The following is a 110988-nucleotide window of genomic DNA, read 5'->3' as shown; positions in this document are numbered from 1 at the left end:
CCGTCGAGCTGGGCATGGACCCGCTGGAGCTGCGCCGTAAGAACTGGATCAAGGCCGACGAGTTCCCGTTCACCACGGTGGCCGGGCTCGAGTACGACAGCGGCGACTACGACGCGGCGACCCAGCAGGCGCTCGAGTTGATCGGCTACGACGAGCTGCGCGAGGAGCAGCGACGCCGCCGCGAGTCCAACGACCCCGTGCAGCTGGGCATCGGGTTCTCCACCTTCACCGAGATGTGCGGCCTGGCGCCCTCCCGGGTGCTCGGCTCGCTGTCCTACGGCGCCGGCGGGTGGGAGCACGCCTCGATCCGCATGCTGCCCACCGGCAAGGTCGAGGTGGTCACCGGCTCCACCCCGCACGGGCAGGGCCACGAGACGGCCTGGAGCCAGCTGGTCGCCGACGAGCTCGGCGTCCCGTTCGAGGACGTCGAGGTGCTGCACGGCGACACCTCGATCTCCTCCCGCGGCCTGGACACCTACGGCTCCCGGTCGCTGGTCGTCGGTGGCGCCGCGGTGGTCAACGCGGCCCAGAAGGTCGTGGCCAAGGCCCGCAAGGTCGCCGCGCACCTGCTCGAGGCCAGCGAGGACGACCTCGAGTTCACCGACGGGAAGTTCGCCGTCCGCGGCACGCCCGGGACGGCGCTGTCGATCCAGGAGATCGCCCTGGCGACCTTCGCGGCGCACAACTTCCCCGAGGGCGTGGAGCCGTCGATCGACGCAGACGCGACCTTCGACCCGGTCAACTTCTCCTTCCCGCACGGCACGCACATCTGCGCCATGGAGGTCGACACCGAGACCGGGATGGTGAAGATCCGCAAGTACGCCTGCGTCGACGACGTCGGGAAGATCGTCAACCCGCTGATCGTCGAGGGCCAGGTGCACGGCGGTCTCGCGCAGGGCATCGCCCAGGCCCTCTACGAGGAGGCCGTCTACGACGCCGACGGCAACCTCACGACCGGCACCTTCGTCGACTACCTGGTCCCGTCGGCCGCGGACCTGCCGCACTTCGACACGGGCAACACCGTGCACGAGGCGCCGGGCAACCCGATCGGCGCCAAGGGCGTGGGCGAGGCCGGCTGCATCGCCAGCACGCCGGCCGTGGTCAACGCCGCGCTGGACGCCGTCCGCCACCTCGGGGTGTCGGACATCCTCATGCCGCTCACCCCCGAGCGCGTCTGGCGGGCGCTCCAGCAGGGCGGGGACGGCGGGGACCGCGCCACGGCGGGCACCGTCGCCTACGGCGGCGCACAGACCGAGACCACCGCCGGTGTCTCGACGCCGGAGTCCTCGCTGGGAGGCGACCGATGACCCCCCGAATCCTCACCCAGGGAGCCGGCTCATGATCCCCGCCGCGTTCGAGTACGCCCGCCCGGAAACCGTCGACGAGGCGCTGCAGGCCATCGCCTCCGGCGGCGAGGACGTCAAGATCCTCGCCGGCGGCCAGTCGCTGATCCCGGTCATGCGGCTGCGGCTGGCGGCGCCGTCCACCGTCGTCGATCTCGGCCGGGTGTCGGAGCTGCGCGGTGTCCGGGACGACGGCGACGCCATCGCGATCGGCGCGATGACGACGCACTCCGACGTCCTCACCGACCCGCTGATCAAGGAGCACGCGCCGCTCATCGCCGAGGCGACCGAGACCGTCGCCGACCGGCAGGTGCGCCACCGGGGAACCTTCGGCGGCGCGCTGGCGCACGCCGACCCGGCCGGTGACCTGCCGGCGGTCGCGCTGGCGCTCGACGCCGAGTTCGTGATCGCCGGGGCGTCGGGACGGCGGACCGTCCCGGCGCGGGACTTCTTCGTGGACTACCTGACCACGGTGCTCGAGGAGGGCGAGCTGCTGGTCGAGGTGCGCATCCCCAAGCTCTCGGGGCAGTGGGGGATGCACTACGAGAAGTTCAACCGGGTGGCCCAGGCCTGGTCGATCGTGGCGGTCGCCGCGGCGGTCCGCCGGGAGAACGGGCAGATCGCCGAGGCGCGGATCGGGCTGACCAACATGGGCCCGACCCCGCTGCGGGCGACCGCGGCCGAGCAGGCCCTGGCCGGCGCGTCGGCCACCGCGGAGGCGATCGCCGAGGCCGCACGCCACGCGGCCGAGGGGACCGACCCGAGCAGTGACCTCAACGCCCAGGCCGACTACCGCCAGCATCTCGCCCAGGTGCTCACGCGCCGGGCGGTGGCGGCGGCAGCAGGGCTGTAGCGTCGGCCCCAGCCGCGCCGGTCCGTACCGGTCCGTTCCCGTCCGTCTCGGCCGGCCCGCCCCCTGGGGCGGACCGGCCGAGCCGCATCCAACGTTGGAGGTTCGCGTGCAGCTCGAGAACTCGTTCACCGTTCCCGTGCCGATCGACGAGGCGTGGCGGGTGCTGCTCGACATCGAGCGGATCGCGCCGTGCATGCCCGGCGCCGCGCTCGACTCGGTCACCGGCGACGACTTCACCGGCCGGGTGAAGGTCAAGCTCGGCCCGATCAACCTGACCTACCAGGGCAAGGCGTCGTTCGTCGAGAAGGACGAGGCGGCGCACAAGGCGGTCATCGACGCTCGCGGCAAGGACCAGCGGGGCAACGGCACCGCGGCCGCCGTCATCACCGCCAACCTCAGGCCCGAGGGCGACGCCACCCGGGTCGACGTCCTCACCGACCTCAACATCACCGGCCGGCCGGCGCAGTTCGGCCGCGGTGTCATGACCGACGTCGGCAACAAGCTGCTCGGCCAGTTCGCCGACAAGCTCGCCGCGCAGCTCGGCGAGGGTGCGCAGGCGGCCGCGCCCGAGCCCTCCGCCCCCCAGCAGGCGGCGGCCACGGCGACGGGCGCGGCGGAGGAGATCGCTGCCTCCGCCGAGCAGGCCGCGCCCGAGGGCCCGGCGAAGAAGGCCGCCGCGGCGACGAAGAAGGCCGCGGCCGCGGCCACCGACCGCGTGACGGCGACCAGTGAGGTCCCGGCCCAGACCGCGCCGGCCAAGAAGGCGGCGCCGGCGGCGGCCGACACCCCGGCGTCCGCGGCGCCCAGCGCGCCGAGCGTGCCGGCCGCGGCGGCGACCACGCCGGCGTCCGCGCCGCGGACCACGCCGAGCGCGCCGCGGCCGGTGAGCGAGCCGGAGCCGATCGACCTGCTCGAGGTCGCCGGCGGCGCGGCGGTGGCCCGCTACGCCAAGCCGGCGGCGGGCGCCGGGCTGCTCCTGCTGCTGATCTTCCTCATCCTCCGCCGCCGCCGCGGCTGAAGTCCCGCGCTTTGTCGCGAGAAAGCATGCGTGCTTTCTCGCGACAAAGCGCGGTCAGCGGGTGTAGTAGCCCGCTGCGAGGTCCTCGAGCAGGCCGGGGCCGCTCGGTTGCCAGCCGAGCAGCTCCTGCGTGAGCGCGCTCGAGGCGGGGATGTCGGCCGCGAGGAACCGGCCGAGCCAGCCGAAGTGCGTGTCGGCGTTCTCCGGCGGGACGGGGACGACGGGCAGGTCGAGCCTGCGTCCGATCACCTCGGCGATCTGCCGGATCGGGATGCCCTCGTCGCCCGCGCCGTGCAGCACGGTGCCGGCCGGTGCCTGCTCCAGGGCCAGCCGGAACAGCCGGGCGGCATCGGAGCGGTGCACGGCCGGCCAGCGGTTGGCGCCGTCTCCGATGTAGCCCGAGACGCCCTGGTCCCGGGCGATGGCGGCCAGGGCTGCGATGAAGCCGCTGTCGCCCTCGCCGTGCACCGAGGGAGCGAGCCGCACCACCGACGAGCGCACGCCCCGCCCGGCGAGGTCCAGCGCGGTGCGCTCGGACGCGGCGCGCGGCGAGGCGTCGCTCACCGGGTCGCGCTCGGTGGCCACCCGCCCCGGCGTGAGACCGGCGACCCCGGCGGTGTTGACGAACGGCTTGCCCGAGCCCGCCAGGGCTTCGCCGAGCGCCTGGACCGCCCGCAGGTCCGTACCGACCGACCGCTCGTAGTCGGAGAAGTCATGGATGAAGGCCAGGTGGACGACGCCGTCCGCGGTCTCGGCGCCCGTGCGCAGGGTGTCGAGATCGTCGAGCGAGCCCCGCAGCACCTCGGCGCCGGCCGCCTCGAGCGCGGCGCCGGAGGTGTCGGAGCGGGCCAGCCCGACGACGGTGTGCCCCGCGCCCAGAAGCTCGGGGACGACGGCCGAGCCGATCCAGCCGGACGCGCCGGTGACGAACACGCGCATGGCGAGCTCCCTCGATGTCAGTGACTGACATCAGCCTAGCCGTCCATGTCAGTGCCTGTCATCACCTAGGATCGGCGGTATGAGCCGGTGGCAGGCCGACGCGCGCGGACGGCTCGCACAGGCGGCGCTGGAGCTCTACCGAGAGCGCGGCTACGAGCAGACGACGGTGGCGCAGATCGCCGAGCGCGCGGGCGTCACCGAGCGGACGTTCTTCCGGCACTTCGCCGACAAGCGCGAGGTGCTCTTCGACGGCGGGCAGGCACTCCAGGAGCGGATGGTGGCCGCGCTCGACGCCGCTGCGCCGGCCGCGGCACCCCTCGACGTGATCGCCGCCGCGCTGGCCGCCGCCGCGGAGCAGTTCGCCGAGATCCCCTCCGACTTCCCGCGGCGGCAGGAGGTCATCGCCGCCCACCCGGCCCTGCAGGAACGCGAGCTGATCAAGCTCGCCCGCCTCTCCGCCGCGCTCGGGGAGGCGCTGCGCCGCCGGGGGGTGGCCGAGCCCGCCGCGAGCCTCACCGCGGAGACCGGCGTCGCCGTCTTCCGCGTCGCCTTCGAGCGCTGGGTGTCGGGCGCGGCCGACCGGGACCTCGCCGTCGTCCTCCGCGAGTCGCTCGCCGAACTCCGTGCTTTATCGCGATAAAGCACGCAACCAGGGGAGGACGGCGGCGACGACGGCCGCGACGTCCTTCTTGAGCGCGTGGTCGCCGGGGACGCCGCACACCTGCGCGTGCGGCGCCGCCCCGGCGACCTCGGCCGGCCCGCCGAACGCGTCGGTCTCGCCCTGGACGACGAGCAGCGGGACGTCGACGCGCGCCAGCTCGTCGGCGCGGCTCTTCTCCGGCCGGCCGGGCGGGTGCAGCGGGAAGGCGAACGCGACGACCCCTGCGGCGCCCTGCTCGGCCGCGGACCGGCAGGCGACCCGCGCGCCGGCGCTGCGCCCGCCCAGCACCAGCGGCCCGAGGAGCGTGCCGTCGTCCCGGAGGCGGGCGAGCACCGCTGACCAGGCGAGGTCCAGGCGCGCCGGCGCCGGCGCGATCCTCCGGCCGGCGACCCGCCACGGCTGCTCGACGCCGAGCACCCGCCAGCCGGCGCCGGCGGCCGTGTCGGTCACCGCGGCCAGGTCGGGGGAGTCGATGCCTCCGCCCGCGCCGTGCCCGAGCACCAGCGTGCCCCGGACGGCGCCGGCTGGATCGCGGCGCAGCACCCGGGCCGCACCCAGCGGGGTGTCGACGTTCACCGGGTGGGGAGGGCGAGCAGCGCGTCCACGGCGCCGGGCAGGTCCGCGGCCGTGACGTGCGGCGGCTCGAACCCCGCGGGGTAGCTGCGCTCGCTGCGCGGGAACCAGGCGCCGGTGAGGCCCGCGCGCTGCGCGCCCTGGACGTCCCAGCCGTGTGCGGCCACCAGCGCCAGCCGCTCCGGCGCCACGCCGCAGACCCCGGCCGCCCACAGGTAGACCTCGCGGTTCGGCTTCCAGGCCCGGATCGGCTCGCTGGACAGCGTCCGCTCGACCAGCGGGGTGACCCCGCCGCGCTCCAGCGCCGCCTCGGCGACGCCGGGGGAGCCGTGGGTGAGGGTGACCGCGCGGACGCCGCCCTCGGCCAGCCGGCGCAGCGCCGGCTCGACGTCCGGGTGCGGGGCCAGCTCCCCGAACGCGTCGGCGACCTGTGCCCGCTCGGCCGGTCCCAGGTCGGTGAGCTGCGCCAGCGCGGCGTCGAAGGCGTCGCGGAACCGGCACCAGCCCCCGACCGCCGCCGCGGCGAAGCCGGTGAGCAGGGTGCGGGTGAAGACCGCCGGCAGCAGGTGCGCCGGCTCGCCGGCCTCCACGAGGGCGGCCCCCACGGGCGCCAGGTCGAGCAGCGTCTCGTTGACGTCGAAGGCGACGACCTCGGGCCGGAGTCGGGTCACCCGTCGATGTTCTCGCGCCGCCGCCCGCGGGCGCGCACCCGGCGGACGACCAGCGCCAGCACGGCGGCCCCGCCGGCCACGAGCAGCGCCCAGTCCAGCGCCCCGACGTAGCGCTCGACCAGCTCGTACTGCGTGCCCAGCAGCATCCCGCCGCCGATGAGCAGCGCGTTCCACAGCGCGCTGCCCAGCGTCGTGTACAGCAGGAACTGCCCGAACGGCATGCGGACGACGCCGGCCGGCACCGACACGAAGCTGCGGACCACCGGCACCAGCCGGCCGATCAGCACCGCGCTGCGGCCGTGCGCCTCGAACCAGGTGAACGCCCGGTCGACGTCCCCGCGCTCGACCAGCGGCAGCCTGGCCAGCGCCCGTCTGCTGCGCTCCGGGCCCAGCGTGCGGCCCAGCGCGTAGAGCAGGCACGCGCCGAGGACGGAGCCGGCGGTCGCGAGGAGGAAGACGGCGGGCAGGCTCTCCCGGCCGGTCTGGACCAGGTAGCCGGCGAGCGGCAGCAGCACTTCGCTGGGGATGGGCGGGACGACGGTCTCGAGCAGGATCGCCAGGCCGACACCGATCGCGCCGAGGCGGTCGATCGCGTCGAAGAGGAAGCCGGTGATCCCGCCCGGACCGCTGGTGGCGGCGAGCGTCGGCACGACAGCCTCCAACGAAGGCCCGGGACGCCGGGTTCCTGAGCGGCCGCCTGCAGGGTCCCGCCGCGAGCCTGCGAGCGGTGGGGGGCAGGGGTCCTTCTACTAGCGTTCCTGCATGCAGCGCTTCACCGCCCGCGCCGTCGTCGTCGGCGACCGTGCGGGCACCGTCGTCCCCGATGGCGTGCTCGACGTGGACGACGGCGAGATCCGCTGGGTCGGCCCGGCGACCGACGCCCCGCCGGCGCCGGATGCCGAGACCGTGGACCTGCCCGGCGTGCTGATGCCGGGCCTGGTCAACACCCACTCGCACGCGCCGATGGTGCTCTTCCGCGGCCAGGCCGAGGGGCTGCCGCTGGACCGCTGGCTGCGCGAGGTGATCTGGCCGCGGGAGGGCCGCCTCACCCCGGAGGACGTCGAGGTGGCGATGACCGCGGCGTCGGCGGAGATGCTCCGCAACGGTGTCACCACCAGCATGGAGATGTACTTCCACCCCGAGCGGATCGCCGCCGCCGTCACCGCCACCGGCGCGCGGGCGGTCATCGCCAACCCGCTGCTGCCGCTGCCCGGCATGCCCTCGCTGGAGGACCAGCTGCGCGACGCCGTCGAGCTCGCGGCCGGAACGCCGGCCGGCGGCACGATCGAGTACGGGATCGGCCCGCACGCCGCCTACACGCTGCCGCTGCCGATCCTGACCAAGGCCGCCGCGGCCGCCCGCGAGCACAACCTGCTGCTGCACCTGCACGTCGCCGAGACCGCGACCGAGGGCGACGAGCTGCTGGAGCGGCACGGCCTGTCGGTGCCGGCTCTGCTGGCGTCCCACGACGTCCTGGGCGGGCGGGTGCTCGCCGCGCACTGCGTGCACATGGACGACGGCGACCTCGAGCTGTGGCAGGAGTACGACGTGGCCGTGGCGCACTGCCCGGCGTCGAACGCCAAGCTCGCCAGCGGCGTGGCCCGGCTGCGCGCCATGCTCGACCGCGGCATCCGGGTGGGCCTGGGCACCGACGGCCCGGCGTCCAACGACGCGCTCGACCTGCTCGCCGACGCGCGGCTGGCCGCCCAGCTCGCCCGGCTCGCCGACGGCGACGCGACGGCGCTGTCCGCGGCCGAGGCGTTGTGGCTGGCGACCGGCGCCGCGGCCGACGCGATCGGCCGGCCCGACCTCGGCCGGCTCACCCCCGGGCGGCAGGCCGACCTGGTGCACCTCGACACCCGCTCGCTGCTGTTCGAGCCGGTCGGCGACATCGAGGACGTGCTCACCCACCTGGTCTGGTCGGGCGCCTCGCGGCTGGTCCGCGACACGTGGGTCGCCGGCCGCCGGGTCGTGCGCGACGGCGTCTGCACCACCGTGGACGCCGACGCCCTGCGCGCCGACGTCGCCGAGCGCGCGGCACGGTTGAGTGGAGTCGCCCGGTGACGTTTTCCGCGCTCCAGCGACTCCGCTTCAGGGCCGCAGCGAGATCCTCTCGCCGCGGTGCACGGTGCGCAGCTCCCCGGGGAGTTGCCGTCGGGCGACCTCGGTGACGAACTCGCCCAGCGGGGACCGGAAGCGGTCGTAGTCGTCGAAGTGCACCGGCACGGTGACCGGTGGCTTCAGCAGCTCGACCAGGTCCGCGCCCTGCCGGCCGTCCATGGTCACGGTGACGCCGAGCGCCTTCGTGCCGCCCAGGTGCGGGATGACGACGTCCAGCGGCCCGCAGCGCTCGAGCACCTCGCCGAGCCACGGGCGGTAGATGGTGTCGCCGCTGATGTAGCCGCGCCAGCTCACCGCGCCGTCGCTCATCAGCTCCAGCACGCTGCCCATCACCGGCGGCAGCAGCTTCCCCATCGGGCCGGGGCCGTGGACGCCGGGCGTCGAGGTGATGCGCAGGGTCTGCCCGTCCCGGGTGAACTCGTGGGTCCGCCAGGGCGCGAGGTCAGCGGTCTCGGAGAAGCCGCGGCGGGACAGCGCCTTCGCCGCCTTCGGCGTGGTCACGACCGGGGTCGACCGGGGCAGGGAGCGGGTGGCGATGCGGTCCCAGTGGTCGGCGTGCAGGTGCGAGAGCAGGATCCCGTCCAGCGCCGGCAGCTGGGTGGGCTGCAGGGCCGGCTCGGTCAGCCGCTTGGCCCACAGCCCCTTGCCCAGGTAGGCGCGCTGCCCGCGGTGCAGGAAGTTCGGATCGGTCAGCAGCGTGAACGGCCCGATGCGCAGCAGCATCGTGGCGTTGCCGCCGAAGGTCATCGTCACGTCGTCCGCACCAGGCATCCGACCTCCCTACCCGCGGGGTTGCGGCTGGTAGACAAGGGGGGTGTCCGCCCGAACCGTCGACCAGTCCTTCCTGGCGCTGCCGCTGTCCGCGCTGACCGACGCCGCGCTCACCCGCGCGGTCGATCTGGGGTGCGAGCACGCCGACATCCGGGTCGAGCGCATCCGCACGCAGACCATCACCCTGCGCGACGCCCGCCTCGAGTCGCTGGCCGACGGCGAGGACCTCGGCCTGTCGGTCCGCGTGATCCACGAGGGGACGTGGGGCTTCGCCGCCGGCGTCGTCCTCACCGCGGCCGAGGCGGTGCGGCTGGCCGAGGAGGCCGTCACCGTCGCCCGGGTCTCCGCGGCGATCAACACCGACCGCGTCGAGCTCGCCCCCGAGCCGGTGTACCCCGACGCGCAGTGGGTCTCGGACTACGCCGTCGACCCCTTCGACGTCCCCGACGCCGACAAGACCGGCCTGCTGACCGAGCTCTCCGAGCAGCTCATCGCCGCCGACGGCGTCGAGCACGTGCAGTCGAGCTGCATGCACGTCAAGGAGCAGAAGTACTACGCCGACACCGCCGGCACCCGCACCCGGCAGCAGCGGGTGCGCATCCACCCGGAGTTCACCGCGCTGACCGTGGACCGGGCGACCGGGCAGTTCGAGAGCATGCGCACGCTGGCCCCGCCGGTGGGCCGCGGCTGGGAGTACCTCACCGGCAGCGGCTGGGACTGGCGCGGGGAGCTCGCCGAGATCCCCGAGCTGCTCCGCGAGAAGACCAAGGCGCCGTCGGTGGAGGCCGGCCGCTACGACCTGGTCATCGACCCGTCGAACCTGTTCCTGACCATCCACGAGTCGATCGGCCACGCCACCGAGCTCGACCGGGCGCTGGGCTACGAGGCCGCCTACGCGGGGACGAGCTTCGCGACCGTCGACCGGCTCGGCACGCTGCGGTACGGGTCGCCGCTGATGAACGTCACCGGCGACCGCAGCGCGCCGCACGGGCTGTCCACGGTGGGCTGGGACGACGAGGGCGTCGCCGGCCAGCAGTGGGACATCATCAGGGACGGCGTCCTCGTCGGGTACCAGGTCGACCGCAACATGGCCCGCCTGCGCGGCCTGCCGCGGTCCAACGGCTGCGCGTTCGCCGACAGCCCCGGGCACACGCCGGTGCAGCGGATGCCCAACGTCTCCCTCCAGCCGGCGCCCGGCGGCCCGTCGACCGAGGAGATCATCGCCGGTGTCGACCACGGCATCTTCGTCGTCGGCGACAAGAGCTGGTCGATCGACATGCAGCGCTACAACTTCCAGTTCACCGGCCAGCGCTTCTACCGCATCCGGGGCGGTCAGCTGGCCGGTCAGCTGCGCGACGTCGCCTACCAGGCCACGACGACGGACTTCTGGGGCGCGATGTCGGTGGTCGGCGGCCCGCAGACCTACGTGCTCGGCGGCGCGATGAACTGCGGCAAGGCCCAGCCGGGGCAGACCGCGCCGGTGAGCCACGGCTGCCCGGCGGCGCGCTTCGACCAGGTGAACATCCTCAACACCGTGCAGGAGGCCGGCAGATGAGCGAGCTTGCGAGCTCAGCCGGGAGCACAGCAGCGTCGCGAACGCTGACGACGAACGCCAGCGAGGAGACAGCATGAGCGCGCTGACGCCGCAGGACGTGGTGGAGAAGGCGCTGGCCGCCTCCACCGCCGACGGGCAGGTCGCCTTCGTCGTCGAGAGCTCGGAGGCCAACCTCCGGTGGGCGAAGAACAGCCTTACCACCAACGGCTCGATGCGCTCGCGCCAGGTGGTGGTCATCTCCTTCGTCGACGGCGGCGCGGGGATGGCGGCCGGCACGGTGGCGCGCACCGGGAACCCGGACATCGCCGCGCTGGTGGCGGCCAGCGAGCAGGCCGCCCGCGACGCCGGGCCGGCCGAGGACGCCGTCCCCCTGATCAGCGAGGCGCCGTCCGGCTCGGGGGACTGGTCGGCCGAGCCGGCGCAGACGTCGATCGAGGTCTTCCGCGACTTCGCCCCGCAGCTGGGCGAGGCGTTCGGCGCGGCGCGCGACCGCGACGAGCTGCTCTTCGGCTTCGCCGAGCACCAGATGGCGACCACCTACCTCGGCAGCTCCACAGGGCTGCGGCTGCGCCACGACCAGCCGACCGGCCGGGTCGAGCTGAACGGCAAGAGCGCCGACTTCAGCCGGTCGGTCTGGGCCGGGATGGGCACCCGCGACTTCGCCGACGTCTCCGTGCCCGACCTCGCCGGCCAGGTGCAGCAGAAGCTGGTGTGGTCCCGGCGCCGCGTCGAGCTGCCGGCCGGGCGCTACGAGACCGTCCTGCCGCCGTCCGCGGTCAGCGATCTCTACATCTACGCCTGGTGGACGATGCAGGCCCGCGACGCCGACGAGGGGCGCAACGTCTTCGCCAAGCCCGGCGGCGGCAACCGGATCGGGGAGCGGCTGGCCGCCCTGCCGCTGACCCTGCGCAGCGACCCGCACGCCCCGGGCCTGGAGGCCGCGCCGTTCCAGGTGGTCGGCTCCTCGTCGGGGGCGGCGTCGGTCTTCGACAACGGCATGGCCACGCCGGCGGTCGACTGGATCCGGGACGGCGTCCTGGCCAACCTCATGCGCCCGCGGGCGTGGGCGCTGAGGACGACGGCGCCGGCGATCGGGGCCGTCGACAACCTGATCCTCGAGGACCCCTCGGCGACCGCGACGCTCGACGAGATGGTCGCCGCCACCGAGCGCGGGCTGCTGCTCACCACCCTCTGGTACATCCGCGAGGTCGACCCGCAGACCCTGCTGCTCACCGGGCTGACCCGGGACGGCGTCTTCCTCGTCGAGAACGGCGAGGTCACCGGGGCGGTGAACAACTTCCGGTTCAACGAGTCGCCGGTCGACCTGCTCGCCCGCGTCACCGAGGCCGGGCGCACCGAGCGGACCCTGCCGCGCGAGTGGAACGACTGGTTCACCCGGACGGCGATGGCCCCGCTGCGGGTGCCGGACTTCAACATGAGCAGCGTCAGCCCCGCCAGCTGACGTCTGCTCGGTTCCGCGGCTGTCGTCTTTCGCCAAGGGCGGCGGCTCGAACACGCCGGGCTACCCAACAAGTGCCGGAAGTACTCCCCTTGGGCGTATTTGCGTTGTTACGCTCTGTCCACTGCACGGATAGCACCCGCTCAAGCACGTGGTGTGACGCGCCGATGAAGGCGTTGATGTGCAGGGCACAGCGCACGCCTGGTCCCGCCCTGTTGCGGGGCTGTCGAGGGGGAGGCATCCGTGAACCGGACCCGCAAGCCGTCGGTCTTCCAGATCGGCAAGATCCGCGACGACGGCCGCACCGTCGTCATCTCCGGCTGGGGCCTGGGCCTGTGCGCCGCGGCCTGCACCTGCCACCGGCACCCCATGGCCGGTCACCTCGCGATCGCCGAGGACCAGGACGGCGGCAGCCTCGGGCTGGTCAGCTTCGCCGAGGGTGGCTGCGACTGCTGCGAGCCGTGGACCTCCGAGGAGCTCGCCGGCGTCCTCCGCGACTTCGAGACCCTCTCCCGGCTGGACGCCTCCGAGCCCCTCGCCGGCTGAAACCGGCGCCCGCCGCGGTTGCCCCTGCCCGCATCGCGGGTAGGGGCAACGCCATGTTCGGGACGGGCCGCGCTGCGCGGCCCCTGCCCCCCCCACCGCGCACCCGCCCACCGCGCTGACCACCGGTCCCCGGCTCCCCGCCTCCGCCCGGCCGCCGGGCGCGACCACCTCATGCACCGGGGTGCGCCCGGCCACCGACCGGACCGTCGAGAGCGCCATCGGCGTCGGCTCGGCCGCCCGACCCGGTGACCCCTGCGGCGCATCGGCCCTGCTGAGGCAGATGTGACGACTGTGGTCAACCGGGGGGCTTGACCAGCGCGCCCTCCCCTACTTGTCGACAGCGGCTCCTTACCGTCCGTTCCGGCGCGCTCGACGACGTCCCTTTCCCGGACGTGGCGCGACGACCCGAGGGAGGCCGACGGTGCAGCGCACACGGACGACGACCCGCCGCTGGAGGCGTGCCGTTCTGGTGCTGACCGCGGCGCTGGCTGCCTCGGTCGCCGGAACGGTGACCACCCCTGCCTCCGCAGCCCCCGGCACCGCCGCCGAGGCCGGCGAGCTGGTCGAGCAGGCCGGCGCGAAGCTGGCCGAGATCGACGAGCAGGTGCACCAGGCCGAGCTCCTCGTCGCCGATCAGCAGCGGGCCGCCGACGAGGCCGCCGCGCAGGCCGCCACCGCACAGGCGGCCGTCGACGCCTACGAGCCGCAGCTGCGGGCCATCGCGCAGAGCGGCTACACCGGCGCCACCCAGTCCCGGCTGGCGGCCTTCCTCACCAGCGAGTCGGCCAGCGAGCTGGTCGCCCAGATGACGACGCTGGACATGATCGCCGGCCACGTCGAGAGCGTGATCGCCGACGTCGCCGTCGCCCAGGAGGCCGCCGAGCAGGCCCAGGCCGCCGCCGACCAGGCCGCCGCGCAGGCGCAGTCCTCGCTCGCGCAGCTGCAGGACCAGCAGGCGCAGCTGCAGCAGCAGATCGACCGGTACCAGGCCGACTTCGAGCGGCTGAGCGCCGCGGAGCAGGCCCGGGTGACCACCGCGCTCGCCGGGCCGTCGCTGGCCGCGCCCGACGCCGACGCCGTCGCGGCCGGGGCGCCGAGCGAGATCGTCGCGACCGCCATCCGCGCGGCCCTGGCGCAGGTCGGCAAGCCCTACGTCTACGGCTCGGCGGGGCCCGGCGGCTTCGACTGCTCCGGGCTGACGATGTACGCCTTCGCCGCGGCCGGCCTGTCCCTGCCGCACTCCAGCGCCGCGCAGTCCCGGATGGGTCAGGCGGTCTCCCGCTCCGAGCTGCAGCCGGGCGACCTCGTGTACTTCTACTCGCCGGTCAGCCACGTGGGCCTCTACATCGGCAACGGGATGATGGTGCACGCCCGCACCTTCGGGCAGCCGGTCGCCGTCACCAGCGTCGACATGGCCGGCTACGCCGGCGCCCGCCGCGTCGCCCTCGGCTGACCCCGGCTCAGCGTTCCGGAGCACGTACCGGCGTCATGGACCCGTCGGCGACGGACGGGCAGCGTCGAGGTCGCTGAGCGACAGGAGTGGTAGCCGACCGCCGGGACCCGCGGTCGCCGCGGCCCGCAACGAGTGGTAGGCCGGGTCGTTCCGTACGACCACCTCGCCCTCGCACAGGCCGTAGTACTCGTCGAGGAATGCGGCGATCAGCTCTCCGTCTACATGATCTCCGGTGTCGCCGATGGTGATCAGGAGCAGCCCCTCGACCCGGGGTGAACCCGGCCGGAGCGATGGCTGGACGTAGGGCAGGGGGAGCAGGCGGCACCCTTCACGCTGGTAGAAGCGCAGCCGCGCCATCGGATCCGCCCGCTCGTTCATGCTGTGGAATCGCGGATCTTCTATCTCGGCGAGCACGAGACCTGACGGCCTCGCCGGCCGAAGCGTCCGCAGCAGACGTGCGCCAAGCCCATGGCCGCGAAGGCGGGCGCTCACCACGAGATAGGCGAGCAGCCGTACCGCGCCGTCCAGGTAGTCCTCTGTGACCATGCCGGCGAGCGGCGTGCCGTCCTGCTGGAGCACGGTGCCGCCCGTCGCCGCGTCAGTGCGGGCAGCACCGAACTCGTCGATCGTCATGAGCTCCGCCGGAGGGAAGGCCGGCTCCATGAGGTCGTGGTACAGCCGAGTCAGGAGTTCGTCATCCGCGTCGGCCAGCGCCGTCGCCGTCCCGGCATGCCACGCGACAAAATCCGCCGTCCCGACGTCGTCACTCATGCGCGGAAGTGTGCTATTCGCGGTTCCTCGTCACCAGAGCGCGGCTGCCGCGCGGCGGAAACTAGCCCGAACAGTCCGCCGACGCCATGCTGAGCGCGCGCCCGCTGCAGACTCGGTCGCGAGTCCCGAGTCGACCGTCCGCGGCGCTGGGGGAGGGTGCGGTCAGATGATCGGTCGCGACGACGTGATCCACCAGATAATGCACGCGCAGCGGGACAGGGCTTGGTTCGCTGATCTTCGAGGCGAGCTCGGAACGGGCAAGACGTTCCTGCTCGAGCACGTGAGAGCGGCAGCCACGGACGACGTGCGGCCGGTCCTCGTGCGGCTGGAGGACTACGACCCCGGTCATCACGAGGAGATCGGTCCCACGGCCTCGGTCGGGGCGGTCCAGGGCAGCTTCCACCACTTCACCCGTCTCCTCACCTCATTGCTGTCGGCAGCGGGGCCGCCCGGGGCGGTGCCCGCCTTCGAGGCGCAGGTCGCAGACGCCTATAACGCCGAGATCCTCGGACGGCGCATCTACAGCGTCGAGGAGAGCGTTCGGGAGCTGACCCACGGTCCGGCACCCAGCGAGCTGGCCGACGCGTGGCGTGAGGCCGCCTGCACCGTCCGGGACCGCTTCCTGGAGCACTGGAACGCTGCCTCGGCAGGCCACTCGCGAATGCTGCTCCTGGACAACGCCGATGCGGTGGCCGATCAGGAGCTGGGTCACTGGCTGGCCGAGATCCTGGCGGAGATGACCACCACTGTCGCGATCATCAGCCGCGAGCCAGGACGTCCCCGGCTACCGGTGCAGACCGAGGCCTGGCGAGAGTTCGTCCTCGGCAACCTTGATGTCGATGAGGTGCGCGACTACCTGGACATCAACGTCGTGGGCGGCCCCGTGCCGGATCCCGTGGTTCGAAAGATCTTCGAGGTCACAGAGGGACACCCGGCGACCCTGACGATCATCTGCAACCTCATCTGGCGCAGCCAGTCCTCGCCGTCCGTGGATCCGCAGCACGTGTTGCAACAGCTCCCGCCGCAACGGGCCGAACGAGTCGCCTGGCTTGCCGAGCAGTTGGCCGCCCAGGCGGGCAGCTCGCTCCTGGACCGGGCTCTGGGCGCTGCTGCCGTTCCGCGGTCCCTATCGCCGGACCTCCTTCGGTACCTGCTCACGGACCCGCCGGTGAGGGATGAGGACGTCAAGGTGGTCCTCGCGGAACTCGAGCGCCTCCCGTTCGTGGAGAAGCCCTGGGGCGAGCAGGGTTCACTCCGTCTGCACTCGTTCGTGCGTGATTCCCTCGCGGAACGGATGGCCCGCATCGACCGAGGACGGTTCACCACGTTGCACCGCCGAGCGGCCGAGTACTACCACGCCGCCCTTCTGTCCGAGGGAGGCACTGGCAGCGCCACCAGCTACGGGGAGGCCTTCACCTACGAGGATCCGGTGTGGCAGAGCCGCAAGCGTGAGTGGCTCTATCACTGCGGCTTCACGGAGCCGGAACGCCGACCCGCCATCCTGCTGGAGTTCGCGCGAGTCTTCTTCGATGCCTTCTGGTGGTGGGGCAACTACGTCCACTTCGACTTCTGCGACCAGTTGCTCGCCGACCTGGGGCAACTGGCCAGGCGCCACGCGTCCGACGCCGTCGGCCTCGAAGCTCCTCCAGCGCAGGCCGATCCGGAGAACCGGTCGTGGTCCGACCTGGTTGACCTCCACAGCGCCCTGAGGAGGTTCATCCACAGCTACCCCCTGCGCTCGGTCAAGCCGCGGGATGCTGACTGGGCGGATGTCCGGGATGCGCTCCTCCAGGCACAGTGGGCCTGCGGATTGCATAAGGGGGCGAACGTGTCGGCGTCCGCGGAAGCTCGACACGTGGCCGCGCTGATCAACGTGTTCCTGGCGCACACCTGGCGCTACCAGACCGGGCACATGGCGAAGGCGGACAAGTACTACGAACGCGCCGCCGATCTCTTCTTGGGAGAGGATGCGTGGAGCCCCGCCTGGATCGCCTTCGAGAGAGCGGACCTGCGACTAGAGAACGGAGAGCTGAACTCCATCCGCGACCTGTGGCGGCAATCCGCCAACGCGGTTCAGCCGACCAGCGCCCCGGGTCTGTCCGAGGTCGATGAGGAACTGGTGAGCAACCTCCACCGCCTGCGGGGTGACTGCACCTGGCCGGCAGACCGGCTGCGTGCCTCGACGTGGTACGGGCGGGCCGTGCTCCACGCCTACCTCTTCCACTTCGCCGGGGACCCGGACGAGTCGGTTCCGGACGCCTACACGCTGCAGTTCTACGTCGACATCCGAGCGCGTGCGATCAACCGGCTGCGCGAGCTGACGGAGGACGTGGACGCCGCCGTGGCGTGCGCCGTGGAGATGTCTCGCGTCGTGATGACGGGGCTCGGCCGACCGCCTGCCGAGGACGGCCCCGAGCTCCGCGCGCTGCTCGCCGACCATTCGGGATCGCTGCCACTTGCGTTGCGCCTCTTTCCGCGTGGCCCACTGGTGGCGGACCTCGAGTCCACGACCACGGAGTTCGCCCGACAGTTCCGAGCCGACTTCGAGGAGGTCGACCTCGCGGCGCTGCACCGTGACCTGCACGAACAGGCGTGGCCGTGACGACCCCACCGATCACCCGTGTCACCCGCCGCCGGACCGTCCGGGGGCTGCTGTCGAGATTGGGTCGGCGGATCACCCGCGGCTGGCGTCGGGTGAACCCGGTGGTGTGGCGCAGAGCGGGGATTGGGGTTGCCGTCCTCGTAGTTCTGGTGCTCGTTTTCTGGACCATCCCGGCGGTCCTCACGCGCGCCCCGGCGGTCAGCGGCCCGGAGCGGCACCAAGCGCTGGCCAACGTGCGCACGGCCCTGATCGCCACGATCGTCGCGTGCGTCGGCCTCGGCACGTTGACGTACACGGCGCGCAGCTTCCGGCTCGGGCGGATCGGCCATCTCTCGCAACGCTTCCAGGATGCCGCGAGTGCGCTCGGCGCCGACAACCCCACGGTGCGGGTTGCGGCGGTGCAGGCCCTGGGTCAACTCGCGGACGAGTGGACCACGCAGCGGCAGGGTTGCATCGACGTCATCTGCGCGTACCTGCGTGCGGTCGACAAGGACCGACAGCCGGTGGCCTCCGAGTACGAGCGCCGGGCGGCGCTGGCGGTGCTCCGCCAGCGGCTCGTCCCAGAATCTCGCGTCAGCTGGGACGGGTGCGATCTGGACCTGTCCGGAACGACCTTCGACAGCGGCGACCTCCGAGGCGTGGTCCTGACGGCCGGGAAGGTGTCACTGGCCGGGGCCCGCTTCATCGGGCCGGTGGACTTCTCCGGCGTCGTCTTCGGGGGTGCCGAAGTCAGCTTTCGCGGGGCCACCTTCGGTGAATCAGCTCGTGTCGTCTTCTCCAGGGCGGAGTTCTCCGCCGGCTCCGTGTGCTTCGACGGGGCCGTCTTCAGCGGCGGCGAAGTGATTTTCGACCGCACTCACTTTCACTCCGCCTGTGCAGTCACATTCGTCGGCGCGGAACTCGGGGTAGGCGGCGGGGTGCGGTTCGACCGAGCCGTCATCCACGGGTCGGTGCCCTCCCAGGCTCGGGGTGTGTCCTTCGCGCAGGCGCGGTTTGGCAGTCCGCAGAGCGCGCCGGAGATCGTCCGCTTCGATCGGGCGACGTTCCTGGGGCTGGTGTCCTTCTCCGAGGCCCGCTTCGACCAAGAGGTGAGCTTCCGCGGAACCGTGCTGAGAGGCGCCACCATGGCTTTTGCCCCGGTGCGGTTGAGCGCCCGCGGCGTTCTCCGCTTCTCAGGCGCTCGGACCCGGAGCGGGGTCCTGGACCTCTCGGGCTCGACCTCCACCGGCGGCCGCGTCGACTTGAGCGAGGTCGAGGGTGAGCTGCCGGAGATCCGTGGGGATCGGGACCGTCTCGCGGTGTCGGTTGCGCGGCCGGCGCCGTCTCCCTCGACGGCGGTTCTCTCGAATGCCAGCATGGGCGCTCCGGCACAACCCGCACCGCAGGGGAGCGGCGATGGAAATCGTCCTGTTCAAGATCCACACCCGTGAGGACATCGACCAGGCGGAGTACGAGCACACCTTCGCGGAGATGCTGGGTCTGGTCAGCCAGATCCCCGGCTTCGTCGACATCCAGGGGTACGCGGGAGAGGACGGCAGCGAGCTCGCCGTCGCCCGTTTCGAGTCGGCCGAGTCAATCGCCCAATGGCGCGAGCAACCCGACCACGTCCGCACCCAGGAGCGGGGAAGGGCCGAGTTCTTCGAGTCCTACGACATCACGATCGCCACGGAGTGGAAGCACTACGCCTGGTCGCGCGGGCAGCAGCAGGCCTCGGCCGAAGCCGTCGGTGAGATGGCCGGTGCGACGCCGGCCCCCTGACACGCCTCAGTGGATGGTGCGGCCCTCGGCGAGCATCTGCACCAGCGTGGCGATCCGCTTGGCCCGCGTCGCGGGCGTGCCGGCCGTGTGCACCCGCCAGAGGACGGCGTAGCGGTTGGCGCCGTCCAGCCCCTCGAAGAACTGCTCCGCCGCCGGCTGCTCCGCCAGCGCCGCGGCCAGGTCGTCGGGCACCGTGATCGTGGCCGACCCGGCGTAGGCGCGGTCCCACCGGCCGTCCGCCTGTGCCGCCCGGACCGCGGCCAGCCCGGCCGGGCGCATCCGGCCAGCCTCGGTGAGCCGGCCCACCCAGTCGACGTTCTTCTTCGACCAGACGCTCTTCGGCCGCCGCGGCGTGACCCGCACGGTGAAGTGGTGGTCGTCGACCCGGTTGGCCCGCCCGTCGATCCAGCCGAAGCAGAGCAGCGACTCGACCATCTCGGACTGCTTGAGCGTCGGCTCGGGCGCGCCCTTCTTCGCGAGGACGACGTAGATGCCGGGGCACCGCTCGTGCTCGGACTCCAGCCACGCCTCGAAGGACGCCTGGTCGGGGAACCGGTGAACGGGCAGGTCGGAGGGCGTCGTCACGGGGCCATCCTGTTTCACGACCGGGGACGGCGGCTACCGCCGTTCCCGTGACCAGCGACCACATGCCGGGACCCTCGGCGATCTGGCTGGTCCGGCACGCCGAGAGCATGGGCAACGTCGCCGACGCGCGCGCCCATGAGCAGGGCGCCGGCCGGCTCGAGCTCGACGTCCGCGACCCCGACGTCCCCCTGTCCGACACCGGCTGCGCGCAGGCGACGGCGCTGGGGCGCTGGATGGCGGACCTTCCCGACGGCGAGCGCCCCACCGCCGTGATCAGCTCGCCGTTCACCCGGGCCCTGACCACCGCGCAGCTCGCCGCCGAGCCGCTCGGCCTGCGGGTCCGCCCCGACGAGCGGCTGCGGGAGCGCGACTTCGGCGCCTTCGACGGGATGACCGGCGCCGGGATCCGTGAGGAGTACCCGGACGAGGCGCGGCGCCGCGACCTGCTCGGCAAGTTCTACTACCGGCCGCCGGGCGGGGAGAGCTGGGCCGACGTCGCGCTGCGGATCCGCAGCCTGCTGGCGACCGAGGCGCTGCGGCACGACGGCGAGCGGCTGATGATCGTCGCCCACCAGGCCGTGATCATGGTGTTCCGGTACGTGCTGGAAGAGCTCACCGAGCAGGAGCTGCTGGACGTCGACGGCCGCGAGCGGGTCGCCAACGCGTCGGTCACCCGGTACGAGACCGAGGACGGCGGCCTGCGGCTGGTGACGTTCAACGCCGTCGACCACCTCGAGGCCCAGGACGAGGACGTCACCGAGGAGCCGCATGTCGCCGAGCAGTCCTGACGCCGCACCGGTCACCCCGCCGCTGCTGCGCGACTGGCCGCTGCCGGAGCCCACGGGCGGCAAGGACTCCCGCGGGTCGATCCTCGTGATCGGCGGCAGCACCCAGACCCTCGGCGCGGTGCTGCTCGCCGCCGAGGCGGCGCTGCGGGCCGGCGCGGGCAAGCTGCAGGTGGCGACGGCGGAGTCGGTGGCCCCGTTCGCCGCGACCGCGCTGCCCGAGGCCCTGGTGCGCGCGCTGCCGGAGAGCGGGTCGGGCGCGATCCGGGCCGACGCCGCCGACGCCGTCCGGGACCTCGCCGAGGCCGCCGACGCGGTCCTCATCGGGCCGGGCATGCAGGACGAGGAGGAGACCCAGGGCTTCGGCGACCGGCTGCTGCCGTACCTGTCCGGCCCGGTCGCCCTGGACGCGCTCGGCCTGGCCAGCGTCACCGCCGACGTCGCCTGCCTGCGGCACCTCGAGGCGCGGGTGGTGCTGACGCCCAACCCGACCGAGCTGGCCATCGCGTTGCACGTGGAACAGGACGAGCTGGAGGAGGACCCCGCCGCGGCCACCGTCGAGCTCGCCGGGCGGGCGAACGCCGCGGTCGGGCTGGGCGGGGCGACGTCCTGGATCGCGGCGCCCGACGGCCGGCTGTGGCGCGACGACAGCGGCGGCGCCGGGCTGGGGGTCTCGGGCTCCGGCGACGTGCGCGCCGGGATCGTGGCCGGCCTGCTGGCGCGCGGCGCCGAGCCGGTGCAGGCCGCGGTCTGGGGCTCGCACCTGCACGGCCGGGCCGGCGAGCGGCTGGCCGCCACGATCGGCCGGCTGGGCTTCCTCGCCCGCGAGCTCCCGCCTCAGGTCCCCGCGGTCATCGACGAGATCGCCATCTGAGCCCGGACGCCGACGCGGCATCGGTGTGCGTGGCCGGCGCACTTCTGCGACGAAAGTGCGCCGCTGACGCACACCGTTCCGCCTAGAGCTCGGCGCGCAGGATCTCCGCAGCCTGCGCGAGGGCGCGCATCTTGCCCTCAGCCGACGCCCGCGGCAGGTACTTCAGGCCGCAGTCGCTGGACAGGATCAGCTTGTCCACGTCGACGTCGTCCAGGGCCCGGCGGACGCGGTCGGCGACGACCTCCGGCGTCTCCACCTCGGGGGTGGAGAGGTCCAGGACGCCGAGGGCGATGCCCTTGCCCCGCAGCGGCCGCAGCGTCGCCGGGTCCAGGTGCGACTGCGCGGTCTCCACCGAGATCGCGTCCGCGGGGGTGTCGGCCAGCTCGGGCAGGAACGAGTAGCCCTCGGGGCGCTCGGCCACCATCGCCGCGTAGCCGAAGCACAGGTGCACGTGCACCGGCCCGGCCGCGCCCTCCAGGGCCCGGCTGACCGCCTCGGCGCCGTACTTGCGGGCCACCTCGGGGCGCGCCTGCAGCCACGGCTCGTCGATCTGCACGATGTCGGCCCCGGCGGCGAACAGGTCGGCGATCTCCGCGCGGACGACGTCGGCGTAGGCCAGCGCCAGCGCACGGTCGTCGGCGTAGTGGTCGTCCTGGGCCTGCTGGGCCATCGTGAACGGCCCGGGCACGGTGATCTTCACGGTCCGGTCGGTGGCCGCGCGCAGGAAGCGGACGTCGTCGGCCTGGATGGGGCGCGGGCGGCGCAGCTCGCCGGTCACCCGGGGCACCGGGATCGGCCTGCCGGAGCGGTTGAGCACCGTGCCGGGGTTGTCGAGGTCGATGCCGTCGATGGCGGTGGCGAAGTGGTTCGAGTAGGACTCCCGGCGGATCTCGCCGTCGGTGAGGATGTCCAGCCCCGCCTCCTCCTGGGCGCGGATCGCCAGCAGGGTGGCGTCGTCCTGGGCCTCCTCCAGGAGCTCCGGCGCGACCCGCCACAGCTCCGCGGCGCGGACCCGGGGCGGGAACTGGTGCGCCAGCCGGTCGCGGTCGATCAGCCACGCGGGCTGCGGCAGGCTGCCGACGATCGAGGTGGCCAGCGGAGAGAGCGGACGCGGCATGCGCCCATCCTCTCGCGCCCCGGCCCTCCCTCTGCCACGGTGGGCCCGTGGCGGAGAACTACATCGCGGAACTCGACTTCGGCGCGCCGAAGATCGACGACGAGGCGTTCGTGGCGCCGACGGCGGTGGTCGTCGGCGCGGTGACGATGGGTCCCCGATCGAGCATCTGGTACGGCGCGGTCGCCCGGGCCGACCACGAGGTGATCGAGATCGGGGAGGGCTCGAACGTCCAGGACTGCAGCACGCTGCACTCCGACCCGGGCTTCCCGCTGGTGATCGGCCGCGGCGTCACCGTCGGCCACAACGTCGTCCTGCACGGCGCGCACGTCGAGGACGACGTGCTCGTCGGCATGGGCAGCGTGGTGATGAACGGCGCGCGCATCGGCACCGGGTCCATCGTGGCCGCCGGCGCCGTCGTCACGCCGGGCACTCAGGTGCCGCCGCGCTCGGTCGTCGGCGGCGTCCCGGCCAAGGTGCTCCGGCAGGCGAACGACGACGACCGGCAGCACATCGTCGGCAACGCGGCCAGCTACACCGACCGGCTGCCCACCGCGCGGCGGGTACGCCCGGTGGTCCGCCAGAAGCTGCCCCCCGCCGGGATCGTGCCCGGGGACGACGGCCCCTGATCCTCAGCGCGGTCGCAGGAAGTCGGCCAGGCCGGTGAGCAGCCGGTCCACGTCGTCCTCGTCGGTGTACGGCGCCAGGCCCGCTCGCAGGCCGCCGGCCTCGCCGAGCCCCAGCCACCGGCTGGCCTCGATCGCGTAGAAGTTGCCGGCCGGCGCGTTCACCCCGCGCTCGGCGAGGAACCGGTAGGCGTCGGCGGCGTCGCGCCCGTCGAACGTGAGCAGCACCGTCGGCGTGCGCCGGGCGGCCCGCGACCACACGGTGACGCCGGGCAGCTCGGCGATCCCGGCCTGCAGCCGCGCGAGCAGGGCGTCCTCGTGCTCCTCGAGGGCGGTGTACGACGCGACCAGCCGGGCCCGGCGGCCCTCCGCGGCGGCCGGCGCGAGCCCGGCGAGGAAGTCGACGGCCGCGGTGGTGCCGGCCAGCAGCTCGTAGGGCAGCGTGCCGAGCTCGAACCGCTCGGGGACGGCGTCGGTCGACGGCAGCAGCTTGGCCGGCCGGAGCTGCTCCAGCAGGGCCGGCCGTGCGGCGAGCGCGCCGCAGTGCGGGCCGAGGAACTTGTACGGCGAGCAGGTGTAGAAGTCGGCGCCGAGCGCGACGACGTCCACCGGCACGTGCGCGGTGAGGTGCACGCCGTCGACCGCGAGCAGCGCGCCGGCCCCGTGCACCCGCGCGGCGATCGCCTCGACCGGCGGCCGGGTGCCGATCAGGTTGGACGCGCCGGTCACCGCCACCAGCCGGGTCCGCTCGGTCAGCACGGTGCCGACGTCGTCCAGCTCGCCGGTCGCCGGGTCGAACGGCAGCCAGCGGACGGTGGCGCCGGCCGCCTCGGCGGCGAGCACCCACGGCCGGACGTTGGCGTCGTGGTCCAGGCGGGTCACCACCACCTCGTCGCCCGGGCCCCAGCCGGCGGCCAGGGTCCGGGCGAGGTCCATGGTCAGCGCCGTCGCGCTGCGGCCGAACACGATCCCGCCGGGGTCGGCGTCGAGCAGGTCGGCGAGCGCCGCCCGCGCGGCCAGGACGACGTCGTCGGCGTTGCGCTCGGCGGCGGTGATCCGGCCGCGGTTGGCGATCGGGGAGGTGAGCGTCTCCGCCACCGCCCGGGCGACCGGCTCGGGGACCTGGGTGCCGCCAGGGCCGTCGAAGTGGGCGGTGCCCGCGCGCAGCGCCGGGAAGGCCGCGCGCACCGCGGCGACGTCGTAGCCGGTCATAGGCATCGGAAGCTATACCTGCGTTTTCGGCCCCGGAACGCAGGTATCGCTTCCCATGCCTGGCCGGCCGCCGGGCAGAGTGGCCCCCGTGCGCGCGCTGTGCTTCGAGTCCTTCGGCGGTCCGCTCGCCGTCCGCGAGGTGCCCGCCCCCGACCCGGCCCCGGACGGCGTCGTCGTGCAGGTGGCCGCCAGCGGGATCTGCCGCAGCGACTGGCACGCCTGGCAGGGCCACGATCCGGACGTCGTCCTGCCGCACGTGCCGGGGCACGAGCTGGCCGGCACCGTGGCCGCCGTCGGCGCGGGAGTGCGGCGCTGGCGCGTCGGCGACCGGGTGACCGTCCCGTTCGTGAACGCCTGCGGCCGCTGCGTGCAGTGCGCGGCCGGGGAGCACCAGGTGTGCGCGCGGCAGACCCAGCCCGGCTTCACGCACTGGGGCTCGATGGCCGAGTTCGTCGCCCTGGACGCCGCCGACGTCAACCTCGTCGCGCTGCCCGAGGAGCTGCCGATGAGCACCGCGGCCACCCTCGGCTGCCGGTACGCCACCGCGTTCCGCGCCGTGGTGCACGTGGGCGGGGTGCGGGCGGGGGAGTGGGTCGCCGTCCACGGCTGCGGCGGGGTGGGGCTCTCGGCGGTGCAGATCGCGGCCGCGGCGGGCGCCCGCGTCGTGGCCGTCGACGTCGCCCCGGACGCGCTGGCGCTGGCCCGGTCGATGGGCGCGGCGGCGACGGTGGACGGCGACGCCGACGTCCCGGCCGCCGTCGCCGAGCTGACCGGCGGCGGCGCCCACGTCTCGCTGGACACCCTCGGCGCGGCGGTCACCTGCACGAACTCGGTGCGCAGCCTGCGCCCGCGCGGCCGGCACGTGCAGGTGGGCCTGCTGCCGCCGGCGCAGGGCCGCCCCGAGGTGCCGATGGAGCGGGTGATCGCCCTCGAGCTGGCGCTGCTCGGCAGCCACGGCATGGCCGCGCACGCCTATCCGGAGCTGCTCGGCCTGATCGCCGCGGGCCGGCTGCACCCCGAGGCGCTGGTCACCCGCGAGCTCGGGCTGGACGACGCCGGCGCCGCGCTGGCCGCGCTCGGCTCGGCCCCCGGCATCGCCGTCGTGACGGCCTTCAGCTGACCGGGGCGGTGGCGCTGGTCGGCGGGATGCTCACCGTCTCCGGCGTCGTCCCGGTGGACGACGGCGCCTCCGACGACGAGGACTCCGGCGTCGTCGGGGCCGGGGTCGTCTCCTCCGGCGTGGTGGTCTCCCCGGTCGTGGTCGCCGGCGCCTCGGTCGTCGGCGGGTCCGTCGTCGGCGCCTCGGTGGCCGGCGGTGCCTGCCTCGGCGCCGGGGCCGTCGTCGTGGCGGCGGGGGTGCCGGCAGTGGCCGGCTGAGCCGGGTCCGGCGGCCGGACGAACAGCCACAGCGCGAACAGCCCGACGAAGAGCACCGCGAGGACGACGGTCGACGTGCGCGCGGGACCCACGTGCGAGGGCACGTTGCCGAACCGCCAGCGTGCGCGGGGCGGCGTCGTGCTCACCGACGGCGTCGCGGGCACCGACTCCTGCGGCTGCTCCTCACGAGGCGTGGTCATCGGACCTCCTCGCCGGCGCCCGTCGGTCCGCTGCCCCGTGGTGCACTGTCTCCGGGTGACCTCGCGAGCTCGGTCACCGCCACGCCTCCGTCGCTGCCTCGCCGTCCTCTGACTGCGGCGGCAGGCTCAGCCCCTGGCGGCGGAAGTGCAGCACGATCCGGGCGCGCAGGTCGCGGCCGACCTCGAACTGCTTGCCGGGCAGGGTGCGGGCCACGACCCGCACGTTGACCTGGTCGATGTCCAGGCTCTCCACGCCCATGACGCTGGGCGGGTCGAGCAGCAGCTTCGACAGCGCCGGATCGCGGTAGGCCTCCTCGCCCACCTCGCGCAGGATCGCCTGGACGCGGTTGACGTCCGCGCTGGTGGGGACCGGCACGTCGATGACCGCCCGGGCCCAGTCGCGGGAGAGGTTCACGACCTTGGCGATCGCGCCGTTCGGCACCGTGACGACCTCGCCGTTCGGGGAGCGCACCCGGGTGATCCGCAGCGTGACGTCCTCGACCGTGCCGGTGGCCGCCTCGGCGGCGCCGGTGACGGCGATGGCGACGACGTCGCCGAACCCGTACTGGCGCTCGGTGATGATGAAGAACCCGGCCAGGATGTCGCCGACGACGCGCTGGGCGCCGAAGCCCAGGCCCACGCCCAGGACGGTCGCCGGCGCCACCAGGCCGGTGATCGGGACGCCCAGCGTCTGCAGCACGAAGAAGACCGCGATCGAGTAGATGAGCACGACCGCGACCCAGGTGAGCACCTGGGTCAGCGAGTGCCGGTGCTTGGCCGCCTCGGAGCGCACCAGCGCGTCGCCGCCGGTGGCGCGGGCGTCGATGCGCTCGGTGATCCGGCCGCCCACCCACTGGGCGAAGCGGGCCAGCAGGATCGAGCCGAGGACGATGAGGACGACCTCGAGCCCGCGGCCGGCCAGCCAGTCGCGCAGGTCGATCAACGGCTCGATCGTCCACACCTCCCTCGGCGCCCACCCTTCCGAACGGCCCCGGGTGCCGCCACCGGGGTTCCCCCGACCGGGGGTTCAGCGCGGCTCGACGAACAGCGACTGCGTCGAGCGGCCGATCCGGCCGCGGGTGTCGTAGAGGTCGGCGAAGCACTGCGCCGCGCCGAGCCCGCCGAGGACGGTCCGCGCGTCCATGCCGAGCCAGTCCCCGGCCGGCGGGCGGTGCAGCGCGATCGAGAGGTCGACGTTGGCGAAGTTCGTCGTCCGCCAGTCCAGCTCGGTGGAGATGCCGCTGGCCGCGTCGGCCATCACCAGCAGGTGCTGCAGCGGGGTGATCGGCTCGCCCTCGACCAGGTCGCACATCGGCCGCGTCCACGCCGCCGCCGGGCCGGGCGCGTTGAAGGTGCCCGAGGCGAACCGCCAGTCCAGCGCGCGGTGGTAGGCGACCTCCTGGGTGAAGAAGCCCGCCGTCTCCGGCTTGCTGTCCTCGGGACCGGCGATGGCCAGCGGTGCGGCGGAGACCCCGCCGGGGGCGTCGGCCCGGACCCGCATCCGCCAGGCCGACAGCCGCATGAGCGGGCGCTCGTCGCCGGCGTCCAGCGTGGCCTCGACCAGTTCGATCCGCCGTCCCGGCCGCACGACCGACGCCCGCACCCGCATCGGCCCGACCGGCACCGGCCCGAGGATGTCGTAGGCCATCCGGACGGTCTGCCCGCCCTCGATGCCGCCGCACCGCTCGGCCTCGCGCAGCAGCAGCGCGGCCGGCGGTCCGGCGTGCTGGTGGCGGGGGTCCCAGGGGCCGATGGTCAGCTCGGTGGCGAGGAATCCGTCGTCCGTCGGCACGTAGAGGGCGGCGGGCAGGTCCATGCCCGCAGTCTGCCGGGGGCCGCTCAGCCGCCTGCCCGGTGGTTCTCCCACACCGCGAACGCCGTCCAGCCCGCCGCGGCCACGGCGGCGAGGATCCACAGCCAGCGCAGCGACTCCCCGGCGTTGGACAGCGCCAGGAGGACGGCGACGACGAGGACGGAACCGGCCAGCGGCGGCATGCGCAGCAGGGCGGAGAAGGTGTCGGGCCCGGGGATCGCGATGAACACGACCGTCGCCGCGACGAACAGCAGCGCGCAGAGGGCGGCGACGAACCCGGAGGTCACGCCCAGCTCGTCGGGCAGGGTGAGCGCGCCGACCCCGGTGAGCACCGCGCCGGCCCCCAACCCGAGCAGCAGCCGGATGCGCCGCCGCGACCAGCGTCGGCGGGCCGGCTCGCCACCCGGGCCGGGGGGCCAGGCCACGGATCAGCCGTTCTGCTCGTACGCGGCGCGCAGGAGGGCGCGCACCTCGTCGTCCACGTCGTCCACCGTCGTGAGCGCGAGCTTGTGGGTGGCCTGCCCGGGTGCCTTGGCCGGCTGCAGCCGGTCGCCGGCCGGCGGGGCGACGAAGCGCAGCCCGAGGTCCAGCCGGGACGACGTCGCCGGGGCCGCGGCCGCGAACTGCCGCCGGCGCACGAACGGCGTGTACGTGCCGCGGCCCTCGATGACCACGTCGTCCCCGAGGCCCTCGGCGGCCGCGCGGACGGCGTCGAACACCGGCCGGAGCGCGGCCTTCGCGCCGGTGTACTGGGAGTCGACGTACTCCTCGACGGTGGGCCGCTGCCAGCCGGCCGCCCGCGCCGCGGCGTCGGCGATCGTCCACTGGCTGTTCTGCTTCACCCCGTGGACGTCCTTGAGCCACCGGCGGACGGCGTTCTGGTCGAGCGGGTCCACGCCCGACCCGCGGACCAGCTCGACCCACTCCTCGAGGCTGCGGCCGGTGCGCGCGGCCATCGACTCGGTGACCGAGGTCATCATGTCGTCAGGACCCGCCATGCCCCGACGCTAGCCGCCGGGGACCCGCCGCCCGCCGCGAGGGTTGACGAGCCGCAGGGTTGAGACCCTAAGATTCAGACGGGGCCGTGTCGGATCCTTGTGGCCGGGTGGGCACCCTCCGTATCGTCGTGCGCGGACGAGTCTCGGGGGAGCACGCCATGGTCCTGTCGCACGAGTGGGACACATCCCGTCGGCTGGTGCGCGCGCCCGGTAACCGCCGCCCCTGGTGGGTCTCGCACCCCGTCCCGGTCCCGCCGCCGCTCGAGCTCGAGGCCGAGTCGGCCGCCGCGCGCATCGTGATCCAGGTGTCCGGCGAGATCGACGCCCTGACCGCGCCGCACCTCGAGGCCTTCGTCGCCGGCCGCTCGCTGGCCGGGTGCACGGTGCTCGAGCTCGACCTCGCCGGCGTCCCCTCGATCACCTCGGCCGGCCTGTCCGCGCTCCTCGGTCTCCGCCGGTGGTGCCAGCAGCGCGGCATCGACCTGCGGCTGCGCGCCGCCCAGCCCTCGGTGTGGCGGGTCTTCGAGCTCACCGGGCTGCACCGGGTGTTCCGCGAGGGCGACACCCCGGCCGAGCCGGGGCCCACCCAGGAACTCGCCCTGTTCTGACCCTGTAGGCGGCGTCTGGCTATTCGGGGACTACGTTGGCACGGTGACCCGCGTCCCGCGCCCGGCCGTCGGATACGCGCTCACCGTCCTCGCCGCAGTGTTCTTCTCCGTCAACGGCACCGTCTCGACGCTCGCCCTGGACGCCGGCATCGCGGCGCCGCGGCTGACCGCGCTGCGCTGCACCGGCGCCGCCCTCGGCCTGCTGGCCGCCCTGGCCGTCGCCGCCCCTGCCCGGCTTCGGCTGGCCTGGCGTGACGTGCCCTTCCTCGCCGTCTTCGGCGTCGTCGGCGTCGCGCTGACCCAGTACCTCTACTACGTGGCGATCGGCCGCCTGCCGGTCGGCATCGCCCTGGTCTTCGAGATGACCGGGCCGGTGCTGATCGCGCTCTACGTCTGGCTGGTGCGGAAGGAGAAGGTCCGCCGCCGGCTGTGGGCGGCGCTGCTGCTCTCGCTGTCGGGACTGGTCTTCGTGGCGCAGGTCTGGCAGGGCGGCGGCTCGCTGGACCCGCTGGGGGTCGGTGCCGCGCTGGCCGCCGCGGTCTGCCTGGCCGCGTACTACCTGCTGGGCGAGCGGGGCACGGTCACCCGCGACCCGGTCGCGCTGACCTGCTGGAGCTTCGTGGCCGCCGCGGTGTTCTGGGCGGTCGCAGCGCCCTGGTGGGAGTTCGACGCGGCCGTGCTGGGCGAACCGGTGCCCGTGTCGCTCGGCGGGCTGGAGCTGCCGCTGTGGGTGCTGGTCGGCTGGATCGTCGTCCTCGGGGCGATCGTGCCGTTCTGGCTGTCGATCGCCGCGCTCCGGCACCTCTCGCCGACCGCGGCCGGGCTGGTGGCCACCGTGGAGCCGGTGTTCGCGTCGGTCGTCGCCTGGCTGTGGCTGGGGCAGGTGCTCACCGGCTGGGAGGTGCTCGGCGGCGTCGTCGTCCTCGTCGGGATCGTGCTCGCCCAGACGGCGCGGACGGCGACGCCGTCCCCGCTGCCCGAGACTCCGGCGCCCCTGAGCTCCTAGCGGCCCGGCTACCCTCCCCGCATCGGACCGGGCGGCCGGTCCGCGGTGGAGGGGGAGCTCGTGCAGGGCCGGACCGGGGTCGTGCTCGACGACGTGTCCCGGGCGATCATCGAGCAGCTGCAGGAGGACGGGCGCCGTCCGTACGCCCGCATCGCCACCGCGGTGGGGCTGTCCGAGGCCGCCGTCCGCCAGCGGGTCCAGCGGCTCCTCGACGCCGGGATCGTGCAGATCGTCGGCGTCACCGACCCCATGCAGGTGGGCTTCTCCCGGCAGGCGATGGTCGGCGTCCGCACCCGCGGGGACACCCGCAAGGTCGCCGACGCGCTGGCCGGCTTCGACGAGGCGGACTACGTCGTCGTCACGGCCGGCTCGCTCGACGTCCTGGTCGAGGTGGTCTGCGAGGACGACGACGCGCTGCTGGACACGATCAGCCGGATCCGCGACGTCGAGGGCGTGGAGTCCACCGAGACGTTCGTCTACCTGGGCCTGCGCAAGCAGACCCACGCGTGGGGCACCCGTCGCCCCGAGCCGCCGGTCCCGGCCGACCCGGCCGTGTGAGCGGGCTCGTCGCCCGTGCTCGGGGCCTCGCCGACGAGGTGCTGTGGCCGGCCGGCGGCGAGGTCGAGCGCGCCGGACGGGTGCCGCGGCGACTGCTCGACGCCCTGGCCGCGGCGGGCCTCTACGGCCTGACCGGGCCCGCGGACGCCGGCGGGCAGGACGCCGACCCGCCCACGGTCGCCCGCGTGGTCGAGGAGATCGCGGCGGGCGACCTGTCCACCGCCTTCGTGTGGCTGCAGCACCTCGGGGTGGTGTCGACCGTGGCGCGGTCCGACACCCCGCTGGGCGCCGCCCACCTGGCCGACCTCTGCGCCGGGCGCACCAGGGCCGGCGTGGCGCTGCAGGCGGCCACCCGCCCCGGGCCCGCGGCGGTGACCGTGCGCCCGGACGGCGACGGCTTCGTGGTGGACGGCGACGTCCCCTGGGTCACCGGCTGGGGACTCGTGGACATCGTCCTGCTGGCCGCGCGGGACGCCGACGACGTCGTCCACCTGTTCTGGACCGAGGCGGCGCCCGGGGAAGGACTGACCGCCGTGCCGCAGGAGCTGGTCGCGGTGACGGCGAGCAGCACCGTGCAGCTGCGCGTGCGCGGGCTGCGCCTTGCCGCCGACCGGCTCGTGACGACGGTGCCGCTCGCGGACTGGCGGGCCGGCGACGCGGCGGGACTGCGGCCCAACGGCTCGCTGGCGCTGGGCGTGGTGGCGCGGTGCGCCCGGCTGGCGACCGATCCCCTCGCGGACGCCTTGACCGCCGCCCTCGACGCCGTCCGTGCCCGGCTGGACGCGGCGAACCCCGGCGAGCTGCCGGCGGCCCGGGCGGCGGCCTCGGCACTGGCGGTCCGGGCGACCACCGCGCTCGTCGTCGCCACCGGGAGCAGGGCCGTCGCGGCCGGGGCCCCGGCCGCGCGGCTGGCCCGGGAGGCGCTCTTCCTGCAGGTCTTCGGGACCCGCCCGGCGATCCGCGCCGCCCTGCTGTCCGAGCTCCTCGGCCCCGCATAGGCATCGCTCCCTTTGCCCCAAAGGCGGCCGCGACTGTGGGCGCTGAGGGAGCGCACCCCCCGCGATCGGCGACGTCCGCGGGCGTGGCGCTGGCGGTGGGGCTGGTCAGCCCCGGCACGCTCGAGCCCGACGCCGCCCCGACCGGCCGCCATCGCGCGCCTGCCACGCCCGCGGCGTCGTCGTCCTCACGGCCGGGAGGGTGGGGCAACGGGCTGCGCTTCCTGCCGCCCCTGGTGACCGGCCAGGACCTGCTCGCCGAGGCGCTCGCCGTCCTCGACGAGGTGTTCGCGGCGGAGACCACGGTCCCCCGGCCGCGCTCTGCCCACCATGCTGGGCAGAGCACGAGCACGCCGGAAAGGTCGAGGAGGGGCCGTGGTCGAGCTGCGGACGCCGGGGGAGATCGACGCGATGCGTGCGGCCGGCGAGGTGGTCGCCCGGATGCTGGCCGCGACCCGCGCAGCGGCAGTCCCCGGTGTGCGGCTGCGCGATCTCGACGAGATCGCCCGCGACGTCCTCGCCGACGCGCACGCGGGCGCGCCGTTCCTGCACTACCAGCCGCATCGAGGGATGCCGCCCTACCCGAGCGTCATCTGCACGTCGGTGAACGACGTCGCGCTGCACGGCATCCCGACCGGCCGGCGGCTCGCCGACGGCGACCTGCTCAGCATCGACGCCGGCGGGAGCGTCGACGGCTGGGTCGGCGTCTCCGCGGCCATCGGCGCGGTCGGCCGGGCCGCCGGGTGCGGCATGAACACCGACCACGGCGGCCACGGCGTCGGCCGCCGGATGCACGAGGAACCGTCCGTCCCCAACGAGGGCCGCGCCGGGCGCGGACTCCCGCTCAAGGCCGGTCTGGTCATCGCGATCGAGCCGTGGTTCATGGCCGGCGGCGACGACTGCTACCGGATCGCCGACGACCGCTGGAGCATCCGCACCGCCGACGGCAGCCGCACGGCGCACGTCGAGCACACCGTCGCGATCACCGGCGACGGTCCGCGGATCCTCACCGCGCTCAGCCCCGCGGCGACGTCACCCTCTCCGGCGCGATCCTGACCAGCAGCCGCACCTGGTCGGCCCCACCGAACCAGGGGTACGGCCGGCCGAGGTAGCGCTGGGACAACTCGTCGATGTGCTCGCGGGCGCCGTCCTCGGTCACGCCGACCACACGCCCGCGCACCTCGAAGTAGCGGCTCGGGTCGTCGGGGTCGGCGACGTTGAGCGCCACCCGCGGATCGCGCTGGATGTTGCGCACCTTCTGGTGCCCGTCGACCGTGTTGATCAGCACGTGGCGGCCGTCGGTGTCCACCCAGGTCTGCGTCATCTGGGGCGAGCCGTCGGGCATCAGCGTCGACAGGAAGCAGGGGCTGGGACGGCGGAGGAGGTCGAGGAGACCGTCGGGGAGCGACACATTCGGCCCCTACCCCTCAACCGCCCTCCCGCATACCCCGCGGGATCCCCTCCGCTCACGACAGGACGGACTCGATCGCGGTGCGGACCTCCGGGGCGTCGGGCTGCGTCCGCGGCCGGAAGCGGGCGACCACGTCGCCGCCCGGCGCGACGAGGAACTTCTCGAAGTTCCACTGGACGTCGCCGGCCTCGCCCTGCGCGTCGGCCGCGGCGGTCAGCCGCTGGTAGACCGGGTGCGCGCCGTCGCCGTTGACCTCGATCTTCTCGGTCAGCGGGAAGGTGACGCCGTAGGTCGCCGAGCAGAACTCGGCGATCTCCTCGGCCGTGCCCGGCTCCTGGCCCATGAACTGGTTGCACGGGAAGCCGACGACGGTCAGCCCGCGCGAGGCGTACTCCTCGTGCAGCGCCTCGAGCTGCGTGTACTGCGGCGTCAGGCCGCACCTGCTCGCCACGTTGACCACCAGCGCGGCCCCGCCGCCGGTCAGCGCGCGCAGCGTGGTGTCCTCGCCCCGGAGGGTCCGCACCGGCAGGTCCAGAAGGTCGCTCATGCCCGGCCCAAGGCGGCGGGGCAGGCGTTCATTCCAGGCTGCTCACGTCGTCGGGGACGTCGACGGCGTGCTGGCGCAGCGCCTCGAGCGGCACGACCTCGAGCGCCTGGGCGTTGGTCGCGGCCAGGATGACGCCGGCGGCCACCCCCGCCTGGTAGGCCTGCAGCCAGCGGGCCGCGACCACGCACCAGCGGTCGCCGGGCCGCAGCCCCGGGAAGGCGAACTCCGGCCGCGGCGTGGTCAGGTCGTTGCCCAGTTCCCGCTGCAGCGCGAGGAACTCCGCCGAGACCACCGTGCAGACGGTGTGGCTGCCGAAGTCCTCCGGCCCGCTCGCGCACAGCCCGTCGCGGTAGAAGCCGGTCAGCGGCTCGGTGCCGCAGGGCTGCAGCGGCCCGCCGAGGACGTTCGTCTGCTCCGGCTGGTCGGCGGACACGGGCGCTCCAGGAGGTCGGCGCGGGCACGGCGCCGTGGTCGAGGGGCTCACAGGATGGCATCGTGCGGTCGTGAGCGACACCCCCGAGGTGCTCTGGGCGCCGACCCCCGACTCCGCCCGCGCGACGCGCGTCGCCGCCTTCGCCCGCTGGGTGGGCGAGCGCCGCGGCCTGGACTTCGGCGACCCGCCGGACTACGACGCGCTGTGGCGCTGGTCGGTCGAGCACCTCGACGAGTTCTGGGCCGACGTCGCCGAGTGGACCGGCGTGCTGCCCGGCGTCCCCGACGACCGCGTGCTCACCCGCCGCGAGATGCCCGGCGCCGAGTGGTTCCCGGGGACGACGCTGAACTACGCCGAGCGGGCGCTGCAGTGGGGCGACGAGCACCCGGCGCTGATCGTCGTCGCCGAGGACACCGACCCGGTCGAGGTGTCGTGGTCGCAGCTGCGCGGGCAGGTCGGCGCGTTCGCCGCCACCCTGCGCCGGCTCGGCGTCCGGGCCGGCGACCGCGTGGCCGGGTACCTGCCGAACGTGCCGGAGGCGGTGGTCGCCTTCCTGGGCGCGGCCTCGATCGGCGCGGTGTGGTCCTCCTGCGCGCCGGACTTCGGCACCCGCGCCGTCCTCGACCGGTTCGCCCAGATCGAGCCGGTGGTGCTGGTCGCCGTCGACGGCTATCGGTGGGGCGGCCGGGACTACGACCGTCGGGACGTCGTCGCGCAGCTGCGGGCGTCCCTGCCCACCGTGCGGACGACGATCGCCGTCCCCCGGCTGCACCCGGACGAGGTGCCCGACGACGCGCTGAGCTGGGCCGACGCGGTCGCCGAGCCTGCCGAGCCGGAGTTCGAGCCGGTGCCGTTCGACCACCCGCTGTGGATCGTCTACTCCTCGGGCACCACCGGCCTGCCCAAGGGGATCCTGCACGGGCACGGCGGCGTCGTCCTCGAGCAGGTGAAGTCCGGCGTCCTGCACATGGACCTCGCGCCCGGTGACCGGCTGTTCTGGTACAGCTCGACCGCTTGGATCATGTGGAACATCTCGACGTCGGCGCTGCTGTCCGGCGTCACCGTCGTCGTCTACGACGGCGCCCCGGCCTACCCGTCCACCGATGCGCAGTTCGCGCTCGCCGAGCGCACCGGCATGACCTACCTCGGCACGAGCGCGGGCTATCTGTCCGCCTGCGAGAAGGCCGGGATCCGCCCGGGGGAGACCTACGACCTCGCGGCGCTGCGGGCGATCGGGTCGACCGGCTCGCCGCTGCCGGCGGCCGCGTTCCGCTGGGTCTACGACGCGGTGAAGCCCGACGTCCTGCTCGGCTCGCTGTCCGGCGGCACCGACGTCGCGAGCGGCTTCATCGGCACCTGCCCGCTGCTGCCGGTCACCGTCGGCGAGCTGCAGCGGCCCAACCTCGGCGTCGCGGCCGCGTCCTGGGACGAGGACGGCCGGCCGGTCGTCGGCGAGCTCGGCGAGCTGGTGATCACCGAGCCGATGCCGTCGATGCCGCTGTCCTTCTGGAACGACCCCGGCGACAGCCGCTACACGGAGGCCTACTTCGAGCCGTGGCCCGGCGTCTGGCGGCACGGCGACTGGCTGGAGATCACCGACCGCGGCACGTGCCTGATCACCGGCCGGTCGGACTCCACGCTCAACCGCGGCGGCGTGCGCATGGGGACGGCGGACATCTACGCCGCGGTCGAGTCGATCCCCGCCGTCGCCGACTGCGTGGTCCTCGGCGTCGAGTTGCCCGACGGCGGCTACTGGATGCCGCTGTTCGTGCAGCTCGCGCCGGGGGAGGAGCTGACCGACGCGCTGGTCGGCGAGATCAAGGCGGCGATCCGGACGACGGCCAGCCCGCGGCACGTGCCCGACGAGGTGATCGCCGTCCCCGGGGTGCCGCACACCCGCACCGGCAAGCGGCTGGAGGTGCCGCTCAAGCGCCTGTTCCAGGGCGTGGACCCGGCGAAGGCCGTCAACCCCGGCGCCGTGGACGACGCCTCGCTGGTCGACGCCTTCGTGCAGATGGCGCGGCAGCGCGGGTCGACCTCGCGCTGATCATCGGCATCCGGCTGCCCGCATCGGCGTGTCGGGCAGCCACCTGCCGATGGTCAGACCGCGCTCGGCACCTCGGTGACGGCGGTGTAGACCGGGATCCCCCGCGCCCCGGCCAGCGCGACCATCTCGTCGGAGCCGGCCGACGTCCCGGGCAGCCGGAGGACGGCGTCGACGCGAGCGACCAGCCGGCGGCCCATCGGGTGGAAGACCTCGTCGAACGCGGCGTCCCCGACCTGCGTTGACCCGGCGAGCGCGGCCAGCGGCAGGGCCAGGTCCTCGCCGTTGACCGGCAAGTGCCCGGCGCGGAACAGCTCCAGGCAGGCGGCCTGGATGGCGCGGTGGTTGGCCGCGATCTTCTCCGGTTCGTCGCCGGTGCCGCTCCGGTAGGGCCCGGCGACCAGGATCATCAGGCTCATGCGCAGGTGACCTCCACGTCCGCGTTCTCGAGGGCGGCGAGGGTCTCCTGCGCCGCGGGGGTGAGGCGCGGGTCGCGGGCGCTGGCGTCGGTGACCAGGCGCTCGACCGCACCGAGCTCGGCCACCCGGGCGAAGGCCCGCACGCCGAGCTTCGAGGCGTCGGCGACGACGAACGAGCGCGCCGCCTGCCGCAGCCCCGCCTGCTTCACGGCGGCGTCCTCGAGCGTGAACTCCGACCACCCGGCGGCGGTGATCCCGCCGATCGACATCACGAAGACGTCGAAGGCGAGCGACGCCAGCACCGCGGCCGTGACCGGCCCGGCCAGGCTGCGCTCGCCCGGCCGCACCTCGCCGCCGACCACCAGGAGCCGGATCCCCGGCTGGTCGGCCAGCACCTCGGCGACCGGCAGGCTCAGCGCGGCCACGGTCAGCGGCGCCCGGTCGAGCAGGGCGCGGGCGACGTGCACCGTCGTCGTCCCGGCGTCGAGGAGGACGGTCGAGCCCGGCTCGACCAGCTCCGCGGCCGCCCGGCCGATCCGGTCCTTGAGCCCCGCCTGCCAGCCGGCGCGGGCGGCGAACCCGTGCTCCGGCTTCTCGATCGCGCTCGCCCCGCCGCGGATGCGCCGCACCAGGCCGCGACGCTGCAGCTCGTCGAGGTCCCGGCGGACGGTCATCTCGCTCACGCCCAGCCGCCCGGCCAGGTCCCCCAGCGTCGTCGTCCCGGCGTTGCGGACGAGGCGCAGCGTGACGTCGAGTCGCTGCGCCACGGCCACAGCAGCGATTCTCACAGACTGTTGATAGATCTGTGAAGAACTTGTCATCCCATGGCGTCGATCACGATTCCGGGTGAGCGGGCTGCGCTCGGGGAACCCGCGGAGGCGATCACGTCTTCAGCGAGGAGGACGAGGCCATGACCTCGAGGGACAAGCGGACCTCCGCGGACGAGACCTGGGCGCCGCAGCCCCCGGTGCTGCTGCCGCCGTGGCACACGCCCGAGCGGGAGAAGCTGCAGGAGCAGGCGCGGCGCTTCGCGATGGACGAGGTGCTGCCGATCGCGAACGAGCTGGACCCGCAGAAGGGCGAGATCCCGGCGTCCCTGCTGGCCCGGCTGGCCGAGCTCGGCTGGTTCGGCATCACCGTGCCGGCCGAGCACGGCGGCCTCGGCCTCGGCGTCTTCGAGTACTGCATGGTCAGCGAAGAGCTCGCCCGCGCCTGGATGTCGACGGCCAGCATCCTGGCCCGGTCGCAGGGCCTGGGGACGGCGGTGGCCGACGACGCGCGCCGTGCCGAACTGCTGGGCCGCAGCGCCCGGGGCGAGTGGATCGGGGCGATCGCGCTGTCCGAGCCCGACGCCGGCTCCGACCTCGCCGGTGTCTCCACCCGCGCCGTCCTCGACGGGGACGAGTGGGTGGTCACCGGGCGCAAGCGCTGGTGCGGCAACGCCCGGGCGGCCGACTTCATCCAGGTGCTCGTGCGCGAGCGCGATCCCGAGCCGGGGGAGTCGCGCTCGAAGGGCCTGGTCAACCTGCTGCTGGAGAAGGAGCGCGGCGAGTTTCCCGCGGGGCTGACCGGCTACCCGATCGACAAGGTCGGCTACCACGGCTTCCTCACCTGGGACCTGACCTTCGACGGCGTGCGCATCCCGAAGGCCAACGTCATCGACGAGGCGGCGGCCAGCGACGAGGAGGGGGAGGCGGCGAAGCGGGCGGGCTTCGCCGAGGCGCAGAAGTTCCTCAACACCGCCCGCGTGCACACCGCCGCGCGCGCCGTCGGCCTGGCCCGCGCCGCGCTGGAGGACTCGATCCGCTACCTGCAGGAGCGCGAGCAGTTCGGCCACCCGATCGGCGACTTCCAGGCGCTGCGCTTCGCCGTCGCCGAGATGGCCGCGCAGATCGAGCAGTCCCGCACCTTCTACCGGCAGGTCGCCCATCTGCTCGACCTCGGGATGCCGTGCGAGAAGGAGGCCTCGATGGTCAAGCTCGAGGCGACCGAGATGGCGGTGCGGGTGACCAACCAGGCGATGCAACTGCACGGTGGCAACGGCTACACCACCGAGCGGCAGGTCGAGCGGCACTGGCGGGACGCCCGGCTGACCACCATCTTCGAGGGCACCAGCGAGATCCAGAAGCGGATCATCAGCGACCGCCTGCTCCCGCGCAGCCCGCTGGCGTGATCCGGAGGAGATCCGTGGGCGTCACGCCCACGGATCTCCTCCGTTAGCGTCGGCGGGGTGCGGTGGGGGCTGATCGGCGCCAGCGACATCGCCGCGGGATCGATCATCCCCGGCATCCGTGCCCGGGCCGGCAGCCGCGTCGTCGCCGTCCACAGCCGGTCGGCGGAGCGCGGCGCCGCCTACGCCAGGGCGCACGGGATCGACCGCGCGTACGACACCCTGCCCGCGCTGCTGGCCGATCCCGAGGTCGACGCCGTCTACGTCAGCACGACCAACGACCGGCACGCCGAGGAGGCGATCGCCGCCGCGGCGGCCGGCCGGCACGTCCTGTGCGAGAAGCCGCTGGCCCTGAGCCTGGACGACGCCCGCGCCATGGTCGACGCCGCCGCCCGCGCCGGGGTGGTGCTCGCGACCAACCACGGCCGGCGCAACGACCCCGCGCTGCACGCCGCCCGGGACGTCGTCCAGGCCGGCGTCCTCGGCACCCCGCTGGCCGCCCGGACCGCCACCGCCGTCCTGCTGCCGGAGCAGCTGCGCCGCTGGCGGCTGCGCGGGGAGGCCGGCGGCGGCGTGGCCCTCGACCTGCTGGTGCACGACGCGGACACGCTGCGGTTCGTCCTCGCCGACGACCTCGTCGCCGTCCAGGCCACCGGCGCGCCGGCCGACGGAGAGACGGAGACCCGCCTCGCCGGGGTGCTGACGACGGCGGCCGGCCTGCTGGCCACGTTCCTCTGCTCCTTCGACACCCCGCACGGCGACAGCACGCTGGAGGTGTTCGGATCGGAGGCCGCGCTGCGCGCCTGGCGGCAGCCCGGCCGGCCCTCGGGCCTGGTCCTGCGGACCCCGGCCGGGGAGGAGCCGGTGGCGCTCCCGGAGGCCCCGCCGGTCGGGGTCGCCACGATCGCCGCCTTCGAGGCGGCGGTCCGCGGCGTGGGCCGTCCCACCGCCACCGGGGAGGACGGCGTGGCCTCGCTCGCCGTGGCCCTGGCGGCGCTGGAGTCCGCGCGGTCGGGCGCGCGGGTGCCGGTGGCTCCCGGCTAGGGCCGGCCCACCGGCTGCGCCCGGACGGCGAGCGCGCGGTCGACCGCCTCCGCCGACAGCACCTCCTCGAGGGCCGAGCGCGCCGCCCCCACCACGCCCGCGCGGTCGCCGAGACTGCTGGCGACCACCCGCAGCCCCCGCGCCGCCTGGGGCTGGGTGCGCTGGTAGAGCCGCTCCCGGACGGCGCCGACGAAGTGGTCCTGCACCAGCCCCAGGTCGCCGCCGAGGGCCAGGATGCGAGGGTTGAGCAGGCTGACCGCCGTCGCCAGGACGTCGCCGATCATCAGGCCGGCCTCGCGCACGAGCCGGGTGGCCTCGGCGTGGCCGGTCCGCGCCAGCTGCACCACCGACCGGCTGTCGGGGGCGTCCACGCCCAGCTCGCGCAGCCGGCGAGCCAGCGCCCGCCCGCTGGCCGACGCCGCCAGGCAGCCGCGCGCCCCGCAGACGCACAGCGGGCCGTCCTCGGCGCTGGTGATCCGGACGTGCCCGATGTCGCCCTCGCCGCTGTCCGCGCCGCGCAGCACGACGCCGTCGACCACCATGCCGGCGCCGATGCCGGTCGCGACCTTCACGAACAGCAGCGGCGAGGCGGTCGGCCACTCGGTGTGGAACTCGCCGAAGGCCATGGCGTTGGCGTCGTTGTCCACCAGGCAGGTGACGCCGTACTGCCGCTCGAGGTGGTCGCGGATCGGGTAGTCCTGCCAACCCGGCATCACGGCGGTGTGCTGCACCACCCGCCCGCTGGCCACGTCGACCGGGCCCGGCACGCCCACGCCCACGCCGAGGATCCGGCTCGGGTCCACCCCGGCCTCGGCGAGCATCTCGCCCCAGCGCTGCTCCATCCACTTCAGGACCGGATCGGGCCCGTCGGCCAGCCGCAGGTCGTCGTGGAAGGTCTCGGCCAGCGGCTGCCCTGCGAGGTCGCAGACGGCCAGGGTCGCGTGCGCGGCGCCGAGGTCGGCGGCGAGCACCACGCCGCCGGAGCCGTCGAGGCTGAGCAGCTGCGCCGGGCGGCCGCGGACCGAGGCCTCCCGGCCGGACTCGCGCAGGTACCCGGCGTCGACCAGCAGGTCGATGCGGGCCGCGACGGTGGACCGTGACAGGCCGGTGAGCTCGATGAGATCCCCGCGGGTGCGGGCCCGCCCGCGGCGGATCAGATCGAGCAGCTGCCCGGCGCGCTCGCCCAGTTCGTCACCCCTTCTCCGCCCCGGCGGTCAGGCCGCCGGTGAGCAGACGCTCACTGGCGAAGAATAGGACCACGATGGGCAGGGTCAGGATCACCGAGCCGGCCATGAGCACGGTGGTCGGGATCTCGATGCTGCCCGCCAGCTGGGACAGCCCCAGCGAGACCGTCCACCGCGGCCGGTTCTCGACCAGGAACAGCAGCGCGAACAGGAACTCGTTCCACGCGATCATGAAGACGAACAGCGCGTTGGACAGGATCGCCGGCATCGCCAGCGGGATGGTGATCTTCCGCATGATGGTGAACCGGCTGGCGCCGTCGACCGCGGCCGCCTCCTCGATGCTGGCCGGCACGGTCTGGAAGTAGTTCCGCAGCGTGTAGATCGCCACCGCCACCGTCTGCGACACGTACACCAGCACCAGCGCGCCCAGATTGCCGCGCAGCCCGATGCGGGTGAAGAAGACGAACAGCGGGACGGCGAGCAGGATCGCGGGGAAGAGGTAGACCGCGAGGAACAGCACGCTGACCTTGCGCCGCCCGGGGAACTGCAGCCGCGCGATCGCGTACGCGCCGAGGATCGCGAAGGCCAGCGTGACCGCGACCGTGCCGAGCGCGATCAGCCCGCTGTTGGCCATGAACTGCAGGAACCCCTGCCCGCCGTTCTCGGTGGAGGCCAGCACCTCGCGATAGGTGCTGAGCGTGAGCTCCGAGAGCGCCGGCCACAGCTTGTCGGGGTTCTGCACGAGCGCGCTCAGGTCCCGGAAGGAGAGCAGCACCATGTAGTAGAAGGGGAAGAGCGTGAACAGCATCAGCCCCACGATCACGACCCACCGCAGGACGCCGAACACGCGCGTCTCGACCCGGTAGCGCGACCAGGTCCGCCCCTGCGGCGGGCGCGCCGGCCGGTCGGGGGAGGCGGTGGCCGAGTCGGTCGGGACCGTCGCGACGCCGGCCATCAGGCCACCTCGTCCTTGGCCGCGAACCGGTAGTAGACGGTGACCAGCACCATCAGGATCAGGGCGAGGACCAGCGCCTGCGCCGACGCCGCCCCGATGTCCCCGCGGCTGACCAGGTAGTCGAACACCCGCACGCTGATCACCTCGGTGCCGGCGCCGCCGCCGGTCAGCAGGTAGATGTCGTCGAAGTTGTTGAACGTCCAGATGAAGCGCAGCAGCGCCAGCACCGCGATCGTCGGCAGCAGCTGGGGCCAGACGACGTGGCGGAACACCTGCGTCGGCGTCGCGCCGTCGACCCGGGCGGCCTCCTCCAGCGAGACCGGCGCGGCCTGCAGGCGGGCGGTCAGGAAGAGGAAGGCGAACGGGAACGAGCGCCACATCTCGAAGACGATGACCGTGAGCAGCGCCCACGGCCGCTCGGACAGGAACGCGATCGGCTCGTCCCAGCCGAGCAGGCCCGTGCCGATCTCGTTCACGATGCCGAACTGCGGGTTGAGCATGACGCCCCACACGAACGTGGCCGCCACGACCGGCGCCACGTAGGGCAGCAGCATCGACGCCCGGACGAACGTGCGTCCCTTGAACGGACCGCGCAGCGCCAGCGCCGCGACCAGGCCCAGCCCGATCGCCGCCGCCGTCCCCCCGCACGCGTAGATCAGGGTGGTCGTCAGCGCGCTCCAGAAGCCGGGGGAGGAGAACACGTCGACGAAGTTGTCGAGCGTGAAGTCCCCGAACAGCCCCGCGCTGCGCAGCCGGATGAGCCGCAGGTCCTGGAAGGCGAGCAGCACCGTCCACAGGATCGGCAGCACCACGAGCACCAGCACGAGGACGACGGTCGGCGAGATCAACGCCAGCCCGAACCGGGACTCCCGCCACTGGTGGCCGCCACGGACCCGGACTCCCCGCGGGCGGCGGCCGCCCGGTTGCCCCATGGGGACGAGCGGGCCGCCGGCCAGCCCGCTGTCGCTAGCGGTCATCTGTCCTCTCAGTCCAGCGAGTCGGCGATCTCCTGCAGGGCGTCGGCCGCCTGCTGGGCCGCCTCCTCCGGGGTGACCTCGCCCCCGGTCATCGCCGCGATCGCCTGCGGCACCGGGAGCTCACCGAGGGCAGCCCCGACGAGGGCGCCCTGCCCCTGGGGGATACCCCACGGGGAGATGGTGTCCGGGCTGGACTTCAGGGCGTCGAGGACGTCGGCCGAGTAGAAGTCGGACAGCGGGGCCTTGGTGTCCACGCCGGCCGGGAGAGTGGACCAGGCGTCGATGTAGCGGGTCGGCTCGTCGGCGGTGCCCTTCCGGGTCGGCACCTTGCCCTCGGGCGAGAAGCCGATCCAGGCCTCGTACCCGTCGGACATCATGTACGTGATGAACTGCTGGGCGGCGTCGGCCTGGGCGTCGGCGGTGACGGCCCAGGAGACGACCTCGCCGAACTGCGCGCCCTCGTCGCCGTCCGGGCCGGCGATCGCCGTCACCACGCCGCTGTTCTTGGCGAGGAACGCCGGATCCGCGCCGCATTCCGGGCAGGTCGGCAGGGCGTCGTTCCGCAGGCCGGCCATCTCGTCGAGGATGAACGACGACCAGACCACCATGGCCGCCTGCCCCGCGAAGTAGGCGGCGCGGGTGGTGTCGACGTCCTGGGCGCCCGACACCGAGTACTGGCTGATCAGCTGGTTGTAGAAGTCGAACGCGGCCACGCACTGGTCGCTGGCGATCGTGATCTCGCCGTCGGCGTTCACCATCTGGCAGCCGTTGCCGAGGGCGATGTGCTCGAAGGTCTGCTCGGTGAAGGCGTCGTTCGGCACGGTGGCCCCGGTGAAGCCGGCCACCTCCGGGCTGTCCAGCGCCTTCGCCGCGGCCAGGATGGCGTCGTAGGTGTCGGGTGCGGCCAGTCCCGCGGCGTCGAAGAGGTCCTTGCGGTAGATCAGCAGCTGCGCCCACCCGTCGCTGGGCACGGCCAGCTGCGTGTCGCCGTCGCGGGTGAGCTCCAGCGCCCGCTCGGAGAAGGTGTCGGCGCCCAGCTCGTCGACCACCGCGGCGGCGGTGTCGGAGTCGATCAGCTCGTTGGCCGCCAGCGCCTGCACGCCCGACAGCGGCAGGGCGCCCACGACGTCGGGCAGCTCGCCGGCGGCGGCCGACGAGGTGAGCAGCTGGTTGAACTGGTTCTCGTCGATCGCGACCAGATCGACGTCGATGCCCGTCTCCTTGGTGAACTCCGCGGCGATCTGCTCCTGGGCGGCGACCCGGTCGGGGAGGTTCTCCAGCGTCCAGACGACGAGCGCGTCGCCGTCCCCGCCGCCGCCCCCGCCGGAGTCGTCCGATCCGCAGGCCGCGATCAGTGCCGACGCACCGATCACCGCCACCGCTGCCCGGACCCGTCGCTGCATCGCGCTCATCAGGCATCTCCTCGGAGTCAGCCGCTCCTGTGCCGCGTTCCGGAACAGTAGCGGGCCGCCGCGGGTGATGCCGGTCACAGTTGGATTATGACGGCCCGTTGGTCATTTATGCCTGTCAACTCGGCGTAAAGTGGTCGGCGAACCGGCCGATATGACTCCCATGCGGCGGAACCGACGAGAAGGAAGCTCGATCGTGAGCACTCCGGTCGCAGCAGCCGTGCTGCCGACCCCGACCCCGATCCACAGCACGACAGGAGTGCTCCTGCGTCCGGCGCCCGCAGCGCCGCCTCCTCTGGCGGTGAGCTTCACGGGGCCGCGCAGCGTGGCCCTGGTGGCCGAGGAGGTACCCGTCCTCGAGCCCGGGACCGTGCGGGTGCGCACGCTCTACTCGGGCATCTCGTCCGGTACGGAGATGACCGCCTACCGCGGCTCCAACGTCTACCTGACCAAGCAGTGGGACCCGGCGCAGCGGCTGTTCACCGCCGGTGGCAGCAGCTTCGACTACCCGGTCACCGGCTGGGGCTACAGCGAGGTCGGTGAGGTGGTCGAGGTCGCCGACGCCGAGGCCGCCGCGTCGGGGCTGCGGGTCGGGGACGTCGTCTACGGCATCTGGGGCCACCGCAGCGAGGCCGTCCTGCCCGCGCAGTCGCTCGCCGGCCGGCAGATCCCGCCGGGAACCGAGCCGATCGTCGGGGTGTTCGCCCGGGGGGGCGCCATCGCGCTCAACGCCGTCCTCGCCGCCGACCTGCACCTCGGCGAGACGGTCGTCATCTTCGGCCAAGGCGTGATCGGGCTGCTCGCCACCCGCATGGCCGCGCTGTCCGGCGCGCGGGTGATCGCCGTCGACACCCTCGCTCCCCGCCGGGAGCTGGCCCTGCGGTCCGGAGCGACGCTGGCCCTGGACGCGGCCGACGACACGGTCACGGTCGCCGAGGCCGTGCGGCGGGTCGCGCCCGATGGCGCCGACGTCACGATCGAGCTCAGCGGCTCCTACCGGGCGCTGCACGAGGCGGTGCGGTCCACCGCGCCCGGCGGCCGGGTCGTCGCGTCCGGCTTCTACCAGGGTGAGGGCGCGGGGCTGCACCTCGGCGAGGAGTTCCACCACAACCGCATCCAGATCGTCGCCTCCCAGATCGGGGGCGTGCCGACGGCGTTGGCCGGCCGGTGGACGCCCGAGCGGCTGCACCGCGTGTTCATGGGCCTGGTCCTCGAGGGCAAGGTCGACGTGACGCGGCTGATCTCCCACGTGGTGCCGTGCGACGACGTCGTCCAGGCCTACCGCCTCCTCGACGAGGACCCGGCCGCGACTCTGGAGATGGTGCTGGACTTCCGGTCGGTCCAGCGCCTCGACGATGCCGAGGAGCGTGCGTCGTGAGGCTGGCCGTCCAGGAACAGGTGCTCCCCGGGAGCACGATGCAGGCCAAGTGGGAGACCGCGCTGGGCTGGGGCTTCGACGGGATCGAGCTGCGCGGGCAGGCCGGCCACGCCCTCCGCGCGCGGCTGCCCGAGCTGCGCGCCGCCCAGCGGGACGGCGTCGTCCTGCCCACCGTCTGCGTGGAGATGGACCACTTCATCGGCGACTTCGACGCCGACCGGCGGGCCGACGCGCTGGCGAACATGGCCGGCCAGCTCGAGGTGATCGGGGCGCTCGGCGGGGTCGGCGCGATGACGCCGGCGTCGTGGGGGATGTTCTCCCGGCGGCTGCCGCCGTTCACCCCGCCCCGGTCCCCGGAGGAGGACCGCGAGGTGCTGCTCGACGCGCTGCACCGGCTGGGCGAGGTCGCCGAGCGGGCCGGCACCCTGCTGCTGCTCGAGCCGCTGAACCGCTACGAGGACCACATGGTCAACACGCTGGCGCAGGCGGCGGAGCTGGCCGAGGCCACGGGCCTGCAGAGCGTGGCCGTCGGTGCCGACACCTATCACATGAACATCGAGGAGGCCGACCCGCTGGCGGCGCTGCGCGGCATCGCCGACCGGCTCGGTCACGTGCAGCTCTCCGACAGCAACCGCCTGGAGCCCGGGGCGGGGCACCTGGACTGGGCGGCGCTGCTCCGGTGCCTGGACGCGATCGGCTACGACGGCTGGCTGGCCTTCGAGTGCCGCCTCTCCGGTGACGCCGCCCGCGTGCTGCCCCGCGCCACGTCGATGCTCCGGGCGCTGCCCGTGCGGAGGGCCGCGGCATGAGCACCACCGACGTCTCGCTCGACTGGGCAGGCTTCGCCCCGGAGGGGCTCGAGACCGGCCTGTCCGGCGCCGAGCTGGCGGCCCGTGCCGCCTACGCGCTGCGCGCCAACAGCGCCGGGTCGATGACCCGCGCCGCCCCACACCTCTACCCGCACCAGTGGAGCTGGGACGCCGCGTTCGTCTCGGTCGGCATCGCGCACCTGGACCCGCGCCGGGCGTGCGAGGAGCTGGACCACCTGTTCAGCGGGCAGTGGCGCACCGGCATGCTGCCGCACATCGTCTTCGACCCCGACGAGCCCGACTACTTCCCCGGCCCGGACCGCTGGGGCTGCGCCGAGGCCAGCGACGACGCCCCCGACGCGCCCCGCACCAGCGGCATCTGCCAGCCGCCGGTGCACGCGCTCGCGGTGGAGCGCATCGTCGCCATCGCCGAGAGCCACGGCCCCGCGGCGGCGGCCGCGGTGCGCGAGTGGCTGCCCGGGGCCTACTGCCGGCTGCTGGCCTGGCACCGCTACCTCGCCGGCGCGCGCGATCCGGAGGGCGCCGGCCTGCTCACCGTGTACCACGGCTGGGAGGGCGGGATGGACAACTCCCCGCGGTGGGACGGGCCGTACTCGCGCGTCGTCGTCCCGGCGGACCTGCCGCCCTACCAGCGGCGGGACACGCGGATCGTCACCGACACCCGCCAGCGGCCGACCCAGCTGGAGTACGACCGCTACCTGACCAGCGTCGAGGAGCTGAAGAAGGCCGGCTACGACGACGTCCGCATCCGCGCGACCGCCAGCTACCTGACCACCGACGTCTTCATGTCGGCGATCTTCGCAGCGGCGAGCGCGGCCCTGGCCCGGATCGCCCGGGCGCTGGGTGCGGACGAGGTCGCCGAGCTCGAGGAGCACGCGGCACGCTTCCGGGCCGGCGTGGCCGGGGCGGTCGATGCCGACCTCGGGCTGGCGCTGGACACCGACCTGCGCACCGGGGAGCCGTTGCGGGTGGAGACGGTGGCCGGGTTCGCGCCGCTGCTCTGCGGCGGCCTCGACGAGCCGGCGGAGCGGGCGATGGTGGCGCTGCTGCGCTCCGAGCGCTGGACCGCGCACCCCGCCCTGCGGCACGCCGTCCTGCCGACGACGAGCCCGGCGTCCCCGGACTTCCGGGCGCGGGCGTACTGGCGGGGCCCCAGCTGGCCGGTGATCAACTGGCTGTTCGTCTGGATGCTGGAGCAGCGCGGCCGGGCCGACCTGGCCGCGCCGCTGCGCCGGGCGTCGCTGGACCAGCTCGCCGAGGGCTCGCTCGCCGAGTACTACGAGCCGCTCACCGGCGAGCCGCTGGGCAGCGCCCACCAGTCCTGGACCGCCGCGGCCGCCCTCGACCTGCTGCTCACCTGACGCGGCGTGGATCCGTGGGCGTCACGCCCACGGATCCACCCCGCTCAGCGGGCGTGGTGCACCGCCTCGACGTTGTTGCCGTCGGGGTCGCGGAAGAAGACGCCGTAGTAGCCCGGGTGGTACTCGGGCCAGATCCGCGGCTCGTGCAGGATCTCCGCGCCGGCGTCCCTGGCCAGGCCGAACACCTCGTCGACCGCCTCGCGGGACGGCGCCCGCAGCGCCAGGTGCACCGGCCGCGTGCCGGTGTCCACCAGCCCGCCCAGCCACAGGTGCGGGTACCCGTCCGGACCGCAGAGGCCGACGACCACGCCGTCCCTGCTGCCGTGGCGCATCGCCTCCCGGACACCGAGCGGGGCGAACACGCGGACGTAGAAGGCGGCCGCCGCGTCGACGTCGGCGACCTGCAGCGCGAAGTGGTCGATCACGGGCGCCGACCGTAGCGGGCCGAGCGCTCCGGTGGACCCGCTGCTTGGATGGGCATCGCGCCGGGACCGCCCCGGGAGCAGGAGGGAGCACCGTGGCCGAGCTGACCCGACCGGACGTCGACCCGCCGACCGGCCCCGCCCCGGCCGACCTCGTGATCGAGGACCTGGTCGTCGGCGACGGCCCGGAGGCCACCCCGGGGAGCCTGGTGAGCGCCCACTACGTCGGCGTCACCCACGACGGCGGCGAGCAGTTCGACGCCTCCTGGGACCGCGGGGACCCGCTGGAGTTCCGGCTCGGCGTCGGCATGGTCATCCAGGGCTGGGACGAGGGCATCACCGGCATGAAGGTGGGCGGCCGCCGCCGGCTGACCATCCCGCCGCACAAGGCCTACGGCGAGCGCGGCGCCGGCGGCGTCATCAAGCCGGGCGCGACCCTCGTCTTCGTCGTGGATCTCGTCGGCGTCCGGTAGCCGCGCGGTTCAGCCGGCGCCGGACGGGGCACCGACGGCGCCATGGGCCAGTCCCGGGTGACCGCAGAGGACTCCGCGTCGACCCCCGGGCCGCCGGTCCCCGGGACCGCCGGGGACGTCGGCGCGCCCGAGCACGACAGCGGCGGGGAGAGCACCGGCACCGTCGTCGTCGCCGGCCTGGCGAACCTCGGGATCGCGATCGCCAAGTTCATCGGCGGCCTGATCAGCCACTCCTCGGCGATGCTGTCGGAGTCGGCGCACTCGGTCGCGGACACGATCACCGAGGTCCTGCTGTTCATCGCGCTCAAGCGCGGCAACAGGCCGGCCGACGACCGGCACCCGTTCGGCTACGGCCGCGAGACGTACTTCTGGGCCTTCCTGGCCTCCCTGTGCACCTTCGTCCTCGGCGCCGGGTTCTCGGTGTGGCAGGGCGTCAGCACGATCATCCACGGCGAGGAGCAGGGCTCCCCGCTCGTCTCCTACATCGTCCTGGCGGTCTCGTTCGTGCTGGAGGGGGCGTCGTGGCTGAAGGCGGTCCGCCAGGTCCGCGGCGCGGCGCGCAAGTGGCAGGTCAGCCCCGGCCGGTACCTGTCCGCGACGACGGACACCACGGTCAAGGCGGTCACGTTCGAGGACACCGCCGCTCTCATCGGGCTCGTCGTGGCCGCGCTCGGTCTCTTCCTCGAGCACCTGACCGGCGAGCCGGTCTACGACGGCATAGCGGCGATCGTCATCGGTCTCCTGCTGCTGGCCGTGGCGATCTCCCTGGGCCGGGCCAACCTGTCCCTGCTCATCGGGCAGGCGGCGTCGCCGCGGATCGAGGAGGAGCTGCGGAGCGAGATCACCGCGCTCCCGCACGTGGACGACGTCCCCGTCCTCATCACCTCGGTCATCGGCCCCGGCCAGCTCGTCGTCGCCGCCAAGGTCGACTTCGCCGACGACGCCACCGCCGACGACATCGAGCGGACCGCCGACGAGGCCGAGCGCCGGCTGGTCGCCCGTCATGAAGGGGTCCGCTACGTCTTCCTCGACCCCACCACGGCGGACGGCGCCGCCCAGGCCGAGGCGCACCGCCCGGAGCCGGAATGACGACGGGTGGTTGAAGGTTCATCCGAACATGCAGATCGAGGTGTGGTCCGACGTCGTGTGCCCCTGGTGCTACATCGGCAAGCGGCGCCTGGAGACCGCCCTGGAGCGGTTCCCGCACCGCGACCAGGTCGAGGTCGTCTGGCGCTCGTTCCAGCTGGACCCGACGATCCCCGAGGGCGCGACCTTCCCGACGCTGCCGGCGCTGGCCGAGAAGTACGGCCGCTCGGTCGAGGAGATGCGGGCCATGCAGTCCCGGGTCGAGGAGATGGCCGCCGGTGAGGGCCTGCGGTACGACCTGGCCAACGGGGTCAGCGGCAACACCCTGCTCGCGCACGAGCTCCTCCACCTGGCCGCCGAGCGGGGCAAGGGTGGCGAGATGAAGGAGCGGCTGCTGCACGCGCACTTCGAGGAGGGCCGGACGGTGTTCTCCGTCGACGACCTCGTGCCGCTCGCCGTCGAGGTCGGCCTGGACGAGATCGAGGTCCGCGCGGCCCTGGCCGATCGCCGCTACCTGGCCGCCGTCCGGCAGGACGCCGCGACCGCGCAGGCGCTCGGTGCGACCGGCGTCCCCTTCTTCGTCGTCGACCGTCAGTACGGCGCCGCCGGCGCCCAGCCGGCCGAGCTGCTGCTGCAGGTCCTCGAGCGCGCCTGGGCCGATGCCCACCCGCTGCTCACGGTGCCGGACGCCGACGGCTGCGAAGGCGACAACTGCGCCGTCTAACCCTCCGCTTCCAGCTCGTCCTCGCCCGTGGCGACCGCGTCGTCCTCCGTCGAGGCGAGGTCCTCGCCCTCGGCGACGGCGCCGGGGTCGGCCTGCAGCGTGCGGGGGTCGTTCAGCGGATCCGGGACGTCGGGATCGGTGACCGTCATGTCCGCCGCATTCCCTGCCCCGCCCGAGGTCAACCGCTGGCGGACGCGTAACCGATGTGTTACCTATCTGTCGTGCAGGCGCTGGCCGCCCTCGCGGACCCCACTCGGCGGGAGCTCCTCGCGCTCCTGTCCGCCGGCGAGATCGCCGCGGGCGACCTGGCCGGCCGCTTCCCGGTGAGCCGTCCGGCGATCAGCCGCCACCTGCGCGTGCTCCGGGAGGCGGGCCTGGTCCGCGCCCGCACCGACGGACGGCGGCGGCTCTACGCGCTCGACCCGGGACCGCTGCGCGAGCTGGACGCCTGGCTGGAGCCCTACCGGGACCTGTGGGCGCAGCGACTGGACGCCCTGGACACCGAGATCGCCCGCGGCCGGCGGGCTCGACCGAGCGGAGACCGCGCATGACCGACAGCCCCGACGACCGCCGCGGCGTCGTCACCCCCGAGCCCGGCGGCGGCCGGCGGCTGGTGTTCCGCCGCTCCTGGCCCGACCCGATCGAGGACGTCTGGTCCGCGCTCACCGAGCCGGAGCGGACCACCCGCTGGATCGGCCACTACGCCGGCCCCCAGGGATCCGGCGCCCAGGGCACGTTCACGATGACGGCCGAGGCCGAGGCGTTCGAGTCGCCCCTGACCATCGTCGAGTGCGATCCGCCGCGACGCCTGGTCCTGCAGTGGACGGAGCCGATGTCGTGGCGCGTCGAGCTCGACCTGACGGTCGAGGACGGCCGCACCGTGCTCGTGTTCACCCAGGTCCTCCCCACCGACGAGGGCGCCGCCGACATCGCGATGGGCTGGCACTGGTACCTGGACCGGCTCGATTCCGAGCTGACCGGCCGCCCGAAGCCGGCCGAGTGGGACGACTTCGTCGCCGAGGTGGGCCCGGGCTACGCCCCCGAGCGCGCCTGATCCCCCGGGACGGCCGTCGCCGCGGCGGGCGCTAGGCCGGGCGCCGCTCCCGCGGCGGCTCCACCTGCACGGGATCCGGCCCGGTCCACGGACCCAGCCGGTCGAGCAGCCGCGCCCGCCCGGCGAGCCGCGGCCCGGCCTGCACTGGGTACGCGTCGAACGAGCCGCCGGTCAGCTCCCGCGCGGCGTGGAGGGCGAAGTTCGGGTCGTCCTGCGCCTCGCGCGCGAGCGCGACCAGGTCCGCCTGGCCGCCGGCGACGATCGACTCGGCCTGCCGCGCGTCGACGATCAGGCCCACCGCCATCGTGGCCGTCCCGGCCTCCGCCCGGATCCGCGCGGCGTAGGGCACCTGGTAGCCGTAACCCAGCGGGTGCTGCCACCCGCCCCCGACCCCGCCGCCGGAGACGTCCACGACGTCCACACCGCGGGTCTTCAGCTCGCGGGCCAGCGCCACGGCGTCCTCGATGGTGAGGCCCTCGCGCGAGCCGTCGACGGCCGAGACGCGCACGAACAGCGGGCGGTCCTCCGGCCACGCCGCGCGCACGGCCTCCACCACCTCCAGCGGGAAGCGCATCCGCCCCTCGAGCGAACCGCCGTAGCCGTCGTCGCGCCGGTTGGACAGCGGGGAGAGGAACTGGTGCAGCAGGTAGCCGTGCGCGGCGTGCACTTCGAGGACGTCGAACCCGGCGGTCACCGCGCGGCGGGTCGCCGCGGCGAACTCCTCGCGCAGCTCGTGCAGCTCGTCGACGGTCAGCGCGTGCGGCAGCGGGCCGTCCGGCACGGCCGCGACCGCGCTGGCCGACACCGTCTGCCACGGCGGCTCCCCGGCCAGGGTGTTCTCGGAGGTCAGCGGCCCGCCGCCCTCCCAGGGCCGCCGGCTGCTGCCCTTGGCCCCCGCGTGCCCCAGCTGGATGCCGGCCAGTGATCCCTGGGCGTGCAGGAAGTCGGCGATCCGCGCCAGGCCGGGGACGTGCTCGTCGGACCACAGGCCGACGTCCCCGTGGCTGATCCGCCCGTCCCGGGTGACCGCGGTGGCCTCCACGACCACGAGCCCGAACCCGCCGAGCGCGAACCGGCCCAGGTGCACGAGGTGGTAGTCCCCGACGAGCCCGTCCCGCACGGAGTACTGGCACATCGGCGCGACGACCAGGCGGTTGGGCAGCGTGCGGCCGCGGACGGTCAGGGGCTGGAACAGCGCGAGGGACGTCACGGGATGTGGTGAACGCCGCCGTCCGCCAGGGTCTTCCGTCCCGGTGACAAGACGTCCTATACGTAACATCTCTCACGGTTACACAGCCGTAGCGGCCTTGTAGCCTTCCGTGATCCGGATCTCTGCCGCGCTGAGCCGCGTCGTCGTCCGGAAGCCAGCCCCGCCGTACCCAGATGGATGGAGACGCCGTGACTTCAGTGGCCACCCCCGGCCTCGACAACGCACCCACCACGCATGCCCGGCTGCTGGCGTGGGTGCGGGAGATGGCCGAGCTGACCACGCCCGACCAGGTCGTGTGGGTCGACGGCAGCGAGGAGGAGTACGAGCGGCTCACCCAGCACCTGGTCGACGCCGGCACCTTCCGCCGGCTGGAGCAGAAGCCCAACTCCTTCTGGGCCGCCTCCGACCCCAGCGACGTCGCCCGGGTCGAGGACCGCACGTTCATCTGCTCGGTCGACGAGGCCGACGCCGGTCCCACCAACAACTGGATGGACCCGGGCGAGATGAAGTCGGTCATGACCGAGCTGTACCGCGGGTGCATGCGCGGCCGGACCATGTACGTCATCCCGTTCTGCATGGGCCCGGTCGAGGCCGAGAACCCGATGTTCGGGGTCGAGCTCACCGACTCCGAGTACGTCGTCGTCTCGATGCGCGTGATGGCGCGGATCGGCAGCCGGATCCTCGAGGCGATGGGGGACGACGTCGACTTCGTCCCGGCCATGCACTCCGTCGGCGCCCCGCTCGAGCCGGGCCAGGACGACGTCCCGTGGCCGTGCAGCCAGACCAAGTACATCGTCCAGTTCCCCGAGGAGCGGATGATCTGGTCCTACGGCTCCGGCTACGGCGGCAACGCGCTGCTGGGCAAGAAGTGCTACTCGCTGCGGATCGCCTCGGTCATGGCCCGCGACGAGGGCTGGCTCGCCGAGCACATGCTGATCCTCAAGCTGACCAGCCCGCAGCAGAAGACGTACTACATCGCGGCCGCCTTCCCGAGCGCCTGCGGCAAGACCAACCTCGCCATGCTCGAGCCGACCGTCCCCGGCTGGAAGGTCGAGACCCTGGGCGACGACATCGCCTGGATGCGCTTCGGCGAGGACGGCCGGCTCTACGCGCTCAACCCCGAGTACGGCCTGTTCGGCGTCGCGCCGGGCACCGGCTGGGACACCAACCCGAACGCGATGCGCACGATCGAGCAGGGCAACTCGGTGTTCACCAACGTCGCCCTCACCGACGACGGCGACATCTGGTGGGAGGGCATGACCGACGAGCCGCCGGCCCACCTCACCGACTGGAAGGGCCGGGACTGGACGCCGGAGAGCGACGAGCCCTCCAGCCACCCGAACAGCCGCTTCTGCACGCCCATCACGCAGTGCCCGATCCTCGCGCCGGAGTACGACGACCCGAAGGGCGTGCCGATCTCGGCGATCCTCTTCGGCGGCCGCCGCAAGACCACGATCCCGCTGGTCACCGAGGCCCGGGACTGGAACCACGGCGTGTTCATGGGCGCGACGCTGTCGTCGGAGACCACCGCCGCGGCCACCGGCGCGGTCGGCGTCGTCCGCCGCGACCCGTTCGCGATGCTGCCCTTCATCGGTTACAACGCCGGCGACTACTTCCGGCACTGGGTGGAGACCGGCAAGGCGCACGACGCGACCAAGCTGCCGCGCATCTTCTACGTCAACTGGTTCCGCCGGGACGACGACGGCAGCTTCCTGTGGCCGGGCTTCGGCGAGAACAGCCGCGTCCTCAAGTGGGTCATCGAGCGCCTCGAGGGCACCGCGGCCGCCGAGGAGACCGCCATCGGGCACGTCCCGACCGCGGCGTCGCTCGACGTCTCGGGGCTGGACATGACCGCCGAGCAGGTGGAGAAGGCCCTCGCCGTCGACACCGCCGAGTGGCAGGCCGAGATCCCGCAGATCACCGAATGGTTCGAGAAGTTCGGCGACAAGCTGCCCAGCACGATGTGGGACGAGCTGGAGATCCTCAAGCACCGCCTGGACGGCTAGCGGCTGCCGCCACGATCAGCTGAGCTCACCGCAACGGGTCCTGGCTCACGGTGCACCGTGAGCCAGGACCCGTTGCGATCAGGCCACCTGATCCCAGACCTCGGGTCCGGGCGCGTCGTCGGCACGTCCGATGCGCCGCTGAACGATCTGGTCGGTTAGCGTGACGGCGGATCACCCACCTCCGACGGAGGCTTCCCCGCCCGTGGCCAATCCCTACCTGCACGTGCTGCGCACCCCGCACGCGCTGCCCATGGTGCTGGCCGCGTTCGTCGGCCGGCTGCCGCTGTCGATGGTGGGGCTCGGCTGCGTTCTGCTCGTCGCCTCGGAGACCGGCTCCTACGGCTTCGGCGGCGCCGTCGCCGCGGTCGGGGCGGTCACCACGGCCCTGGCCGGACCGGTGATCGGCCGGCTGGCCGACACGCTCGGCCAGCGCCGGGTGCTGCTGCCCGTGCTCGGCGTCTTCGTCGCGGCCGGCTGCGTCTTCCTCCCGGCGGTGAAGAGGGACTGGCCGGGCTGGATCGTGTTCCTCTCCGCCGGCATCGCGGGCGCCTGCATCCCGCCGGTCTCCTCGATGATCCGGGTCCGCTGGACCCACCTGCTGCGCGGCAGCCACCGGTTGCCCACCGCGCTGGCCATGGAGTCGGTCGTCGACGAGTTCGTCTTCATCGTCGGCCCGGTGTTGGTGACGTTCCTGTCCACGACCGGCCACGCCACCTCCGGCGTCGTCACCGCCTTCACCCTCGCCGTCGTCGGCAGCCTGCTGTTCGCCGCCCAGCACCGCACCGAGCCGCCGCCCGGCGGGCACGAGAGCCGCACGGGGCCGTCGGCCATGCGGACGCCGGGGCTCCGGGTGCTGTTCGTGGTGGGGGCGGCCGTCGGCGCGATCCTCGGCACGCTGGAGATCGCGCTCGTGGCCTTCGCCGACGAGGTGGACGCCGTGTCGCTGTCCGGCGTGCTCATCGCCGGTCTCGCCGTCGGGTCGATGGCCAGCGGCATCGGCTGGGGCGCGGTGCACTGGCGGCAACCGCTGCGGCGCCGGCTGCTCGTCGTCCTCGTGCTGCTGAGTCTGCTCAGCGTCCCGCTGCTGGTCATCGACGAGATCTGGGTGATGATCCCGTTCGTCGTGGTGGCCGGCGTCGCCGTCTCGCCGTCCCTGATCAGCTCGTTCACCCTCGCCGAGCTGCTGGTGCCGCGGGCCGCGGTGACCGAGGCGTTCACCTGGATCGGCACCGCCCTCGGCCTGGGCGTGGCCGTCGGCGCCTCGGTGGCCGGCAAGATCGTGGACCTGGCCGGCGCCAACGCCGCCTTCCTGGTGGCCACCGCCTCGGCGGGGCTCGCGGCCGTCGCCGTAGGGGTGTTCCAGCGGCTGCTGCACGTGCCCGCGGAACACGCGGTGGAGCCGGCGCTCGCCGCCTGACACGCCAACCCTACTAACCCGGTCGTATTTGACGGGATTGTTGTCGCCTGGTTCAGTCAGGGGCGTGACGCGCACGCTCCTGCTCCACCGCCGGTCCGACGTGGACCTGGTGCGGGTGGCCAGCGCGCTGTGTCCGGGTCGCTGAGCGTCCTCCTCCTCACGACCCCCGGCCGCCGTCGCGGCCCTCTTCTCGAAGGAACCTCCTCCCGCATGTCTCTGGCCGAACTGTCCCCTGCTGTGCTCGCCGACCCCCGGATCGCGCCGCTCGTCGCCGTCGCCGCGACCCGGCCGACCGGCTCCGCCGCGCTCGCCGTCGCCCTCGCCGTCCGCACCGACCTCTGGGAGCCGCTGGTCCGCTTCCAGGAGGGCTCCCGGTGGACGGCGCTGCTCGAGCCCGACGACGTCCGCCCGTTCCTCGACGAGTCCCTGCACGCCGAGCTCGCCGGCGCCCAGATCTGGCTGCTGACCTGGCTGTCCGGCCAGGGCACGCCGCTGCACGACCACGGCCGCTCCGCCGGCGCGTTCGCGGTCGCGCGCGGCACGCTCACCGAGCGGGTGGTCCACACCGGCGGCCCCGGCCGCCCGCGCGAGACCGGGACCGGGCTGCCCGCCGGGCGGCTGCGGTTCTTCGGCGCGCACTACGTCCACCAGGTGACCAACCAGCACGCCGAGCCGGCGGTGAGCGTCCACGTCTACGCGCCGCGGCTGACCGTCATGAACACCTACCGGGTGGACGACGCCGGCCTGATCCGCACCGGCACCGAGCGGGCGGGGGTGGACTGGTGACGCTCGCCCTGGAGCGGCCGGCCGGCGCCCGGTCGATCGACGAGCTGCTGGCCGACGCGCGCAGCCGGCTGGTCCGCCTGACCCCCGAGGAGGCGGCCGCCCGCGTCGCCCGCGGCGCGTTGCTGGTCGACATCCGCCCGGCCGCCCAGCGCGCGGTCGAGGGCGAGGTGCCCGGCGCGCTGATCGTCGAGCGCAACGTGCTGGAGTGGCGGTTCGACCCGCTGTCGGACGCCCGGCTGCCCGAGGCGACCGGCTACGACGTCGACGTCATCGTGCTGTGCAACGAGGGGTACACCTCCAGCCTGGCCGCGGACGCGCTGCGCTCGCTCGGGCTGGCCCGCGCGACCGACGTCATCGGGGGCTTCGTCGCCTGGCGGGCCGCCGGGCTGCCGACGACGGGCTGACATGCTCGGGACGTGACCGAGCCTGCGAGGTCACGCGGAAGCACAGCAGCCACTGCGAACGTGGCCGACGAGCGCCAGCGAGGAGGACACGTGAGCCGCCCTCGCCCCGCCGCCGGCGGCGGCCGCCTGCTCGGGGTCGCCCCCGAGCGGCTCGGGAAGTGGCTGGACGGCGTCGCCGACCGGCACGGCTCCTTCACGGAGGTGGCCGCGGCCGACGGCGCCGTCCGGATCACCTGCGCCGACGGCACGGCCCTCACGCTCCGGGCGCCGTTCGACTGGACGCCGGGGCCGGCCCTGCTCAGCGGCTTCACGGCGGCTGCCCGTCGGTCGCGGCGCGCGGCGGTGCTCCTGGTGCGCCGCGGCCGCTGGGCGGTGGGCGTGTTCGACGGCGCGAACCTGGTCGTCTCCAAGGTCGACGCCCGGCTGGTGCAGGGCCGGACGGCGGCCGGCGGCTGGTCGCAGCAGCGCTTCGCCCGCCGGCGGGCCAACCAGACCGACGCCGTGGTGGCCGCCGCCGTCGACACCGCCGTCCGGGTGCTGCTGCCGCACGCCGGGTCGGTCGAGGGGCTGTTCACCGGCGGCGACCGCGGCCTCGTCGACGCCGTCCTGGCCGACCCACGCCTGGCGCCGCTGGCCGGGCTGCGCCGGGAGCCCGCGCTCGAGGTCGGCGACCCGACGAAGGCGGTGCTGCTGACCACGCCCCAGCAGTTCCGCGCCGTCGCCGTCCACCTCGTGGAGCCGGGAGATCCGGGGCTTTCCGTACCGAAAGCCCGGTAGGCCGACGGAGCAATGTGGCGTAACGTCCTCCGACCGTGTCCTCCGCACGCAGCGAGACGACCACCGCCCCCGATCCCGTCCTCACCGCCGAGCGTGCCCATCTGGCCCGCGCGGCCGACTGCCTGACCGAGATGCGCAGCGCCGCGCACGCCGTCACCGACGCCGGCGTCGACGCCTGGGCCTCCGAGCGCCTCGGCGCCGCCCGGGCCGAGCGGCTGCGCCACCTCGCGGCCGACCCCGGCGTGCCGGCCTTCTTCGGCCGCACCGACACCGGCACCGAGGCCTTCCACATCGGCCGCCGGCACGTCCGCGACGCCGCCGGCGATCCGGTGGTCATCGACTGGCGCGCGCCGATGAGCCGGCCGTTCTACCAGGCCAGCGCCGCCGATCCGCAGGGCCTGGTGCGCCGGCGCCGGTTCGGCTTCTCGGGCGGGGAGCTGACCAGCTTCGAGGACGAACTCCTCCGCGCCGGCGACGAGCATTCGGCCCCGCTGCAGGGTCCCGCCGCGAGCTCGCGAGCGGTTGGGGGCAGCGGGGTCCTTCCACTGCTGCTCGAGGAGATCGAGCGCCCCCGCAGCGGCCCCATGCGCGACATCGTCGCCACCATCCAGCCCGACCAGGACGACATCGTGCGCGCGCCGCTGGCCGAGTCGATCTGCGTGCAGGGCGCCCCGGGCACCGGCAAGACGGCGGTCGGGCTGCACCGCGCGGCCTATCTCCTCTACACGCACGGCGGGCAGCTCGCGCGCACCGGCGTCCTCGTCGTCGGGCCGAACCGGGCGTTCCTGCGCTACATCGAGCAGGTGCTGCCGACCCTCGGCGAGGTGGACGTCGAGCAGACGACGGTGGCGGAGCTCACCGCTCGCGTCCCGGTGCGCGCCGTCGACGAGCCGGCGGTCGCCGTCCTCAAGGGCGACGCCAGGCTGGCCGAGGTGCTGCGCCGGGCGCTGTGGGGCGGCATCGTCAAGCCGGCCGACTCGATCCAGGTGCCGCTGACCGGCCGGAAGTACCGGGTGCCGGTCGAGCGGCTCAAGCGCTACGTCGACGACCTGCGCCGCCGCGGGCAGGTCACCGACGACCAGCAGCTGCTGCACTACGCCGCCGGACGCGAGCGGCTGGCCATGACGCTGGCCGAGGACGCGCGGCGGCAGAAGGAGCTCGCCGGCGGCAGTCCCACCGACGCCGAGACGCGGCGGGCGGCGCGCAGCGCCGAGGTCCGAGCCTTCTGCGACGACGTGTGGCCGGCGTGGGACGCCGCGGGGCTGGTGTTCGCGGTCTACACCGAGCCGCAGCGGCTGGCCCGCGCCGCGCGCGGCCTGCTGGACGACGACGAGCAGGCGGCCCTGCGCTGGCCGACGGCGCCGCGCTCGGTGCGGACGGCGCCGTGGACCGAGGCCGACGCCGTCCTCGTGGACGAGGCCGCCGGCCTGATCGAGCGGACCGCCGGCTACGGGCACGTCGTCGTCGACGAGGCGCAGGACCTCTCCCCGATGCAGTGCCGCGCGATCGCCCGGCGGCTGGCGGCCGGCTCGCTGACCGTGCTCGGCGACCTCGCCCAGGCGACCAGCCCGTGGTCGTCGGCCGACTGGGGGCGCACCCTCGACGGGCTGGGCCGGCCGGGCGCCGCCGTCCGCCCGCTCACCCGGGGTTACCGCGTGCCCGGGGAGGTCCTCGACTTCGCGAACCGGCTGCTGCCGGCCATCGCGCCGGGACTGCCGGCCGCGACCGCGGTCCGCCGCGACCCCGGCTCGCTCACCGTGCACCCCGTCGCCACGCTCGCCGGGCCGGTGCGGGAGGTGGTCGGGGAGCTGGCCGCCGGGGAGGGTTCGATCGGGGTGATCTGCGCGGACGCCGACGTCGCCGAGGTGGTGCGGCTGCTCGAGGACGCCGGCCTGCCCGCCGCCCCGCTCAGCGACGACGGCGAGGCCGCGGCCCGGATCGCGGTGGTGCCGGCGTCGCTGGTCAAGGGGCTGGAGTTCGACGCGGTCGTCGTCGTGGACCCGGGCGCGATCGTCGCCGCCGAGCCGCGCGGCCTGCACCGGCTCTACGTTGTCCTCACGCGGGCGGTGAGCACCCTCGTCGTCCTCCACCGCGGGGATCTCCCGGCCGAGCTCGCCGCCTGAAGGAGGGCCTTGCAGAGGGCCGCAACTGCATCTCGATGCGGCGAGGGTGGTTGTGGATCTGACCGTTCTCTGTTGAGGTGTGACACCGCGCGGGAAGAGGGGGGCGATGGATCGGCCGAAAGCTGCCAGCACGCTGCTCAAGCTGCTGTCGACCATCGTCGTCGCCGGGGTCCTCCTGGCCGGTCTGCTCTTCCCCTGGATCGGTGGCCCGTCGCTGGCGGCGCAGAAGTCCACCGGCCTGCTCGGGAAGCCGCCGGTCGAGCTGACCGACGAGCCGCCGGCCGGCAACACGGTCGTGCTCGCGGCCAACGGCGAGCCCATCACGTGGTTCTACGACGAGAACCGCGCGCCGGTCGCCTCCGACCAGATCGCCGACGTCATGAAACACGCGATGGTCGCGATCGAGGACGCCCGCTTCTACGAGCACAACGGCCTCGACGTCCAGGGCACCGCGCGGGCGCTGCTGACCAACATCGTCTCCGGCGGTGTGCAGGAGGGCGGGTCGACGCTCACCCAGCAGCTGGTCAAGCAGACCCTGCTGCAGACCGCGGACACCCCCGAGGAGCGCCGCGCCGCGGTGGAGCAGACCGTCGGCCGCAAGCTGCGGGAGGCCCGCCTGGCCCTCGCGCTCGAGGACGAGTACGGCAAGGACGAGATCCTCAGCCGCTACCTCAACATCGTGTACTTCGGCGAGAACGCCTACGGCATCCAGCCCGCCGCGCGCGCCTTCTTCAGCGTCGACGCCGCCGCGCTCACCCTGCCGCAGGCGGCGCTGCTGGCCGGGCTGGTGCAGAGCCCCACGCACGACAACCCGTTCACCGCCCCCGAGGCGGCCACCGCGCGGCGCAACGAGGTGCTCTCGCGGATGGCCGACCAGGGCTACATCTCCGCGCAGGAGGCCGCCGACGCAGCGGCCGCCCCGCTGGGCCTCGCGCCGGGGCCGGCTCCCCGCCGCGGCTGCGTGCAGGCCTCGGTCGGTCCCTACGTCTGCGACTTCGTCCAGCAGTACCTCATCCAGCAGCTGGGCCTCACGCAGGAGGACCTGGAGACCAAGGGCTACGTCGTCCAGACCACCCTGGACCCCGACCTGCAGCGGGCGGGTGACGCGGCGGTGCTGCAGACGCTGCCGCTGGGCGAGTCGCGGGCGGCGATGTTCACCGCCGTCCAGCCCGGTACCGGGCACCTGCTGGCCATGAGCGTCAACCGGGTCTTCGGCTACGACATCAACGACCCGGCGCAGGAGTCCTTCAACCTCAACGTGGCGCCCAGCCAGGGCTCCGGATCGACCTACAAGGTGTTCGTGACGGCCGCGGCGCTGGCCCGCGGCTTCGGCACCCACTACACGCTGACGACGTCGGACCCGTACGTGTCGCGGGTCTACAAGGACGGCGGCAAGCCCTACGACGTCGAGAACGCGGGCCGCTACGCCAGCACCCTCGACATGACCACGGCGCTCTACCAGTCCTCCAACACCTACTTCCTCGGCCTGGAGGACGCCCTCGGCAGCGTCGAGGAGCCGGTGCGGATGGCCGAGCGGGCGGGGCTGTTCCAGTTCAGCGACCCCGCGCTGCCGCAGCAGATCATCGACGACAACCGCGGCTCGTTCACCTTCGGCTCGGAGCCGACCAGCCCGCTCGGGCTGGCCAGCGCCTACTCGACCTTCGCCGCCGGCGGCACGCAGTGCGACGTCGTCCCGGTGACCCGGCTGCTGGACCGCAACGGCAAGGACGTGCTCGGCGACGACGGGCAGCCGCTGGTCCGCGACCGGTGCACGCCGGAGGCGATCGCGCCGGGGATCGCCAACACGATCAACCAGATGCTGCGCCGGGACGTCGAGCCCGGCTACGGCGGCCAGACCGGCCGCCGCGCGTACGTGCCCGGTCACCAGATCGCCGGCAAGACCGGGACCTCGCAGGAGAACTTCTCGGCCGCGTTCGTGGGCTACACGCCGGAGATCACCGCCAGCGTCATGGTGCTCAACCCCAAGCGCAACGAGGACGTCGGCGGGTTCGGCGGCAACAAGCCGGCGACGATCTGGCACGACGCGATGGAGCCCATCCTCCAGGCGCGGGGCAGCGGGCAGTTCCCGCCGGCCGACGAGACGGTGGAGAACGGCAACACCAAGCCGGTGCCGAGCTGCGGGAGCGTCAGCCGGTGTCAGCGGGCGCTGGCCAACGCCGGCTTCGCCTACACCACCGTGCGGGTCGACAGCTCCCGCCCCGCGGGCACGTTCGTCGGGCTCAGCCCCCGCAACCGCGCCGTGCCCGGCCAGGTCGTCATGATCCGGGTGAGCAACGGCTCGGACTACGTCGAGCCAAAGCCGGAACCCGAGCCCGAGCCGGAGCCCGCTCCCCAGCCCGCTCCGCAGGAGGAGCAGCAACAACCGGCGCCGGACCCACCGGCCGACGAGGGCGGGAACGGCGACCAGGGCAACGGGGACCAGGGCAACGGGGACCAGGGCGCCGACCAGGGACCGCCGCCCGGCCGGCCGCCCGGCGACTTCCCGTCGGGCCCCGGTCAGGGCGGCGACGACGGCGACAACTGACCGGCGGCGGCCTCAGCGGGCCGCGAGGAGGTGCCGGGCGGCCGCGTAGCCGCCCAGCCCGCTGACCGCGCCGCCGCGCACCGTGCCCCCGGACGACGCCGAGACGATCCGCGGGTGCGCGGTCGCCACGCCCCACGTGCCGGCCTCCTCCGGCGCGCGGGCCACCGGCCAGTCGAGGTCGCCGTGGAAGATGTGGCCGCCCGGCATGGCCAGGGCGGCCTCCACGTCGAGCGGTGAGGCGGCCTGCAGGCAGGGCTGCCCGTGCGCGTCGCGCGCCAGGCAGTCCAGCAGCGGCTCCTCCAGGTGCGCGTCCAGCTGGGCGACCACCCGCCGGACGGCCTCGCCGCGGGTGGTCTCGTTGTCCGCCGCGTAGAGCTCCGCCGGGGTGTGCAGGCCGAACAGCGTCAGGGTGTGCAGGCCCGCGGCGCGCGCTTCCGGCCCGAGGATCGTCGGATCGGTCAGCGAGTGGCAGTACACCTCGAACGGGATCGTCTCGGGCAGCTGCCCGGCGGCGGCCCGGGCGTAGGCCGCGTCGAGCTGGCCGGCGGCCTCGTCCACGTGGAAGGTGCCGGCGAAGGCGGTCGCCGGGTCCGTGCCCGAGCGCAGCCGCGGCAGCCGGGCCAGGACCATGTTCACCTTCAGCTGCGAGCCGCTCGGCCGCGCTCCGGCATCGGTCCCGGTCAGCTCGGCGAGCACGGTCGGCGCCGCTCCGACGACGACGTGCCCGGCCTCGGCCGCGGCGTCGCCGTCCTCGCTCGTCCAGTGCACGGTGACGCCGTCCCGGCCGGGCTCCAGCGCCGTGACCGTCGCCCGGGTGACCAGCTCGGTCCCCGCAGCCCGGGCCGCCGCGGCCAGCGCCCCGGTGACCGCGCCCATGCCGCCGACCGGCACCCGCCAGCGCCCGGTCCCGTTGCCGATCAGGTGGTAGAGGAAGCAGCGGCCGGCGGCGCTGCCCGCGTCGTGCACGTCGGCGAAGGTGCCGATCAGCCCGTCGGTGAGCGCCACCCCGCGGACGACGTCGTCGGCGAGGTGGTCGGCGACGACCTCGGCGAGCGGGCGCTCGCGCAGGTCGTGCCAGAGCCCGGGGTCGCGCAGCCGGCCGGCGAGCTCGCCGGGCGCGAGCAGGGGCTCGGTGAGGGTGGGCGCCAGGTCCTCCGCGAGCGTCGCCAGCCGGCCGTAGAACCGCTGCCAGCCGGCCAGCTCGGCATCGGAGCCGGTGAGCGCCCGGAACGAGGCGGCCGTGGCCGGGCCCTCCTCCCGTTCGACCAGCAGGCCGACCGACCGGCCGCCCCGGGCCACCGCGGTGTAGGAGGCGACCGCCCGGTCGAGGAGCGTCAGCTCCAGGCCGAGGTCCGCCACGATGCGGTCGGGCAGCAGGCTGACCAGGTAGGAGTAGGCCGACAGGCGGACGTCGACGCCGTCGAACAGCTGCCGGCTGACGGCGGCCCCGCCCACCTCCGGCCGGCGCTCCAGCACCAGCACCGACCGGCCGGCCTGGGCCAGGTAGGCGGCGGCGGTCAGGCCGTTGTGTCCACCTCCGACAACGACGACGTCGTAGCGCGCATGCGGCATCTGCGCACCGTAACCGCCGCCCGGATGCCGTTTGCCCAGGTCGCCATGTTCACGTTCACATGACACGCCGCGGAGCTCGGGCTCGGGCTCGTCACGCAGCGTGCGCTGTGAAGCGCAAACGGTTGTGAAGAGGTGCACAAATTACATCCAGGTGATTGTCATGAGGCGGTCATCCGCTTACCGTCTGTATGTCCGTCGGGGCGTTGAGTCACTACTCAGTGACACCCGCCGGGCGCCGCCGAACCGGTGGACCGCGCGAGACGCGGACGCCGGACCGGGGACCCACCGCAGCACCGGGGTGAAGCAGGTCCGGCCCTCCAGGCCGGCCCGCCGGGCGCCTTCTGAGCCCGAACCCGTCAGCTAACTCGGTAGGCGGCTGATTCGGAAGAAATGGAGAGCCGCCAGGCCATGGCGACCCCTCGGACGTCCTTCCCGCGCCCGAACCTCCTGCAGCGCCCGCGGATCACCGCGCGCCGTGCGGTCCTCACTCTCGCCGGCGCCATCGGCGTCGCGTTCGTCCCGGTGCCGGCCTCGGCCGCGCCCGCCCCCGCCACCGCGCAGGAGGCCGCCGCGCTCATGGCGGCCCGGGCCCACGACCTCGAGGTCGTGACCGAGAAGTTCAACGAGGCGCGCGATGCGCTCACCGCCCAGCAGGACGCCGTCCGCGCCGCCGAGGCCACCCAGGCCCAGGCGCAAGCCGAGCTCGCCACCGCGCAGGCGCAGGTCCGCGGCATCGCCCGCAGCGCCTTCACCGGCGAGGGGCTCAACGGCTTCGCCGCGCTGATGACCAGCGACGGGGCCGACGACTTCGTTGCGCGCATGTCGACGCTGGACATGGTCGCCGCGCACCAGAACGAGATCCTCGGCCAGGCCGCCGAGGCCAGCCAGGTGGCCGCCCAGGCGCAGGCCACGGCCGCCAAGGCCGCCACCGAGGCCCAGGCCACCTTCGACGCGGTCGCCGCCCAGCAGGCCGATCTGCAGAAGCAGGTCGACGAGTACCAGGCCGACTTCAGCCGGCTCACCGCCGAGGAGCGGCAGGCGACCACCGAGCTGGCCGGCCACGGCGGGGAGCGCGCCAGCCGGGCCGAGCGGGCCGAGCCGCTGCCCTCGGGGCCGATCGTGGCGAGCAGCACGGCCGCGCAGACCGCCGTCGACACGGCGATGGCCCAGCGTGGCAAGCCCTACGTGTGGGCGGCCGCCGGCCCCGGCTCGTTCGACTGCTCCGGCCTGGTCCTGTTCGCCTACAAGGCCGCCGGCGTGAGCGTCCCGCACTCCAGCCTCCAGCAGTCCCGGATGGGCCAGGCCGTCTCCCGCGGCGAGCTCCAGCCGGGCGACCTGATCTTCTTCTACAGCCCGGTCAGCCATGTCGGCATCTACATCGGCAACGGCCAGATGGTGCACGCCCCGACGTCCGGCGACGTGGTCAAGGTGGCCTCGATCGACGCCGTCGGCAAGATCACCGCGATGCGGCGCATCGCCGGCTGACCCACCCGCACGCTCGCAGAGCCCCCGGCCGCCTCCCCCGCGGCCGGGGGCTCTGTCGTGTTCCGGCGCCCGGAAGGCGGCCACGCGGACGCCCGGGGGAGGACGATCCGGTGCCGGCGGCTCGGTCGGAGGTCCGGGAGGGCACGGTGGGGCAGCGGGCAGCGGAGGACGGCGACGGCGTCCCGCCGGCGGCCGGCGAGGCCGATCCGCGCATCCCCAAGCTGGACCGCGTCGCCACGACCCTGATCGGCGCCGTCGCCGCCGTCGGCGGGCTGCTCGCCGTGTTCGGGGTGAACAGCGACCGCATCGACCTGCTCCTCGACGACTCGGACGCGCGCAAACTGCTGGTCGCCGCCGGCGTCTCCGCCGTGGTGGCGGTCTGCCTCAGCCTGCTGGCGCTCATGGTCCGCGGGGCCCGCATGGAGGTGGCTGCGCTGGCCGGCGGGTCCGCCGCCTATGTCGCGGGCCTGCTGTTCGCCATCTTCGCGGCGGCCGGCGCGGCCGACTTCTCCGGGCATCCGTCGATCACGGAGGTCGCCGTGCAGCCCGGCCCTCCGGCGACCCTGTCCCTGACCGTCCGCGCCGGGAGCATGGACGAGAACCAGTCCGTCGCGGTCCGCATCGTCGACGCGCCGACCGCGGCGGTCGTCTACTCGGCGACGATGCGGCCGGACAACACCGGCCGGATCGAGCAGCAGGTCGCGTTCCCCGTGCCGGACGGCGCGCGCGAGCTCGTCCTCGAGTCCTGGCGGCTGGACCAGGCGAGGCTGCCGCCCGACTGCGCCGCCGGCCATGCCCGCGTGGTCTGCGTGACCCTGGCGCTGCCCGGGTGAGGGTTGACAGCCCATCAGTCGACGAGAACACTGCTCTCGAATCGGATCGTCGATCACGAAACGGAGCAGGAATCATGGCGCACGTGTGGAACTGGACCTGGGCCACCGTGGCCTTCGCCTCAGAGATCGCCGCTCTCGCCGCGCTCGCGGTCGGCGCCTGGTCGCTGTCCACCACGACGACCGGTCGGGTGCTGGCCGCCATCGGCGCCCCGCTGGCCGCGGCGGTGCTCTGGGGCCTGTTCGCCGCCCCGCACGCGCCGGTGCAGGTCGCGGTGCTCGCCGTCGCCACCAAGGTCGTCGTCTACGGCTCGGCGGTCCTGGCGCTCGCGCTGTCGGGGCACCCGCGGCTCGCCGCCGTCCTCGCGGTGGCCGCCGTCCTCGGCTCGGTGCTCTCGGGTCCGCCGTCCGCCCTGGTCACTCCTCCGCCGGCGGCCTGACCTGCTGCAGCAGCCCCCAGACGAACTGCGCGCGGACGCCGCCCGGGAGGTGGATCTCCCAGCGGGTCACCACGCCCGGGTCGACGCTCACCGCTCCCGGCAGGCCGACGACGTCGTCGAGCACGTGCTCCCACACCCGCAGCCGGCCCGCGGCCGCGGGCGGCACCGGCGAGCCCGGCGCGCGGACCAGGTGCTCGTTCAGCACCGTCCCGCCGGGGCCGGACAGCACCTCCCACAGCAGGTGCGGCCACAGCGGCAGCGGCCAGCGGCGCACCTCGACGTCGAGGTCCCCGAACCGGCGGTCCTCCACCTCGTCGGGCGGCCCCAGGACGGCGGTGCGCAGCGCCAGCCCGCGCGGTGCCCGGGCCGCGTGGTGCAGCGCCTGCCAGCGCCGGTGCGCGGCGCGGGCCTGCGCCCGGTCGGCCCCGAGCCGCGGCAGCGCCTGCGCCACCAGATCGGGGCGGACGTCGGCCATCCGGCGCAGCAGCACGAGGCAGAACTCCCGCCGCGCCAGCCCCTGCACGCCGCCGACCCTGCCATCCGACGAACGTCACACTGCGCAGCGGGGACGCCGGCGGGTGCGCCGGCCGTTGAGGCCTCCGGACACCCGCACCCGAGGAGGACCCCGCCCCATGCCGTCGCGCACGCCCCGCCCCGCCCTGGTCGCCACCGCCTTCCGGGTGGTCGCCGTCGCCGAGGCGATCTCCTGGCTCGGACTGCTCGCCGGCATGTACCTGAAGTACGTCCCGCGGACGACGGAGGTGGGGGTGCACGTCTTCGGCCCCATCCACGGTGCCGTGTTCGTGGCGTTCGTCGCGGTCACCCTGCTCGCCGCCAAGGTGCTGCGCTGGCCGGTGCGCACCACGCTGCTCGCCCTGGTCGCCGCCGTCCCGCCGCTGGCCACCGTCTGGTTCGAACGGCGGGCGAGCCGCCGCGGCCGGCTGCCCCGGCGGGAGCTCGCTCCCGTCGGCTGACCGGGCCGCTCCGCGGACGGCTCACTACGGTCCTGGCATGCCCGAACCCGTGCTGCCGGCGACCGCCCGCCGGCTGCTGGCCCGCACCGCCCGCGCCCAGCGCGACGGCCGCGCGCCGAGCCTGGTCGCCGGCGTGGTCCGCGACGGCGGGCTCGCCTGGTCGGCAGGGCGCGGCGACGTGCCGGAGCCGCACACCGACGTCCAGTACCGGCTCGGGTCGATCAGCAAGACGATCACCGCGACCGTCGTCATGCGGCTGCGCGACGAGGGCCGGCTCGCCCTCGACGACCCGCTGGAGAAGCACCTGCCCGGCACACCGCTGGGCGACCGCACGGTCGGGCAGTTGCTGTCGCACCTCTCCGGCGCCGCCGCGGAGAGTCCCGGCGGCTGGTGGGAGCGCACGCCGGGCGGCGCGCTCGAGGAGCTCGGGCTGGGCGCCGCCGACGTCGTCCTGGGGGCCGCCCGCCGGTTCCACTACTCCAACCTGGGCTTCGGACTGCTCGGCGAGCTGGTCGCGCGGCAGCGCGGCGCCGCCTGGGAGGACGTCGTCCGCGCCGAGGTGCTGGGTCCGCTCGGGATGGACCGGACGACGCCGCGCCCGGTGCCGCCCGCGGCGGCCGGCACCGCGGTGCACCCGTGGGCCGACGTCGTCCTGCCCGAGCCGGAGCACCATGCGGGGGTCATGGCCGCGGCCGGGCAGCTGTGGGCGACGCTGGCCGACCTCGCGCGCTGGGCCGCATTCCTGCTCGGGGACACCGGCGGCGTCCTGGACCCGGGCAGCCTCGAGGAGATGACCGCGCCCGCCGGCGTGGACTCCTCCGCGGCGGGCTGGTCGGCCTACGGGCTCGGCCTCGCCGTGGTGCGGGTCGACGGCCGGACGCTGGTCGGGCACGGCGGCTCGATGCCGGGCTTCGTCGCCGGCGTGTTCGTCGATCGGGAGGAGCGGACCGGCGCGGTGTCGCTGGCCAACACGACCAGCTTCATGGACCCGCTGGTCCCGGGCCTGCTGGCCGACCTGCGCGACGCCGAGCCGCGGATCGTGGACGCCTGGGCTCCCTCACCGGCGCCGGTGGACCTCGACCTGCTCGGCGTCTGGTTCTGGGGGCCGGTGCCCTACGTGCTGCGCGCCGTCCCCGGCGGGTTGCTGCACCTCGGCCCGATGCCCGGCCGCAACGGTCGCGCCAGCCGGTTCGCCCGCCGTCCGGACGGCTCCTGGGGCGGGCTCGACGGCTACTTCGTGGGCGAGACGCTGCGGATCGCCGGCGACCACCTCGACCTCGGCACGTTCGTCTTCACCCGCACGCCCTACGACCCGCAGGCCCCGGTGCCGGGTGGTGTCGACGACCGCGGCTGGCGGTGAGCCCCTGTTCGACGCGAGATCTGCACACTGGTGGCCGTCAGCGTCTGATCGCCACCAATGTGCAGATCTCGCGGACGATCAGCGGCGGTCGAAGGCGTCCAGCGTGGTCTTCAGGACGACGCCGTAGGCCAGGTGGGGGACGACGTCGCTCGCCCAGTCGGTGGCCGACCAGGTCCGCGGATCGGTGATGCCGAGCACCGTCATCGGCCCGTTCGCCGCGACCAGGACGCCGGCCGTCGCGAGCACCGTGCCCAGCGGCGGGCTGGACCGGAACCCGGCCGCGCGCGCCAGGCCGGCCAGGGCGCCGACTCCCACGCCGGCCACCAGCCCCATCAGCGGGCCGAGGCCCTGCTTCCGGTTCTCCCGCGTCCGCTCGTCGCCGGGGATGCGCACGTGCGCGGTCCCGGCGAGCTTCTCGACCGTGTCCTCCGGCGTGGAGCTGGCGGCCCGGCCGCGCACCGCCATGTCCAGGTAGGTGACGGCGTTCAGCGCGGTGGTCGCCGCGGCGCCGGCCGCCGCCCCGCGCAGCGCCCAGCCGAGCACGCTTCTCGTGGCCATGGCCTGCCGCTACCCCGGCACGCCTCACTCGACGCCGGCGGCGCGCTCCAGCAGCGGGGTCATCCGGTGGTCGACGAACCGGCGCAGGGCCAGCGCGGTGTCGGTGCGCTGCACGCCGGGGATCGCCAGCACCTGCTCGGTGATCCGCCAGAGGTCGTCGGCGTCCCGCGCGGCGACCTGCACCAGCAGGTCGACGACGCCGGAGAGACCTATCACCTCGAGCACCTCGGGGATGTGCGCCAGCGCGTCGCTGACCTCGGCGAGGCTGCGCTGCACCACCTGCACGGTGACGTAGGCGCGCAGCCGGTAGCCCAGGGCCTCCGGGCGCACCCGCCGCTCGAACGGGGCGAGGGCGCCGTCCTTCTCCAGCCGGGACAGCCGCGCCTGCACCGTGTTGCGGGCCAGCCCCAGCCGCTGGGAGAGCGCCATGACGCTGGCCCGCGGATCCTCCGACAGGGCGAGCAGCAACCGGGCGTCGGTCGCGTCGACGTCGGGCACGTTGCTCAGTCTGACATGCGTGGACGTCCTACTAGTACTCATCGTGCGCAATCCGTTCGGGCGACCTTGCGCAGATCGCTTCCGGGTGGTGTGGTCCACGCACGGGGATGTCGTGTCAGCATGATGTGAGTGGCACCACACCCCGGTGCCACGAGACGTCCACCACCGAGGACAGCCGGCGACCCCGGCCGCCCCGGCAAGACGGCGAGGAGTAGCCCGTGACTGCCCTGCAGCAGACCGAAGAGGCGTTCAACCCGGTTCCCGGGGCCGACGCCCCGCATCTCCCGCGGCAGCCCGAGCTGGTCCAGCTGCTGACGCCGGAGGGCGAGCGGGTCGAGCACCCCGAGTACTCCGTCGAGGTGTCGGACGACGAGCTGCGCGGGCTGTACCGGGACCTCACCCTGGTGCGCCGCTGGGACGTCGAGGCCACCGCCCTGCAGCGCCAGGGCGAGCTGGGCATCTGGGCCTCGCTGCTGGGTCAGGAGGCCGCGCAGATCGGCGCCGGCCGCGCCCTCGAGGCCGGCGACATGGCCTTCCCGACCTATCGCGAGCACGGCGTCGCGTGGGCCCGCGGCGTCGACCCGCTGCACGTCATCAGCCTGTTCCGCGGCGTCGACAACGGCGGCTGGGACCCGGTGGCGACCGGCTTCAACCTCTACACCGTCGTCATCGGCGCCCAGTGCCTGCACGCCACCGGCTACGCCATGGGCCTGCAGCGCGACGGCGCGGAGTCCGCCGTCCTCGCCTTCCTCGGCGACGGCGCGACCAGCCAGGGCGAGGTCAACGAGGCGCTGATCTGGGCGGCGAGCTTCAGCGCCCCCGTCGTCTTCTTCTGCCAGAACAACCAGTACGCGATCAGCGTGCCGCTCGAGCGCCAGTCCAAGGTGCCGCTGTTCCGGCGGGCGGCCGGCTTCGGCTTCCCCGGCGTCCGCGTCGACGGCAACGACGTCCTGGCCGTCCTCGCGGTGACGAGGGCAGCGCTCGCCGCGGCACGCGACGGCCAGGGGCCCACCTTCATCGAGGCGTTCACCTACCGGATGGGCGCGCACACGACCTCCGACGACCCGACCCGTTACCGGCTGGCCAGCGAGCTGGAGGAGTGGAAGCTGCGCGATCCGATCGCCCGGCTCAAGGCCTACCTCTCCCGCAGCGGCAAGGCCGACGCCGCGTTCTTCGACGCGGTCGAGGCCGAGTCCGACGAGCTGGCCGCCCGCATCCGCAAGGGCACGGTCGAGATGCCGGACCCGCCGGGCACCGCGATGTTCGACAACGTGTACGCCGAGCAGACCCCGCAGCTGGCCGCCCAGCGCGAGGAGTTCGTCGCCTACCACGCGAGCTTCGAGGGCGGGGACCACTGATGAGCACGGAGACGCTGACCATCGGCAAAGCGCTCAACCTCGGCCTGCGCCGGGCGATGGAGGACGACGCCAAGGTCGTGCTCATGGGCGAGGACATCGGCCGCCTCGGCGGGGTCTTCCGCATCACCGACGGCCTGCAGAAGGACTTCGGCGAGGACCGTGTCGTCGACACCCCGCTGGCCGAGGCGGGCATCCTCGGCACCGCGGTCGGGCTGGCCATGCGCGGCTACCGGCCGGTCTGCGAGATCCAGTTCGACGGGTTCGTGTTCCCCGCCTACAACCAGATCGTCACCCAGGTCGCCAAGATCCACGCCCGCTCGCAGGGCAAGCTGCCGATGCCGATCGTCATCCGGATCCCGTTCGGCGGCGGCATCGGCGCGGTCGAGCACCACAGCGAGAGCCCCGAGGCGTACTTCGCGCACACCGCCGGCCTCAAGGTGGTCGCCGTCTCCAACCCGGAGGACGCCTACTGGGGCATCCAGCAGGCGATCGCGCACCCTGACCCGATCGTCTTCCTCGAGCCCAAGCGGCGGTACTGGGAGAAGGCGCCGGTCGACACCGACGCGACGCCGGGCCCGCTGTTCGCCTCGCGGGTCGTCCGCGGCGGCGACGACCTCACCGTGCTGGCCTACGGTCCGATGGTGAAGACGGCGCTGCAGGCTGCCGAGGCGGCCACCGAGGAGGGGCGCTCGCTCGAGGTGATCGACCTGCGCACGCTCTCGCCGCTGGACCTCGACCCGGTCGTCGAGTCGGTGCGGCGCACCGGGCGCTGCGTCGTCGTCCACGAGGCGCCGGTGACCCTCGGCCTGGGCTCGGAGATCGCGGCCCGCGTCACCGAGGAGTGCTTCTTCTCGCTGGAGGCGCCGGTGCTGCGGGTGGGCGGCTACGACACGCCCTATCCGCCGTCCAAGCTCGAGGAGGAGTACCTCCCCGACCTCGACCGGGTCCTCGACGCCGTCGACCGCGCCCTGGAGTTCTGACCGATGACGCTGCGCGAGTTCAAGCTGCCCGACGTCGGCGAGGGCCTGACCGAGGGCGAGATCCTGCAGTGGCTCGTCGCCGTCGGCGACACGGTCACGGTCAACCAGCCGCTCTGCGAGGTGGAGACGGCGAAGGCGGCGGTCGAGCTGCCCTCCCCGTACGCCGGCACGGTCACCGAGCTGAAGTTCGAGGCCGGGACGACGGTCGACGTCGGGACGCCGATCATCACGATCGACGCCGACGGCGAGGGTGGGGGCATCGAGGCCTCCGACGCGGCGCTCGCCTCGGCCACCGCGTCCCCGGCGGAGGACGAGCCGGCCGCCGGGCTGATCGGCGGTCCCGCCCCCGGTGGGCGGACGTCGGTGCTGGTCGGGTACGGCCCGCGGACCACCGAGGCCAAGCGCCGCCCGCGCCGCGCCGCCGCCCCGGCGCCCGCCCGCGCCGCCGCCGTCCTGCCGGAGGCCGACTACGGCTCGGGGCCCGAGCACCCGCCGCTGCTGGCCACCGCGCCCGACATCACCACCAAGCCGGTGCGCCACGGCGGGCTGGAGATCGGCCGCGCCGCGGAGGCGCACGCGGCCGCCGAGGAGGCCGCGCCGTCCCGCGCCGCCGAGCACGGGCACGGCCGGGCGCGGCCGCTGGCCAAGCCGCCGGTGCGCAAGTACGCCAAGGACCTCGGCGTCGACCTCGCGACCGTGCGCGGCACCGGCGAGGGCGGCGTCATCACCCGCGCCGACATCGACGCCGCCGCCTCCGGGACTTTCGGCGCCGAAAGTCCCCTCGCCCCGGTCGTCGAGGGGACTTTCGGCGCGGAAAGTCCTGTAGCGGGGGAGCAGCGGATCCCGATCAAGGGGGTGCGCAAGCACACCGCCGCCGCGATGGTGACCAGCGCGTTCACCGCGCCGCACGTCACCGAGTTCCTCACCGTCGACGTCACCCGGATGATGAAGCTGCGCGCGCGACTGGCCGCCCGCCCGGAGTTCGCCGGCGTCAAGGTCAGCCCGCTGCTGCTCGTCGCCAAGGCGCTGCTGCTGGCGGCGCAGAAGCATCCGATGGTCAACAGCTCCTGGGACGAGGCCGCGCAGGAGATCGTCGTCCACGGGCAGGTCAACCTGGGCATCGCGGCGGCCACCCCGCGCGGGCTCGTCGTCCCCAACATCAAGGACGCCGGGCGGCTGTCCCTGACCGAGCTCGCCGGCGCGCTGGCCGAGCTGACCGAGACCGCCCGCGCCGGGAAGACGGCCCCCGCCGACATGACCGGCGGCACGATCACGATCACCAACGTGGGCGTGTTCGGCGTCGACACGGGGACGCCGATCCTCAACCCGGGCGAGTCGGCGATCCTGGCGTTCGGCGCGGTCCGCGAGATGCCGTGGGTGCACAAGGGCCGCATCGCAGTCCGCCAGGTCACCCAGCTGGGGCTGTCGTTCGATCACCGGATCATCGACGGGGAGCTGGGCAGCCGGTTCCTCGCCGACATCGGCGCCCTGCTCCACGACCCCGCCGCCGCGTTCACCTTCTGAGTCCCGCGAAGAACCAGGAGCTCGCTGCCGTGGCCCGACGCACGTACGCCCTCGTCGCGCTGCTGATCTTCCTGCTGCTCAGCGTGGTCGCCACCGTGGTCAGCGGCGGCCGAGCCGGCCTGGAGCAGGGCAGCGCGCCGACCGTCGTGCAGGTCGTCGGCTACGTGTTCGCCCTCGCCGGGGCGCTCCTCCTGCTGGTCCCGCACCCCGACGCCCCCGGCGACCGGGTCACCGGGGGAGTGGTGCTGGGCGTGCTCGCGGTGCTCGGGGCCCTGGACGTCGCCGCCGCGGGAGCCGCCGACGGCGACGGCGGCAGCATCGGCGGCGGACTCGTGCGGCTGATCTGCCTGCTGGCGGTCGTCGCGATGACCGTCCGCCTGGTGGCGGGCAGCGCAGCGCGTCGCGCATGACCGATCTCGACCGGCTGCTCGACTTCGCCGAGCGGTCCCGGCTGCCCGGGGGTGGCTTCGGCTACCTCGGGGACGACGGCCGGGTGCTGCCCGGGCGGCCGGTCGAGACCTGGATCGTCGCGCGGATGACGCACGTCTTCGGGCTGGCGTCGCTGCTGGGCCGCCCACGCGCGGACGAACCGGTCCGGCACGGGATCGCCGCGCTCACCGGCGGTCCGCTGCGCGACGCGGCACACGGCGGCTGGTCCGCGAGCACCGACGACCCCACCAAGGCCGCCTACGTGCACGCCTTCGTCGTCCTGGCGGGCGCGACCGCGACGACCGCCGGCGCGCCCGGCGGGCGCGAGTTGCTCGACGACGCGCTCGCCGTCTGGCAGGAGCGGTTCTGGGACGACGCGGCCGGCCTGGCCGTGGAGGAGTGGGACGCCGGCTGGACGACGTGTGCCGAGTACCGCGGCGTCAACGCCAACATGCACGGCGTGGAGGCGATGCTGGCCGCCGCCGACGCCCTCGGGGCCGACGCGCTGCGGGCGCAGGCGCTGCGCAGCACCGAGCGGGTGGTGCACGGCTGGGCCCGCGAGCGGGACTGGCGGCTGCCCGAGCACTTCACCGCGGACTGGACGCCCCTGCCGGACTTCAACCGCGACCGGCCGGCCGACCCGTTCCGGCCGTACGGGGTGACGGTCGGGCACCAGTTCGAGTGGGCCCGGCTGTGCCTGCACCTGCGCGCCGCCCTGGGCCAAAGTGGCCACTTCGGCCCCTCCTGGCTGCTCGACGACGCCGTCGCGCTGTTCGACGCCGCCGCCACGCGCGGCTGGGCCGCCGACGGCTCCGACGGGTTCCCGTACACCCTCGACTGGGACGACCGGCCGGTGGTCGGCGCCCGCATGCACTGGGTGCTGTGCGAGGCGATCGCCGCGGCCACCGTGCTGGCCGAGGTCACCGGCGACGAGCGCTACCGGGAGCTCGCGGCGCGGTGGCGGGCGCACGGCGAGGCGCGCTTCGCCGATCCGGCCACCGGCAGCTGGCACCACGAGCTGACGCCGTCCGGCGCGGTCGGCCGCGGCACGTGGGCCGGCCAGCCCGACGCCTACCACCTGGCGCAGATGCTGCTGCTCGACGGCCGGCCGGTGCGCGGCAGCATCGCCGCCGCGCTGGTCAGCCGCTGACCTCGACCAGTTCTTCCCGCTCGCTCCCGCCGGAGGTCTGCAGGGTCAGCACCTGCCCGACGCCCGGCACGTAGAACTTCAGCTCGGCCACGTCGGGCTCCAGCGGGGTCGTCTCGCGGGTGAGCAGCGCGCCGGTGTAGATCCCCGTGGGCGTCTGCACCTTCTCGTCGGTGGAGAGCACCACCGCCCGGTCCTCGGCCTCGCCGGCCAGGTACTCCTGCCGGTAGGCGAGCCCGGGCCGGGGGTCCGCGGGGACGGCGACCCCCGGCTGGGCGCCGTCCACCCCCGCCTCCCAGGACCCCTCCGTCGAGGGCGGCTCCCCGGGCGGGTACTCCGTCGTCTGCTCGCCCAGGTACCAGACGTTGCCGTCGGCGTCCTGGGCGTACCAGTCCCGGGTGTCCTCGACGACGGCGCCGCCCTCCGACACCACGTCGTGGACGACGCGGGCCTCGATCCCGGCGGCGACCGTGTGGGTCTCGTCGAGCACGGTCACCTCGACCTGCTGGGCGGTGCCGTCGGCATCGGTCGACGTGTAGGCCCAGCGGTCGCCGGGGCGCATCGGCCAGTACTCGTTGGTGATGTCCACGGTGAACTCGGCCGGATCGAGCTCGACGGCGGCGTTCCCCCGAGGCAGCGACCCGCACCCGTTCAGTGCGAGCAGCGCGGCGAGCGCGAGCGCCGGCCCGCCGCGGTCACCCGCCCGCACCGCCGTCCTCCTCGTCGGCCGAGCTGCCCACGACGACGAAGTGCTCGTCGACCTGGACGTCGACCTGGGCGCCGTCGTCCCGGGTGACCTCGACCTCGTAGTAGCTCTCCTCGTCGCCGATCTCGGTGCCGGTGACCCGGCCGCCGCCGGTCGCGGCGAGGGCGGCGTCGCTCGCCTTCTGCAGCGCGTCGCCGGTGATGGGGACGTCGGGTCCCTCCTGGGCGTCGGGGCCGCCGGAGGCGACCGCGACCCCTGTGCCGACGGCGACGAGGACCACGGCGCCGCCCGCGACCAGCCACTTGCGCATCGAGAGACCTCCTCCGTCAGGGGTGTGTGCGACGACGATCGTGGCGGGCCGACCTGACGCCTCCCTGACTCGTTCAGCGCGCCGTCAGGTCCGCGGTGCGATGCTGACCGGGCCGGAGGGGTGCGATGAAGCTGCTGCTCGTCGACGACGACGCGACGCTCGCCGCCGCCCTCCGCCGCGGCCTGACCGCCGAGGGCTTCTCGGTCGAGGTGGCCGCCGACGGCCGGGAGGGGCTGTGGCGGGGCCGCGAGGGCGGCTACGACCTGATCCTGCTCGACATCCTGCTGCCCGGCGCGAACGGTTACTCCGTCTGCGCCGAGCTGCGGCGCTCCGGGGTCCGCACCCCGATCCTGATGCTCACCGCCAAGGACGGCGACCTCGACGAGGCCGAGGGCCTCGACACCGGCGCCGACGACTACCTGCGCAAGCCGTTCTCCTTCCCGGTGCTCGTGGCCCGGGTGCACGCGCTGCTGCGGCGGGCGGCGCTCGGGGACCCGCCGCCGCTCGAGGTCGGCGACCTGCGGCTGGACGTGCGCGCCCGGCGGGTGCTCCGGGGCGGGGCCGAGGTGCCGCTGACCGCCCGCGAGTTCGCGCTGCTCGCCTACCTGATCCGCCGGGCGGGCCGGATCGTGCCGAAGGCCGATCTCCTCGCCGGGGTGTGGGACGACGCGTTCGAGGGCGATCCGAACGTCGTCGAGGTCTACGTGGGCCGCCTGCGGCGGAAGCTGGGGCCCGGTGTCGCACGGATCGAGACGGTCCGCGGCATGGGGTACCGGCTGCTCGGGCCGTGACCGCGCGGCGCACCGCCACGCTGCGGTTCCGGGTCACCGCGCTGGCCGCCCTCGCGGTGCTCGCCGTCCTCGCCGCCGCGGGCGCCGGCCTGCTGTGGGTCCATCGGGCCACGCTCACCGACGCCCTCGACGAGAGCCTGGTCGACCGCGCGGCGGCCGCCGCCGCCCAGCTGCGCGCCGGGCAGCCCGTCGACCCCCTGGTCTCCGACGACGTCGCCGTCCGCGTGCTGCCGGGGGACGGCGACCGCGCCACGGTCGCCGACGGCACGCTGCCGGACGGCTCGCCGGCCCGGGTCGTCACCCGCCCCGCCGGCGGCGCGGCGGTGGTGGTCACCGGCAGCCTGGAGGACGTCGAGGACAGCGTGCGGGTGCTCCGCGGCGCGCTGCTCGTCGCCGTCCCGGTGACCGCCGCGGTGCTGGCCGCGCTCGTGTGGCTGCTGACCGGCCGGGTGCTGCGGCCGGTGGAGCGGATCCGGGCGGAGGTCGACCGCATCTCCGCGGGGCGGCTGGACCGGCGGGTGCCCGAGCCGGCCACGGCCGACGAGATCGCCCGGCTGGCGCACACGATGAACGCGATGCTCGACCGGCTGGCCGGCGCGGCCGAGCGGCAGCGGCGGTTCGTCGCCGACGCCGCCCACGAGCTGCGGACGCCGCTGGCGCGGATCCGCACCCAGCTCGAGGTGGACCGCGCCCACCCCGGCACCGCGGACCCGCGGGCCACCTCCGCGGCGGTGCTCGCCGAGGCCGGCCGGCTGCAGCGGCTGGTCGACGACCTGCTCCTGCTGGCCCGCAGCGACTCCGGGGCCGCCGAGCTGGCGGCGGCCGGGCCGGTGGACCTCGACGACGTCGTGCTGGCCGAGGTGCGGCGGGTGCGCGGCGCCGGCGGGCCGGGGATCGACATTGCGGGCGTCGCGCCGGCGCAGGTCTCCGGGGACCGCGGTCAGCTGGCGCGGGCGGTGGCCAACCTGCTCGAACGCCGTCCGGCACGCCCGGGAGCGGGTCACCGTCACGCTGCGGGAGGACGGCGGCAGCGCCGTCCTCACCGTCGCCGACGACGGCCCGGGCATCCCGCCGGAGGCGCGCGAGTGGGTCTTCGAGCGGTTCACCCGGCTGGACGGCGCCCGCTCGGCCGATGCGGGCGGCGCGGGCCTCGGGCTGCCCATCGCCCGCGACATCGCCGTCCGCCACGGGGGTGGGCTGGCTCTGGACGCGAGGTCCGGCGCCCGCTTCGTGCTCACTTTGCCTGTGGCCGGACGTGTTCCCCCGCGTACCGCTGGGTAGGTCGTGCACGACCGAGTTCCAACGCAGAGGAGTATCCGTGGCCAGCGTGCAGGAGTCCGTCGACGTCGACGTCCCGATCCGCGTCGCCTACGACCAGTGGACGCAGTTCGAGTCGTTCCCCCAGTTCATGGGCGGGGTGGAGCGCATCACCCAGCTCGACGACCGCCGCGTCCACTGGGTCACGAACGTCGACGGCGTCAAGCGCGAGTTCGACACCGAGATCACCGAGCAGCACCCGGAGGAGCGGGTCGCCTGGACCTCGACGGCCGGCGAGGCCAAGCACGCCGGCGTCGTGACGTTCCACAAGCTCGACGAGAACAAGACCCGCGTGATGATCCAGATCGACTGGGAGCCCGAGGGCGTCGTCGAGAAGGCCGGCGCGGCGCTCGGCTTCGACGACCGGCAGGTCAAGGCGGACGCGAAGAAGTTCAAGGAGTTCATCGAGAGCCGCGGCACCGAGACCGGCGCCTGGCGCGGCGACGTACCGCGCAGCTGAACGAAGACGTCGGCGCCCGTCCCCTCGCGAGGGGACGGGCGCCGACGCGGTTGCGGGCGGCTACTCCGCGTCCAGGTCCTGCCGCACCATGCCGGCGATCTGGTCGAGCACCGCCTGGTCGTCGCTGGTGACGATGACCTCCGCGCCCTGCTTGGCGCCGAGTGTCATGATCATCAGCGGTGACCCGGCGTCGATCGGGTTGCCGCCCGGGGTGGCCAGGGTGACCGGCACGCCGGCCTTCCCCACGGCCTCCGCGATGAGTGCGGCCGGACGGGCGTGCAGGCCGACCCGGGAGCCGACGGTGACGGTCTGACTGGGCATCGATCCTCTTCCTCGCTGCTGGGGACGGGTGGGGTGGGGCTGAGCTTGCCGGTCAGGTGGTCGCCGCGCTCGACGGGACGCCCACGGGACCGTGGGCGTGCTCGAGGTCGACGGCGTCCTCGGGGGCCTCCTCGGCGTCACTGTGCCCGAAGCTCTTCAGCACCGTGACGGCGATGCCGCCGACGACCGCCCCGATCACGATGGCGAGCAGGAACAGCAGGAAGTTGCTGATCGCGAAGAACACGAAGATCCCGCCGTGCGGTGCCCGCAGCTCGATCCCGCTGGCGGCCACGATCGCACCGGTGGTCGCGCCACCCAGCATCATCGAGGGGATGACCCGCAGCGGGTCGGCCGCGGCGAACGGGATGGCGCCCTCGGAGATGAACGAGGCGCCGAGCAGCCAGGCCGCCTTGCCGTTGTCCCGCTCGGCCGCGGTGTACAGCTTCGGCCGCAGGACCGTGCTGAACGCCATCGCGATCGGGGGCACCATGCCGGCGGCCATGACGGTCGCCATGATGACCAGCTGCTGGTGCCCGGCGTCCCCGGCGATGGCCGCGGTCAGCCCGGTGGTGGCGAAGACGTAGGCCGCCTTGTTCACCGGGCCGCCCAGGTCGAAGCACATCATCAGACCGAGGACGATGCCCAGCGCCAGCGCGGCGGTTCCGGTCAGGCCGTTCAGCCAGTTGCCGAGCCCGGTCAGCGCGGCGGCCAGCGGCTTGCCGAGCACGAGCACCATCAGGCCGCTGGAGATCAGCGTGGCCAGCAGCGGGATGATCACCACGGGCTGCAGGCCGCGCACGCCGGCGGGCAGCTTCCAGCGGCTGATCCACAGGGCGCAGAAGCCGGCGAGCACGCCGCCGACGAGGCCGCCGAGGAAGCCGGCGCCCACCGTCACGGACACGGCGCCGACGACGAAGCCGGGGACGAGGCCGGGGCGGTCGGCGATCGCGTAGGCGATGTAGCCGGCCAGCGCCGGGACGAGGAAGCCGAAGGCGGCGCTGCCGAGCACGAAGCAGACCGCGCCGAGGTAGCCGAGGAATCCGCCGTTGAGACCCTCGATCCCCGAGGCGCCCGGCGGCAGGTCGAACAGCGAGTTGTTCAGCACCCAGCTCAGCGCGTAGCTCTGCCCGGACGCCGAGTCGGGGTTCGTCGTGGCGATCTTGTAGCCGCCGAGCAGGAAGCTGAGGGCGATGAGCAGGCCGCCCGCCGCGACGAACGGGATCATGTAGCTCACGCCGGTGAGCAGCCAGCGGCGGATCTCGGAGCCGACGCCCGGCCGGCCGGCCGAGGCGGCGGCGGACTCACCGGCGCCGCCCGCGCCCCCGGCCACGCGGCGCGCGTTCGGGTCGTCGGCGGCGGCCAGCGCCTCCTGGATCATCTTCTCGGGCTCGTTGATCGCCCGCTTGGTGCCGCTCTGCACGACCGGCTTGCCGGCGAACCGGCCCTGGTCCCGCACGCCCACGTCCACGGCGAAGATCACCGCGTCGGCGTTGCGGATCACCGCCGGGTCCAGCGGCGTCGACCCGGAGGAGCCCTGGGTCTCGACGTGCACGTCCACCCCGGCCTCGCGGCCGGCGGCCGTGAGCTTGTCGGCGGCCATGTAGGTGTGCGCGATGCCGGTCGGGCAGGCGCTGACGACGACGACGCTGCGCGCGGCGCGGGCCTCCGCGGCGGGCGCAGTCGACGCGGCGGCAGGGCCGGCCGCGGGCGCGGCGACCGTCGCCGGTTCGGGGGCGACGACCTCCTGCACCAGGACGACGACCTCCTCGGCCGTGGCCGCCGAGCGCAGGGAGGCGACGAACTCCGGCCGCACCAGCGCGCGGGCCAGCGCGGTGAGCAGGGTCAGGTGGTCGGCGTCGCCGTGCGCGGGGGCCGCGATGAGGAAGACGAGGGTGGCCGCGCCGTCCGGCGCGCCGAAGTCGACACCGGGGGAGAGCCGGGCGAACCCGAGCGAGGCCTCGGTGACCGCGGCCGACCGGCAGTGCGGGATGGCGATCCCGCCGGGCAGGCCGGTCGCCGCCTGGGCCTCGCGGGCCATGGCGTCGGCGTGCAGCGCCTCGGCGCTGGTCGCCCGGCCGGCGTCGGCCACGAGGGCGGCCAGTCGGCGGACGACGGCGTCCTTGTCCGGACCGAGGTCGGCGTCGAGGACGACCAGGTCGGGGGTGATCAGATCGGGCATGAGACCTCTCCCGGAGGGGTCAGCGGGAGTCCCGGCCGGCGGCCGGGACGGAAGGGGTGCTGCTGGTGCCGGCGAAGCCGGCCGTGACCCGCACTGCTGCACCGTCCACCTGGGCCGGGGTGGGGACGGCGGATCCGGGGAGCGACGCACTCGCCGCTCCGTACGCGACCGCGGTGCGCAGCCGCTCGTCAGGGGCTGCGCCGGCGAGGTCGCCGAGCAGGTAGCCGGCCAGGCTGCAGTCACCGGCGCCGACCGTGCTGCGGACGGCGATCCGCGGCGGCTGCGCCGACCACAGCCCGTCCGCGGCGGAGAGCACCGCGCCGTCCGCCCCGAGGGTGAGCAGCACCTCGGCCACGCCGCGCTCGTGCAGCGTGCGGACGGCGGCGAGCGCGGCGTCGGGGTCGGCGAGCACCTCGGCCTCGGCCACCCCGGCGAGCTGGGCGAGCTCCTCGGAGTTGGGCTTGAGCAGATCGGGCGCGGCGTCGGGGCCGGCGCCGAGCAGCGCCTGCAGCGGCGCCTCGGAGGTGTCGACGGCGATCCGGGCGCCGGTGTCGCGCAGCGAGCGGACCAGCTCGGCGTACCAGTCGACCGGCGTCCCCGCCGGCAGCGAGCCGGAGAGCACGACCCACCGGGCGCCGGCGGCGTGCCGGTGCAGCGCCGCGGTCAGCTCGGCGCGGGTCCGCTCGTCGAGGGCGAAGCCGGGCTCGTTGAGCTTGGTGGTGGTGCCGTCGGGCTCGGCGAGGGTGTAGTTGGTGCGCACCGGGGCCGGCACCGGCACGGTGGCCAGCGCCAGCCCGTGGGCGTGCAGCGCACCGACGATCGGGTCGTCGTCGGCCGCCGGGAGCACCGAGACGACGTCGGCGCCGGCGGCCGCGAGCGCGCGGGAGACGTTGACCCCCTTGCCGCCCGGCTCGGTGGAGCTGAGCCCCAGCCGCATGACGCCGCCGCGCTCGATCGCGCCCGGCAGGGCGAGCGTGCGGTCGAGGCTCGGGTTGGCGGTGAGGGTGACGACCTGAGCTGTCATGCGATGACGACCTCGATCCCGTAGTCCTCGAACTGGGCGACCTGCGCCGGATCGGCGTCGGCGTCGGTGACGAGGACGTCGACGTCCTCCACGGCGGCGAAGCGGACCAGGTGCTCGCGGCCGAGCTTGCTGCTGTCGGCGAGCACGATGCTGCGCTGCGCGGCGCGGACCATCGCCCGCTTGGTCGCGGCCTCCGCCTCGTCGGGGGTCGAGAAGCCGTGCGCCGCGCTGATGCCGTTGGTGCCGAGGAAGACGGCGTCGACGCGCAGGTCGGCCAGCGCGCGGACGGTCCAGTCGCCGACGGCGGTCTGGGTGATGCCGCGGACCCGGCCGCCGAGCACGTGCAGGGTGATGCCGGGGGAGACCGAGAGCCGGGTCGCGATCGGTACCGAGTTGGTGGCCACGTAGAGCCGGCGGTCACCGGGCAGGACGTCGGCGAGCGCGGCGGTGGTGCTGCCGCCGTCGAGGATCACGCTGCCCTCCACGGCCGGCAGGAGGTCGAGCGCGGCAGCGGCGATCTTGCGCTTCTGCTCGGTGCGGGTGCCGTGCCGCTCGCCCAGCCCGGTCTCGACGAGGGTCAGCGCCCCCGCGGGGACGGCGCCGCCGTGCACCCGGCGCAGCATCCCCGCGCGCTCGAGGACGGCGAGGTCGCGGCGGACCGTCTCCATGGTCACGCCGAACTCCTCGGCGACCTGCGCGACCTGGATGCGGCCGCGGTCGGCGACGAGGGTGGCGAGGGCGTGCTGCCGCTCTTCGGGATACATCGCCTCAACCCTCCTCCAGTGCCGTGCCGTAGACCACATCCGATTTCCGATCGTGTGGCTTTGACGTTGTGTTGGTGTTGTTCTATGCCCGATCGGTTGACAAGTCAAGACCTGTTCGTGACTCTGGTCACCGGAGGACGTCGGTGTCCCCCGTCCCGTTCGCAGCGCCTTGCCCCGCCCACCCGCAGCGCCATTCCCCCGCCCACCCGCCGGATCCGCTCTGGGAGCCCTCCATGTCGACCACCGCCCCCTCCCTGCCGTCCACCGTCGGCCCGTCGGTGCTCACCGGGACCCCCGTCGTCCCAGGTGTGGCGCTCGGCCCCGTGATCCGCCCCTCGGGCGCTGTCCGGCTGCCCTCGGAGGACCAGCCGACCGTGCCGGAGGAGCGCCGTGGGATGGAGAAGGCGCGGTTCGCCGCGGCCGCGGAGAAGGTGGCCGAACGGCTGGAGCACCGCGCCGCGAACGCGACCGGCGTCAGCGCCGAGGTCCTCGCCGCCACGGCCGGCCTCGCGCGTGACCGCGGCCTGCTGTCGGCCGTCGAGCAGCGCATCGACGCCGGCGCCGCGGCCGAGGTGGCGACCCTCCAGGCGGCGCAGCAGTTCGTCGACCTGTTCACCTCCCTCGGCGGGCTGATGGCCGAGCGGGCGACCGACGTCCGCGACGTCCGCGACCGCATCGTCGCCGAGGTGACCGGCCAGGGCGAGCCCGGCGTCCCCGTGCCGGACGTGCCGTCCGTGCTGCTCGCCGACGACCTCGCGCCGGCCGACACGGCGGGGCTGGACCCCAGGCGCGTGATCGGGCTGGCGACCCGCCTCGGCGGCACGACCAGCCACACCGCGATCATCGCCCGCCAGCTGGGCCTGCCCTGCGTCGTCGCCGTGGGCGGGCTGGACGACGTCCCGGCCGGGGTGACCGTGCTGCTCGACGGCGAGCAGGGCACGGTCACCGTCGACCCTGAGCCCGACCAGGCGCAGGCGCGCGTGGAGGCGGCGCGGGTCGCCGCCGAGGCGCTGGCCGGCTACCAGGGGCCGGCGACGACCCGCGACGGCCACGCCGTCCAGGTCCTCGCCAACGTGCAGGACGGCGCCGGCGCCCGCGCCGCCGTGGCGGCGCACGCCGAGGGTGTGGGGCTGCTGCGCACCGAGCTCGCGTTCCTCGGGCACGCCGAGGAGCCCTCGGTCGAGGAGCAGGCCCGCGGTTACGCCGACGTCTTCGCCGCGTTCGAAGGCCGCAAGGTCGTGCTGCGCACCCTGGACGCCGGGTCGGACAAGCCGCTGGCGTTCGCGACGCTGCCGGACGAGGCCAACCCCGCTCTCGGGGTGCGCGGGCTGCGGATCGCCCGGCGCGACCCCGGCCTCCTCGAGCGCCAGCTCGACGCCGTCGCCCAGGCCGCCCGCGAGACCGCCTCGACGCCGTGGGTGATGGCGCCCATGGTCGCCACGGTGGGGGAGGCCGCCGACTTCGCAGCCCGGGTGCGTGCCCGCGGCCTGGTGCCGGGCGTGATGATCGAGGTGCCGTCGGCCGCGCTGCTGGCCGAGCGGCTGCTCCAGCACGTCGACTTCCTGTCGATCGGCACCAACGACCTCTCGCAGTACACCCTCGCGGCCGACCGGCTCTCGGCCGACCTCGCCGACCTCACCGACCCGTGGCAGCCGGCACTCCTCGAGCTGGTGCGGGTCACCGTCGAGGCCGGGCAGCGCCGCGGCAAGCCGGTCGGGGTCTGCGGCGAGGCCGCGGCCGACCCGCTGCTCGCGATCGTGCTCGTCGGGCTGGGCATCACGTCGCTGTCCTGCGCCGCCTCGGCGGTGCCGGCGGTCGGCGCCCGGCTGGGCACGGTGGACCTGGCCACCTGCCGGGAGGCGGCCGCGGCGGCGCTGGCCGCGGACGACCCGCAGGCGGCACGGGAGGCGGTGCGGGGACTGCTCGCCGCCGGGTGAGAGAGGAAGCTCACTCCTGCGAGTGACGTTCTCTCGGTGTGGCTTGGCTCTGGCCTGGTTTTCTTCGGAATATCTTGGGTCTCGCCTGCTTTACTACAGGCGTACCCATCAAGAACGCTTCGAAGGAGCACCCAGAGATGAGCAGCGTGACGTCCAGCTGGCGAGAGCGTCGACTGGCCGCGCGGACGCGGCGGGCGCTGGAGCGCGCCCTCGCCACCAGCACCACCCCCGCGATGCGCGACGAGCTCCTGACGCTGGCCAACAGCGCCTCGTACCGCAGCATCCCCCGCTGAGGTAGCACCGCGGCCCGAGGGGTCGCGGCGTACGGAACACTCGACGACCCCCGGCTTCCAGGACCGATGCCGGGGGTCGTCGCTGTCTCAGTAGTGGAACGCGTGGACGACGGCGTGGCCCCTGCCGCGTGCGATCAGCCGCCGGTTCACCGGCAGCGTGACGACGAACGCGACCGCGAGCGAGCCGGCCAGCGTCAGCCAGAACAGCGCGGAGGTCGGGCCGGCGTCCATCGCACCCGGCACGGACAGCACCGCCGCGTTGTCCACGATCTCCATCACGGCGATCGAGACCGTGTCCGCGGCCAGGGCGACCTGCAGTGCCCGGCGGAACGGCACGCCGCTCCGCAGTACGCCGCGCATCGTCAGCGCGTAGCCGAAGGCGAACGCGAGGGCGATCGACAGCACGACGGTGGCCCCGTTGTGCAGGCCGAGTGCGGTGCCGATCACCATGCCCAGCACCTCGCCGATGGCGCAGCCGGTCAGGCAGTGCAGCGTCGCCTGGGCGGCCGTGCCCCAGCCGACTGTGCTGGGACGGATGTGCTGCTCGTGGGTGTGCACGGGACCTCCTCGTCGACTGATACCCCCTGGGGGTATGAGTGCGGTTGTACTCCCGTGGGGCCGGCAGGACAAGTGCGTCCCTCATCCCGGCGCCGTCCCCCCAACGGGTCGGACGGCTCAATGCGGCCCCGTGGCATGCCGATCACCGAGGCGTGACGAAGGAGACCGTGCCGGGCGAGGCCCGCGAGACCTCCGGCGCGGTCACCGGCAGCCTGCTGCGCTTCGTCCGGTCCCGCGCCGGCGACGGGGCGGTCGAGGAGCTGCTGCGCCGCGCCGGCGTCCCGCACACCGCCGCGGAGCTCGAGGACCCCGCCCGCTGGTGGAGCTACGAGACGCGCAGCCGCCTCTACCGCGCCGCCACCGAGCTGTTCGACGACCCCGACACCATGTTCCGGGTGGGCGCCGAGGCCGTGACCAGCGGCCTGACCCCGTCGCTGATCCTGGTCATGCGCGCGCTCGGGTCGCCCCGGCAGGCCTATCGTCGCGTGCCGCACGTGATGGCCAAGTTCACGACGACCTCGACCATGGAGGTCGCGGAGGCGACCGCCACCTCGGCGACGATGATCTACCGCGCGCAGCCGGGCTTCGTGCACTCGCGTGCCGACTGCCAGTACGCGCAGGGGCTGCTCACGATCGTCCCGACCTTCTTCGGGCTGCCGCCCGCCGTCGTCACGCACGACCGCTGCGAGTCGGAGGGGCACCCGGCCTGCGTCTACGAGCTGGCCTGGGAGCGCCGCTCCCGCCTGCGCCGCCGCCGGACGAGTCGGTCGGCGATGGAGCTCGAGCTCGGGGCGTTGCGCGGCCAGCTGCGGGGTCTGCAGTCGGCGGCGACCGACCTGGTGAGCAGCGCCGACCTCGACAGCGTCCTGAACGGGATCGTCACCCGCGCGGCCGAGGCGGTCCTGGCGCCGGCGTACCTCCTGGCCGTCTCCTCGCCGGCCACGGGCGAGCCCCTCGTGCACAGCGCCGGTCTGGCGCCCCGGGAGGTGCCCGGGCTGGCCGCGAGGCTGCTGCAGGACGGCGACCTGGGGCCGGGCGCGGTGATCGTCGACGTGCTGTCGAGCCGGCGCAGGTACGGCCGCCTCGCGGCGCTGTACCCGCCGGGATACGGAACCGTCGGCGAGGAGCAGTCCCTGCTCGCGGCCTACGCCGACCACGCCGCCGCGGCGCTCGACCTGCTGTTCGCGCTGGAGGACTCGCGGCGGGAGGCCGATCGGGCCGGGGCACTGCTGGCGCTGGCCCACGAGCTCGCCGCCGCCTCCGACGCGGACGCCGTCTGCGCCGTGGTGGCCGAGGCGCTGCCCCGGATCGTCGGCTGCAACCGCGGCACGATCCTGCGCTGGCAGCCGGCGGAGGGCCGGCTCCGGGTGTCGGCGACGGCCGGCGACGACCCCGAGGGCACCGCGGCCGCGCTGCGCAGCTCGCTGCGTGCCGAGGACACCCCCGAGCTGGTCGGCATGCTCACCGATCGCGAGCCCCTGGTGCTCCGGGAGGCGACCAGCAGCCCGGCGCTGCGCGAGTACCTGCGGGGCATCGGCTCGACCGACGCCGTCGCCGTCCCCCTGCTGGCCGGCACCACGTTCCTCGGCGTGGCCGCGGCGAGCTGGCGGGCCGGCGCGGCCCCCGCGCAGCTCGGCGGCGACGTCCTCGCCCGCCTGCGCGGCGTCGGTGACCAGGCCACGACGGCGCTGCAGAAGGCCCGCCTGCTGGAGACCGTGCGCCACCAGGCCTCGCACGACGCGCTGACCGGCCTGCCCAACCGGGTGCTGTTCCTGGACCGGCTGGGCGACGCGCTAGCCGCGCCGGCCGACGGCGAGCAGCTCGCCGTCCTCTTCTGCGACCTCGACCGGTTCAAGGAGGTCAACGACACCCTCGGGCACGCGGCCGGCGACGAGCTGCTCCGGCAGGTGTCCGCCCGCCTGCTCTCGGCGGTGCGGCCGGACGACACCGTCGGGCGGCTCAGCGGGGACGAGTTCGCGATCGTGCTGCGCGGCCTGACCTCAGCCGCGGGTGCGGACTCCCTCGCCCGCCGCGTCCTGCACTGCTTCGACGAGCCGTTCCGGCTCGAGGGCCGCGACGTGCGGATCGGGACGAGCGTCGGCGTGGCCGTGCACCGGGACGGCGACGGTGGCCCCGAACAGCTGCTGCGGCGGGCCGACGCGGCGATGTACGAGGACAAGCACCGCGCCCGGGGTGAGGCCCCGGCGCGTTAGTCGCGTAGCCGGGCGCGCAGCGCCGCCTGGTCCGCGGCGCCGAACCCGTGCGCGTCGAGCCAGCCGAGCGCGCCGCCGTGCCGCTCGTCGAGCAGCGTGAGCACGCGGTCCATCGTCTCCGCCCGCGGGGTGTGGCGGGCGACGTCGCGCTCCATGTCCTCGGCGTAGGTGGGGGAGGCGGCCAGCTTGGCGACCAGCGCGTCGATGATCTCGGCGGTCAGCGCGTAGTCGGCGACGATCTCCTCGTGCGGGACGCCCGCCACCGTCAGCGACAGCGCCACGACGACGCCGGTGCGGTCCTTGCCGGCCGCGCAGTGGACCACCGCCGCGCCGGGGCCGCCGTGCGCCAGCGCCCGCAGCGCGCCCACGACGTTCTCGGCCCGGTCGCTGAGGTACCCGAGGTAGGAGCGGACCGCCGGCGACTCGTGCTCGTCGCCCTCGGCCGTCTGCCGCGGCAGCACCGACGCCTGCCAGCCCGCCGGGAGGTCGGGGACGTCGTCCTCCTCGACCGCGAACACGTCGGTGTAGTGGCCGCGCTCGGGGATCAGGCTGAAGTGCCGGTGGACGACGTCCTCGACGGCGCGCAGCGGGCCGCGCCCCTCGAGCAGGACCTCGCCGCTGGTGCGCAGGTCGATCACCTCGCGCAGCTTCAGCTCGTCGACCAGCCGCGCGACGTCGGCCTCGCTCAGGGTCTGCAGGTTGTCGCTGCGCAGGATCCGCCCGGGGACCGTCGTCCCGCCGTCGGTCGTCGGCAGGCCGCCGAGGTCGCGGGTGTTGGTCGTGCCGTCGAGGCGCAGCCAGCGGTCGGTCCGGAGGGAGGTCACACTCCGACGGTACGGCGCCCGGGCGACGCGGCGGCGACGTCCGGGCGAACTGTGAGCAGTTCCTCGCACACGGCGATCAGGCGGCCGCGCAGCCCGGCGGCGCGTTCAGCGAGCTCGCGCTGGCGGCGCACGTACTCGGCCTTCCCCTCGGGCGTCTCGATCGCGACGGCCGCCTCGCCGTAGGCGGACAGGTCGTACGGCGAGGCCTGCATGTCGAGCAGCCGCACGTCGCGGGCCAGCTCGAAGCAGTCGAGCGCGAGGTCGCCGGGGACGGCGGGGCCGAGCTTGCCGGCCCACTTGTGGCAGTCCATGGAGGCGTGCAGGCACCCCGGCTGCTCCAGCTCCACCTGGGTGGCGCGCGTCGGCTGCAGCCGGTTGAGCCCGGCCGCGGCCGGCGTGAAGAACCGGAACGCGTCGAAGTGGGTGCACCGGATCGGGTGCTCCTCCACCACCGCGTCGGTGCCCGCCTGGCCCAGCCGCAGCGGCAGCGGGTGCCGGTGCCCGTCCTGCCGGTCGGCCCCCTTTCCCCTGTAGACCATCGCCCACTCGTGCAGCCCGAAGCAGCCGGTGAAGGCAGGCCGCGACGCGGTCGCCGTCAGCAGCCGGTGCACGAAGGCGACGGTCTGCCCGCGGTCGGCGAGGAAGGCGTCGACGTCCAGGGTCACCGCGCCGTCGTCGGCCCGGTACCAGCGCCGGCCGGCGTGCGGCGCAGGGCCCTCGGCAGCCGGCGCCAGGACGACGCCCGCGCCCGGGTGCCAGCGGCGCAGCAGGGACGGCCGGGTGTTGTAGTACTCGAAGAGGAAGTCCTCGACCGCGTGCCGCTCCCCGGCCGCCTTGCGGGCGCGGTGGCCGGCGGTCAGCGCGTCGGCGCGCTCGGCGTGCGCCCGCGCGAGCTCCTGCCAGACCTCCGCCGTCAGCCGCACCGGTCCATCATCGCGCGGTCCAGCCGCCGTCCATCGGGAACGAAGCGCCGGTGACCGACTGCGCGGCCGGGGAGCACAGGTAGGCGACCATGTCGGCGACCTCCTCCGGCTCGAGCAGCCGCTTGACGGCCGCCGGCGCGAGCATGATCTGCGCGACGACCTCGTCCTCGGAGATGCCGTTGGCGCGCGCCTGGTCGGCGATCTGGCCTTCGACCAGGGGAGTGCGGACGTAGGCCGGGGCGATGCAGTTCGACGTCACCCCGTGCTCCGCGCCCTCCAGGGCGATGACCTTGGACAGCCCCTCGAGGCCGTGCTTGGCCGTGACGTACGCGGACTTGAACGGGGAGGCGACCAGTCCGTGGATCGAGCTGATGTTCACGACCCGGCCCCAGCCGCGCCCGTACATGTGCGGCAGCGCGCCGCGGGCGAGCCGGAACGGCGCCTCGAGCATCAGCCGCAGGATGTAGGAGAACCGGTCGGGCGGGAACTCGTGGACCGGCGCCACGTGCTGCAGGCCCGCGTTGTTCACCAGGACGTCGACGTCCAGGTCGAGCACGTCGATGCCGTCCAGGTCGGAGAGGTCGGCGGTCACCGCGGTGCCGCCGACCTCGTCCGCGACCCGCTTGGCGCCGTCGGCGTCCCGGTCGACGACCAGCACGTGCGCGCCGGACTCAGCCAGTCGCACCGCCGTCGCCCGGCCGATGCCGGAGCCGCCGCCGGTGACCAGCGCCCGTCGTCCGCTGAGGAATTCGCCCGCCATCGTCGCTCAGTCGGGGGTGTTGCCCGGCCGGGTGACCGCGTCGTCGTGCTGCGCCTCGTCGTCGGTGGTCAGCGTGGTGTCGCGTTCCCCGCGATCGCCGGCCTCGTTGCCCGGCGTGCCGTCGACCAGGTTGCCGCTCGAGTTGGCGTCGGTCGTCTCGTTCTCGTTGTAGCCGGTGGGCTGGGACTCGGTCACGGTGCTCCTCACTTGTCGTGCTGGGCGCGCTGGGCGCGCTGGGCGGTCGACAGGTCGCTGTCGGCCCGGGCCGGTTGCTCGTCGGGGGTGGCGGCGTCGCGCTCCACCGCTTCCTCCCGCGTCAGGGGCACGTCCTCGGACGAGGCGCCGGTGTCGCCGTTGTCGCCGGTGCCCGAGGCGGTGGGCACGTCCTGCTGGATGCGGTCGCTGCCGGCGGGATCGGTCATGGCGGGACCAATGCCCATCCCGCCGACCCGGAAACGACGACGGCCGCCTCCCTGGTGGGCGGCGGCCGTCGACCGGTCCAGGCTCAGAAGGCCGCTTCGTCGATCTCCATGAGCGCGTTGTCGGTGTTCTCGGCGATCGCCCGCTCCGCGGAGAGCTTCGGCAGCACCTGGCTGCAGAAGAAGCGGGTCGCGGCCAGCTTGCCCTCGTAGAAGAACCGGTCCTTCTCCGAGACCTCGCCGGCCAGCGCGGCCAGGGCGACCTCGGACTGGCGGACCAGCAGCCACGCGGTGATCAGGTCACCGGCGGCCAGCAGCAGCCGCGAGGTGTTCTGCGCGACCTTGTACAAGCTGCTCATGTCCTCCTGGGCGGCGGTCAGCTGGCCGAACATCGCGGTGAGCATGCCCTGCACGTCGGAGAGTGCGGTGGCCAGCAGCGCCCGCTCCTCCTTGAGCCGGCCGTTGCCCGCCTCCGCCTCGATCGTCGCCTGGATCTGCGTCGCCAGCCACGTCAGCGCGACGCCGCCGTCCTTGACGACCTTGCGGAAGAAGAAGTCCTGCCCCTGGATCGCCGTCGTCCCCTCGTAGAGGGTGTCGATCTTGGAGTCGCGGATGTACTGCTCGATCGGGTAGTCCTGCAGGTAGCCCGACCCGCCGAGGGTCTGCAGCGACTCGGCGGTGAGCAGCTGGGTGGCGCGCTCCGAGCCGAAGCCCTTCACGACCGGCAGCAGCAGGTCGTTCACGCGCTCGGCGAGCCTGGCCTCCTCGCTGTCGCCGGTGCCCTCGGCCTGGGCCTGGACCACCTGGTCGCGGAAGGTCGCGGCGTACAGGTAGAGCGCGCGCATGCCCTCGGCGTAGGACTTCTGCAGCATCAGTGAGCGGCGCACGTCGGGGTGGTGGGTGATGGTCACCCGCGGGGCGTCCTTGCTGGTCGCGGTCAGGTCGGCGCCCTGCACCCGCTCCTTGGCGAAGGCCAGTGCCTGCTGGTAGCCGGCCGACAGGGTGGCGATCGCCTTGGCGCCCACGAACATGCGGGCGTGCTCGATGACCTTGAACATCTGCGCGATGCCGTCGTGCACCTCGCCGACCAGCCAGCCCTTCGCCGGCACGGGCCCGTCGCCGAAGGTCAGCTCGCAGGTCGTGGAGACCTTCAGGCCCATCTTCTTCTCGACGTTGGTGACGTGGACGCCGTTGCGCTCGCCGAGCGCGCCGGTCGCGAGGTCCACGTGGAACTTGGGGACGACGAACAGCGACAGCCCCTTCGTGCCCGGCTTCGCGCCCTCCGGGCGGGCCAGCACCAGGTGGACGATGTTGTCGGAGAGGTCGTGCTCGGCGGAGGTGATGAACCGCTTCACGCCGGTGATGTGCCAGGAGCCGTCGTCCTGCTGCGCCGCCTTCGTGCGGCCGGCGCCGACGTCGGAACCGGCGTCGGGCTCGGTGAGCACCATGGTGGCCCCCCACTTGCGCTCGATCATCAGCTCGGCGAGGCGTCGCTGGTCGGGCGTGCCGAGCTCGTGCAGGACGGCGGCGAAGGCGGCCCACGCGCCGTACATGAAGACGGCCGGGTTGGCGCCGAGGACCATCTCGAAGGCGGCCCAGGTGAGCGCGTGCGGGGCCCCGAAGCCGCCGAGCTCCTCGGGCAGGTCGAGGCGGTACCACTCGCCGTCCTCGAGGGCGCGGACCGACTTCTTGAACGACTCGGGCAGCGTGACCGAGTGCATCGCCGGGTCGAACACCGGCGGGTTGCGGTCGGCGTCGGCGAAGGACTCGGCGATCGGGCCCTCGGCGAGCTTGCGGATCTCGGCGAGCACGCCGCGCGCCGTCTCGGCGTCCATCTGCTCGAACGGGCCGGTGCCGAACCGGTCCTTGGTGTCCAGGAACTCGAACAGGTTGAACTCGAGGTCCCGCAGGTTCGCGGTGTAGTGGCCCATGCCGTGGCTCCTGTGCTCGGGGCGCTGTGACCCAGCGGGTGACACAGCTCGCTTACTCGCCAGTAACAAACGTTATTACTCGCGAGTAGCTACGGCAAGCGACGGAGCCCGTGACCCTGCTCGTTCCGGGTGAGGACGGCGTCCTGGCTCAGCGCAGCGCGTCCTGGCTCACGCCCCACCGTGAGCCAGGACGACCCGGGATCAGGTCGGCTGATCCCAGGTGACGGTCAGGACTTCTTGCCGCGGCGGGCGCGGAGCGCGACGCCGGCCAGCCCCACGACCAGGCCGCCCAGCGCGGCCGCGATCACCAGCGCCAGCACCAGCGGCGCGTCGACGTTGGCGAACACCAGGCTCACGTCGACGGTCTGGGTGTTGAAGACGACGAACAGCACCAGGACGACGGTGACGAACAGCAGCAGCGCCGCGGCCAGCGAGCGCCCGACGGTGCGGCCGGTGCGCCGCTTGGGGGCCGGGGGCGCCGGCCGCGTGCCGGCGGGCGCGGGGCTGCCGGGCGAACCGCCGAGGCCGCCGGGCGGGGAGCCGCTGCTGCCGGCGGGGCGGGGTGCACCGGCGGGAGGCTGCGAAGCGGTCACGTGAGGAGTCTGCCGCCGCGCCGGCCCGCGCGGCACCGCCCGCGTCGCTACCGAGACCGATTCGTCACCCGTGCGCGTCGGGCTCGGTCTCGGCGGGCGGGTAGGACGGCCCGGCCACCTCACCGGCGCGGTCCGGATCCCCACCCTGGGAGGCGGGATCGCCGGGCGGCGCCACGGTGCTGCCGAGCGGCCCGGCCTCGGGCTCGAGCTCGGCGTCGTCCTTGTCCTTCGGACTGGTCACGGACGAACTGCTGCCCCACCGGGCGGCCGGGAAACCAGCGTCAGCCGGAGAGCGCCGGGCCGGCCTCGTGCCGGGGGTGCTCCGGCGTGCGCTCGCGCTGCTTCATCCGCGCCTCGAACACGTGCCGGTCGCCACCGGACAGCTCCGCGCGGGCGCGCTCGTCGAAGGCGCGGAAGGCCGACCAGTAGCCGGCGTCGAAGTCCTCGACGATCTGGAACGTCCAGCGATCGGCGATCACGTTGCGGCCCACCAGGTCGTGCTCGAGGTCGTCGGCGAGCTGGTCGTGGCCGGCCTTGCGGAAGTGCTCGACCGCCTCCTGGAGCGTGAGGTCGGCGGTGCCGGTCATCCGGTGGAAGCCGTACAGCAGGCCGCGGGCGTGCTCGACGACCTCGAGCGCCTCCGACAGCTTGCCCAGGGCCTCCACCGTCGGATCGTCGAGGTCGGGCCGGGTGCGATCGCTGGTCACCGGCCCATCCTGCGGGCGGACGGCGTCAGGCGCGCGCGGTGCCCCGGAGCTGCGCGGCGTTGTCGATCAGGCGCTCGGCGAGCTGGCGGCCGTGGGCGGCCGGGCCGTCGGGGCCGAGCAGGCCGCCGGAGAGGTACATGCCGTCCATGATCAGGTGGATCTGGGCGGCGAGGTCCTCGCCGCTGCCGGGCAGCAGCTGGTCGGCCAGGCGCTCCAGCCGCGCGTGCAGCTCGAACTTGTAGTCGGCGGCGGCGACGCGGGCCGGGTGCTGGGCGTCGTCGTACTCGCTGCTGACGTTGGTGAACGGGCAGCCGCGGAAGCCGGCGCGGGTGACCTCGCGCTCGACGTGGTCGACGACGGCCAGCAGCGCGGCGCGCGGGTCGCCCTCGCAGCGGGCCAGCTCGGCGTCGATGAAGGCGAGCACGGTGGCGGCCTTGCGCGCGAGGTAGGCGCCGACCAGGTCGTCCTTGCTCTTGAAGAGCCGGTAGACGGTCATCTTCCCCAGGCCCGTCTCGCGGACCAGCTCGTCCATGCCGACGCTGCGCGAGCTGCGGCTCGCGAAGAGGCGCTCGGCGGTGTCGAGCACGATCGCCTGCCGCTCGGCGCGGCTGCGGCGGACCGGGGCCGAGGAGTCGTCGGTGGCGGCGAGGGAGAGGGCGGCGGTCACGCCCCGGATCGTGCACCAGACCGTGACGGAGCAGTTCGCGGCACGCCGAAGATTGTTGCTCTGAGTAACCAGAGGTGATCGGGTTGTCCGAGGCGCCGGGGATCAGAGGGGCCGATGTGACGACACTCCGTGACGATCACCGTTTCGGCTTGACCCCCGGTCCGCGGCGATCAGTTCCGGCGGATGCGCCGGGGGTTGGCGAGCAGCCGGGCGGTCCCGACGGACGTCTCCGCGGTGCGGGACTCGTCGCTCTGCTCGGGGGCCGAGCCCTCGGCTACTCGCGGTTCGTGCTGCATGTCGTCCATGACGTCCAGCCTCCCCCGGCGTCGGGCGGCGAAAACAGCCCCGATCCGGTGATCCACGTCGCATCGGACGAGAGATCGGTCACCATCTCGTGCCTCAGATGACCGGCGCGGCGGCGTGGTGATGGCTGTCGGCGTCGGCGGGGGCGGTCTGCCGCACCTCCCGGCGCCGGCCGGTCGAGGCCAGCACGACCAGCCAGACCACCACCGCGACCGAGACGACGAAGAAGCTCGGCGGCAGGTTGACCATCGCCGAGAGCACCAGGCCGAGCCACACCGAGGCCAGCGCGATCCCGACCGCGATCGCGGCGACGGCGGCCGGGCGGGCGGTCAGCCGCAGCGCCGTGGCGGCGGGGGTGACGACGAGGGCGAACAGCAGCAGCGTCCCGACCACCTGGACGGCCATGGTGATGGTCAGCGCCAGCAGGACGACGAATGCCAGGCCGAGGGCGCGCACCGGCACGCCGCGCGCCTCGGCGACCGCGGGGTCGACGGAGGCGAACAGCAGCGGCCGGGCGATGAGCGCGAGGACGGCGACGACCGCGGCGGTGAACAGGGCGAAGACGACCAGCTGGTCGGAGGAGATCGCGAGCAGGTTCCCGAACAGCACCGACGTCGTCGTGCTGGCGTTCGCGCCGGCCAGCGAGGCGAACAGGACGCCCAGGCCGGTGGCCAGCGCGAGGATCGTGCCGGTGGCGATCTCCCGCTCGGCGACCCGCCGGCCGAACAGCCCGATCAGCAGCCCGCCGCCGACGCAGAACACCGCGAGCCCCAGTGTCACCGGGGCCCCGACCAGGATCGCGCCCGTGGCGCCGGGGAACCCGATGTGCGCCAGCGCGTGCGCGGCGAACGCGTTCTGCCGGGTGATCACGAAGTAGCCGAGCAGCCCGGCGGCCAGCGCGACCAGCGAGCCGCCGATCAGGGCGTGCCGCATGAACGTCGTCTGCATGATGTCGAGCCAGTCGGCCTGGAAGCCGATCCCGTCGAGCAGCGCGTTCATCGAACGGGGTCCCGCCACGCGGCACGGGTGAACAGGTCGCCCTGCGGCGTCCGGACGACGCCGACCGGCGTCCCGTAGAGGTGGGTCAGCAGGTCCTCCCGGACGACGTCGCCGATCGCGGCGTGGTGCGGATGGCCGTCGAGCAGGTAGACGGCGTCGGTGAGCACCGGCAGCAGCGGGTTGAGGTCGTGCGCGACCACCATGATCGTGACCCCGCGCTCCCGGCGGAGGTCGCCGAGCAGCCGGACGATCTCGTGCTGGTTGCGCAGGTCGAGGTTGGCCAGCGGCTCGTCGAGCAGGAGCAGCTCGGCGTCGTCGACGATGGCCTGCGCGATCGCCACGCGCTGCTGCTGGCCGCCGGAGAGCTCGGACATCCGCCGGTCGGCGTAGTCGGCGGCGCCCACCCGCTCGAGCGCGGCCTCGACCCGGGCGCGTTCGGCGGGCGTCGTGCGGCGCAGCCCGAACCGGCCGCCGGTGAGCCCGAGCGTGACCAGGTCGCGGCAGCGGACCGCCTCGCCGATCGCGGCGGTGTAGTTCTGCGGCACGTAGCCGATCCGGCGGTTGCCCCGCCGCGGCGCCCCGCCGAGGACCTCGATCCGGCCCTCGGCGACCGGCAGCAGGCCGAGGACCACCTGGAACAGCGTCGTCTTGCCGGCGCCGTTGGGGCCGATCACCCCGACGATGGCGCCGGCCGGCACGGTGAGGTCGCCCTCGGACCAGACGGTGCGCCCGCCCCGGACGACGCGGACGCCCTCGAGCGCCAGGGCCGCGGTCACCGGCGGGTGAGCGCGGTCGAGAGCCGCCGGAGCTGGGCGAGTTGCCACGAGACGAAGGAACCGCCGGCGTCCGGGGGCGATTCCGTCACCTCGACCACAGGGACGCCGGCGTCCTCGGCCGCGGCGCGCAGCTGGTCGGGCACGCTGCCCTCCGTCTGGCTGTTGAAGACCAGCACGCCGACCTCGCCGCCCGACAGCGCCCGCTCGAACGCGGCGATGTCCCCCGGCGCCGGGTCGCTGTCGTTGCTGGCCGCGCGCCGGTAGCCCTCCGGGGTGACGTCGCGCAGCCCGAGCGCGCCGGCGGTGCGGTCGAACACCGTCTCGGTGGCGGCGTAGCTGCGGCCGGTGGCGGCGGCGTTCAGCGCCGCGATCTCGTCCAGGTAGGGCCGCAGGTCCTGCTGCCAGGCGGCGGCCGCGGCGGTGAAGACGTCGGTGTCGTCCGGCGCGAGCCGGGTGAGCTCCGCGGTGATCGCCGCGGCCATGCGTGGCAGCAGGTCCGGCTGGTACCACAGGTGCGGGTCGTCGCCGTCCTCCGCGCCGGCGACCGCGGCGGCGGAGACCACGGCCGGCTCGTCGTCGACGGTGGCGAGCGCGTCCTCGGCCCAGCCGTCGTAGTGGGCGCCGTTGAGGACGACGAGGTCGGCGTCGTCGAACGCCGCGAGGTCGGCCGGCCGCGGCTCGAAGTCGTGCGGATCGGCCGCGGCGGAGGCCAGCACGGTCGTCACGCTGGCGCAGTCCCCGCCGAGCTGCCGGGCCAGGTCGCTCCACTGGCTGATCGACACGACGACGTCCACCACGGCCCCCGGGCAGCGCGCGGCGTCGCCCTCGACGGTGACCGGCCGGTCGGCCGCGGGGACCCCCGATCCGCAGGCGGTCAGGCCCAGGGCGGCCAGCGCCGCCAGGGCGGCGGCCGACGGGGCGCGGAGCACCGCTCCTCCTCGCTGCTGGAACTCGCTACTGGGAATGATTCTCACTCCCAGTATGACCCAGGCGGGTGCCGCCCGGCGAGCAGGGTCAGGCGAGGTCGGCGACCAGCGGCGTCCAGAGGTCGAGGGACGACGGGTAGGAGGCGTACACGCTGAACCGGTCGACCAGGCCGTCGAAGCGCTCCCGCACCCGCGCGCCCAGTTCCTCCGGCGCGCCCACCACCGCGAAGGTCTCGAGGACGTCGTCGCCGATGAGGTCGCGCATCGCCGTCCACTTGTCCTCGCGCCGGCTGACCGACAGCGCGTGCAGCTCCTCGCCGAGCGCGTCCCAGCCGTGCAGTTCGAGCACCGGCCGGTAGGCCGGGGTGCTGCCGTAGAACGCGATCGTGGCCTTCACCGCCGCGGCGGCCTCGCGCATCTCCTCCTCGGTGCGGCCGGTGACGACCAGGCCCGGCAGGCTCACCGTCAGGTCGGCGCGGGTGCGGCCGGCGGCGGACAGCCCCTCCTCCAGCGCCGGCAGCGTGCGCTCGCGCAGGTAGCGGGCGGTGGTGAAGCCGTGCACGAGCAGGCCGTCGGCCACCTCGCCCACGAGCCGGGTCATCGCCGGGCCGACCGCGGCGAGGTGCACCGGCGGCGCCCCCCACTCGTGCGCCGGCGGCGAGAACATCGGCGTCATGAGGGTGTGCCGGTAGAACTCGCCCTCGAAGCGCAGCGGGACGCCGTCCTGCCACGCGGCCCAGATGGCGCGCAGCGCGCCGACGTACTCGCGCATCCGCGCCACCGGCTGCCCCCACGGCATGGAGAAGCGCCGCTCGATGTGCGGCTTGATCTGCGTGCCGAGGCCGAGGACGAACCGGCCGCGCGTGTAGCGCTGCAGGTCGTGCGCCGTCTGCGCGACGGTCATCGGGGAGCGGGCGAAGGCGACGGCGATCGCGGTGCCGATCGTCACCTGGCCGGTCGCCGCTCCGGCCGAGTGCAGCAGGAGGAACGGGTCGTGGTCCACCTCCGAGGCCCAGACGCCGGCGTAGCCGCGTTCTTCCAGCTCGCGCGCGGTGGCGGGCACGTCGTCGATCCCGGTGGACAGCAGGGCGGCGTCGAGGAGCACGGTCCGGGAGCCTGCCGCACCGACCCCCGGACGGGCCAGCGGGCGGGGCCTTGACCGCGACGTGGATCACCGTCGAGTCTGGCGCCGGCGCTCCTGCCAGGCGAAACCGCGCATCGTGGAGGACGACGTGACCGAGGCGCGCATCTTCACGAGTGAGTTCCCGCCGGTCGGGACGCCGACGACGCCGATCTGGCGGACCGTGCTCGCCGACGCCGCCGCCCGCGGCGACGCTCCGGCGCTCGTCGACGGGATCACCGGCCAGACGATCAGCTACGCCCAACTGGCGCACATGGTCGAGCGCATGGCCGCCGGCTTCGCAGAGCTCGGCGTGCAGCCCGGGGACGTCGTCGCGCTGCACAGCCCGAACACGGTGCTCTACCCGGTGGTGTTCTACGGGGCCAGCCGGGCCGGCGCCACGGTCACCACGCTGTCGGCGCTGGCCACCGCCAAGGACATGGCCGGCCAGCTCGCCGACTCCGGCGCCACGCTCCTCGTGACCGTGGGCGCGCTGCTGCCGGTCGCGCTGGAGGCCGCCGGCGAGCGGCCGGTGTGGACCTGCGACCGCGTCGAGGGCCACCCGAGCGTGCAGGACCTGCTGGCGTCGACCGGCCCGGTGCCGGACCTGCCCGTGGACGCGGCCGAGGACGTCGCCGTCCTGCCGTACTCCTCGGGGACGACGAGCCTGCCCAAGGGCGTGATGCTGACCCACGCCAGCATCGGCGTGAACCTGGCGCAGATCGACGTCCTGCACACGCTGGGGCCGGAGGACCGGATCGTCGCCGTCCTGCCGTTCTTCCACATCTACGGCATGACGGTGCTGATGAACGTCGCGCTGCGGAAGGGCGCCACGGTCGTCGTGCTGCCACGGTTCGACCTGGTGCAGTTCCTCGACGTCCTCGAGCAGCACCGGATCACCCGCGCCTACATCGCGCCGCCGGTGGTGCTGGCCCTGGCCAAGCACCCGGCGGTCGAGGGCCGCGACTTCTCGGCGCTCACCTTCATCCTGTCCGCCGCCGCCCCGCTGGACGCCGAGCTCGCCGGCGTCTGCGCCGACCGGCTCGGCGTCGAGATCGGCCAGGCCTACGGCATGACCGAACTCAGCCCCGGCACGCACCTCGTCCCTGACGGCACGGCGCGGCAGGCGCCGCCGGGGACGGTCGGCAAGCTGTTCCCCTCCACCGAGGCGCGGCTGGTCTCGCCGGAGACCGGCGAGGACGTCGGCCCCGGCGAGGACGGCGAGATCTGGATCCGCGGCCCGCAGCGGATGAAGGGCTACTTCGGCCGGCCCGAGGAGACCGACACCCTCATCGACGCCGACGGCTGGCTGCACACCGGCGACATCGGGCGGGTCGACGACGACGGCTGGTGGTTCGTCGTCGACCGGGTCAAGGAGCTGATCAAGTACAAGGGCTACCAGGTCGCCCCGGCCGAACTGGAGGCCGTGCTGCTCGCCAGTCCCGACGTCGCCGACGCCGCGGTCATCGGCGTCTACGACGAGCGGGGCGACGAGGTGCCCAAGGCGTTCGTCGTCCGGGCGCCGGGCAGCACGGCGACCGAGGACGACGTCCTGGCCCACGCCGCCGCGCACACGGCGCCCTACAAGCGGGTCCGCCGGGTGGAGTTCATCGACGCCGTGCCCAAGGCGGCCAGCGGCAAGATCCTGCGCCGCGAGCTGCGGGCCAGGGAGCGGGCGGCCGCCGGGCAGGCGTGATCAGGCGTTGTCGGGCGAGTCCGCGCCGCCGCCGAGCTCCTGGCCCTCGGCGGGGTCCTGGGGGTGCGGGGTGCGCTCGTCGACGGTGCGGCCGGGCGTCTCGTCGCCCTCGGCGGGCTCGCTGGTGTGCGGGGTGCGTTCGGGCTCGCTCATGGGCGCCTTCGTGCCCGCCGGCGACCACGTGAAACGGCGCTCAGCCCACCTCGACCGCGGCCGGCGCCCGGTCCAGCGCCGCGCGCACCGCCTCGTCGTCGGGCAGCGCGCCGCGGGCGCCCTCCGCGGTGGTCGACAGCGCGGCCGCGGCGACGGCGTAGCGCACCGCCTCGGGCAGCGGTGATCCGGCGGCGAGCGCGGCCGCCAGCGCGCCGCAGAGGCAGTCACCGGCCCCCGTGGTGTCCACGGGGGTCACCGGCGGCGGGGCCTGCAGCAGCGCCGGGCCGCTGTCCGGGACGACCAGCGCGCCGCGGGCGCCCAGGGTGACCACCACGGCCGACGACGCCACCGACCGGGCCAGCCGCACCAGCTCGGCCGGCGCCCGCTCACCGGCCGCGGCCCCGGCCAGCGCGGCGAGCTCGTGCTCGTTGGGCACCAGCACGTCCACCCGCTCGAGCAGCTCCCGCGGCAGCTCGCGCGGCGGCGCCGGGGTGAGGACGACGGTGCCGGTCGCCGCCGCGGCCGCGGCCTGCACCGCCGCCAGCGGGACCTCGAGCTGGAGCAGCACGACGTCGGCGCGGCGGATCGACTCGGCCACGGCGTCCTCCGGCGTCAGCTCCGCGTTGGCCCCGGGGACGACGACGATCAGGTTCTCGCCGGTGCCCTGCTCGACCGCGATGGTGGCGCTGCCCGTGGGCACCCCGGGCGTGCGGTGCACCCGGCTGACGTTCACCCGGGACTCGGCCAGGGCAGCCAGCTGCCGCACCCCCGCCGGGTCGTCGCCGACGCGGCCGATCATGTGCACGCCCGGCGCCAGCCGGCCCGCGGCGGCGGCCTGGTTGGCGCCCTTGCCGCCGGGCGCGAGCGTCGTCCCCTCGCCGATCACCGTCTCGCCGCGCCCGGGCAGCCGGCGCACCCGGACGAGGACGTCCTCGTTCAGGCTGCCGACGACGGTGACGGACACGCGGGACCTCCGGGAGCTGCGCGGACGGGCCCGGTCATCCTGCCGCGCCGGGCTCCTCGCCGTTGCCCGGGGCGCCGCCGTCGGCGGAGGCGTCGCCGTGGCCGTTGCCGTTGCCGTTGCCGTTGCGGCGGAAGCGGATCGGCAGCACGTACCAGGTGGTGATGCCCACCGCCGCGGTGAGGCCACCGCCGGCCAGCCCCGCCCAGCGGCCGAGGACGACGTCGAGGACCAGGAGCACGCCGCTGCTGATCGCCAGCACGAGCAGGGCCAGGCCCAGCAGGAGCAGCACGTCGGCGACCGCCACGAGCACGGCCTTCTGCCGCCGGCGGAACACCAGCCGGTGGAACGAGACCGGCGCGATGAGCAGCACCGTCGCCAGCGCCGTCGACATCAGCGTGAGCGTGTAGACGCCGATCTGGAAACCGTCGAGGCTCCCGAACCGCTGGGTGAAGGCCAGCCCGAGGAGGAAGGCGAAGAGCACCTGCACGCCGGTGATCGCGACCCGCAGCTCCTGCAGCAGCTCGGCGAGGTTGCGGTCGAGCACCTGGTCCAGCGTCTCGCCGCGCGAGCGGGCGCTGAACTCGGCTGCCGTGGGGTCGTAGCGACCCGACGGCCCATTCCGTGGCACCCTCCCGAAGTACCCGGCCGGCGGAGGCGACACCCGGAGGTGCCATGGCCCGGAACGGACCGCGCCTCGTGCGGAACGATCCCGCCCAGTACGACGAGCTGGCCGACGAGTGGTGGCGCCCGGACGGCGGCTTCGCGGCCCTGCACTGGCTGGCCGCCTCCCGGGCCGAGCACATCCCGCCGGCGGGGCGCCCGGACGGCGTGCTCGTCGACCTGGCCTGCGGCGGCGGGCTCATGGCGCCGCACGCCGCCCGGCTGGGCTACCGGCACGTCGGGGTGGACGTCGGGCAGCGCGGGCTGGAGGTCGCCCGCGCGCACGGCGTCGTCCCGGTGCGCGGCTCGGTGCTCGCCGTGCCCCTGGCCGACGGGTGCGCCGACGTCGTCGTCGCCGGCGAGGTCCTCGAGCACGTCGAGGACGACGTCACCGTGCTGGCCGAGTGCGCGCGGCTGCTGCGCCCCGGCGGCACGCTGGTGCTCGACGCGCTGGCCGCCACCGCGCTGTCCCGGCTGGTGATGGTGCGGATCCTCGAGCACGTCCCCGGCGGGCCGCCGCCGGGGCTGCACGACCCCGCGCTGTTCGTCGACCGCCGGCGCCTGCTCGCCGCCGCCGAGGAGCAGGGGCTCGACCTCCGGCTGGTCGGGCTGCGGCCGTCGATGCGGCAGGCGATCGCGTGGAAGCTCGGCCGACGGGACATGGTCCGGATGAAGCCGATCCGGTCGACGGCGGTCGTCTTCGCAGGTTACGGCCGTAGGCGGTGAGGCGGGTGCGCACGTACCGTCGGGGAATGCGGCGGGTGCAGCGGTGAACGCGGCGGTGCTGACCGGCGCGGGCGCGGCCCTGCCGGCGACCCTCGAGCAGGACGCCATGTGGGAGGGCTTCTTCTCCCGGCACTACGACGGCGTCCGCGCGGCCCGGCGGATCTTCGCCTCGTCCGGGGTGCGCACCCGGCACGCGGTCGCCAACCCGATGGACGAGGACCTCAGCGGCTGGAGCACCGGCGCGCGGATGGTCCGCTACGTCGAGGAGGCGCTGCCGCTGGGCAAGCAGGCGGTCGCCGGGGCGCTCGACGCCGCCGGCCTGGCGCCGGGGGACGTCGGCCTGTTCGCCGTCGCCACCTGCACCGGGTACGCCACCCCCGGGCTGGACATCCGGCTGGCCAGCGACCTGGGCATGCCCGCCGGGCTGCAGCGGCTGCTGGTGGGGCACATGGGCTGCTACGCCGCGCTGCCCGGGCTCGCCGCCGCCGGTGACTTCGTCGCCGCCCGCGGCCGCCCAGCGGTGCTGCTGTGCTGCGAGCTGACCAGCCTGCACGTCCAGCCGGCGCAGGCCGACCTGGAGCAGGTGGTCGCGCACGCGCTGTTCTCCGACGCCGCGGCCGCCGTCGTCCTGGAGCCCGGGGCGGGCCGGGGCCGGCGGCTGGCGGGGATCGTCGCCCGCACCGACCCGTCGACGGCCGACCACATGACCTGGGACGTCACCGACCTGGGCTTCCGCATGGGGCTCTCGCCGCGGGTGCCCGAGGTGCTCGGCCGGCACGTCGGGGACGTCGTGGACGAGCTGCTCACCGGCGCGGGCCTGCGGGTCGAGGACATCGCCGGCTGGGCGGTCCACCCGGGCGGGCCGCGGATCCTCGACGTCGTCCGCGACGAGCTGGGCCTGCCCGAGGCCGCGATGGCGGCCTCCCGCCGGGTGCTGGCCGAGCACGGCAACTGCTCGTCGGCCACCGTGCTCCTGGTGCTCGACGAGCTCGCCGCCGTGGACGGCCCCGTGGTGGCCATGGCCTTCGGCCCCGGGCTCACCCTCTACGCGGCGCTGCTCCTGCCGGCCTGAGACGCGGGTCGGATCCCGCCGCCAGGGGCTGTTGGGCCCTACGCTTGAACCCTGCAGTTCCGGCTCGTCCGGAGGGAGGACACGCGTGCAACGGGGCACGTCGCGGGTGCGGGTCTTCCTCGTGGACGACCACGAGATCGTCCGGCGCGGGGTCGCCGAGGTGCTCGAGGAGGATCCCGGGATCCTCGTCGCCGGCGAGGCCGGGTCGGTCGCGGAGGCGCTGGCCCGCGTGCCCGCCGTCCGCCCCGACATCGTGGTCGTGGACATGCGGCTGCCCGACGGCAACGGCGCGGAGGTCTGCCGCCTGCTGCGTGCCCGCGTGCCCGGCCTGCGCACCCTCGTGCTCACCAGCTACGCCGACGAGGACGCCGTGGCCGCCGCCATCCGCGCCGGCGCCTCGGGCTACCTGCTCAAGCAGGTGCGCGGGCCGGCCCTGGTGAACGCCGTCCGGACGATCGCCGCGGGCGGCAGCCTGTTCGACACCGAGGCGGTCGGCTCCCGCGTGCCCCCGCCCCGCCGGCCGGCCACCGGCGACAGCCGGCTGGCGCAGCTGACCGACCAGGAGCGCACCGTCCTGCGGCTCATCGGGGAGGGGCTGACCAACCGCCAGATCGGCGCCCGCATGGGGCTGGCGGAGAAGACGGTCAAGAACTACACCAGCCACCTGCTCGCCAAGCTCGGCCTGGAGCGGCGCACCCAGGCGGCGATCCTCGCCACCGAGCTGCGCGACCGGTCGACCGGCTGAGTCAGCGGGGCGGGCGCGGCACGGTCCAGCGGGCCTCGGTCCCCGCCGGGCCGGAGGAGATGACCAGCCGCCCGGCTCGCCGCTCGGCACGGTCGGCGAGGTTGGCCAGGCCGCTGCGGGCCTGCACCTCGGGCAGGCCCACGCCGTCGTCGGTGACGACCACCCGCAGCTCGTCGTCGACCTCGACGCCCACGGCCACGCGGGTGGCGCGCGCGTGCCGGACGACGTTGGTCAGCAGCTCACGGACCACGGCCACCAGGTCGGGGACCAGCTCGCGGGGCAGCTCGTCGAGCGCGCCGCGCAGCCGCAGGTCGCGGCGCAGCGGGTTCCCCTCGGTGATCGTGCGGACCAGCTCGGAGAGCTGCCCGCGGACCGACGTGGCCGCGACGTCGTCCTCGTGCAGCTCGAAGATCGCCGCGCGGATCTCGGCGATCGTCGCCTCGAGCTCGTCGACGCTGCGGCCCAGCCGGGAGGCGACGCCCGGCTGCGCATCCCGGAGTGAGCGGCTGAGCCGGTCCAGCGACAGGACCGTGGCGAAGATCCGCTGGACGACGTGGTCGTGCAGGTCCCGGGCGATCCGGTCGCGGTCGGCCTGCACCTGCAGCCGGCGCTCGCGGCGCTGGCTGCGGGCCAGCGCCACCGCCAGGGCGGTCTGGGCCGCGAAGCTGGTCAGCGGCTCGAGGTGCTCCTCCTCGAACTGCTTGCGGCCCCGCGTCCGCATCGCCACGATCATGCCCACCGACGGGCGCTGGCCGAAGGGCACCATCAGGCCGGGGCCGTAGCGGTCGGTGATCTCCACCGCGACGGCCGCGTGCCGGCCCACCACCGGATCCGCGCTGACGTCCTCGATGATCGCGGGCAGCCCCGAGCGGTGCACGTGCCCGACGTGGGTGGCCGTCAGCGGGATCCGCACCCCCTCGGCGTCGGCGGCGGTCTCGCCCACGGCCGCGGCGATGGTCAGGCAGCCGTCGTCGTCCGGGGTGGGGAGGAGCACGCCGGTCAGGTCCGCGCTGGTGAGCTCGGCCACCCGGACGACGACGTCCTGCAGGACGTCGTCCGGGTCCGCGCCGGAGAGCAGCGCGGTGGCGACCTCGCTGCCGGCCTGCAGCCAGGTCCGGCCCTTCTCGGCGCGCTCGGCCAGCCGGGCGTTGCCGACGGCCATGCCGGCCACCGCGGCGAGCGCCTGCACCACCTCCACGTCGGCCGGGGTGAACGGCGCCCCGGTGCGCTTCTGGGTGAGGTAGATGTTGCCGAACACGGCGCCGCCGACGAGGACCGGGACGACCAGGAACGGGTTGCGTGCCGGGTGTCCCGGCAGGAAGCCCAGGGACGACGGGTCCTGGTCGAAGTCGGCCCAGCTGAGGATCCGCGGCTCGTCCACCAGCAGCCGCATCAGCTGACCGGTCGGCATGCTGCTGATCCGGTCGACCTCCGCCGGGTCGGCGCCCACCACCACGAGGCGGTCGAGGCGGCGGCCGTCGGCGGTGAGGACGCCGAGGGCGCCGTACATGGCGTCCACGTGGTCGACGGCGGCCTGCACCACGTCGTGCAGCGTGGTCTCCAGGTGACCGGCCGCCGCCGACGCCAGGACGGCGGCGGGCAGCACCGGCGGCTGGCCGTCCGGGGCGGAGGCCTGGGCGTCGGGCGGGGTCACGGCCCGACGGTAGGAGCCCCTGGCGTTCCCGGGAAGCGGGATGCGGGCGCCGCCGCCGATCAGGCGCCCCTGGCCAGCCGTCGGCCGGGGTGCCGTGGAACGGCGCGGTGCAGCAGGGTCTTGCTCTCCGGGCTGACGACGACCAGGTCGGCGCCGTGCGCCGCGGCCGTCAGGGCCTCGAAGACGGCGCGGTCGAGCACCGAGATGCGGGCCCGGCCCTGCACGCCGGTCTCGGCGATGGCGCGCAGCACCTGGGCCTCCACCCGTTCCAGGAGGGCCGCGTGGTCCCGGCGGACGGGGCGGGCGCCGAGGGCCGCGTCGCCCGGGTCGTCGAGCACGCTGACCGCGACCACCGTGCCCTCCCGGCGGGCGGCCTCGCGCAGCGCCCACACCAGGGCGCCCTGGCTGGCCGGCGAGCCGTCCACCTCGACGAGCAGGCGCGGGGTCTGGCGGCGGGGGAGCAGCGGGGAGAGCCGGCGCGGCTCGACGCCGCGTCCGGCAGCCCGGCGAGCGGGGATCGGGTCGGAGTCGGCCTGCGGTGCGGCGGTGGGCGTGGCAGGGTCGGAGGGCGCGGTCGGAGGCTGCTCGCGGTCGCGCGGCAGCGGACGGTCCTCGCTCATGAGCCGATCGTTGCGGGCGGCCTGCACGGTTGACAGGGACCAAGGGCCTGCGGGCGCATCGCGCACAGGCAGCGGAACAGTCCCGATCCCTATCGTCGGCGCGCCCTCACGTGCTGTCACTCATCTCATACCAGCTGTTGCGCGACCTCAGCACTCGTCGCAGCTCTCCCCTCGCCACGCCTCGCGGCCCTCCCGGACGGCCACCCCGGCGATGACGAGGCCGGCGACCGGGTCGGCCCAGTCCCAGCCCAGGCTGGCGTTGAGGACGAGGCCGACGAGCAGGACGGCGGACAGGTAGGTGCACAGCAGCGTCTGCGTGCTGTCGGCGACGACCGCGCCCGAGCCGAGGGCCCGGCCGGTCCGGCGCTGCGCCCAGGACAGGACCGGCATGACTACCAGCGAGGCGACCGCCAGGCCGATGCCGACCGGGGACGGGTCCGGCTCCCCGCCGAAGAACAGCGCCCGAGCCGACTCCAGAGTGACGTAGCCGGCGAGGGCGAAGAACGACAGCGCCATGAGGCGCAGTGCCTGCCGCTCCCGGCTCTCGGGCAGGCGGTGGCGGAACTGCCACAGGACGACCAGGCCGCTGGAGACCTCGACCAGGGAGTCCAGGCCGAACCCGAGCAGCGCCACCGAGCCGGCGACGATCCCGGCCGACACCGCGACGGCGGCCTCGACGACGTTGTAGGCGACCGACGCCCCGGCGAGCAGTTGCGCGCGGCGGCCGAGGCGCTGCCGGTCCGCTGCGCTGGGCATCGCCATGCGGCCATTCGACCGTGCGCACCGGTCGCGGGAGAAGAGCGGGTGAGGGGAATCGAACCCCCACTGTCAGCTTGGGAAGCTGATGTTCTGCCATTGAACTACACCCGCGGGTGCCGCCGAGCCTACCTGGCGGCACCCCGGCCGCGGCACCCACCCGGCGCCGCGGCCGGTATCAGCGGCGCATCTCGGCCAGGAAGCCGGTCGCCTCCGAGCGCAGCCGCTCGGCCATGGCCGACAGCCCGGTGGTGTCGGTGCCGTCGGGTCCGAGGGACGCCGAGCCGTCGACGGCGGCGGCGATGCCGTCCACGAGGCTGTTCATCTCACCGACCGTCGAGCCCACGGTGCTCATCACCGCGGCCACGTCGTCACAGGCCTGCCGGATCTGCTCGACCTGGGCGGTGACCTGCTCCGTGGCCTTCGCCGTCTGGTCGGCGAGGTCCTTGACCTCGGAGGCGACGACGGCGAACCCCTTGCCGGCCTCCCCGGCGCGGGCGGCCTCGATGGTCGCGTTGAGCGCCAGCAGCCGCGTCTGGGCGGCCACGCTGTCGATCATCGCGATGATCTCCTGGATCTGGGCGGACGAGCGGGTGAGCGAGGCGATCGTCCCCTGCGCGTGCCCGACCTCCGTCGACGCGGCGTCGGCCGCGGTCGACAGGCTCGAGGCCGAGGCGCTCATCTCCGTCGACGCGGTGGCCACCTGCTCGGACATCGCGAGGACGACGGACTCGAACGCGTCGGCCAGCTGCAGCCGCGAGGTCTGCGCCTCGGTGACCCGGCCCGCGGTCTCCTGCATGGCGTCCCGGGCGGCGTTGATGTTGCCTGCGGCGTGCCGGAACGCCCCCTGCAGGCCGGTGAGCAGCAGCCCCCGGTGGAAGCGGCCCTGCGCGGCCGAGGTCAGGGCGGCGCTCGACTCACGGACGAACGCGTCGGAGACGTCCAGCGCGCGGTTCACACCATGTTGCAGGGCCACCAGCTCGGGGACGGCGTCGGAACCGGGGACCGGGCGGCAGCGCGCCTCCAGGTCGCCGCGGCTGGCGGCCTCGCAGTCGCGGGTCAGCTGGCGGACGAACGCGCGGTAGACCGACAGCTCTCCGGCCTCGTCGAGCCGGTCGCCCTCACGGGTGCGCAGGAAGCCCATCGTCAGACCTCCTCCTCGTTGATGATCGACCAGATCAGGTCCTCGTAGGACGCCGCCCGGCCGGCGATGATCTCGGCGAGCAGCCGGGACGACGCCTCGACCGCGGCCCGCCCGTTGGGGTGCCGGCGCTCCTCGGCGAGCAGCCGCTCGTAGACCGGGCGCACGCGCGCGACCGCGCCGGGGGAGGGCAGCCGGCGGCTGGAGTGGTAGCCGACCACCCGTCCGTCCGGGCCGTAGGACGGCGTCACGTGGGCGAGCACCCAGTAGTGGGCGCCGTCGGCGGCCAGGTTGTTGATGTAGGCGAAGATCTCCTGCCGCGCGCCGAGGGTGTCCCAGAGCAGCGCGAAGAGCGCCTTCGGCATCTCCGGGTGGCGGATCAGGTTGTGCGGCTGACCCACCACCTCGTCCAGCGGGTAGCCGCTGACCCGCAGGAAGACGTCGTTGGCGTAGGTGATGACGCCGCGCGGATCGGTCTTGCTGACGATCAGCTCGTCGGCGCCGAACGTGCGCTCCCGCCCGGTCGGCGCGACGCCCGGCCGGCCCCTCCGGGGGGTGCTCGGGGCGGCAACGGTGTCGAGCACGGTTCCTCCAGGTGGTGCAGCGGTCCGGGAACCGTCATCGGCACGCCGCCGTCCGGAATGCACCGGGGCGGCACAGGTCGGGACGTTGGTCCCGACCTGTGCCGCCCCGGGAGGACGGTGTCCGTGTCAGATCGCGACGCCGGTGCAGGACACCGAGCAGTCCATCGACCAGATGCCGGACAGTCCGGCGAACCGCGTCGAGCGGAC

At 74.4% G+C, this 110988-nt stretch carries 120 protein-coding genes, 1 tRNA gene, 2 pseudogenes and 1 riboswitch (2 of these 124 cut by a window edge); of the genes and pseudogenes, 60 read left to right on the top strand and 63 right to left on the bottom strand.

Annotation, left to right across the window (positions count from 1 at the left end; translation table 11 throughout):
• From AB3388_RS26640 to AB3388_RS26630, 3 genes are all read left to right on the top strand, one after another.
• Positions 1-1307 carry the 3' portion of a xanthine dehydrogenase family protein molybdopterin-binding subunit gene (locus AB3388_RS26640; RefSeq protein ID WP_495408356.1) on the top strand. The gene continues 1270 nt to the left of window position 1, outside the view, so 1307 of the gene's 2577 nt are visible here — the last part of the coding sequence; its start codon lies beyond the left edge, outside the window; the stop codon is at positions 1305-1307.
• Positions 1308-1338: 31 nt separating this feature from the next.
• Positions 1339-2196 carry an FAD binding domain-containing protein gene (locus AB3388_RS26635; protein WP_495408355.1) on the top strand — a complete coding sequence of 286 codons (858 nt, stop codon included), beginning with the start codon at positions 1339-1341 and terminating at the stop codon, positions 2194-2196.
• A gap of 106 nt (positions 2197-2302) precedes the next feature.
• Positions 2303-3214: an SRPBCC family protein gene (locus tag AB3388_RS26630; protein ID WP_495408354.1), complete on the top strand. Its 912-nt coding sequence runs from the start codon at positions 2303-2305 to the stop codon at positions 3212-3214.
• A 54-nt stretch (positions 3215-3268) separates the two neighbouring features.
• Here AB3388_RS26630 and AB3388_RS26625 read toward each other — a convergent pair whose 3' ends face one another.
• On the bottom strand, positions 3269-4153 hold the full coding sequence (locus AB3388_RS26625) for an SDR family oxidoreductase (RefSeq protein ID WP_495408353.1): 885 nt from the start codon (positions 4151-4153) through the stop codon (positions 3269-3271).
• Positions 4154-4232: 79 nt separating this feature from the next.
• On the opposite strand from AB3388_RS26625, the gene AB3388_RS26620 reads away from it, so the two are divergent.
• Positions 4233-4793: a TetR/AcrR family transcriptional regulator gene (locus AB3388_RS26620; RefSeq protein WP_495408352.1), complete on the top strand. Its 561-nt coding sequence runs from the start codon at positions 4233-4235 to the stop codon at positions 4791-4793.
• On the opposite strand, the gene AB3388_RS26615 is transcribed toward AB3388_RS26620, so the two are convergent.
• From AB3388_RS26615 to AB3388_RS26605, 3 genes are read right to left on the bottom strand one after another with little or no spacing between them, the layout of a single operon-like run.
• Positions 4782-5390 (bottom strand): alpha/beta hydrolase family protein, encoded by a 609-nt coding sequence (locus AB3388_RS26615; RefSeq protein ID WP_495408351.1) that lies wholly within the window; start codon positions 5388-5390, stop codon positions 4782-4784. The two genes, AB3388_RS26620 and AB3388_RS26615, sit on opposite strands and share 12 nt — an antisense overlap.
• Positions 5387-6058 carry an HAD-IA family hydrolase gene (locus tag AB3388_RS26610; RefSeq protein WP_495408350.1) on the bottom strand — a complete coding sequence of 224 codons (672 nt, stop codon included), beginning with the start codon at positions 6056-6058 and terminating at the stop codon, positions 5387-5389. Before AB3388_RS26610 ends, AB3388_RS26615 begins: the two co-directional genes overlap by 4 nt.
• Positions 6055-6708, bottom strand: a complete 654-nt coding sequence (locus AB3388_RS26605; RefSeq protein ID WP_495408349.1) for a DedA family protein — start codon at positions 6706-6708, stop codon at positions 6055-6057. Before AB3388_RS26605 ends, AB3388_RS26610 begins: the two co-directional genes overlap by 4 nt.
• A 112-nt stretch (positions 6709-6820) precedes the next feature.
• On the opposite strand from AB3388_RS26605, the gene AB3388_RS26600 reads away from it, so the two are divergent.
• Positions 6821-8122, top strand: coding sequence for an amidohydrolase family protein (locus tag AB3388_RS26600; RefSeq protein ID WP_495408348.1), 1302 nt, complete (start codon positions 6821-6823; stop codon positions 8120-8122).
• Between the two features lie 27 nt (positions 8123-8149).
• Here AB3388_RS26600 and AB3388_RS26595 read toward each other — a convergent pair whose 3' ends face one another.
• Positions 8150-8950 carry an MBL fold metallo-hydrolase gene (locus AB3388_RS26595; protein WP_495408347.1) on the bottom strand — a complete coding sequence of 267 codons (801 nt, stop codon included), beginning with the start codon at positions 8948-8950 and terminating at the stop codon, positions 8150-8152.
• A gap of 43 nt (positions 8951-8993) precedes the next feature.
• On the opposite strand from AB3388_RS26595, the gene AB3388_RS26590 reads away from it, so the two are divergent.
• The 4 genes from AB3388_RS26590 to AB3388_RS26575 all read left to right on the top strand — a co-directional run bounded on the left by AB3388_RS26590 (position 8994) and on the right by AB3388_RS26575 (position 13963).
• Positions 8994-10505 carry a TldD/PmbA family protein gene (locus AB3388_RS26590; protein ID WP_495408346.1) on the top strand — a complete coding sequence of 504 codons (1512 nt, stop codon included), beginning with the start codon at positions 8994-8996 and terminating at the stop codon, positions 10503-10505.
• 73 nt (positions 10506-10578) lie between these two features.
• A complete protein-coding gene (locus AB3388_RS26585) occupies positions 10579-11967 on the top strand; it encodes a metallopeptidase TldD-related protein (RefSeq protein ID WP_495408345.1) in 1389 nt (462 codons plus the stop codon).
• A gap of 240 nt (positions 11968-12207) precedes the next feature.
• Complete coding sequence (locus AB3388_RS26580) at positions 12208-12510, top strand: hypothetical protein (RefSeq protein WP_495408344.1); 303 nt, start codon at positions 12208-12210, stop codon at positions 12508-12510.
• A 421-nt stretch (positions 12511-12931) separates the two neighbouring features.
• The gene (locus tag AB3388_RS26575) at positions 12932-13963 is read left to right on the top strand and encodes a C40 family peptidase (RefSeq protein WP_495408343.1); all 1032 of its coding nucleotides are present in this window, start codon (positions 12932-12934) and stop codon (positions 13961-13963) included.
• Between the two features lie 33 nt (positions 13964-13996).
• On the opposite strand, the gene AB3388_RS26570 is transcribed toward AB3388_RS26575, so the two are convergent.
• Positions 13997-14734, bottom strand: a complete 738-nt coding sequence (locus AB3388_RS26570; RefSeq protein ID WP_495408342.1) for a GNAT family N-acetyltransferase — start codon at positions 14732-14734, stop codon at positions 13997-13999.
• A 166-nt stretch (positions 14735-14900) separates the two neighbouring features.
• On the opposite strand from AB3388_RS26570, the gene AB3388_RS26565 reads away from it, so the two are divergent.
• The 3 genes from AB3388_RS26565 to AB3388_RS26555 are packed head-to-tail and all read left to right on the top strand — an operon-like array spanning position 14901 to position 19094.
• Positions 14901-17336 (top strand): hypothetical protein, encoded by a 2436-nt coding sequence (locus AB3388_RS26565; protein ID WP_495408341.1) that lies wholly within the window; start codon positions 14901-14903, stop codon positions 17334-17336.
• Entirely contained in the window at positions 17327-18766 is a 1440-nt protein-coding gene (locus tag AB3388_RS26560; RefSeq protein WP_495408340.1) for a pentapeptide repeat-containing protein, read from the top strand. Before AB3388_RS26565 ends, AB3388_RS26560 begins: the two co-directional genes overlap by 10 nt.
• Positions 18732-19094 carry an antibiotic biosynthesis monooxygenase family protein gene (locus AB3388_RS26555; protein ID WP_495408339.1) on the top strand — a complete coding sequence of 121 codons (363 nt, stop codon included), beginning with the start codon at positions 18732-18734 and terminating at the stop codon, positions 19092-19094. Before AB3388_RS26560 ends, AB3388_RS26555 begins: the two co-directional genes overlap by 35 nt.
• A gap of 6 nt (positions 19095-19100) precedes the next feature.
• Here AB3388_RS26555 and AB3388_RS26550 read toward each other — a convergent pair whose 3' ends face one another.
• Complete coding sequence (locus AB3388_RS26550) at positions 19101-19679, bottom strand: YdeI/OmpD-associated family protein (protein ID WP_495408338.1); 579 nt, start codon at positions 19677-19679, stop codon at positions 19101-19103.
• 47 nt (positions 19680-19726) lie between these two features.
• On the opposite strand from AB3388_RS26550, the gene AB3388_RS26545 reads away from it, so the two are divergent.
• Positions 19727-20467, top strand: a complete 741-nt coding sequence (locus tag AB3388_RS26545; protein ID WP_495408337.1) for a histidine phosphatase family protein — start codon at positions 19727-19729, stop codon at positions 20465-20467.
• A complete protein-coding gene (locus AB3388_RS26540) occupies positions 20448-21338 on the top strand; it encodes an NAD(P)H-hydrate dehydratase (protein ID WP_495408336.1) in 891 nt (296 codons plus the stop codon). Before AB3388_RS26545 ends, AB3388_RS26540 begins: the two co-directional genes overlap by 20 nt.
• Positions 21339-21420: 82 nt before the next feature.
• Here AB3388_RS26540 and AB3388_RS26535 read toward each other — a convergent pair whose 3' ends face one another.
• Positions 21421-22455, bottom strand: a complete 1035-nt coding sequence (locus AB3388_RS26535; RefSeq protein ID WP_495408335.1) for a uroporphyrinogen decarboxylase family protein — start codon at positions 22453-22455, stop codon at positions 21421-21423.
• Between the two features lie 47 nt (positions 22456-22502).
• On the opposite strand from AB3388_RS26535, the gene AB3388_RS26530 reads away from it, so the two are divergent.
• Entirely contained in the window at positions 22503-23081 is a 579-nt protein-coding gene (locus tag AB3388_RS26530) for a gamma carbonic anhydrase family protein (protein WP_495408334.1), read from the top strand.
• Between the two features lie 3 nt (positions 23082-23084).
• Here AB3388_RS26530 and AB3388_RS26525 read toward each other — a convergent pair whose 3' ends face one another.
• Positions 23085-24290, bottom strand: a complete 1206-nt coding sequence (locus tag AB3388_RS26525) for a cysteine desulfurase-like protein (RefSeq protein ID WP_495408333.1) — start codon at positions 24288-24290, stop codon at positions 23085-23087.
• 88 nt (positions 24291-24378) lie between these two features.
• On the opposite strand from AB3388_RS26525, the gene AB3388_RS26520 reads away from it, so the two are divergent.
• Positions 24379-25410, top strand: coding sequence for a zinc-dependent alcohol dehydrogenase family protein (locus tag AB3388_RS26520; protein WP_495408332.1), 1032 nt, complete (start codon positions 24379-24381; stop codon positions 25408-25410).
• Here AB3388_RS26520 and AB3388_RS26515 read toward each other — a convergent pair.
• The 5 genes from AB3388_RS26515 to AB3388_RS26495 form a co-directional block, all read right to left on the bottom strand.
• Positions 25403-25867, bottom strand: a complete 465-nt coding sequence (locus tag AB3388_RS26515; RefSeq protein ID WP_495408331.1) for an Rv3103c transmembrane domain-containing protein — start codon at positions 25865-25867, stop codon at positions 25403-25405. The two genes, AB3388_RS26520 and AB3388_RS26515, sit on opposite strands and share 8 nt — an antisense overlap.
• A 73-nt stretch (positions 25868-25940) precedes the next feature.
• A complete protein-coding gene (locus AB3388_RS26510) occupies positions 25941-26828 on the bottom strand; it encodes a mechanosensitive ion channel family protein (protein ID WP_495408330.1) in 888 nt (295 codons plus the stop codon).
• A gap of 66 nt (positions 26829-26894) precedes the next feature.
• Complete coding sequence (locus AB3388_RS26505; protein WP_495408329.1) at positions 26895-27683, bottom strand: thioesterase family protein; 789 nt, start codon at positions 27681-27683, stop codon at positions 26895-26897.
• A gap of 23 nt (positions 27684-27706) precedes the next feature.
• A complete protein-coding gene (locus tag AB3388_RS26500; protein WP_495408328.1) occupies positions 27707-28105 on the bottom strand; it encodes a hypothetical protein in 399 nt (132 codons plus the stop codon).
• Between the two features lie 3 nt (positions 28106-28108).
• A complete protein-coding gene (locus AB3388_RS26495; RefSeq protein ID WP_495408327.1) occupies positions 28109-28678 on the bottom strand; it encodes a DUF5655 domain-containing protein in 570 nt (189 codons plus the stop codon).
• 158 nt (positions 28679-28836) lie between these two features.
• On the opposite strand from AB3388_RS26495, the gene AB3388_RS26490 reads away from it, so the two are divergent.
• The 5 genes from AB3388_RS26490 to AB3388_RS26470 all read left to right on the top strand — a co-directional run bounded on the left by AB3388_RS26490 (position 28837) and on the right by AB3388_RS26470 (position 32901).
• A complete protein-coding gene (locus tag AB3388_RS26490; protein WP_495408326.1) occupies positions 28837-29286 on the top strand; it encodes an STAS domain-containing protein in 450 nt (149 codons plus the stop codon).
• A gap of 43 nt (positions 29287-29329) precedes the next feature.
• Entirely contained in the window at positions 29330-30292 is a 963-nt protein-coding gene (locus AB3388_RS26485) for an EamA family transporter (RefSeq protein WP_495408325.1), read from the top strand.
• 60 nt (positions 30293-30352) lie between these two features.
• Entirely contained in the window at positions 30353-30850 is a 498-nt protein-coding gene (locus AB3388_RS26480) for an Lrp/AsnC family transcriptional regulator (RefSeq protein ID WP_495408324.1), read from the top strand.
• On the top strand, positions 30847-31848 hold the full coding sequence (locus tag AB3388_RS26475) for an acyl-CoA dehydrogenase family protein (RefSeq protein WP_495408323.1): 1002 nt from the start codon (positions 30847-30849) through the stop codon (positions 31846-31848). The genes AB3388_RS26480 and AB3388_RS26475 overlap by 4 nt, the downstream gene beginning before the upstream one ends.
• Before the next feature lie 372 nt (positions 31849-32220).
• Positions 32221-32901, top strand: a complete 681-nt coding sequence (locus tag AB3388_RS26470; protein ID WP_495408322.1) for a type I methionyl aminopeptidase — start codon at positions 32221-32223, stop codon at positions 32899-32901.
• Here AB3388_RS26470 and AB3388_RS26465 read toward each other — a convergent pair.
• From AB3388_RS26465 to AB3388_RS26455, 3 genes are read right to left on the bottom strand one after another with little or no spacing between them, the layout of a single operon-like run.
• Positions 32861-33256: a PPOX class F420-dependent oxidoreductase gene (locus AB3388_RS26465; RefSeq protein WP_495408321.1), complete on the bottom strand. Its 396-nt coding sequence runs from the start codon at positions 33254-33256 to the stop codon at positions 32861-32863. The two genes, AB3388_RS26470 and AB3388_RS26465, sit on opposite strands and share 41 nt — an antisense overlap.
• A 55-nt stretch (positions 33257-33311) precedes the next feature.
• A complete protein-coding gene (locus AB3388_RS26460; protein WP_495408320.1) occupies positions 33312-33803 on the bottom strand; it encodes a glutathione peroxidase in 492 nt (163 codons plus the stop codon).
• Positions 33804-33831: 28 nt separating this feature from the next.
• Positions 33832-34236 (bottom strand): DUF2237 family protein, encoded by a 405-nt coding sequence (locus AB3388_RS26455; protein ID WP_495408319.1) that lies wholly within the window; start codon positions 34234-34236, stop codon positions 33832-33834.
• A 70-nt stretch (positions 34237-34306) separates the two neighbouring features.
• On the opposite strand from AB3388_RS26455, the gene AB3388_RS26450 reads away from it, so the two are divergent.
• A complete protein-coding gene (locus AB3388_RS26450; protein ID WP_495408318.1) occupies positions 34307-36283 on the top strand; it encodes an acetoacetate--CoA ligase in 1977 nt (658 codons plus the stop codon).
• Positions 36284-36336: 53 nt separating this feature from the next.
• On the opposite strand, the gene AB3388_RS26445 is transcribed toward AB3388_RS26450, so the two are convergent.
• Positions 36337-36699 (bottom strand): DUF4406 domain-containing protein, encoded by a 363-nt coding sequence (locus AB3388_RS26445; RefSeq protein ID WP_495408317.1) that lies wholly within the window; start codon positions 36697-36699, stop codon positions 36337-36339.
• Positions 36696-37487, bottom strand: a complete 792-nt coding sequence (locus AB3388_RS26440; RefSeq protein ID WP_495408316.1) for a DeoR/GlpR family DNA-binding transcription regulator — start codon at positions 37485-37487, stop codon at positions 36696-36698. Before AB3388_RS26440 ends, AB3388_RS26445 begins: the two co-directional genes overlap by 4 nt.
• 122 nt (positions 37488-37609) lie before the next feature.
• Between AB3388_RS26440 and AB3388_RS26435 the strand changes: the two genes are divergently transcribed.
• Both AB3388_RS26435 and AB3388_RS26430 read left to right on the top strand, forming a co-directional pair.
• Positions 37610-38872, top strand: a complete 1263-nt coding sequence (locus AB3388_RS26435) for an acyl-CoA dehydrogenase family protein (RefSeq protein ID WP_495408315.1) — start codon at positions 37610-37612, stop codon at positions 38870-38872.
• Positions 38873-38929: 57 nt separating this feature from the next.
• On the top strand, positions 38930-39913 hold the full coding sequence (locus AB3388_RS26430) for a Gfo/Idh/MocA family protein (RefSeq protein WP_495408314.1): 984 nt from the start codon (positions 38930-38932) through the stop codon (positions 39911-39913).
• Here the strand turns inward: AB3388_RS26430 and AB3388_RS26425 are convergent.
• From AB3388_RS26425 to AB3388_RS26405, 5 genes and pseudogenes are all read right to left on the bottom strand, one after another.
• A complete protein-coding gene (locus AB3388_RS26425) occupies positions 39910-40887 on the bottom strand; it encodes an ROK family protein (protein WP_495408313.1) in 978 nt (325 codons plus the stop codon). The genes AB3388_RS26430 and AB3388_RS26425 overlap by 4 nt on opposite strands.
• A gap of 78 nt (positions 40888-40965) precedes the next feature.
• Positions 40966-41100 (bottom strand): annotated as a pseudogene (locus tag AB3388_RS26420) (winged helix-turn-helix transcriptional regulator); the annotation flags it as partial.
• A gap of 4 nt (positions 41101-41104) precedes the next feature.
• Positions 41105-42052 (bottom strand): carbohydrate ABC transporter permease, encoded by a 948-nt coding sequence (locus tag AB3388_RS26415; protein ID WP_495408312.1) that lies wholly within the window; start codon positions 42050-42052, stop codon positions 41105-41107.
• The gene (locus tag AB3388_RS26410) at positions 42052-43029 is read right to left on the bottom strand and encodes a carbohydrate ABC transporter permease (RefSeq protein WP_495408311.1); all 978 of its coding nucleotides are present in this window, start codon (positions 43027-43029) and stop codon (positions 42052-42054) included. Before AB3388_RS26410 ends, AB3388_RS26415 begins: the two co-directional genes overlap by 1 nt.
• An 8-nt stretch (positions 43030-43037) precedes the next feature.
• Entirely contained in the window at positions 43038-44441 is a 1404-nt protein-coding gene (locus AB3388_RS26405) for an ABC transporter substrate-binding protein (protein ID WP_495408310.1), read from the bottom strand.
• A 298-nt stretch (positions 44442-44739) separates the two neighbouring features.
• Between AB3388_RS26405 and AB3388_RS26400 the strand changes: the two genes are divergently transcribed.
• From AB3388_RS26400 to ggh, 3 genes are read left to right on the top strand one after another with little or no spacing between them, the layout of a single operon-like run.
• On the top strand, positions 44740-45816 hold the full coding sequence (locus tag AB3388_RS26400) for a zinc-dependent alcohol dehydrogenase (RefSeq protein ID WP_495408309.1): 1077 nt from the start codon (positions 44740-44742) through the stop codon (positions 45814-45816).
• Positions 45813-46625 (top strand): TIM barrel protein, encoded by an 813-nt coding sequence (locus AB3388_RS26395; protein ID WP_495408308.1) that lies wholly within the window; start codon positions 45813-45815, stop codon positions 46623-46625. The genes AB3388_RS26400 and AB3388_RS26395 overlap by 4 nt, the downstream gene beginning before the upstream one ends.
• Positions 46622-48007, top strand: coding sequence for a glucosylglycerate hydrolase (gene ggh, locus AB3388_RS26390; RefSeq protein WP_495408307.1), 1386 nt, complete (start codon positions 46622-46624; stop codon positions 48005-48007). Before AB3388_RS26395 ends, ggh begins: the two co-directional genes overlap by 4 nt.
• A gap of 44 nt (positions 48008-48051) precedes the next feature.
• Here ggh and AB3388_RS26385 read toward each other — a convergent pair whose 3' ends face one another.
• The gene (locus AB3388_RS26385) at positions 48052-48432 is read right to left on the bottom strand and encodes a VOC family protein (RefSeq protein ID WP_495408306.1); all 381 of its coding nucleotides are present in this window, start codon (positions 48430-48432) and stop codon (positions 48052-48054) included.
• 92 nt (positions 48433-48524) lie between these two features.
• Here AB3388_RS26385 and AB3388_RS26380 point away from each other — a divergent pair, with 92 nt between their 5' ends.
• The 3 genes from AB3388_RS26380 to AB3388_RS26370 are packed head-to-tail and all read left to right on the top strand — an operon-like array spanning position 48525 to position 50712.
• Positions 48525-48902 (top strand): FKBP-type peptidyl-prolyl cis-trans isomerase, encoded by a 378-nt coding sequence (locus AB3388_RS26380; RefSeq protein WP_495408305.1) that lies wholly within the window; start codon positions 48525-48527, stop codon positions 48900-48902.
• 42 nt (positions 48903-48944) lie between these two features.
• The gene (locus tag AB3388_RS26375) at positions 48945-49991 is read left to right on the top strand and encodes a cation diffusion facilitator family transporter (protein WP_495408304.1); all 1047 of its coding nucleotides are present in this window, start codon (positions 48945-48947) and stop codon (positions 49989-49991) included.
• Positions 49992-50019: 28 nt separating this feature from the next.
• Positions 50020-50712 (top strand): DsbA family oxidoreductase, encoded by a 693-nt coding sequence (locus AB3388_RS26370; RefSeq protein ID WP_495408303.1) that lies wholly within the window; start codon positions 50020-50022, stop codon positions 50710-50712.
• Here AB3388_RS26370 and AB3388_RS26365 read toward each other — a convergent pair.
• The gene (locus AB3388_RS26365) at positions 50709-50861 is read right to left on the bottom strand and encodes a hypothetical protein (RefSeq protein WP_495408302.1); all 153 of its coding nucleotides are present in this window, start codon (positions 50859-50861) and stop codon (positions 50709-50711) included. The genes AB3388_RS26370 and AB3388_RS26365 overlap by 4 nt on opposite strands.
• Positions 50862-50915: 54 nt before the next feature.
• On the opposite strand from AB3388_RS26365, the gene AB3388_RS26360 reads away from it, so the two are divergent.
• A complete protein-coding gene (locus AB3388_RS26360) occupies positions 50916-51263 on the top strand; it encodes an ArsR/SmtB family transcription factor (RefSeq protein WP_495408301.1) in 348 nt (115 codons plus the stop codon).
• On the top strand, positions 51260-51766 hold the full coding sequence (locus AB3388_RS26355) for an SRPBCC family protein (RefSeq protein WP_495408300.1): 507 nt from the start codon (positions 51260-51262) through the stop codon (positions 51764-51766). The genes AB3388_RS26360 and AB3388_RS26355 overlap by 4 nt, the downstream gene beginning before the upstream one ends.
• A 31-nt stretch (positions 51767-51797) precedes the next feature.
• Here the strand turns inward: AB3388_RS26355 and AB3388_RS26350 are convergent, their stop codons facing one another.
• On the bottom strand, positions 51798-52976 hold the full coding sequence (locus tag AB3388_RS26350; RefSeq protein ID WP_495408299.1) for an NADH:flavin oxidoreductase/NADH oxidase: 1179 nt from the start codon (positions 52974-52976) through the stop codon (positions 51798-51800).
• Positions 52977-53164: 188 nt separating this feature from the next.
• On the opposite strand from AB3388_RS26350, the gene AB3388_RS26345 reads away from it, so the two are divergent.
• From AB3388_RS26345 to AB3388_RS26315, 7 genes are all read left to right on the top strand, one after another.
• Positions 53165-54982 carry a phosphoenolpyruvate carboxykinase (GTP) gene (locus tag AB3388_RS26345; protein WP_495408298.1) on the top strand — a complete coding sequence of 606 codons (1818 nt, stop codon included), beginning with the start codon at positions 53165-53167 and terminating at the stop codon, positions 54980-54982.
• A gap of 202 nt (positions 54983-55184) precedes the next feature.
• A complete protein-coding gene (locus AB3388_RS26340) occupies positions 55185-56399 on the top strand; it encodes an MFS transporter (protein WP_495408297.1) in 1215 nt (404 codons plus the stop codon).
• Positions 56400-56609: 210 nt separating this feature from the next.
• On the top strand, positions 56610-57185 hold the full coding sequence (locus tag AB3388_RS26335) for a cysteine dioxygenase (RefSeq protein WP_495408296.1): 576 nt from the start codon (positions 56610-56612) through the stop codon (positions 57183-57185).
• Positions 57182-57589: a rhodanese-like domain-containing protein gene (locus AB3388_RS26330; protein WP_495408295.1), complete on the top strand. Its 408-nt coding sequence runs from the start codon at positions 57182-57184 to the stop codon at positions 57587-57589. Before AB3388_RS26335 ends, AB3388_RS26330 begins: the two co-directional genes overlap by 4 nt.
• A gap of 90 nt (positions 57590-57679) precedes the next feature.
• Positions 57680-58366 carry an acVLRF1 family peptidyl-tRNA hydrolase gene (locus tag AB3388_RS26325; RefSeq protein ID WP_495408294.1) on the top strand — a complete coding sequence of 229 codons (687 nt, stop codon included), beginning with the start codon at positions 57680-57682 and terminating at the stop codon, positions 58364-58366.
• Between the two features lie 35 nt (positions 58367-58401).
• On the top strand, positions 58402-60489 hold the full coding sequence (locus AB3388_RS26320; protein ID WP_495408293.1) for a HelD family protein: 2088 nt from the start codon (positions 58402-58404) through the stop codon (positions 60487-60489).
• A gap of 106 nt (positions 60490-60595) precedes the next feature.
• Positions 60596-63034 carry a transglycosylase domain-containing protein gene (locus AB3388_RS26315; protein WP_495408292.1) on the top strand — a complete coding sequence of 813 codons (2439 nt, stop codon included), beginning with the start codon at positions 60596-60598 and terminating at the stop codon, positions 63032-63034.
• Between the two features lie 12 nt (positions 63035-63046).
• On the opposite strand, the gene AB3388_RS26310 is transcribed toward AB3388_RS26315, so the two are convergent.
• Positions 63047-64606, bottom strand: coding sequence for a phytoene desaturase family protein (locus AB3388_RS26310; RefSeq protein WP_495408291.1), 1560 nt, complete (start codon positions 64604-64606; stop codon positions 63047-63049).
• A gap of 242 nt (positions 64607-64848) precedes the next feature.
• Positions 64849-64998, top strand: a riboswitch (cyclic di-AMP (ydaO/yuaA leader).
• 16 nt (positions 64999-65014) lie between these two features.
• On the opposite strand from AB3388_RS26310, the gene AB3388_RS26305 reads away from it, so the two are divergent.
• The 3 genes from AB3388_RS26305 to AB3388_RS26295 all read left to right on the top strand — a co-directional run bounded on the left by AB3388_RS26305 (position 65015) and on the right by AB3388_RS26295 (position 67361).
• Positions 65015-66091, top strand: a complete 1077-nt coding sequence (locus AB3388_RS26305) for a C40 family peptidase (protein WP_495408290.1) — start codon at positions 65015-65017, stop codon at positions 66089-66091.
• Positions 66092-66201: 110 nt separating this feature from the next.
• On the top strand, positions 66202-66924 hold the full coding sequence (locus AB3388_RS26300; protein WP_495408289.1) for a hypothetical protein: 723 nt from the start codon (positions 66202-66204) through the stop codon (positions 66922-66924).
• 74 nt (positions 66925-66998) lie between these two features.
• Positions 66999-67361: a DUF2568 domain-containing protein gene (locus tag AB3388_RS26295; RefSeq protein ID WP_495408288.1), complete on the top strand. Its 363-nt coding sequence runs from the start codon at positions 66999-67001 to the stop codon at positions 67359-67361.
• On the opposite strand, the gene AB3388_RS26290 is transcribed toward AB3388_RS26295, so the two are convergent.
• Positions 67339-67884, bottom strand: coding sequence for a hypothetical protein (locus tag AB3388_RS26290; RefSeq protein WP_495408287.1), 546 nt, complete (start codon positions 67882-67884; stop codon positions 67339-67341). The genes AB3388_RS26295 and AB3388_RS26290 overlap by 23 nt on opposite strands.
• Positions 67885-67993: 109 nt before the next feature.
• On the opposite strand from AB3388_RS26290, the gene AB3388_RS26285 reads away from it, so the two are divergent.
• Positions 67994-68335, top strand: coding sequence for a DUF3817 domain-containing protein (locus tag AB3388_RS26285; RefSeq protein WP_495408286.1), 342 nt, complete (start codon positions 67994-67996; stop codon positions 68333-68335).
• Positions 68336-68372: 37 nt separating this feature from the next.
• Positions 68373-69695 (top strand): serine hydrolase domain-containing protein, encoded by a 1323-nt coding sequence (locus tag AB3388_RS26280; RefSeq protein ID WP_495408285.1) that lies wholly within the window; start codon positions 68373-68375, stop codon positions 69693-69695.
• Between the two features lie 78 nt (positions 69696-69773).
• Here the strand turns inward: AB3388_RS26280 and AB3388_RS26275 are convergent, their stop codons facing one another.
• Together AB3388_RS26275 and AB3388_RS26270 are read right to left on the bottom strand one after the other, a co-directional pair.
• Positions 69774-70253, bottom strand: coding sequence for a hypothetical protein (locus AB3388_RS26275; protein WP_495408284.1), 480 nt, complete (start codon positions 70251-70253; stop codon positions 69774-69776).
• A 24-nt stretch (positions 70254-70277) separates the two neighbouring features.
• Complete coding sequence (locus AB3388_RS26270; RefSeq protein ID WP_448626493.1) at positions 70278-70751, bottom strand: Lrp/AsnC family transcriptional regulator; 474 nt, start codon at positions 70749-70751, stop codon at positions 70278-70280.
• Positions 70752-70969: 218 nt separating this feature from the next.
• Here AB3388_RS26270 and pdhA point away from each other — a divergent pair, with 218 nt between their 5' ends.
• From pdhA to AB3388_RS26245, 5 genes are read left to right on the top strand one after another with little or no spacing between them, the layout of a single operon-like run.
• Entirely contained in the window at positions 70970-72109 is a 1140-nt protein-coding gene (gene pdhA, locus AB3388_RS26265; protein WP_495408283.1) for a pyruvate dehydrogenase (acetyl-transferring) E1 component subunit alpha, read from the top strand.
• On the top strand, positions 72109-73089 hold the full coding sequence (locus AB3388_RS26260) for an alpha-ketoacid dehydrogenase subunit beta (protein ID WP_495408282.1): 981 nt from the start codon (positions 72109-72111) through the stop codon (positions 73087-73089). The genes pdhA and AB3388_RS26260 overlap by 1 nt, the downstream gene beginning before the upstream one ends.
• A gap of 3 nt (positions 73090-73092) precedes the next feature.
• Entirely contained in the window at positions 73093-74613 is a 1521-nt protein-coding gene (locus AB3388_RS26255) for a dihydrolipoamide acetyltransferase family protein (RefSeq protein WP_495408281.1), read from the top strand.
• 29 nt (positions 74614-74642) lie between these two features.
• On the top strand, positions 74643-75023 hold the full coding sequence (locus tag AB3388_RS26250) for a hypothetical protein (RefSeq protein WP_495408280.1): 381 nt from the start codon (positions 74643-74645) through the stop codon (positions 75021-75023).
• A complete protein-coding gene (locus AB3388_RS26245) occupies positions 75020-76192 on the top strand; it encodes an AGE family epimerase/isomerase (RefSeq protein WP_495408279.1) in 1173 nt (390 codons plus the stop codon). Before AB3388_RS26250 ends, AB3388_RS26245 begins: the two co-directional genes overlap by 4 nt.
• Here the strand turns inward: AB3388_RS26245 and AB3388_RS26240 are convergent.
• Entirely contained in the window at positions 76182-76898 is a 717-nt protein-coding gene (locus tag AB3388_RS26240; protein WP_495408278.1) for a hypothetical protein, read from the bottom strand. The genes AB3388_RS26245 and AB3388_RS26240 overlap by 11 nt on opposite strands.
• A complete protein-coding gene (locus tag AB3388_RS26235) occupies positions 76885-77205 on the bottom strand; it encodes a PepSY domain-containing protein (protein WP_495408277.1) in 321 nt (106 codons plus the stop codon). The genes AB3388_RS26240 and AB3388_RS26235 overlap by 14 nt, the downstream gene beginning before the upstream one ends.
• Positions 77206-77330: 125 nt before the next feature.
• Here AB3388_RS26235 and AB3388_RS26230 point away from each other — a divergent pair, with 125 nt between their 5' ends.
• The 4 genes and pseudogenes from AB3388_RS26230 (at position 77331) to AB3388_RS26215 (ending at position 79773) form a co-directional block, all read left to right on the top strand.
• A complete protein-coding gene (locus AB3388_RS26230) occupies positions 77331-77996 on the top strand; it encodes a response regulator transcription factor (protein ID WP_495408276.1) in 666 nt (221 codons plus the stop codon).
• Positions 77993-78739 (top strand): annotated as a pseudogene (locus AB3388_RS26225) (HAMP domain-containing protein); the annotation flags it as partial. The gene AB3388_RS26230 and the pseudogene AB3388_RS26225, both read left to right, overlap by 4 nt.
• A gap of 157 nt (positions 78740-78896) precedes the next feature.
• Positions 78897-79277, top strand: coding sequence for a sensor histidine kinase (locus AB3388_RS26220; protein WP_495408275.1), 381 nt, complete (start codon positions 78897-78899; stop codon positions 79275-79277).
• Positions 79278-79314: 37 nt separating this feature from the next.
• Positions 79315-79773 carry an SRPBCC family protein gene (locus AB3388_RS26215; RefSeq protein WP_495408274.1) on the top strand — a complete coding sequence of 153 codons (459 nt, stop codon included), beginning with the start codon at positions 79315-79317 and terminating at the stop codon, positions 79771-79773.
• Positions 79774-79833: 60 nt separating this feature from the next.
• Here AB3388_RS26215 and AB3388_RS26210 read toward each other — a convergent pair whose 3' ends face one another.
• From AB3388_RS26210 to AB3388_RS26195, 4 genes are read right to left on the bottom strand one after another with little or no spacing between them, the layout of a single operon-like run.
• Positions 79834-80094 carry an HPr family phosphocarrier protein gene (locus tag AB3388_RS26210; RefSeq protein ID WP_495408273.1) on the bottom strand — a complete coding sequence of 87 codons (261 nt, stop codon included), beginning with the start codon at positions 80092-80094 and terminating at the stop codon, positions 79834-79836.
• A 52-nt stretch (positions 80095-80146) separates the two neighbouring features.
• On the bottom strand, positions 80147-82273 hold the full coding sequence (locus tag AB3388_RS26205) for a PTS fructose transporter subunit IIABC (RefSeq protein ID WP_495408272.1): 2127 nt from the start codon (positions 82271-82273) through the stop codon (positions 80147-80149).
• Positions 82274-82292: 19 nt separating this feature from the next.
• Positions 82293-83297 (bottom strand): 1-phosphofructokinase family hexose kinase, encoded by a 1005-nt coding sequence (locus AB3388_RS26200; RefSeq protein ID WP_495408271.1) that lies wholly within the window; start codon positions 83295-83297, stop codon positions 82293-82295.
• A complete protein-coding gene (locus tag AB3388_RS26195) occupies positions 83294-84061 on the bottom strand; it encodes a DeoR/GlpR family DNA-binding transcription regulator (RefSeq protein ID WP_495408270.1) in 768 nt (255 codons plus the stop codon). Before AB3388_RS26195 ends, AB3388_RS26200 begins: the two co-directional genes overlap by 4 nt.
• Positions 84062-84294: 233 nt before the next feature.
• On the opposite strand from AB3388_RS26195, the gene ptsP reads away from it, so the two are divergent.
• Both ptsP and AB3388_RS26185 read left to right on the top strand, forming a co-directional pair.
• Positions 84295-85998 carry a phosphoenolpyruvate--protein phosphotransferase gene (gene ptsP, locus AB3388_RS26190; RefSeq protein ID WP_495408269.1) on the top strand — a complete coding sequence of 568 codons (1704 nt, stop codon included), beginning with the start codon at positions 84295-84297 and terminating at the stop codon, positions 85996-85998.
• A gap of 137 nt (positions 85999-86135) precedes the next feature.
• A complete protein-coding gene (locus tag AB3388_RS26185; protein ID WP_448626509.1) occupies positions 86136-86291 on the top strand; it encodes a hypothetical protein in 156 nt (51 codons plus the stop codon).
• Positions 86292-86378: 87 nt separating this feature from the next.
• Here the strand turns inward: AB3388_RS26185 and AB3388_RS26180 are convergent, their stop codons facing one another.
• A complete protein-coding gene (locus AB3388_RS26180; RefSeq protein ID WP_495408268.1) occupies positions 86379-86849 on the bottom strand; it encodes a DUF4396 domain-containing protein in 471 nt (156 codons plus the stop codon).
• Between the two features lie 152 nt (positions 86850-87001).
• Here AB3388_RS26180 and AB3388_RS26175 point away from each other — a divergent pair, with 152 nt between their 5' ends.
• Entirely contained in the window at positions 87002-89062 is a 2061-nt protein-coding gene (locus AB3388_RS26175) for a diguanylate cyclase domain-containing protein (protein ID WP_495408267.1), read from the top strand.
• On the opposite strand, the gene AB3388_RS26170 is transcribed toward AB3388_RS26175, so the two are convergent.
• From AB3388_RS26170 to AB3388_RS26100, 15 genes are all read right to left on the bottom strand, one after another.
• Positions 89059-89886 carry a tyrosine-protein phosphatase gene (locus tag AB3388_RS26170; protein WP_495408266.1) on the bottom strand — a complete coding sequence of 276 codons (828 nt, stop codon included), beginning with the start codon at positions 89884-89886 and terminating at the stop codon, positions 89059-89061. The two genes, AB3388_RS26175 and AB3388_RS26170, sit on opposite strands and share 4 nt — an antisense overlap.
• A complete protein-coding gene (locus AB3388_RS26165; protein ID WP_495408265.1) occupies positions 89883-90809 on the bottom strand; it encodes a 3-methyladenine DNA glycosylase in 927 nt (308 codons plus the stop codon). The genes AB3388_RS26170 and AB3388_RS26165 overlap by 4 nt, the downstream gene beginning before the upstream one ends.
• A gap of 7 nt (positions 90810-90816) precedes the next feature.
• On the bottom strand, positions 90817-91569 hold the full coding sequence (locus AB3388_RS26160) for a 3-hydroxybutyrate dehydrogenase (protein ID WP_495408264.1): 753 nt from the start codon (positions 91567-91569) through the stop codon (positions 90817-90819).
• 6 nt (positions 91570-91575) lie between these two features.
• Positions 91576-91764 (bottom strand): hypothetical protein, encoded by a 189-nt coding sequence (locus AB3388_RS26155; RefSeq protein WP_495408263.1) that lies wholly within the window; start codon positions 91762-91764, stop codon positions 91576-91578.
• A gap of 8 nt (positions 91765-91772) precedes the next feature.
• Positions 91773-91991 carry a hypothetical protein gene (locus AB3388_RS26150; protein WP_495408262.1) on the bottom strand — a complete coding sequence of 73 codons (219 nt, stop codon included), beginning with the start codon at positions 91989-91991 and terminating at the stop codon, positions 91773-91775.
• 83 nt (positions 91992-92074) lie between these two features.
• Positions 92075-93919: an acyl-CoA dehydrogenase gene (locus tag AB3388_RS26145; RefSeq protein ID WP_495408261.1), complete on the bottom strand. Its 1845-nt coding sequence runs from the start codon at positions 93917-93919 to the stop codon at positions 92075-92077.
• Between the two features lie 227 nt (positions 93920-94146).
• Entirely contained in the window at positions 94147-94512 is a 366-nt protein-coding gene (locus AB3388_RS26140) for a LapA family protein (protein WP_495408260.1), read from the bottom strand.
• A 64-nt stretch (positions 94513-94576) separates the two neighbouring features.
• Positions 94577-94753 (bottom strand): hypothetical protein, encoded by a 177-nt coding sequence (locus tag AB3388_RS26135; protein ID WP_495408259.1) that lies wholly within the window; start codon positions 94751-94753, stop codon positions 94577-94579.
• Positions 94754-94793: 40 nt separating this feature from the next.
• A complete protein-coding gene (locus AB3388_RS26130) occupies positions 94794-95219 on the bottom strand; it encodes a hypothetical protein (protein WP_495408258.1) in 426 nt (141 codons plus the stop codon).
• 25 nt (positions 95220-95244) lie between these two features.
• Positions 95245-95886 carry a TetR/AcrR family transcriptional regulator gene (locus AB3388_RS26125; protein WP_495408257.1) on the bottom strand — a complete coding sequence of 214 codons (642 nt, stop codon included), beginning with the start codon at positions 95884-95886 and terminating at the stop codon, positions 95245-95247.
• Between the two features lie 170 nt (positions 95887-96056).
• The gene (locus AB3388_RS26120; protein ID WP_495408256.1) at positions 96057-96191 is read right to left on the bottom strand and encodes a hypothetical protein; all 135 of its coding nucleotides are present in this window, start codon (positions 96189-96191) and stop codon (positions 96057-96059) included.
• 94 nt (positions 96192-96285) lie between these two features.
• Positions 96286-97206 (bottom strand): metal ABC transporter permease, encoded by a 921-nt coding sequence (locus AB3388_RS26115; RefSeq protein WP_495408255.1) that lies wholly within the window; start codon positions 97204-97206, stop codon positions 96286-96288.
• Positions 97185-97964 (bottom strand): metal ABC transporter ATP-binding protein, encoded by a 780-nt coding sequence (locus AB3388_RS26110; protein ID WP_495408254.1) that lies wholly within the window; start codon positions 97962-97964, stop codon positions 97185-97187. The genes AB3388_RS26115 and AB3388_RS26110 overlap by 22 nt, the downstream gene beginning before the upstream one ends.
• Entirely contained in the window at positions 97961-98893 is a 933-nt protein-coding gene (locus AB3388_RS26105) for a metal ABC transporter solute-binding protein, Zn/Mn family (RefSeq protein WP_495408253.1), read from the bottom strand. The genes AB3388_RS26110 and AB3388_RS26105 overlap by 4 nt, the downstream gene beginning before the upstream one ends.
• Positions 98894-98978: 85 nt before the next feature.
• On the bottom strand, positions 98979-99995 hold the full coding sequence (locus AB3388_RS26100) for a TIGR03617 family F420-dependent LLM class oxidoreductase (protein WP_495408252.1): 1017 nt from the start codon (positions 99993-99995) through the stop codon (positions 98979-98981).
• A 127-nt stretch (positions 99996-100122) separates the two neighbouring features.
• Between AB3388_RS26100 and AB3388_RS26095 the strand changes: the two genes are divergently transcribed.
• Positions 100123-101706 carry an AMP-binding protein gene (locus AB3388_RS26095; protein WP_495408251.1) on the top strand — a complete coding sequence of 528 codons (1584 nt, stop codon included), beginning with the start codon at positions 100123-100125 and terminating at the stop codon, positions 101704-101706.
• Here the strand turns inward: AB3388_RS26095 and AB3388_RS26090 are convergent, their stop codons facing one another.
• Genes AB3388_RS26090 through AB3388_RS26080 form a run of 3 tightly spaced genes read right to left on the bottom strand, consistent with a single transcriptional unit; the run spans position 101707 to position 103451 of the window.
• On the bottom strand, positions 101707-101859 hold the full coding sequence (locus tag AB3388_RS26090) for a hypothetical protein (protein WP_495408250.1): 153 nt from the start codon (positions 101857-101859) through the stop codon (positions 101707-101709).
• A 40-nt stretch (positions 101860-101899) separates the two neighbouring features.
• The gene (locus tag AB3388_RS26085) at positions 101900-102823 is read right to left on the bottom strand and encodes a ribokinase (RefSeq protein WP_495408249.1); all 924 of its coding nucleotides are present in this window, start codon (positions 102821-102823) and stop codon (positions 101900-101902) included.
• 34 nt (positions 102824-102857) lie between these two features.
• Complete coding sequence (locus AB3388_RS26080) at positions 102858-103451, bottom strand: DUF6328 family protein (RefSeq protein ID WP_495408248.1); 594 nt, start codon at positions 103449-103451, stop codon at positions 102858-102860.
• Between the two features lie 68 nt (positions 103452-103519).
• Between AB3388_RS26080 and AB3388_RS26075 the strand changes: the two genes are divergently transcribed.
• The 3 genes from AB3388_RS26075 to AB3388_RS26065 all read left to right on the top strand — a co-directional run bounded on the left by AB3388_RS26075 (position 103520) and on the right by AB3388_RS26065 (position 106026).
• Positions 103520-104209, top strand: a complete 690-nt coding sequence (locus AB3388_RS26075) for a methyltransferase domain-containing protein (protein ID WP_495408246.1) — start codon at positions 103520-103522, stop codon at positions 104207-104209.
• Positions 104210-104252: 43 nt separating this feature from the next.
• Positions 104253-105281: a type III polyketide synthase gene (locus AB3388_RS26070; RefSeq protein WP_495408244.1), complete on the top strand. Its 1029-nt coding sequence runs from the start codon at positions 104253-104255 to the stop codon at positions 105279-105281.
• A gap of 85 nt (positions 105282-105366) precedes the next feature.
• Positions 105367-106026 carry a response regulator gene (locus AB3388_RS26065; RefSeq protein WP_495408242.1) on the top strand — a complete coding sequence of 220 codons (660 nt, stop codon included), beginning with the start codon at positions 105367-105369 and terminating at the stop codon, positions 106024-106026.
• A gap of 1 nt (position 106027) precedes the next feature.
• On the opposite strand, the gene AB3388_RS26060 is transcribed toward AB3388_RS26065, so the two are convergent.
• From AB3388_RS26060 to AB3388_RS26030, 7 genes are all read right to left on the bottom strand, one after another.
• Positions 106028-107680: a sensor histidine kinase gene (locus tag AB3388_RS26060; protein ID WP_495408240.1), complete on the bottom strand. Its 1653-nt coding sequence runs from the start codon at positions 107678-107680 to the stop codon at positions 106028-106030.
• Positions 107681-107739: 59 nt separating this feature from the next.
• A complete protein-coding gene (locus tag AB3388_RS26055; RefSeq protein WP_495408238.1) occupies positions 107740-108300 on the bottom strand; it encodes a universal stress protein in 561 nt (186 codons plus the stop codon).
• Positions 108301-108447: 147 nt separating this feature from the next.
• On the bottom strand, positions 108448-109062 hold the full coding sequence (locus tag AB3388_RS26050; RefSeq protein WP_495408236.1) for a cation diffusion facilitator family transporter: 615 nt from the start codon (positions 109060-109062) through the stop codon (positions 108448-108450).
• Between the two features lie 37 nt (positions 109063-109099).
• A tRNA-Gly gene (locus AB3388_RS26045) sits at positions 109100-109170 on the bottom strand.
• 64 nt (positions 109171-109234) lie between these two features.
• Positions 109235-110200, bottom strand: coding sequence for a methyl-accepting chemotaxis protein (locus AB3388_RS26040; protein ID WP_495408234.1), 966 nt, complete (start codon positions 110198-110200; stop codon positions 109235-109237).
• A gap of 2 nt (positions 110201-110202) precedes the next feature.
• Positions 110203-110781 (bottom strand): PAS domain-containing protein, encoded by a 579-nt coding sequence (locus tag AB3388_RS26035; RefSeq protein ID WP_495408232.1) that lies wholly within the window; start codon positions 110779-110781, stop codon positions 110203-110205.
• Positions 110782-110907: 126 nt separating this feature from the next.
• Positions 110908-110988 carry the end of a S8 family serine peptidase gene (locus AB3388_RS26030; protein ID WP_495408230.1) on the bottom strand. It continues 2610 nt past the right edge of the window, so 81 of the gene's 2691 nt are visible here — the last part of the coding sequence; its start codon lies beyond the right edge, outside the window; it ends in the stop codon at positions 110908-110910.

Source organism: Geodermatophilus sp. SMS 5-13, from assembly GCF_059428245.1.
The sequence above is the reverse complement of the archived record's forward strand: the minus strand, read 5'-3'. Positions and strand labels throughout refer to the sequence as shown.

Excerpts from the sequence above, each read along its gene's own strand:
- AB3388_RS26315 (WP_495408292.1), top strand. The coding sequence starts at position 60,596 with ATGGATCGGCCGAAAGCTGCCAGCACGCTGCTCAAGCTGCTGTCGACC.
- AB3388_RS26260 (WP_495408282.1), top strand. The coding sequence starts at position 72,109 with ATGAGCACGGAGACGCTGACCATCGGCAAAGCGCTCAACCTCGGCCTG.
- AB3388_RS26090 (WP_495408250.1), bottom strand. The coding sequence starts at position 101,859 with ATGAGCGAGCCCGAACGCACCCCGCACACCAGCGAGCCCGCCGAGGGC.
- AB3388_RS26205 (WP_495408272.1), bottom strand. The coding sequence starts at position 82,273 with ATGCCCGATCTGATCACCCCCGACCTGGTCGTCCTCGACGCCGACCTC.
- AB3388_RS26620 (WP_495408352.1), top strand. The coding sequence starts at position 4,233 with ATGAGCCGGTGGCAGGCCGACGCGCGCGGACGGCTCGCACAGGCGGCG.
- AB3388_RS26515 (WP_495408331.1), bottom strand. The coding sequence starts at position 25,867 with ATGACCACGCCTCGTGAGGAGCAGCCGCAGGAGTCGGTGCCCGCGACG.
- AB3388_RS26355 (WP_495408300.1), top strand. The coding sequence starts at position 51,260 with ATGACCGACAGCCCCGACGACCGCCGCGGCGTCGTCACCCCCGAGCCC.
- AB3388_RS26525 (WP_495408333.1), bottom strand. The coding sequence starts at position 24,290 with ATGACCGGCTACGACGTCGCCGCGGTGCGCGCGGCCTTCCCGGCGCTG.
- AB3388_RS26055 (WP_495408238.1), bottom strand. The coding sequence starts at position 108,300 with ATGAGCGAGGACCGTCCGCTGCCGCGCGACCGCGAGCAGCCTCCGACC.
- AB3388_RS26295 (WP_495408288.1), top strand. The coding sequence starts at position 66,999 with ATGGCGCACGTGTGGAACTGGACCTGGGCCACCGTGGCCTTCGCCTCA.
- AB3388_RS26490 (WP_495408326.1), top strand. The coding sequence starts at position 28,837 with ATGGTCCTGTCGCACGAGTGGGACACATCCCGTCGGCTGGTGCGCGCG.
- AB3388_RS26280 (WP_495408285.1), top strand. The coding sequence starts at position 68,373 with ATGCCCGAACCCGTGCTGCCGGCGACCGCCCGCCGGCTGCTGGCCCGC.
- AB3388_RS26235 (WP_495408277.1), bottom strand. The coding sequence starts at position 77,205 with ATGCGCAAGTGGCTGGTCGCGGGCGGCGCCGTGGTCCTCGTCGCCGTC.
- AB3388_RS26255 (WP_495408281.1), top strand. The coding sequence starts at position 73,093 with ATGACGCTGCGCGAGTTCAAGCTGCCCGACGTCGGCGAGGGCCTGACC.
- AB3388_RS26370 (WP_495408303.1), top strand. The coding sequence starts at position 50,020 with ATGCAGATCGAGGTGTGGTCCGACGTCGTGTGCCCCTGGTGCTACATC.
- AB3388_RS26540 (WP_495408336.1), top strand. The coding sequence starts at position 20,448 with ATGTCGCCGAGCAGTCCTGACGCCGCACCGGTCACCCCGCCGCTGCTG.
- AB3388_RS26410 (WP_495408311.1), bottom strand. The coding sequence starts at position 43,029 with ATGACCGCTAGCGACAGCGGGCTGGCCGGCGGCCCGCTCGTCCCCATG.
- AB3388_RS26570 (WP_495408342.1), bottom strand. The coding sequence starts at position 14,734 with ATGAGTGACGACGTCGGGACGGCGGATTTTGTCGCGTGGCATGCCGGG.
- AB3388_RS26495 (WP_495408327.1), bottom strand. The coding sequence starts at position 28,678 with ATGGCGGGTCCTGACGACATGATGACCTCGGTCACCGAGTCGATGGCC.
- AB3388_RS26160 (WP_495408264.1), bottom strand. The coding sequence starts at position 91,569 with ATGGCGGGCGAATTCCTCAGCGGACGACGGGCGCTGGTCACCGGCGGC.
- AB3388_RS26275 (WP_495408284.1), bottom strand. The coding sequence starts at position 70,253 with ATGGCCACGAGAAGCGTGCTCGGCTGGGCGCTGCGCGGGGCGGCGGCC.
- AB3388_RS26435 (WP_495408315.1), top strand. The coding sequence starts at position 37,610 with ATGACCTCGAGGGACAAGCGGACCTCCGCGGACGAGACCTGGGCGCCG.
- AB3388_RS26200 (WP_495408271.1), bottom strand. The coding sequence starts at position 83,297 with ATGACAGCTCAGGTCGTCACCCTCACCGCCAACCCGAGCCTCGACCGC.
- AB3388_RS26375 (WP_495408304.1), top strand. The coding sequence starts at position 48,945 with ATGGGCCAGTCCCGGGTGACCGCAGAGGACTCCGCGTCGACCCCCGGG.
- AB3388_RS26245 (WP_495408279.1), top strand. The coding sequence starts at position 75,020 with ATGACCGATCTCGACCGGCTGCTCGACTTCGCCGAGCGGTCCCGGCTG.
- AB3388_RS26195 (WP_495408270.1), bottom strand. The coding sequence starts at position 84,061 with ATGTATCCCGAAGAGCGGCAGCACGCCCTCGCCACCCTCGTCGCCGAC.
- AB3388_RS26145 (WP_495408261.1), bottom strand. The coding sequence starts at position 93,919 with ATGGGCCACTACACCGCGAACCTGCGGGACCTCGAGTTCAACCTGTTC.
- AB3388_RS26365 (WP_495408302.1), bottom strand. The coding sequence starts at position 50,861 with ATGACGGTCACCGATCCCGACGTCCCGGATCCGCTGAACGACCCCCGC.
- AB3388_RS26415 (WP_495408312.1), bottom strand. The coding sequence starts at position 42,052 with ATGGCCGGCGTCGCGACGGTCCCGACCGACTCGGCCACCGCCTCCCCC.
- AB3388_RS26210 (WP_495408273.1), bottom strand. The coding sequence starts at position 80,094 with ATGCCCAGTCAGACCGTCACCGTCGGCTCCCGGGTCGGCCTGCACGCC.
- AB3388_RS26600 (WP_495408348.1), top strand. The coding sequence starts at position 6,821 with ATGCAGCGCTTCACCGCCCGCGCCGTCGTCGTCGGCGACCGTGCGGGC.
- AB3388_RS26585 (WP_495408345.1), top strand. The coding sequence starts at position 10,579 with ATGAGCGCGCTGACGCCGCAGGACGTGGTGGAGAAGGCGCTGGCCGCC.
- AB3388_RS26150 (WP_495408262.1), bottom strand. The coding sequence starts at position 91,991 with ATGACCGATCCCGCCGGCAGCGACCGCATCCAGCAGGACGTGCCCACC.
- AB3388_RS26335 (WP_495408296.1), top strand. The coding sequence starts at position 56,610 with ATGTCTCTGGCCGAACTGTCCCCTGCTGTGCTCGCCGACCCCCGGATC.
- AB3388_RS26505 (WP_495408329.1), bottom strand. The coding sequence starts at position 27,683 with ATGGACCTGCCCGCCGCCCTCTACGTGCCGACGGACGACGGATTCCTC.
- AB3388_RS26185 (WP_448626509.1), top strand. The coding sequence starts at position 86,136 with ATGAGCAGCGTGACGTCCAGCTGGCGAGAGCGTCGACTGGCCGCGCGG.
- AB3388_RS26230 (WP_495408276.1), top strand. The coding sequence starts at position 77,331 with ATGAAGCTGCTGCTCGTCGACGACGACGCGACGCTCGCCGCCGCCCTC.
- AB3388_RS26040 (WP_495408234.1), bottom strand. The coding sequence starts at position 110,200 with ATGGGCTTCCTGCGCACCCGTGAGGGCGACCGGCTCGACGAGGCCGGA.
- AB3388_RS26405 (WP_495408310.1), bottom strand. The coding sequence starts at position 44,441 with ATGAGCGCGATGCAGCGACGGGTCCGGGCAGCGGTGGCGGTGATCGGT.
- AB3388_RS26445 (WP_495408317.1), bottom strand. The coding sequence starts at position 36,699 with ATGAGCCTGATGATCCTGGTCGCCGGGCCCTACCGGAGCGGCACCGGC.
- AB3388_RS26625 (WP_495408353.1), bottom strand. The coding sequence starts at position 4,153 with ATGCGCGTGTTCGTCACCGGCGCGTCCGGCTGGATCGGCTCGGCCGTC.
- AB3388_RS26310 (WP_495408291.1), bottom strand. The coding sequence starts at position 64,606 with ATGCCGCATGCGCGCTACGACGTCGTCGTTGTCGGAGGTGGACACAAC.
- AB3388_RS26050 (WP_495408236.1), bottom strand. The coding sequence starts at position 109,062 with ATGGCGATGCCCAGCGCAGCGGACCGGCAGCGCCTCGGCCGCCGCGCG.
- AB3388_RS26305 (WP_495408290.1), top strand. The coding sequence starts at position 65,015 with ATGGCGACCCCTCGGACGTCCTTCCCGCGCCCGAACCTCCTGCAGCGC.
- AB3388_RS26565 (WP_495408341.1), top strand. The coding sequence starts at position 14,901 with ATGATCGGTCGCGACGACGTGATCCACCAGATAATGCACGCGCAGCGG.
- AB3388_RS26360 (WP_495408301.1), top strand. The coding sequence starts at position 50,916 with ATGTGTTACCTATCTGTCGTGCAGGCGCTGGCCGCCCTCGCGGACCCC.
- AB3388_RS26285 (WP_495408286.1), top strand. The coding sequence starts at position 67,994 with ATGCCGTCGCGCACGCCCCGCCCCGCCCTGGTCGCCACCGCCTTCCGG.
- ptsP (WP_495408269.1), top strand. The coding sequence starts at position 84,295 with ATGTCGACCACCGCCCCCTCCCTGCCGTCCACCGTCGGCCCGTCGGTG.
- AB3388_RS26555 (WP_495408339.1), top strand. The coding sequence starts at position 18,732 with ATGGAAATCGTCCTGTTCAAGATCCACACCCGTGAGGACATCGACCAG.
- AB3388_RS26535 (WP_495408335.1), bottom strand. The coding sequence starts at position 22,455 with ATGCCGCGTCCGCTCTCTCCGCTGGCCACCTCGATCGTCGGCAGCCTG.
- AB3388_RS26635 (WP_495408355.1), top strand. The coding sequence starts at position 1,339 with ATGATCCCCGCCGCGTTCGAGTACGCCCGCCCGGAAACCGTCGACGAG.
- AB3388_RS26595 (WP_495408347.1), bottom strand. The coding sequence starts at position 8,950 with ATGCCTGGTGCGGACGACGTGACGATGACCTTCGGCGGCAACGCCACG.
- ggh (WP_495408307.1), top strand. The coding sequence starts at position 46,622 with ATGAGCACCACCGACGTCTCGCTCGACTGGGCAGGCTTCGCCCCGGAG.
- AB3388_RS26460 (WP_495408320.1), bottom strand. The coding sequence starts at position 33,803 with ATGAGCGACCTTCTGGACCTGCCGGTGCGGACCCTCCGGGGCGAGGAC.
- AB3388_RS26120 (WP_495408256.1), bottom strand. The coding sequence starts at position 96,191 with ATGGACGACATGCAGCACGAACCGCGAGTAGCCGAGGGCTCGGCCCCC.